The 115343-nt window shown below is 70.1% G+C and carries 104 protein-coding genes and 3 pseudogenes (2 of these 107 cut by a window edge); 64 read left to right on the top strand and 43 right to left on the bottom strand.

Going from position 1 to position 115343, the window contains the following annotated elements; genetic code table 11:
* The 4 genes from QE416_RS06755 to QE416_RS06740 all read right to left on the bottom strand — a co-directional run.
* Positions 1–413: the 5' portion of an ATP-binding protein gene (locus tag QE416_RS06755; protein ID WP_307314652.1), read on the bottom strand. 1252 nt of this gene lie to the left of the window's left edge; 413 of the gene's 1665 nt are visible here — the first part of the coding sequence; it begins with the start codon at positions 411–413; its stop codon lies off the left edge, out of view.
* 139 nt (positions 414–552) lie between these two features.
* On the bottom strand, positions 553–2106 hold the full coding sequence (locus tag QE416_RS06750; RefSeq protein ID WP_307314649.1) for an MFS transporter: 1554 nt from the start codon (positions 2104–2106) through the stop codon (positions 553–555).
* On the bottom strand, positions 2103–2726 hold the full coding sequence (locus QE416_RS06745; RefSeq protein ID WP_307314647.1) for a PadR family transcriptional regulator: 624 nt from the start codon (positions 2724–2726) through the stop codon (positions 2103–2105). Before QE416_RS06745 ends, QE416_RS06750 begins: the two co-directional genes overlap by 4 nt.
* Positions 2727–2972: 246 nt before the next feature.
* Complete coding sequence (locus tag QE416_RS06740) at positions 2973–4712, bottom strand: BCCT family transporter (RefSeq protein ID WP_307314646.1); 1740 nt, start codon at positions 4710–4712, stop codon at positions 2973–2975.
* A 60-nt stretch (positions 4713–4772) separates the two neighbouring features.
* On the opposite strand from QE416_RS06740, the gene QE416_RS06735 reads away from it, so the two are divergent.
* From QE416_RS06735 to nhaA, 4 genes are all read left to right on the top strand, one after another.
* A complete protein-coding gene (locus QE416_RS06735; RefSeq protein WP_307314645.1) occupies positions 4773–5753 on the top strand; it encodes a phosphoribosylaminoimidazolesuccinocarboxamide synthase in 981 nt (326 codons plus the stop codon).
* Positions 5754–5931: 178 nt separating this feature from the next.
* Complete coding sequence (locus QE416_RS06730) at positions 5932–7269, top strand: uracil-xanthine permease family protein (protein ID WP_307314642.1); 1338 nt, start codon at positions 5932–5934, stop codon at positions 7267–7269.
* Between the two features lie 274 nt (positions 7270–7543).
* A complete protein-coding gene (locus tag QE416_RS06725; protein ID WP_307314639.1) occupies positions 7544–7771 on the top strand; it encodes a hypothetical protein in 228 nt (75 codons plus the stop codon).
* 90 nt (positions 7772–7861) lie between these two features.
* Positions 7862–9193, top strand: a complete 1332-nt coding sequence (gene nhaA / locus QE416_RS06720) for a Na+/H+ antiporter NhaA (RefSeq protein WP_307317870.1) — start codon at positions 7862–7864, stop codon at positions 9191–9193.
* Positions 9194–9683: 490 nt separating this feature from the next.
* On the opposite strand, the gene QE416_RS06715 is transcribed toward nhaA, so the two are convergent.
* The 3 genes from QE416_RS06715 to QE416_RS06705 all read right to left on the bottom strand — a co-directional run bounded on the left by QE416_RS06715 (position 9684) and on the right by QE416_RS06705 (position 12852).
* Complete coding sequence (locus QE416_RS06715; RefSeq protein ID WP_307314637.1) at positions 9684–11327, bottom strand: hypothetical protein; 1644 nt, start codon at positions 11325–11327, stop codon at positions 9684–9686.
* 200 nt (positions 11328–11527) lie between these two features.
* Positions 11528–12103, bottom strand: coding sequence for a hypothetical protein (locus QE416_RS06710; RefSeq protein WP_307314635.1), 576 nt, complete (start codon positions 12101–12103; stop codon positions 11528–11530).
* Positions 12104–12249: 146 nt separating this feature from the next.
* Positions 12250–12852, bottom strand: a complete 603-nt coding sequence (locus tag QE416_RS06705; protein ID WP_307314633.1) for a hypothetical protein — start codon at positions 12850–12852, stop codon at positions 12250–12252.
* 287 nt (positions 12853–13139) lie between these two features.
* Between QE416_RS06705 and QE416_RS06700 the strand changes: the two genes are divergently transcribed.
* Positions 13140–13382, top strand: a complete 243-nt coding sequence (locus QE416_RS06700) for a helix-turn-helix domain-containing protein (RefSeq protein ID WP_141376406.1) — start codon at positions 13140–13142, stop codon at positions 13380–13382.
* Between the two features lie 123 nt (positions 13383–13505).
* Here the strand turns inward: QE416_RS06700 and QE416_RS06695 are convergent, their stop codons facing one another.
* The gene (locus QE416_RS06695) at positions 13506–14243 is read right to left on the bottom strand and encodes an acetoacetate decarboxylase family protein (protein WP_307314630.1); all 738 of its coding nucleotides are present in this window, start codon (positions 14241–14243) and stop codon (positions 13506–13508) included.
* Between the two features lie 420 nt (positions 14244–14663).
* Here QE416_RS06695 and QE416_RS06690 point away from each other — a divergent pair, with 420 nt between their 5' ends.
* The 3 genes from QE416_RS06690 (at position 14664) to QE416_RS06680 (ending at position 16484) form a co-directional block, all read left to right on the top strand.
* Positions 14664–15236 (top strand): hypothetical protein, encoded by a 573-nt coding sequence (locus tag QE416_RS06690; protein ID WP_307314629.1) that lies wholly within the window; start codon positions 14664–14666, stop codon positions 15234–15236.
* Positions 15237–15283: 47 nt separating this feature from the next.
* A complete protein-coding gene (locus tag QE416_RS06685; protein WP_307314626.1) occupies positions 15284–15967 on the top strand; it encodes a signal peptidase I in 684 nt (227 codons plus the stop codon).
* Between the two features lie 94 nt (positions 15968–16061).
* On the top strand, positions 16062–16484 hold the full coding sequence (locus QE416_RS06680; protein ID WP_141376398.1) for a response regulator transcription factor: 423 nt from the start codon (positions 16062–16064) through the stop codon (positions 16482–16484).
* A 141-nt stretch (positions 16485–16625) separates the two neighbouring features.
* On the opposite strand, the gene QE416_RS06675 is transcribed toward QE416_RS06680, so the two are convergent.
* Positions 16626–19163, bottom strand: a complete 2538-nt coding sequence (locus QE416_RS06675) for a bifunctional lysylphosphatidylglycerol flippase/synthetase MprF (protein ID WP_307314623.1) — start codon at positions 19161–19163, stop codon at positions 16626–16628.
* A 120-nt stretch (positions 19164–19283) separates the two neighbouring features.
* On the bottom strand, positions 19284–20492 hold the full coding sequence (locus QE416_RS06670; RefSeq protein ID WP_307314621.1) for a cation:proton antiporter: 1209 nt from the start codon (positions 20490–20492) through the stop codon (positions 19284–19286).
* A 153-nt stretch (positions 20493–20645) separates the two neighbouring features.
* Here QE416_RS06670 and QE416_RS06665 point away from each other — a divergent pair, with 153 nt between their 5' ends.
* Both QE416_RS06665 and QE416_RS06660 read left to right on the top strand, forming a co-directional pair.
* The gene (locus QE416_RS06665; protein ID WP_307314617.1) at positions 20646–21320 is read left to right on the top strand and encodes a response regulator transcription factor; all 675 of its coding nucleotides are present in this window, start codon (positions 20646–20648) and stop codon (positions 21318–21320) included.
* A complete protein-coding gene (locus QE416_RS06660; protein ID WP_307314615.1) occupies positions 21317–22402 on the top strand; it encodes a sensor histidine kinase in 1086 nt (361 codons plus the stop codon). The genes QE416_RS06665 and QE416_RS06660 overlap by 4 nt, the downstream gene beginning before the upstream one ends.
* A gap of 6 nt (positions 22403–22408) precedes the next feature.
* Here the strand turns inward: QE416_RS06660 and QE416_RS06655 are convergent, their stop codons facing one another.
* The 5 genes from QE416_RS06655 to QE416_RS06635 form a co-directional block, all read right to left on the bottom strand.
* Positions 22409–23422 carry a LacI family DNA-binding transcriptional regulator gene (locus QE416_RS06655; RefSeq protein ID WP_307314614.1) on the bottom strand — a complete coding sequence of 338 codons (1014 nt, stop codon included), beginning with the start codon at positions 23420–23422 and terminating at the stop codon, positions 22409–22411.
* A 223-nt stretch (positions 23423–23645) separates the two neighbouring features.
* Complete coding sequence (locus QE416_RS06650; RefSeq protein ID WP_307314613.1) at positions 23646–25100, bottom strand: GH1 family beta-glucosidase; 1455 nt, start codon at positions 25098–25100, stop codon at positions 23646–23648.
* Positions 25101–25129: 29 nt separating this feature from the next.
* Positions 25130–26035: a carbohydrate ABC transporter permease gene (locus QE416_RS06645; RefSeq protein WP_267789134.1), complete on the bottom strand. Its 906-nt coding sequence runs from the start codon at positions 26033–26035 to the stop codon at positions 25130–25132.
* On the bottom strand, positions 26032–27153 hold the full coding sequence (locus QE416_RS06640; protein ID WP_307314610.1) for a carbohydrate ABC transporter permease: 1122 nt from the start codon (positions 27151–27153) through the stop codon (positions 26032–26034). The genes QE416_RS06645 and QE416_RS06640 overlap by 4 nt, the downstream gene beginning before the upstream one ends.
* 84 nt (positions 27154–27237) lie before the next feature.
* Positions 27238–28512 carry an ABC transporter substrate-binding protein gene (locus tag QE416_RS06635; RefSeq protein WP_307314607.1) on the bottom strand — a complete coding sequence of 425 codons (1275 nt, stop codon included), beginning with the start codon at positions 28510–28512 and terminating at the stop codon, positions 27238–27240.
* Between the two features lie 234 nt (positions 28513–28746).
* On the opposite strand from QE416_RS06635, the gene purS reads away from it, so the two are divergent.
* From purS to QE416_RS06605, 6 genes are all read left to right on the top strand, one after another.
* Positions 28747–28995 (top strand): phosphoribosylformylglycinamidine synthase subunit PurS, encoded by a 249-nt coding sequence (purS, locus tag QE416_RS06630; protein WP_210072513.1) that lies wholly within the window; start codon positions 28747–28749, stop codon positions 28993–28995.
* Positions 28992–29699 carry a phosphoribosylformylglycinamidine synthase subunit PurQ gene (purQ, locus tag QE416_RS06625; protein WP_307314604.1) on the top strand — a complete coding sequence of 236 codons (708 nt, stop codon included), beginning with the start codon at positions 28992–28994 and terminating at the stop codon, positions 29697–29699. The genes purS and purQ overlap by 4 nt, the downstream gene beginning before the upstream one ends.
* A gap of 87 nt (positions 29700–29786) precedes the next feature.
* The gene (locus QE416_RS06620; RefSeq protein WP_307314601.1) at positions 29787–30491 is read left to right on the top strand and encodes a GntR family transcriptional regulator; all 705 of its coding nucleotides are present in this window, start codon (positions 29787–29789) and stop codon (positions 30489–30491) included.
* 101 nt (positions 30492–30592) lie between these two features.
* Positions 30593–31087 (top strand): ureidoglycolate lyase, encoded by a 495-nt coding sequence (locus QE416_RS06615; protein WP_210072515.1) that lies wholly within the window; start codon positions 30593–30595, stop codon positions 31085–31087.
* Positions 31084–32562 (top strand): FAD-dependent oxidoreductase, encoded by a 1479-nt coding sequence (locus QE416_RS06610; RefSeq protein ID WP_307314597.1) that lies wholly within the window; start codon positions 31084–31086, stop codon positions 32560–32562. The genes QE416_RS06615 and QE416_RS06610 overlap by 4 nt, the downstream gene beginning before the upstream one ends.
* Positions 32559–33488: a 2-hydroxyacid dehydrogenase gene (locus QE416_RS06605; protein WP_307314594.1), complete on the top strand. Its 930-nt coding sequence runs from the start codon at positions 32559–32561 to the stop codon at positions 33486–33488. Before QE416_RS06610 ends, QE416_RS06605 begins: the two co-directional genes overlap by 4 nt.
* Positions 33489–33714: 226 nt before the next feature.
* Here QE416_RS06605 and QE416_RS06600 read toward each other — a convergent pair whose 3' ends face one another.
* From QE416_RS06600 to QE416_RS06580, 5 genes are all read right to left on the bottom strand, one after another.
* Complete coding sequence (locus tag QE416_RS06600) at positions 33715–34926, bottom strand: ROK family protein (RefSeq protein ID WP_307314591.1); 1212 nt, start codon at positions 34924–34926, stop codon at positions 33715–33717.
* A 135-nt stretch (positions 34927–35061) separates the two neighbouring features.
* A complete protein-coding gene (gene mmsB / locus QE416_RS06595) occupies positions 35062–36282 on the bottom strand; it encodes a multiple monosaccharide ABC transporter permease (protein ID WP_307314588.1) in 1221 nt (406 codons plus the stop codon).
* Positions 36283–36287: 5 nt separating this feature from the next.
* Positions 36288–37817 carry a multiple monosaccharide ABC transporter ATP-binding protein gene (gene mmsA, locus QE416_RS06590; RefSeq protein ID WP_307314586.1) on the bottom strand — a complete coding sequence of 510 codons (1530 nt, stop codon included), beginning with the start codon at positions 37815–37817 and terminating at the stop codon, positions 36288–36290.
* Between the two features lie 109 nt (positions 37818–37926).
* The gene (gene chvE / locus QE416_RS06585; protein WP_267789120.1) at positions 37927–39048 is read right to left on the bottom strand and encodes a multiple monosaccharide ABC transporter substrate-binding protein; all 1122 of its coding nucleotides are present in this window, start codon (positions 39046–39048) and stop codon (positions 37927–37929) included.
* A gap of 216 nt (positions 39049–39264) precedes the next feature.
* Positions 39265–39834: an NTP transferase domain-containing protein gene (locus tag QE416_RS06580; RefSeq protein WP_210072523.1), complete on the bottom strand. Its 570-nt coding sequence runs from the start codon at positions 39832–39834 to the stop codon at positions 39265–39267.
* A 51-nt stretch (positions 39835–39885) separates the two neighbouring features.
* On the opposite strand from QE416_RS06580, the gene QE416_RS06575 reads away from it, so the two are divergent.
* Genes QE416_RS06575 through QE416_RS06560 form a run of 4 tightly spaced genes read left to right on the top strand, consistent with a single transcriptional unit; the run spans position 39886 to position 43716 of the window.
* Positions 39886–40854, top strand: a complete 969-nt coding sequence (locus tag QE416_RS06575) for an XdhC family protein (protein WP_307314582.1) — start codon at positions 39886–39888, stop codon at positions 40852–40854.
* Positions 40851–42149 carry an amidohydrolase family protein gene (locus QE416_RS06570; RefSeq protein ID WP_307314579.1) on the top strand — a complete coding sequence of 433 codons (1299 nt, stop codon included), beginning with the start codon at positions 40851–40853 and terminating at the stop codon, positions 42147–42149. Before QE416_RS06575 ends, QE416_RS06570 begins: the two co-directional genes overlap by 4 nt.
* Entirely contained in the window at positions 42146–42772 is a 627-nt protein-coding gene (locus QE416_RS06565; RefSeq protein ID WP_307314576.1) for a helix-turn-helix transcriptional regulator, read from the top strand. The genes QE416_RS06570 and QE416_RS06565 overlap by 4 nt, the downstream gene beginning before the upstream one ends.
* On the top strand, positions 42769–43716 hold the full coding sequence (locus QE416_RS06560; RefSeq protein WP_307314573.1) for a PDR/VanB family oxidoreductase: 948 nt from the start codon (positions 42769–42771) through the stop codon (positions 43714–43716). The genes QE416_RS06565 and QE416_RS06560 overlap by 4 nt, the downstream gene beginning before the upstream one ends.
* 20 nt (positions 43717–43736) lie before the next feature.
* On the opposite strand, the gene QE416_RS06555 is transcribed toward QE416_RS06560, so the two are convergent.
* Positions 43737–44981 carry an MFS transporter gene (locus QE416_RS06555; RefSeq protein ID WP_307314572.1) on the bottom strand — a complete coding sequence of 415 codons (1245 nt, stop codon included), beginning with the start codon at positions 44979–44981 and terminating at the stop codon, positions 43737–43739.
* Between the two features lie 377 nt (positions 44982–45358).
* Between QE416_RS06555 and QE416_RS06550 the strand changes: the two genes are divergently transcribed.
* The 7 genes from QE416_RS06550 to QE416_RS06520 all read left to right on the top strand — a co-directional run bounded on the left by QE416_RS06550 (position 45359) and on the right by QE416_RS06520 (position 53120).
* On the top strand, positions 45359–46618 hold the full coding sequence (locus QE416_RS06550; protein ID WP_307314570.1) for an amidohydrolase family protein: 1260 nt from the start codon (positions 45359–45361) through the stop codon (positions 46616–46618).
* Positions 46615–47391: an ABC transporter ATP-binding protein gene (locus QE416_RS06545; RefSeq protein WP_180993396.1), complete on the top strand. Its 777-nt coding sequence runs from the start codon at positions 46615–46617 to the stop codon at positions 47389–47391. The genes QE416_RS06550 and QE416_RS06545 overlap by 4 nt, the downstream gene beginning before the upstream one ends.
* The gene (locus tag QE416_RS06540; protein ID WP_307314566.1) at positions 47388–48278 is read left to right on the top strand and encodes an ABC transporter permease; all 891 of its coding nucleotides are present in this window, start codon (positions 47388–47390) and stop codon (positions 48276–48278) included. The genes QE416_RS06545 and QE416_RS06540 overlap by 4 nt, the downstream gene beginning before the upstream one ends.
* A 122-nt stretch (positions 48279–48400) precedes the next feature.
* Positions 48401–49576, top strand: a complete 1176-nt coding sequence (locus QE416_RS06535; RefSeq protein WP_307314563.1) for an ABC transporter substrate-binding protein — start codon at positions 48401–48403, stop codon at positions 49574–49576.
* A 184-nt stretch (positions 49577–49760) separates the two neighbouring features.
* On the top strand, positions 49761–51089 hold the full coding sequence (locus QE416_RS06530) for an FAD-binding oxidoreductase (RefSeq protein WP_307314561.1): 1329 nt from the start codon (positions 49761–49763) through the stop codon (positions 51087–51089).
* Entirely contained in the window at positions 51086–51865 is a 780-nt protein-coding gene (locus QE416_RS06525; RefSeq protein WP_307314559.1) for a creatininase family protein, read from the top strand. The genes QE416_RS06530 and QE416_RS06525 overlap by 4 nt, the downstream gene beginning before the upstream one ends.
* Before the next feature lie 40 nt (positions 51866–51905).
* The gene (locus QE416_RS06520; RefSeq protein ID WP_307314558.1) at positions 51906–53120 is read left to right on the top strand and encodes an MFS transporter; all 1215 of its coding nucleotides are present in this window, start codon (positions 51906–51908) and stop codon (positions 53118–53120) included.
* A gap of 298 nt (positions 53121–53418) precedes the next feature.
* Here the strand turns inward: QE416_RS06520 and QE416_RS06515 are convergent, their stop codons facing one another.
* The 3 genes from QE416_RS06515 to QE416_RS06505 all read right to left on the bottom strand — a co-directional run bounded on the left by QE416_RS06515 (position 53419) and on the right by QE416_RS06505 (position 56351).
* A complete protein-coding gene (locus QE416_RS06515; protein WP_307314555.1) occupies positions 53419–53562 on the bottom strand; it encodes a hypothetical protein in 144 nt (47 codons plus the stop codon).
* Positions 53563–53745: 183 nt separating this feature from the next.
* Positions 53746–55122 carry an amidohydrolase family protein gene (locus QE416_RS06510; protein ID WP_307314553.1) on the bottom strand — a complete coding sequence of 459 codons (1377 nt, stop codon included), beginning with the start codon at positions 55120–55122 and terminating at the stop codon, positions 53746–53748.
* A 287-nt stretch (positions 55123–55409) separates the two neighbouring features.
* Positions 55410–56351, bottom strand: a complete 942-nt coding sequence (locus QE416_RS06505) for an alpha/beta hydrolase (protein WP_307314550.1) — start codon at positions 56349–56351, stop codon at positions 55410–55412.
* Positions 56352–56520: 169 nt separating this feature from the next.
* Here QE416_RS06505 and QE416_RS06500 point away from each other — a divergent pair, with 169 nt between their 5' ends.
* Positions 56521–57228: an SDR family NAD(P)-dependent oxidoreductase gene (locus QE416_RS06500; RefSeq protein ID WP_307314549.1), complete on the top strand. Its 708-nt coding sequence runs from the start codon at positions 56521–56523 to the stop codon at positions 57226–57228.
* 145 nt (positions 57229–57373) lie between these two features.
* Here the strand turns inward: QE416_RS06500 and QE416_RS06495 are convergent, their stop codons facing one another.
* Positions 57374–58396, bottom strand: coding sequence for a methylenetetrahydrofolate reductase C-terminal domain-containing protein (locus QE416_RS06495; protein ID WP_307314545.1), 1023 nt, complete (start codon positions 58394–58396; stop codon positions 57374–57376).
* 109 nt (positions 58397–58505) lie between these two features.
* Between QE416_RS06495 and QE416_RS16480 the strand changes: the two are divergent.
* The 4 genes and pseudogenes from QE416_RS16480 to QE416_RS06480 form a co-directional block, all read left to right on the top strand.
* Positions 58506–58832, top strand: a pseudogene (locus tag QE416_RS16480) (pyridoxamine 5'-phosphate oxidase family protein); the annotation flags it as partial.
* 292 nt (positions 58833–59124) lie between these two features.
* The gene (locus tag QE416_RS06490; RefSeq protein ID WP_289940576.1) at positions 59125–59958 is read left to right on the top strand and encodes an FAD binding domain-containing protein; all 834 of its coding nucleotides are present in this window, start codon (positions 59125–59127) and stop codon (positions 59956–59958) included.
* On the top strand, positions 59955–62759 hold the full coding sequence (locus QE416_RS06485; RefSeq protein WP_307314542.1) for a molybdopterin-dependent oxidoreductase: 2805 nt from the start codon (positions 59955–59957) through the stop codon (positions 62757–62759). The genes QE416_RS06490 and QE416_RS06485 overlap by 4 nt, the downstream gene beginning before the upstream one ends.
* A 10-nt stretch (positions 62760–62769) precedes the next feature.
* The gene (locus QE416_RS06480; RefSeq protein WP_307314539.1) at positions 62770–63126 is read left to right on the top strand and encodes a DUF6188 family protein; all 357 of its coding nucleotides are present in this window, start codon (positions 62770–62772) and stop codon (positions 63124–63126) included.
* Positions 63127–63192: 66 nt separating this feature from the next.
* Here QE416_RS06480 and QE416_RS06475 read toward each other — a convergent pair whose 3' ends face one another.
* From QE416_RS06475 to QE416_RS06440, 8 genes are all read right to left on the bottom strand, one after another.
* A complete protein-coding gene (locus tag QE416_RS06475) occupies positions 63193–64050 on the bottom strand; it encodes a PhzF family phenazine biosynthesis protein (RefSeq protein WP_307314537.1) in 858 nt (285 codons plus the stop codon).
* Between the two features lie 144 nt (positions 64051–64194).
* Complete coding sequence (locus QE416_RS06470) at positions 64195–65478, bottom strand: allantoate amidohydrolase (protein WP_307314535.1); 1284 nt, start codon at positions 65476–65478, stop codon at positions 64195–64197.
* Positions 65475–66545, bottom strand: coding sequence for an alanine--glyoxylate aminotransferase family protein (locus QE416_RS06465; protein ID WP_307314533.1), 1071 nt, complete (start codon positions 66543–66545; stop codon positions 65475–65477). The genes QE416_RS06470 and QE416_RS06465 overlap by 4 nt, the downstream gene beginning before the upstream one ends.
* Positions 66546–66913: 368 nt before the next feature.
* Positions 66914–68560, bottom strand: a complete 1647-nt coding sequence (locus tag QE416_RS06460; protein WP_307314530.1) for an AtzH-like domain-containing protein — start codon at positions 68558–68560, stop codon at positions 66914–66916.
* A 229-nt stretch (positions 68561–68789) separates the two neighbouring features.
* Positions 68790–70019, bottom strand: a complete 1230-nt coding sequence (locus QE416_RS06455) for an acetamidase/formamidase family protein (protein ID WP_373458877.1) — start codon at positions 70017–70019, stop codon at positions 68790–68792.
* Positions 70020–70021: 2 nt separating this feature from the next.
* A complete protein-coding gene (gene allB / locus QE416_RS06450; protein ID WP_307314526.1) occupies positions 70022–71356 on the bottom strand; it encodes an allantoinase AllB in 1335 nt (444 codons plus the stop codon).
* Between the two features lie 51 nt (positions 71357–71407).
* Positions 71408–72193, bottom strand: a complete 786-nt coding sequence (locus QE416_RS06445) for an aspartate/glutamate racemase family protein (RefSeq protein WP_307314524.1) — start codon at positions 72191–72193, stop codon at positions 71408–71410.
* Entirely contained in the window at positions 72190–73863 is a 1674-nt protein-coding gene (locus tag QE416_RS06440) for an NCS1 family nucleobase:cation symporter-1 (RefSeq protein WP_307314521.1), read from the bottom strand. Before QE416_RS06440 ends, QE416_RS06445 begins: the two co-directional genes overlap by 4 nt.
* 160 nt (positions 73864–74023) lie before the next feature.
* Here QE416_RS06440 and QE416_RS06435 point away from each other — a divergent pair, with 160 nt between their 5' ends.
* From QE416_RS06435 to QE416_RS06350, 18 genes are all read left to right on the top strand, one after another.
* Positions 74024–74662: a helix-turn-helix domain-containing protein gene (locus tag QE416_RS06435; RefSeq protein ID WP_307314517.1), complete on the top strand. Its 639-nt coding sequence runs from the start codon at positions 74024–74026 to the stop codon at positions 74660–74662.
* A gap of 207 nt (positions 74663–74869) precedes the next feature.
* Entirely contained in the window at positions 74870–75397 is a 528-nt protein-coding gene (uraD, locus tag QE416_RS06430) for a 2-oxo-4-hydroxy-4-carboxy-5-ureidoimidazoline decarboxylase (protein WP_307314515.1), read from the top strand.
* Positions 75394–75714 carry a hydroxyisourate hydrolase gene (gene uraH, locus QE416_RS06425; protein ID WP_267789072.1) on the top strand — a complete coding sequence of 107 codons (321 nt, stop codon included), beginning with the start codon at positions 75394–75396 and terminating at the stop codon, positions 75712–75714. The genes uraD and uraH overlap by 4 nt, the downstream gene beginning before the upstream one ends.
* Before the next feature lie 8 nt (positions 75715–75722).
* Positions 75723–76907, top strand: coding sequence for an FAD-dependent urate hydroxylase HpxO (gene hpxO, locus QE416_RS06420; protein ID WP_307314511.1), 1185 nt, complete (start codon positions 75723–75725; stop codon positions 76905–76907).
* 170 nt (positions 76908–77077) lie between these two features.
* On the top strand, positions 77078–77359 hold the full coding sequence (locus QE416_RS06415) for a type VII secretion target (RefSeq protein ID WP_307314508.1): 282 nt from the start codon (positions 77078–77080) through the stop codon (positions 77357–77359).
* Positions 77356–78627 (top strand): putative T7SS-secreted protein, encoded by a 1272-nt coding sequence (locus tag QE416_RS06410; RefSeq protein ID WP_307314505.1) that lies wholly within the window; start codon positions 77356–77358, stop codon positions 78625–78627. Before QE416_RS06415 ends, QE416_RS06410 begins: the two co-directional genes overlap by 4 nt.
* Positions 78624–79385: a WXG100 family type VII secretion target gene (locus QE416_RS06405; protein WP_307314502.1), complete on the top strand. Its 762-nt coding sequence runs from the start codon at positions 78624–78626 to the stop codon at positions 79383–79385. Before QE416_RS06410 ends, QE416_RS06405 begins: the two co-directional genes overlap by 4 nt.
* A gap of 111 nt (positions 79386–79496) precedes the next feature.
* On the top strand, positions 79497–79847 hold the full coding sequence (locus tag QE416_RS06400; RefSeq protein WP_055959812.1) for a carboxymuconolactone decarboxylase family protein: 351 nt from the start codon (positions 79497–79499) through the stop codon (positions 79845–79847).
* A complete protein-coding gene (locus QE416_RS06395) occupies positions 79822–81195 on the top strand; it encodes a M20/M25/M40 family metallo-hydrolase (RefSeq protein ID WP_307314498.1) in 1374 nt (457 codons plus the stop codon). Before QE416_RS06400 ends, QE416_RS06395 begins: the two co-directional genes overlap by 26 nt.
* Before the next feature lie 245 nt (positions 81196–81440).
* The gene (locus QE416_RS06390) at positions 81441–82514 is read left to right on the top strand and encodes an amino acid ABC transporter permease (protein WP_307314497.1); all 1074 of its coding nucleotides are present in this window, start codon (positions 81441–81443) and stop codon (positions 82512–82514) included.
* Positions 82511–83293 carry an amino acid ABC transporter ATP-binding protein gene (locus tag QE416_RS06385; RefSeq protein ID WP_210110510.1) on the top strand — a complete coding sequence of 261 codons (783 nt, stop codon included), beginning with the start codon at positions 82511–82513 and terminating at the stop codon, positions 83291–83293. Before QE416_RS06390 ends, QE416_RS06385 begins: the two co-directional genes overlap by 4 nt.
* 157 nt (positions 83294–83450) lie before the next feature.
* A complete protein-coding gene (locus QE416_RS06380; protein ID WP_307314494.1) occupies positions 83451–84431 on the top strand; it encodes an ABC transporter substrate-binding protein in 981 nt (326 codons plus the stop codon).
* Positions 84432–84495: 64 nt separating this feature from the next.
* Complete coding sequence (locus QE416_RS06375) at positions 84496–85032, top strand: GNAT family N-acetyltransferase (RefSeq protein WP_307314491.1); 537 nt, start codon at positions 84496–84498, stop codon at positions 85030–85032.
* An 8-nt stretch (positions 85033–85040) separates the two neighbouring features.
* The gene (locus tag QE416_RS06370; protein WP_307314489.1) at positions 85041–85391 is read left to right on the top strand and encodes a hypothetical protein; all 351 of its coding nucleotides are present in this window, start codon (positions 85041–85043) and stop codon (positions 85389–85391) included.
* A gap of 177 nt (positions 85392–85568) precedes the next feature.
* Complete coding sequence (locus QE416_RS06365) at positions 85569–86429, top strand: GNAT family N-acetyltransferase (RefSeq protein ID WP_373458840.1); 861 nt, start codon at positions 85569–85571, stop codon at positions 86427–86429.
* 114 nt (positions 86430–86543) lie between these two features.
* Complete coding sequence (locus QE416_RS06360; protein ID WP_307314488.1) at positions 86544–88475, top strand: beta-glucoside-specific PTS transporter subunit IIABC; 1932 nt, start codon at positions 86544–86546, stop codon at positions 88473–88475.
* A complete protein-coding gene (locus tag QE416_RS06355) occupies positions 88475–89914 on the top strand; it encodes a glycoside hydrolase family 1 protein (protein WP_210072595.1) in 1440 nt (479 codons plus the stop codon). Before QE416_RS06360 ends, QE416_RS06355 begins: the two co-directional genes overlap by 1 nt.
* Before the next feature lie 80 nt (positions 89915–89994).
* Positions 89995–90846, top strand: coding sequence for a PRD domain-containing protein (locus tag QE416_RS06350; protein ID WP_307314485.1), 852 nt, complete (start codon positions 89995–89997; stop codon positions 90844–90846).
* 111 nt (positions 90847–90957) lie between these two features.
* Here QE416_RS06350 and QE416_RS06345 read toward each other — a convergent pair whose 3' ends face one another.
* The 3 genes from QE416_RS06345 to QE416_RS06335 all read right to left on the bottom strand — a co-directional run bounded on the left by QE416_RS06345 (position 90958) and on the right by QE416_RS06335 (position 94569).
* Positions 90958–91500, bottom strand: coding sequence for a hypothetical protein (locus QE416_RS06345; protein ID WP_307314483.1), 543 nt, complete (start codon positions 91498–91500; stop codon positions 90958–90960).
* A gap of 139 nt (positions 91501–91639) precedes the next feature.
* Positions 91640–94120 (bottom strand): bifunctional lysylphosphatidylglycerol flippase/synthetase MprF, encoded by a 2481-nt coding sequence (locus QE416_RS06340; protein WP_307314482.1) that lies wholly within the window; start codon positions 94118–94120, stop codon positions 91640–91642.
* Positions 94121–94122: 2 nt separating this feature from the next.
* Complete coding sequence (locus QE416_RS06335) at positions 94123–94569, bottom strand: hypothetical protein (RefSeq protein WP_307314481.1); 447 nt, start codon at positions 94567–94569, stop codon at positions 94123–94125.
* Positions 94570–94711: 142 nt separating this feature from the next.
* On the opposite strand from QE416_RS06335, the gene QE416_RS06330 reads away from it, so the two are divergent.
* Together QE416_RS06330 and QE416_RS06325 are read left to right on the top strand one after the other, a co-directional pair.
* Positions 94712–95275: an RNA polymerase sigma factor gene (locus tag QE416_RS06330; protein ID WP_307314479.1), complete on the top strand. Its 564-nt coding sequence runs from the start codon at positions 94712–94714 to the stop codon at positions 95273–95275.
* Positions 95272–95847 (top strand): hypothetical protein, encoded by a 576-nt coding sequence (locus QE416_RS06325; protein WP_307314476.1) that lies wholly within the window; start codon positions 95272–95274, stop codon positions 95845–95847. The genes QE416_RS06330 and QE416_RS06325 overlap by 4 nt, the downstream gene beginning before the upstream one ends.
* 198 nt (positions 95848–96045) lie before the next feature.
* On the opposite strand, the gene QE416_RS06320 is transcribed toward QE416_RS06325, so the two are convergent.
* Positions 96046–96534 carry a MarR family winged helix-turn-helix transcriptional regulator gene (locus QE416_RS06320; RefSeq protein WP_307314472.1) on the bottom strand — a complete coding sequence of 163 codons (489 nt, stop codon included), beginning with the start codon at positions 96532–96534 and terminating at the stop codon, positions 96046–96048.
* A gap of 109 nt (positions 96535–96643) precedes the next feature.
* Between QE416_RS06320 and QE416_RS06315 the strand changes: the two genes are divergently transcribed.
* Together QE416_RS06315 and QE416_RS06310 are read left to right on the top strand one after the other, a co-directional pair.
* The gene (locus QE416_RS06315) at positions 96644–98302 is read left to right on the top strand and encodes a DHA2 family efflux MFS transporter permease subunit (protein ID WP_307314471.1); all 1659 of its coding nucleotides are present in this window, start codon (positions 96644–96646) and stop codon (positions 98300–98302) included.
* Complete coding sequence (locus QE416_RS06310; protein ID WP_307314468.1) at positions 98299–99498, top strand: FAD-dependent oxidoreductase; 1200 nt, start codon at positions 98299–98301, stop codon at positions 99496–99498. Before QE416_RS06315 ends, QE416_RS06310 begins: the two co-directional genes overlap by 4 nt.
* Before the next feature lie 82 nt (positions 99499–99580).
* On the opposite strand, the pseudogene QE416_RS06305 reads toward QE416_RS06310, so the two are convergent.
* The 4 genes and pseudogenes from QE416_RS06305 to QE416_RS06295 all read right to left on the bottom strand — a co-directional run.
* Positions 99581–100540, bottom strand: a pseudogene (locus QE416_RS06305) (amidase family protein); the annotation flags it as partial.
* Between the two features lie 31 nt (positions 100541–100571).
* A pseudogene (locus QE416_RS16475) lies at positions 100572–100850 on the bottom strand (amidase family protein); the annotation flags it as partial.
* A 17-nt stretch (positions 100851–100867) separates the two neighbouring features.
* Positions 100868–102301 (bottom strand): MFS transporter, encoded by a 1434-nt coding sequence (locus QE416_RS06300; protein WP_307314466.1) that lies wholly within the window; start codon positions 102299–102301, stop codon positions 100868–100870.
* Between the two features lie 72 nt (positions 102302–102373).
* On the bottom strand, positions 102374–103051 hold the full coding sequence (locus QE416_RS06295) for a LuxR C-terminal-related transcriptional regulator (RefSeq protein ID WP_307314464.1): 678 nt from the start codon (positions 103049–103051) through the stop codon (positions 102374–102376).
* Between the two features lie 178 nt (positions 103052–103229).
* Between QE416_RS06295 and QE416_RS06290 the strand changes: the two genes are divergently transcribed.
* Genes QE416_RS06290 through QE416_RS06280 form a run of 3 tightly spaced genes read left to right on the top strand, consistent with a single transcriptional unit; the run spans position 103230 to position 104969 of the window.
* Positions 103230–103877 (top strand): NAD(P)-dependent oxidoreductase, encoded by a 648-nt coding sequence (locus tag QE416_RS06290; RefSeq protein ID WP_307314462.1) that lies wholly within the window; start codon positions 103230–103232, stop codon positions 103875–103877.
* 25 nt (positions 103878–103902) lie between these two features.
* Positions 103903–104277 carry a helix-turn-helix domain-containing protein gene (locus QE416_RS06285; protein WP_210110489.1) on the top strand — a complete coding sequence of 125 codons (375 nt, stop codon included), beginning with the start codon at positions 103903–103905 and terminating at the stop codon, positions 104275–104277.
* 11 nt (positions 104278–104288) lie between these two features.
* A complete protein-coding gene (locus QE416_RS06280) occupies positions 104289–104969 on the top strand; it encodes a DsbA family protein (RefSeq protein ID WP_307314459.1) in 681 nt (226 codons plus the stop codon).
* 79 nt (positions 104970–105048) lie between these two features.
* On the opposite strand, the gene QE416_RS06275 is transcribed toward QE416_RS06280, so the two are convergent.
* Positions 105049–106206, bottom strand: a complete 1158-nt coding sequence (locus tag QE416_RS06275; protein WP_307314458.1) for an ROK family transcriptional regulator — start codon at positions 106204–106206, stop codon at positions 105049–105051.
* Positions 106207–106434: 228 nt separating this feature from the next.
* Between QE416_RS06275 and QE416_RS06270 the strand changes: the two genes are divergently transcribed.
* From QE416_RS06270 to QE416_RS06240, 7 genes are all read left to right on the top strand, one after another.
* Entirely contained in the window at positions 106435–107754 is a 1320-nt protein-coding gene (locus tag QE416_RS06270) for an amidase family protein (RefSeq protein ID WP_307314457.1), read from the top strand.
* 52 nt (positions 107755–107806) lie between these two features.
* Positions 107807–109324 carry an ABC transporter substrate-binding protein gene (locus QE416_RS06265; protein ID WP_307314455.1) on the top strand — a complete coding sequence of 506 codons (1518 nt, stop codon included), beginning with the start codon at positions 107807–107809 and terminating at the stop codon, positions 109322–109324.
* A gap of 78 nt (positions 109325–109402) precedes the next feature.
* Positions 109403–110338 (top strand): ABC transporter permease, encoded by a 936-nt coding sequence (locus tag QE416_RS06260; protein ID WP_307314452.1) that lies wholly within the window; start codon positions 109403–109405, stop codon positions 110336–110338.
* 2 nt (positions 110339–110340) lie between these two features.
* The gene (locus QE416_RS06255; RefSeq protein WP_307314450.1) at positions 110341–112095 is read left to right on the top strand and encodes a dipeptide/oligopeptide/nickel ABC transporter permease/ATP-binding protein; all 1755 of its coding nucleotides are present in this window, start codon (positions 110341–110343) and stop codon (positions 112093–112095) included.
* Entirely contained in the window at positions 112095–112952 is an 858-nt protein-coding gene (locus QE416_RS06250) for an ATP-binding cassette domain-containing protein (RefSeq protein ID WP_210072772.1), read from the top strand. Before QE416_RS06255 ends, QE416_RS06250 begins: the two co-directional genes overlap by 1 nt.
* Positions 112953–112972: 20 nt before the next feature.
* A complete protein-coding gene (locus QE416_RS06245) occupies positions 112973–113863 on the top strand; it encodes a carbon-nitrogen hydrolase family protein (protein WP_307314448.1) in 891 nt (296 codons plus the stop codon).
* A complete protein-coding gene (locus tag QE416_RS06240; protein ID WP_307314446.1) occupies positions 113857–115104 on the top strand; it encodes an MFS transporter in 1248 nt (415 codons plus the stop codon). Before QE416_RS06245 ends, QE416_RS06240 begins: the two co-directional genes overlap by 7 nt.
* 27 nt (positions 115105–115131) lie before the next feature.
* Here QE416_RS06240 and QE416_RS06235 read toward each other — a convergent pair whose 3' ends face one another.
* Positions 115132–115343, bottom strand: partial view of a LysR substrate-binding domain-containing protein gene (locus QE416_RS06235; RefSeq protein ID WP_307314443.1) — the end only. The gene runs 715 nt beyond the window's last position; the window shows 212 of its 927 coding nt (coding positions 716–927); its start codon lies beyond the right edge, outside the window; it ends in the stop codon at positions 115132–115134.

Raw genomic sequence — 115343 nt, 5'->3', positions numbered from 1 at the left:
CGGAAGACCAGCATCGCGATCGAACCGAGCACGATCAGGGTGATACCCGCCCATCCGAGGGTGTACGCCGCCCACAGCATCGGGAAGATTGCCAGCAGCGTCGCCGCGGCGAACACCTGTGCGATCTCGGCGCGGATCAGGGCCACGGCCGTGATGTCGAGGACCGCGACCACGATCATGGAGATCGGGGGCACCCTCTTCCCGGGGAGGAACGCACCGAGCGCGGTGGCCGCGAGCGCCACCGCGAAGCCCATCACCGAGGTCGGCGCCGCCAGGAGTGCCGGCCGCTCGAGGCCGACGATGACGATGACGTAGGCGACCCCGATCAAGAAGGGCACCTGCGTCTGGGCGAACATCGCGCGTCCGCTGTGGGTGATGCTCTTCGGCTCGACGAACGACACGATCGCCTCCACGGCTCTCCGCTCGCGGACAGGATGCGTAGGGGATAGCCGCGAACTGAAAGGGATGGTATCCGACGGAGCGCGATCGGCGTAGCCGGCGTACGCGACGACGCCGCCGCCCGGAGGCGACGGCGTCGAGCGCGAAGGCGACCTACTCGCCCGCGGCGGCCGGAGCGGTCTGCTGCGCGGGAGCCGCGTCGCGCGGAGCACCGTGCGGGCGAATCACCGAGGGCCGGCGCATGAACAGCACCGCGACGAGGCCGAGACCGATGACGATGATCGGCAGCGTGAGTGACTGACCCATCGCCTGCGAGAAGCCGTCGACGACCTGCGGCGGCAGCACTCCGCCACCGAAGCTGGCCGAGGCATCCGCCGCCCCCGGCAGATTCGCCTCGAGGCGCGCCTGCATGAAGGCGGCGATGGATGCCGATCCGATGACCGATCCGACCGTGCGGGTCGTGTTGTAGATGCCCGCGCCGGCACCCGCCTGGCGCGGCGGGAGGTTGCGCGTCGCGGTGGTCGCGAGCGGGCCCCACATGCCGGCGTTTCCGATGCCCATGAAGACGGAGGGGATCAGGAACATCCAGATCGGGGCGTCGTTCAGGATCAGTGCGACGTAGAGCCCGAGCGATCCGCCGACGAGCAGCAGACCCGGCACGAGCAGGAAGCGCGGGTCGGTGCGGTCGAGCAGCTTGCCGGCGAACGGTGCGAGCACGCCCGACAGGATCGCCAGCGGGACGAGCAGCAGCGCCGACTCGGTCGGGGTCAGACCCCGGGCGAGCTGCAGGTAGAACATCTGCGGCAGAGCCATGCTCGTCACGGTGAAGCCGACGGCCGCGATCGCCAGGTTCGCGATCGAGAAGTTGCGGTCGCGGAAGAGGTCGAGGGGAACGAGCGGCTCCCCCGTGCTGCGCGCCTGCGTCCAGACGAACACCGCCATGACGGCGACGCCCGCGGCGACCATCGCCCAGATCCACGCGGCCCAGGAGTAGTGCTCGCCCTCCTGCAGACCGAACACGATGAGGAACAGACCGACGGCGCTCAGCACAACGCCGAGGATGTCGAACTTGTGCGCGGTGCGCGGCAGCTGCGGCACGAGGACGACGGCGGCGACGAAGCCGATGATGCCGACGGGGATGTTGATGAAGAAGATCCACTCCCAGCCGAGGCCGTCCACCAGCAGGCCACCGGCGAGGGGGCCGACGAGGGTGGCGACACCGGCGGTGGCACCCCACAGGCCCATCGCCGCGCCACGGTTCTGCGGCGGGAAGGTGCGGGTGATGACGGCCATCGTCTGCGGCGTCATCATCGCCGCTCCGAGACCCTGCACGGCACGCGCGGCGATCAGCACCTCGAGCGAGGGAGCCAGACCGCACGCGAGCGAGGCGAGGGTGAAGAGGGCGAGGCCGGTGAGGTAGATGTTCTTCGGCCCGAAGCGGTCGCCGAGGCGCCCGGTGATCAGCAGCGGCACGGCGTACGTCAGCAGGTAGGCGCTGGTGACCCACACGACGTTGTCGAGGTTGTTGGTGTTCGGGTCGAGGGCCGCCTTGATGGCGGGGTTCGCGACCGAGACGATCGTGGTGTCGACGAGGATCATGAAGAACCCGATGACCAGCGCCCAGAGGGCGGGCCAGGGGCTGCGTTCGTGGGTCTGGTGGGACCCGGTACGGGTGGATGCCGCGGAGGCGGCGCGAGAGTCGGTCATGCTGTGGTCTCCTTTGAGACGCGGTGCTTGTTCTTGATGTGTTCGGGGATCTCGGCGACGCCCCAGGGGAGGGACCGATCGGCGAGGCGCGCACGCAGGGAGTCCTGCCACGCGAGTTCGGCGTCGAGCAGAGCGGATTGACGCCGCAGCTCGACGAGGAATTGTTCGGGGGTCTCGCGCTCGGCCGCGACGCTGAGACCGTCGTGATGTTCCTCGACGGAGGCGACGAGCCGGGCGCGGCGCGCGTCGAGCAGACCGATGACCTCGGCGCGCCCGAGGTTGTGGGCTTCGGAGAGGGCGACCCGGAATTCGCCCGGTCTGTCGATTCGCGGGAGTTCGGCGCGCACCCATTCTTCGACGGCCCGATGGCCGGCATCCAGGATCGTGTAGGTGGTGCGCTCGGGACGGTTGCCGTCGCGATCGACGCCGACCTCCGCGAGGAGACCGTCGCGTTCGAGGCGCGCGACCGTGTGATAGATCGTGCCCTTCTGCAGGGGCACGAGGCGGTCGTCCCGGCGTTCCTTCAGCAGGCGCACGAGCTCGTACGTGTGCATGTCAGCCTCGCGGAGCGTGGCCAGGATCATGACGGCGACGGGGGTGAGGCGGCTGGTCTCCGGCATCCATCCTCCTCATGGTCCGTGTCGACTAGTCCACATGGACTATACGCCCATTCCCAGCTCGGCGCGAACGCCCGCGGATGAACGTCGAGTGTCCACGACAGGCCGCACCGAGGTGGACGCGTGCGGCGCGTTCCGGACACTCGACGCCCGGGCAGCCCGGAGCAGCAGGGCCCCCGACACCACGCGGAACACGCCGCACCCGTCCGGAGGTGCGGCGTGTTCGAGAGCGGGCCCGGATGCCGGGGGTCAGGCCTTCGGAGAGTCGCTGGACGCCTTCTCGGGCGTCTGCTCCGCCGGAGCGGGCACCGGGACGCGAGGCTGACGCCAACGGATCGGAATGCCGAAGATGCCACGCTGATTGGGCTCCTCGACCTCCAGCCCGTAGTGGGCTCCGATCGAGTCGCGTAGCTGCGCCCGCTCGGCCTTGTCATAGGCGCGCATCTCACGGCGGAAGGCCGTGACGGTCGCCCAGCAGATCGCGAGCAGCACGAGGCTGAACGGCAGAGCGATGCTGATCGCCGCGGTCTGCAGGGCCTGGAGCCCGCCCGCCAAGAGCAGGCCGAAAGCGATGAGCGAGGTCGCGAGGGTGAAGAAGATGCGGACCCAGCGCTTGGGCTCCTCTTCGCCGCCCGTGGCGATCATTCCCATCACCAAGGCGCCCGAGTCGGCCGAGGTGACGAAGAAGATCCCGATGAGGATGAGGAAGCCGATCGACAGGAACACCGTTCCCGGGACGCCCTGGAGCATCTGGAAGAGCGCCGTCGAGACGTTCACGGCCCCGTCGGCTCCGACCAGCTGCACCGTGCCGGTCAGCTCGCCGTAGATCGCGGTGCCGCCGAGGACCGTGAACCACAGGATGCCGACGAGCGTGGGCACCAGGATCACTCCGGTGACGAACTCCCGAACCGTGCGGCCGCGCGAGATGCGCGCGATGAAGATGCCGACGAAGGGGGCCCACGAGATCCACCAGCCCCAGTAGAACGCCGTCCACGTGCCCTGCCAGGCCACACCGTCTTCGCCGGAGTAGGCGCTCGTCGTGAACGACAGGCTCACGAAGTTCTGGATGTAGTTGCCGATCGACTGCACGACGTCGCGCAGCAGGAACTCGGTGGGTCCCGCGAACAGCAGGTACAGCATGAGCAGCCCGGCGAGCACGAGATTGATGTTCGAGAGCCACTTCATGCCCTTGCCGACACCCGAGAGCACCGAGAACAGCACGAACGCCGTGATGACACCGACGATCACGGCCTGGCTGATGACCGAGGGCGTCACGAGGTTCAGGTAGTCGAGCCCGGCGCTGATCTGGATGACGCCCAGACCGAGCGAGGTCGCGACGCCGAACAGCGTGCCGACCAGAGCGGCGACGTCGACCGCGTTGCCCCAACCGCCCTGCACGAGACGCGCCCCGAGCAGCGGCTCGAGCGCCCAGCGGATCGTGCGCGGGCGCCTGCGCCGATGGAAGGCGTACGCCAGGGCGAGACCGATCACCACGTAGATCGACCACGCGTGCACGCCCCAGTGCAGGAACGTCTGCGACATCGCCTGCTGTGCGAGCTGATTCGGCGTGCCCTCGACACCCGGACGCGGGTCGGCGAAATGGCTGAGCGGCTCGCTCACGCCGTAGAAGACGAGGCCGATGCCCATGCCCGCCGCGAAGAGCAGCGAGAACCACGACATCGTCGAGAACTCGGGCTCGTCGTCGTCCTGACCGAGCTTGATGTTGCCGAAGCGGCTGAATCCCATCGCGAGCGCGAACACGACGAAGAACGCCGCGATCAGAACGTAATACCAGTTGAACGCCGAGACGATGAAGGTCTGCACGGCGCCGAAGGTCGCCTCGGCCACGCTCGGGAAGAGCATGGCGAAAGCGATGAACGCCCCCGCGATGGCGGCGGCGGGCCAGAACACCCATCCGCGGATCGTCTTACGGCGACTGCCCAGATGAGGGTCGATGTTCACCGCGGTGTCGGGGGCTGCCTCGGTCATTCCACCGAGCGTAGTCAGGAGGTGCGCCGCGACCGGGGGGCAGGCGCCCCAGCGGGCGTTATGACACAATCCGCGCCGGTGCGGGGCGCGCGCACCCGCAATAATGAGCGGGTGACCACCGCTCCCCCGCTCGAGCTCCCCGGCTTCCGCCACATCTACTCCGGCAAGGTCCGCGACCTCTACGTGCCCGCCGACACCGCCGAGGGCGAGGCCCCCGCGCACCTCCTCGTCGTCGCCAGCGACCGCGTGAGCGCTTTCGACCGCGTGCTGTCTCCCGGCATCCCGGACAAGGGCGAGCTGCTCACCACGCTGAGCCTGTGGTGGTTCGATCAGCTCGCCGGCGCCGACGGGGGCCGCTCGATCCCGAACCACCTCACCGCCGACCACGCTCTGGTGGGCGACGAGGCGGTCGCCCTGATCCCGGATGCCGTGCAGGGGCGCTCGATGCTCGTCCGGTCCCTCGACATGCAGCCGATCGAATGCGTCGTGCGCGGGTACCTCACCGGCTCGGGCTGGGCGGAGTACCGCGCCGAGGGCACCGTGTGCGGCATCCCTCTGCCCGAGGGCCTGAACGACGGCGACCGTCTGCCGGAGCCGCTCTACACCCCCGCGTTCAAAGCGCCGATGGGCGAGCACGACGAGAACATCACCTTCGAGCGCTCGGTCGAGCTCGTCGGAGCCGAGACGGCGTCGGCCCTGCGCGACCTCTCGCTCGAGATCTACCGCCGCGCGTCCACGACGGCCGAAGCCCGCGGGTTGATCCTCGCCGACACGAAGTTCGAGTTCGGCTACGACGACGACGGGGTTCTGACCCTGGCCGACGAGGTGCTCACCTCGGATTCGTCCCGCTACTGGGATGCCGAAGCCTGGCGCACCGGCTCCACTCCGGCCCAGCGCATGGCCAGCTTCGACAAGCAGATCGTTCGCAACTGGCTGGCGGCCAACTGGGACAAGCAGGGCGAGCCGCCCGCGCTTCCCGCCGAGATCGTCGAGCGCACCCGCGACCGTTACGCGGAGTTGCTGCGCCTGCTGACGTCCTGACCTCACCCGCCGCGATGCCACCGACATCACGTGACGTCGGCGGAATCACCCCGCGAGATCACGTGATCTCGCCAGAACGACCATCGAGATCACGCGACCTCGTCGAGAGCACACGCCACGGGGTGTGAGCTCGGCGAGAACACGTGACCTCGGCATCCACCCCCACCTGAGGAGACACATGTTCCGCTGGAAGCTGCACGGCAACGGGCGCACCGTCGAACCCGGGGCCGTCGTCGCCCCCGGCGAGCGCCTCAACTGGGGCGCGACGATCGCGATCGGGCTCCAGCACGTGATCGCGATGTTCGGCGCCACCTTCCTGGTGCCGGTGCTCACCGGCTTCCCGGTGTCGACGACGCTGCTGTCCTCGGGCGTGGGCACCCTGCTGTTCCTGCTCGTGACGAAGAACCGGCTCCCCAGCTATCTGGGCTCGTCGTTCGCGTTCATCGCGCCGATCACGGCGGCGACGACCACGGCGGGCACCGGTTCGGCGCTGGCGGGCATCGTGGCCGTCGGCGTGCTGCTCGCGGTCATCGGCTTCATCGTGCAGTTCGTGGGTCTCGGCTGGGTCGACAAGGTCATGCCGCCGGTCGTCGCCGGGGCCATCGTGGCGCTGATCGGCTTCAACCTGGCTCCCGTCGCGTGGTCGAACTTCAAGGTGCAGCCGCTGCCCGGCACGATCACCCTGATCGCCGTCATCGTGTTTAGCGTGCTGTTCCGCGGCTTCCTCGGGCGGATCTCGATCTTCCTCGGCGTCATCGTCGGCTACGTCGCGACGGTGCTCATCCAGGCCGGCACGGGTGAGAAGCTGATCGATTTCGACGCCGTCGCGGCGGCCCCTTGGGTGGGCCTGCCGACCTTCCAGATCGCCGACTTCACGACGCCCGCGACCTGGTCGGTCATCGCGATGTTCCTCCCCGTGGTGCTCGTGCTCGTGGCCGAGAACGTCGGTCACGTGCGGGGTGTGGCGGCGATGACGGATGCCACGGCCAACCGCTCCACCGGTCGCGCCCTCATCGCCGACGGTGTCGCCACGACCCTCGCCGGCACCTTCGGCGGTTCGGGAACCACGACCTATGGCGAGAACATCGGCGTCATGGCCGCGACCCGCGTCTACTCGACCGCGGTGTACTGGGTCGCCGGTCTCACCGCGATCGTGCTGAGCCTGTCGCCCAAGGTCGGCGCGGTGTTCAACACCATTCCGGCGGGAGTGCTCGGCGGCGTCACCACCGCGCTCTACGGCCTGATCGGCATCATCGGCATCAAGATCTGGGTCGACAACCGCGTCGACTTCTCGCGCCCGGTCAACCAGTACACCGGCGCCGTGGCCCTGGTGCTCGCGATCGCCGGCTTCACCATGCAGTGGGGCGACTTCCAGCTCGGTCCGATCGTGCTCGGGTCCGTGGCGGCGCTGGTCATCTACCACCTCGGCAACGCCATCGCCCGCGCGCGCAAGACCGGCGCCGACGACGGCGGCCCGATCCCCGCCGTGGGTCCGCTGGGCGGCGACCCGAGCTGACGCGCGGCGGGCCGCCGCAGGCTGAAGCATCAGCCGGTCGTTCCGTCGCGCGGAGTTCCGCGTCGACACGCCGGTTGAGGGGGCCGGCAGCGGAGCGGCGCGGCCGGACTCCGCACGACGGCCCAGGCCCGCGCGCGTCCCGTGCGGGGCGCCGCCCTGCACACCCGGGCCCGCCCCACAAGAGGGGATGCCGGCGCCGGAGCGCTCGGTAACGTCGGGCACCCGGTGGGGCACCGCACACCGCCTCGCCACCGATGACGAGAGAGGCACGCTCATGGCATCCGAAATCTCCGACCCGTCGCAGGCCGCTGCCGACGGGGACTCCTTCGAAGGCGCTGACGTCGAGGTCTCGCCCACCGCCGGCTCGGGCTCCGACGGAGAGGCCAAGCCCGGCGGGCTCGGGGCCGATGGCACCATCCCCGACGACCCGAAGGGCGTCGCCGCCGGTCACTCCGACACGGCCTCGCACTTCAACCCCGAAGAGGACGAGGAGTCCGCCTGAAACCCGGCCCGGGGTCGGGCCGACTAAACTGAGAGAGGCGTGTCGGGAAGTCTGGTCGACGATCTGTCGATCGACCCTCCAGGAAGCCTCATGAGCCACGACACCACCCGCGCGCCCCAGTGGCCCGGATACGCCGAAGTCCACCGCGTCACGACGCTTCTGCGCCGCGAATCCGTCGGCGGCATGCTGCTGGTCCTGGCCGCGATCGGCGCGGTCGTGTGGGCCAACTCCCCCGCGTCCGAGGCGTACTTCGCGCTGCGCGACCTCCGTTTCGGCTACGCGCCATGGCACCTCGAGTTGAGCGTCGGGTCGTGGGCGGCGGACGGCCTGCTGGCGGTCTTCTTCTTCCTGGTCGGCCTCGAGCTCAAGCGTGAGATCGTCGTCGGGAGCCTCCGCCGACTGGGGACCGCGATCGTGCCGGTGACGGCCGCCTTCGCGGGGGTCGCCGTGCCCGCCCTCCTCTACGCCGCGATCGTGCACGCGCAGCCGAGCCTGCTGGCGGGCTGGGCCATTCCCACCGCGACCGACATCGCTTTCGCGGTGGCGGTGCTGGCGCTGGTCGGCTCGCATCTGCCCGGTCCCCTGCGCATCTTCCTGTTGACGCTCGCGGTCGTCGACGACCTGATCGCGATCGCGATCATCGCCGTCTTCTACACCAGCGACATCGCGCTGGTGCCGCTGGCGGTCTTCGCCGTGCTCGTCGTCGTCTACGGCGTCATCGCCCACCGTGGCCGCGCGTGGTTCGCCCGCACATCCTGGGGCGCCTGGGTCGTGCTGCTGCCGATCGGCTTCGCCGCGTGGGCGTTCCTGCACGCCTCGGGGGTGCACGCGACGATCGCCGGAGTCGCGCTCGCCTTCACGATCCCGGTCGCCGCCTCGCGCCGTCAGCCCGAGGTGCGGGGCATGGATCTCGCGGAGCAGCTCGAGCACCGCTTCCGTCCCCTGTCGGCGGGCATCGCCGTGCCGTTGTTCGCCTTCTTCGCGGCGGGGGTCTCGATCGGCGGCGGCGACGGGCTGCTGCGCGCCGTGGCGGACCCCGTCACCCTCGGCGTCGCCGCCGGTCTCGTGCTCGGCAAGCCCCTCGGCATCCTGCTCGGCGTGCGCCTGCTCACTCTCGTGACGAAGGTCCGGCTGGACCCCGCCCTGAAGTGGATCGATCTCGCCGGGGTGGGTCTGCTCGCCGGGATCGGCTTCACCGTCTCGCTGTTGATCGCCGAGCTGAGCTTCCCCGACGGCTCGCCCCACACCGACGACGCGAAGATCGCGATCATGGTCGCCTCGCTTCTGGCATCCGTCCTCGCATCGTCCGTCCTGCTCGTACGCAACCGGCGCTACAGGCAGCTGGCTCTCGCCGAGAAGGTGGATGCCGACGGCGACGACGTACCCGACGTGTACCAGCAGCCGCGACCCGAGGCCGGCTGAGCCGCGAGCGTCGTGGGAACGGGCCGCATAGGAGTGCTTTCGCGCTGAGGTGCTGAGGGGAGGTTCCGGTCGGGGTACCTCCCCTCAGCGGGCCGCCTGGGTGCGGCGGCGGGGGGAGCAGGGGTGGGTTTCGGGGGAGAAACCCTGCTCCCGGCTCGGGGGAGCCGGCGTGCAGGTGCTGCATCGCCTGGCTCGCTTTCGCTACTGTGGACGGGGCCTTCGGTAGAGGATTGTGGCGACGACGCCCGCGGCAAGCAGTCCGGCGCCGAGCGCGTCGCTGCCTGGCTCCTAACGGAAAACCGTTCACTGTTACAGCGGCATTGGCGGGAGCGTTGACTGATGCGACGGTCAGCCGACAGGCGGCGATGCTCTTCAAAGCCGTGAACCACGCGCCAGTGGAGGAGATCGGCGCGATCCCACCCGCCGCGGCTAGCGACACCGGGGCTATCGCCGCGAAAGCGGCGAGGCAGCCCGAAGGGCACAGCAGGGGTTAATGCGCGGTCGCCTTTGCTGAGGCGGCAGTCCATGATTGGTACAAATAGGTCACAGAGTACTCGATCGTTCCCGAAGGAACACAGTAGTTCCCACCATCAGGACTCGCTCCGTTCGAGCATACCTTTGCAGATGACTCGTACGGAGTGTGGATACTGAACATGGTTACGCGTGCCGTGTAATTCGTCGTGCTGTCGTCATCGTATCCCATAAACGAGACACCTGGCGTGCCGTTGCTGTTCCGACCCCACCCCTGAACCTCGTACGGGTTTCCTTCTTTGTAAAGGAATGTCTGCCCCGATACGCCTGACGACATCGCAATCTTGGATACGTTGTACGCTTGGCCAATATTTCCGAACGTAGACCTCTGGGAGGGGCTGAGGCTCCCGATTCCGAGCCTTCCGGAATCATTCGAGCCAGTTGTATATATATCCAGATCTCTTGTGAGGATGGTAGTGGATCGTCCTCCCGTTTTTACATCGATGATCGGGCTGGAGACCGGAGCACTTAGGTGGAATGGTGTCAGATACCCCGTCGTGTTGCCCGTACCGAGCTGGCCGTCAGTATTAGCGCCCCAAACGTAGAGGTCATAGTATCCAGATAGAGCGACAACAGAGCTTTGGTCATCAGTCGAGATGGAACCTATTATCACGCCGTCGGGGATTCTCGCCTGCGTGGGGGTGTCCTTCGCCGTCTGCGTTCCATCGCCATAATCGCCGTAGGTGTTGGTTCCTCCCCATGACCAGACCGTTCCATCTGTCGCGAGTACTTTCTCGGCTTTTGTCAGTTGTTTCACTGAACGACCCCCAGGCAGGACTACAGGCCGGAAAGAGGTGCCACTTTTTGCAAACTCTCCGCTATTCGCCGTTCCTCCGCGCTGCCAGAGGCGGCCGGACGAATCAACAACGAGGATCGCGCAACTGCCGACAGCCGACGCCGCTACTGGCTTCACACCACTAGGAAGGGGAATTTGTACAGGCGAATTGGTCCACTCTCCTGTGCAGCCCGCCTTCGGTGCTGTGCCCCAGCCCCAGAGAGTGCCGTTGGAACTCACAGCAACTACAGATTCGTTCGACATAGAAATGCTGATCATTGGATTACCCGTCGGAATCTCAACCAGCTGAGGCCGGGACGATCCAGAGAATGGGCGACCGAGCGCACCTTTATTGGACGCCCCCCACATGTACACTGTTCCGTCATAGCGGATATAGCCTGCGATGCCATTTCCAGAGTCAAATGTGACGTTTGCAATTCGGGAAACCGGCGGGTATGCGTCGCTGGCGGAGCGCGCGGTACCGGTGCTGATGGTGGTGGGGTTGGCCCCGTCGATTGTGCGTGTAACGGTGTAGGTCGGCTCGGTAGTGATGGAGTTAGCGGTCGCCCAGGGCTGTTGCAGTGCGCTCGTCCACGACACATCAACACCGGTCGAAGACTTGACGGCTTTCAGCCCGCTGACGGGCTGAAGTGTGGCCGCCGTCAACGAGTTGCTGCTCACCGTTTTGTCTGCGGTGAACCAGGCTCCCGTTGCGGCGGGGGTCGAGATGACTCCCGTTGCGAGAACGCCCATGAGAAGCGTCGTCGCGAGACGCCGTCCACGGGCCTGTCGCGGCCGAGGGGCATAGGTGGCGGCGGCGGGTGGCATGTCATCTCCTACGAGGGGCACTAAGGGGGACGTTCGGATGATCGCGTGCTGCCGAGGATGTGGGGACACGCGTGAAAATTGGAGGCGCGGCAGACAGCTCGGCCTACGCGGAAGGACAACCCATCGACGGATACGGGCTGACGACTCGCCGCGCGCGGAGACGTGGGCGCCAGCGTGCTGCCGGCGCCCACGCGCGTGGGTCAGGACGAGAACGGAGCGCCCGCCTGGATGGCGTTCACCGTGAGCGTGAACGTCAGAGTCTTGTTCTGAGCAGTGTTGTCGGTGGCCGCGGGGAGCCACGCACGGAACTTGATGACCGCGGTGCCGCTAGCAGCGAGCGACGCGGTGCTGGGGATGGAGACGCTCGAGAGGGCGTCGGCGGTCCGGGCGGTGGACCAGGTCGTTCCGTTGTCGGTGCTGTACTGAACGTTGACCTGCTTGGCGAACTCGCTTGAGGTGGAGCTGACGACGGCCTTCCAGTCGATGGCCGCCGTTCCGTTGTTGCGGACGTTGATGTTGAACGTCTTGGCCTTGGTGGCGACGTCTGCGTCCGCGACAGGGAGAACGTTGGTGAACGACAGCGGGGCGACGGACGACGAGTCGTCACCAATGTTGCCGATGACGACCGTGCCGGACGCGAGGGTGTTGCTGGAAACGGTCTTGTCGGCGGTGAAGTACGCGCCGGTGGCAACCGTGCCGCCCAGGCCCATAGTGAGCAGGGCGAGGGAGGCGACGAGGACCTTCTTCTTCGAGAAGGAGCGCTTGGTGGTGGACATGGGTTCTGCTTTCTTTCAGTGGTGAGTAGTGCTTCGGGTCGGAAAGGGAGGCTGAGGGGCTCGACGAGTGCGAACGAAGGTGGCGTAGCGGCTCAACGAGAAGGTGGGGGCGCAGCCCGCAGATGCGGGCGCGCGAGGTGCGGGTGTTAAAAGCCCTGCTGAACGGCCTGGACGAGCAGGCTGAGGGGGACTGTTTGGCCCTGGTACTCATTCCCGACCGAGGCGGGCAAGTTCACCGTGAACGTCACCGTGGTGCTCTCACCCGGAGCCAAGGTCCCGAGGGAGTGCGAGTCGGAGTCACCCAAGCCGGACTCGACGGCCGAACCACTCGACCTCTCGCTCTTCCACACGATCTGTGTCGCGAGGGGGACGGCGTTATCGGTGCGTGCGATCGCGGTGAGGGTCACGGGCACGGTGGTGGAGTTCGTCACGGACGCGCGAACGACGGCAGGCTGACCGCCGGGTACGAGCTGGATCACTCCGCCGGCGAGAACGGTCGCGTCGATCTGCACATCAGATACCGAGATGACATCGCACCGTTCCGGAGCGGCATGCGCGGCCTGTGACGGGGAGAAGGCCCCCAAGAGCAAGATCACGCCCAGCACGCTCGACAGAGCGAGCCCCACGCCAGGCGCGGCCGGCGTGGAAGAGGGCAGCGCTTCACGGCGACGCCGACGCGCCCGGGCCAAAGCCATGACGCCACCCGCGAGAAGGACGAGCGCGATGGCGCAGGCGAGTATGACGTCCATGGGAGAGCCTGTTGCCGCAAGTCCGGACCCTCCCGAGGCCGTGATCGCGGGCGCTGCCGGGGAGGGCACGACCGGAACAAAACAATCCACAGAAGATCCTTTGGTATGAAACGGGTTGAAACGGACTCAGGTGGACCATAGCCGACGCTGACAGCCCCTAACAACTCTTTTCCGCCTCGAGCTCTACACCCGATGTAGTGCGCTTCACGCAAAATCGCGCCGGATCAGGCCGTTATTGGGCATGCTGCCCGTAAACTGTGATGAGTCTGTTACCCCCCGGGAGCGCCATGCCTAAGCACCTCGAGCACCTGTTCGCTGGATATCCGCCGATCCTTTCCGCCAGAGACGTCGCCGAGGTGCTCGGGTTGAACAGCAAGACCGTCTATGAGTACTTGCAGTCCGGCGAGCTGCCCGCGTACCACATCGGCTCGAAGTGGGTCATCGTGCGAGACGAGGTGGTCGAGTACATATCGAGCACCTCGAACGTGGCTGACCGGAGCACCCCTGAGGTGGCGACGCCCTCGAGCTGAACAGGATCGACGCTCGACTCCGTTCGCACGGGACGCTGAGGCGGCAGCGTCCGCGCAACGAGGAGAGCCAGCTGTAACGTCGCCGCGCGTTGCGAAGCCTGCCGCGCGGGCTCCCCGGGGAAGTCAGTAACGGTGCAGGACTTCCGTTTCGCCGATCGACCACGTGGTTTCGAATGTGTGGCACGAGTCGATGTGACGTACGGGCAGCTGATCGAAGGGGGCCATGATGTGGCCGTCGAGGGTAAGCCGCGACGGCACCCGGTAGGCTTCGCTGACCTCGAGCTTTGCGCTGCGCAACATGAAGAGAGTGGGCTTCGCCGGCTCGCCCAGTGCCGGCCGCCCGAGCACCTTCAGGAAGAATTTGGGGCGCTGCAGGAACTCGACGGCGTCGTCGGCGAACATCGGCTCGCTTCGGTAGCCCGCACTCCCGCGAACGACGACGGTATCGTTCACGGCCAACGAGAAGTTGCTCGCTCCGTCTCGGTGCACGATCGACCCCACGCCGTACAGCACGGGCTGCAGGTAGGCCTCACGGTTGTGGATGATCGAGGTCACGTTGTCCGTGTAGACCGCCTGGATGTAGTCCCCCACGACGCCTGCCGAGCTGACCGCTTCGATCGCCTGCGTCACTTCGAGGAGGGGAACATCCCCGTGCGAGTTGAAGAACTGCGTGAAGAACACGCTGGCGCGCGGAATCAGAGGCAGATGCAGGGGCTCCGGAAGGAGCTTGCGCGCGGCGTGCTCATCGGTCACATAATCGACGCGAAGAATGCTCCGGCGAATATTCGGCGCACCTGAGTAAGCGATGAACGGCACATTGGCAGGCGTGGTCAGCAGCTGCAGGACGTCGGAAGCTAGCACGCGAAGATTCTAAGGATCTGAACAACTTGCTCATAACGCCCCCACCGTGCGGGCCCCACCGCTAATATCCGGCGGCAATCAGCGCTCCCGGCACGCACGGGACGACCGCTCGTCGACCAGAAGACACGTGAACGTCATGGGCGTTGCGGACGGACCTGGTTCGACTCTCGCACTCTACGGACGAGGGCGCCGCGCGCACTTCGCGGGGCGTTCCCCCAAACAGACGGGACGATCGAGGCGATTCCTGCTATGGTGCGTTAGATCCGATACGCACCATTTTGATCCGTTATGTGTTCTTGCGAGAGTGAGCATGCGTCAGGAGGAGGCCCGGTCAGGTGCCGGAACCGTCGTCCGCGTGTCAGCCGACGAGTACTCGAGCTGCCGAGCGGCACCCACCCACACCCCAGAAGGAGCGGCGGCATGAGCATCGTCCGGCCGAACCCTCAGGGACCGCACACGGCCACGTCTGCTGTCGTTCTTCTCACGCTCGGCGTCGACCACGCTGCGCCGTCCTCGTCCGCCGTGACCCCCACCCCTGACTCGTGCACGCACGACACGATCCGTCTCGGACACACGGACGGCGGCCGCATCACCGCGCACACCACCTCTTCGCTCACCGCTCCGGCATTCGATGCGCAGGCGGACGTGTACGCATTCGCCATCGATGCGCACAATACGAGCGGCGAGGCGGTCGACTGGATTCTCGGTATTGAACTGCGCAGCAGTGCATCGGATGCGCGCGAAGTAACACTCGCCGCCAGCACGACCGACGGTGCCACGTGGTCAACACCGCTGACCATCGACACGTCCGGTAACCCGGCGTTCTGCGCCGTCTCGCCCCTCCTGCCCTCAGCGACCCAAACAGTGCACTTCCGCGTCCGGGTCCCCCGCCCCGCCGACATCACGCACCTCTGCCTCGAGGCATCGACCGCTCAGTCCTCCTCGCGCCCCGAACGTCCGCAACCGCGCGCGCGCCTGCTATCGCGCGTGTGACGCGCTCCACCCCACCGGCCATCACCCGATCCTCACCTGGAGGCACAATGCGCATCCTCTCCTTCCTCCGTTGGAGCATCGTAGGCGCGTTGCTCGCCCTCCTCATCGCCCCCGCCGCCATCACTCTGGCCACCGGGACCCAGCTCGTCGTCGTCGATGGGAAGTCCATGACGCCCACCTACGAGTTCGGCGACCTTGTTCTCATCGGCGACCCCCACCCCGACGACTTTCAACCCGGCCACGTCGTCACCGTCGGACGTCCCGACGGAAGCATGTATACCCACCGCATCCAAGAGATCACCGACGGTAAGGCCCTCCTGAAGGGCGACGGCAACACCGCGGCGGACCCCGACACGATCTCCTACGACCAGCTCGTAGGCGCCGTCCGCGGCCACATCGGCGGCCCGCTCGCCGCCGTTCTCGCCTACGTCCAAACCACCCCCGCGCGTATCAGCCTTGCCGTCCTCGTTCTCGCCCTTCTCCTGCTTCCCCTCGAACGTCGGCCCGCCGACGCCAAGGACGGCGAGGACGGCGAGGACGGGGGTCGGGAAGACAGCGATACCGACCCCGCGGACCAGAAGGACCCCCCGGCCACCTCGGCGGAGGACACGGACCGGGTGCTCGAGGACGTTTTCGGGCTCGCCGGAGACCGGCATCCCCACACCGAAAAGCCCTCCCTCCTGGCCCCCCAAGAACAGAACGGTCCCATACGGCGGCGGTCCCCGCAGTGATGACGAACGAACATCGACCCGTGGCCACTCCTCACGCCCCGATCCTCACGGACCGGGATCTTCACATCTCGCAGAAAGATCAACCGGTCACCTCATGACTCTTCTCGACAAGCGTTCAGAACCCACAAGCCCTTCGAACTTCTCTGCCTGCGCCACCGCTGTCGTCGTCGACGATGATCCGCACGTCCGGTCCGTGCTCACGCGAATCCTCGAGAGCGCCGGATACGCGACCGACGCCTTCGACAACGGCGCCGAAGGCGCTCGCGCGGCGCTGGCCATCCGCCCCGACCTGGTCACGATGGACCTGACCCTTCCCGGCATGGACGGTATCGAAGCCATTCGACGCATACGATCCGCCGGATCCAGCGCGCACATCATCGTCATCTCCGGCCTGCACGACGACGCCGACAAGGTCTCGGCCTTCGACGCCGGCGCGGACGACTACGTCACCAAACCCTTCCGCTCCCGAGAACTTCGAGCCCGCATAGACGCCGTCACTCGGCGCCTCAACCGCTGACTCGTATCCCCGCCCCGACGCCACCGAGCTCCACCGGAAAGAGGGCACGACCCGTCCAGGCTGGTGTCGAATCCCGCGGCACCCTTACTTGTGGCATCCCCGGTTCTGGTGACACCGCAAAACTCCGCCCCGCCCGACGCGTCAGCGCCCCGCGGCCTCCCGCGGCCGGCGCAACGAGGCGGCCATCTCTGCCGCCGAACGCAGTGTGAGCCCGGGGATGTAGCAGCGGACGAGGGCGATCGCGATGGCCGGGATCTGCGTGGCATCCGGGTAGATCATCCACAGGGGCGCGAAGTCGGGCTGGAACTTCTTCTTGAAGTTCGCCAGCGACCGGAACCCGTACGCCGGCTCGAGGAGCGCGCTGATGACGTCGAGGCCGCGGTCCAGGGCGCTGCGCTCGGCGTCGTCCCCGGTGGAGTGCCGCGCCAGGGGCGAACCCGACAGGCTCATCACCGTCATGCCGTCCTCACGGAGCCGCTCGACGGCCTGACCGATGAGGAACTCCATGACCCCGGGCATCGCGTCGTCGCGCCGACGCATGACGTCGAGGGCGTACCCGGCGATCGTGCCGTCGCGATGGATCGGTATCCAGCTCGTGAAAGCCGTGATGCGTCCCGATCCGTCGCGCGCCACGAGAAGGCGCACCTCGGGGTCGTCGAGCTGGTCGGTCGAGCCGAGGGTGAAACCCATCTCGGGGATCGTCTTGTCCGAGACCCAGGCCTCCGAGATGTCGCGGATCTGGCCGCGATCGAAGAACGACAGCTCGCTCCACCGGGCCCAACGCGAGGTCAGTCCCTCTCGCGCCGCGCGGTTGGTGGCCGTCCGGACGTCCTGTCGCTTCTTGCCGGCGGGAGTCCAGCTGCGCGGGTCGAGGAAGGCCTCCTCGGCGACCTGCAGCGACGACCAGCCCAGCGGGGCGAGCCGCTCGCGCTCGGCGTCGTCGACGCTGTAGAACACCGGCGTCCAGCCCTGCTCCTCGCAGAACGCGGCGAACTCCGCGCCGACGGAGGCGTCGTCCCGGTCGGGGCCGAAGGCACCGCCGAGCGTCACCGCGAAACCGCCGCGCACCCGGTAGGCGATCGCCGCCTCCGCGTCGGCGGCGAACCAGTAGACGTTCCCCTCCCACAGGGTCATGTGCCCGAGGGTGTCCCCCGATCCCGCTGCGAGCAGAGCCCGCGCGCGCTCGCGATCGGGTGCGGTCTCGGCGGCGCCGGAGCGGACCACGAAGCGCACGGCAGCGACCACGACGCTCAGCCAGAACAGCAGCGGCGGCAGGTACCACGCCGCCTGTGCGGCTCCGGTCATTGGGACGAAGACGAGGGCCTCGGGCGGCAGAAGCGACGGCGGGACGAGACGCAGGGGCAGAGTGGCGAGCACGGTGGTCACGTTCGGCCACGGCCGGAACTCGGCGGACGTCATCAGGATGCCGACCAGCGCCAGCGCCAGCGAGCCCAGGGCCGTGACGACGACCGTGCGCACGAAGATCCGGCGCACCCCGGGGGTCGATCGGATCTGCGCGGCGGCGCGGAAATGCACGAGAAGCACGGCGACCATCAGGGGAAGGGCGGCACCGACGACCATTCCCACGACCGTCTGCCAGACGTCGGCGACATCGTACGCGGCACGCACCGTCGCGAGCTGCTCGAGCGTGTCGGTCTCGCTCAGCAGCAGCAGGATGCTCATCGCCGCGAAGGTGAGGACGTTCACCCCCACGGCCAGGTGCAGGGCGCCGCGGCGCCCGCGCAGCACGCCCCAGGCGGCGATCAGCAGCACCAGCTGCGGGAGCGCGGCGATCCACCCCGAGGCGGGCTGGAGCTCGGCGTAGACCGAGGCGGAGGGCGGGCAGGGAGCGTTGGTCGAACCGATCGCGCAGACGACGCCGTCGGCCACGTTCAGCGGGTCGTACGACAGCCAGCTGTAGACCGACAGCACTCCCGCCCCCGAGCCCCAGAGGGTGGCCACGACCGGCCCGATGGCGGTGATGGCGGTGAGCGCGGCCAGCAGCACGCGCTTCTCGCGCAGGGAGCTGCGGGGAATGCCGACGGCCCGCGTCCCCCCGAGCACGAGGCCGGCCGCCATGCCGACGGGCAGGGCGATGAGCGTGTAGAGGTCGGACGCCGAGGCCGCGTAGAGGAACATGGTCACGGCGAGGACCACGCCGCCGATGCGGATGCGCCGGCGCCACAGCGGCGAGGCGAAACAGCTCGCGGCGATCGCGACGCACAGCAGCGCCGCAACCGGCGGTGCCCCCGTGTCGGGGGTGACGTTCAGCGAGACCTCGGGGATGACGTTGTCCTCGAACCAGCCGATGACCTCGCCGACCGCGCAGACGACGAGCCCGCCGCCCACGAACGCCGCGAGCAGACGTCGCGTGCCCAGGAGCCCCTCCGCAGCGCCGCACGTCACCAGGGTCAACAGCACGGTGACGGCGAGCACGAGCGGGTCGTCGACCCGCACCAGGGCGAGCAGCATGTCGCGCAGGTCGAAGGGACCGGCCTCGAAGGTGCTCTCCGTTGCGATCGTCACGGTGCTGACCACGAGGATCGCCAGTGTCACCCCGAGCGTCCCGGTGCGACGCCGGAGCAGTCCGGGGACATCCCACCGCGGGACGCGGTTCACGGGCCGCGTCCCCGGCGTCGTCTCGGGCGCTGCCTGCGCCTTGTCCATCACCGCGACCATCGGTCCTCCCCGAGCGTGCGCATGCCGACCCCCGGCATCCTGTCCATACTCGCGAGATGCCCCGGGACGCCGCATCGCCCGGTCGGCCCCCTCCTCTGGCCGATCGGGTGGTCCGACCGGTCAGGCGGCGGCGACCCGCCCGGGCCAGAACCGGCGCACCAGGAGCGGTCCCGCGATGCCGTGCAGCACCACGCTGCCGAGCACGACCATGCAGGTCGCCGCCAGCACGAGGAACCCCTCTTCTCCGGGCAGGGCGTTCGCGGCGATGAGACCGAAGACGATGGATGCCGCGCCCCGAGGACCCATGGCGGCGACGAAGAACCGCTCCTTGCGTGTGGCCTCGGTGCCGATCAGCGCGAGCAGCACGGGCAGGAACCGCCCCACCGTCAGGGCCACGAGAGCGAGGACGATCGCGGGCCACCAGTCGTAGGTCTCGCTGAGCAGAACGATCGAGGCGAAGCCGAAAGCCAACCACAACAGCAGGTTGAGCAGCCAGGAGAGGTCGTCCAGCAGAGAGATCTCGACGGAGGGGACGCCACTCGCCCCGCGCGCGAGACGCAGGGCGACGCCCGCGACAAAGACGGCGACGAACCCGTTGCCCTGCAACGCGACGGCGAGGCCGAAAACGATCAGGGGCGTGGCGATGAAGGCGATACGCATGCTCTGGGGCTCGGTCCGTCCTCGCCCGTCGGCGAAGCGCATCGCTCCCCCGATCGCGGCCCCCGCGGCAGCCCCGACGAGGATCGCGATGAGCCCCGCGGGGGCGGCCACCGCGAACGCACGTCCGGCGTCGCCCGTCGTCCCCGCGGAGGCGAAGGCCACCGCACCGAGCAGGAGCGGCGAGACCAGGCCGTCGTTGTACCCGCTCTCGACGTTGAGCCACCGCCGTACCCGCGCCGGAACGCGGTCGTCGCGCACGATCGAGGTCTCGGGCGAGAAGTCGGCGGGCACCGAGATGCACGCGATCGCCAGGATCACCGCCACCGACAACCCCAGCGGCAGGATCAGACCGACCGCCAGCACGAGGACGAGCGACAACGGCAGGCCGATGCCAAGCAGCCGCGCCGGCACCCCGGTGAAGTGCGAGCGGAAGGAGCCGCGAACCTCCAGCGCGTCGACGAAGAGCAGGTAGGCCAGCACGATCTCGGCGAAGAAGAGCGTGGCCTTCGACTCGAGGAACAGCTCGCCCTGCACCGGCAGCAGCGCGCCCCCGAGCAGGCCGAGAGCGGTCATCACGATCGGTCCGTTGACCGTGGCCTTCCGGAAGACGCGGCTCCACAGCGCCCAGACGAGCAGGGAGCAGCCGACGACGAGCAGGGGGACGGACACGGCGAGAACTCCTGGGTAGGGGATGGGACGGGAGCCAGTCTGTTCGACGCCCGGGCCCGCGACCGGGGGCTGACCGGGTACCGTCCGCGTCCGGTTGGGTACATCGGATGCGCCCCCTGTCTCGACGGCGCCCGGAGTCCCTAGCCTGGTCGCATGGCATCCATCGCCTCTCCGGTCATCCGTGTCGCCGTCATCGACGACGAGGCACTCATCCGCTCCGGCTTCTCGCACATCCTCAGCGCCGCCGACGACATCGAGGTCGTGGCGACCGCCGACGGCGTCCAGGCGATGGAGGTCCTCGCCGAGGCGCGTCCCGACGTGGTGCTGCTCGACATCCGGATGCCGGGACGAAACGGTCTCGAGGTGCTCCGCGACATCCGCCGGGCGGGGTGGAACGTGACGGTGGCGATCCTGACCACCTTCGACTCCGACGATCACATCGCGTCGGCCCTCGACGCGGGCGCGGCCGGGTTCCTCGTGAAAGACACCGACCCGCGTCAGCTCCCCCAGCTCGTGCGCACCCTCCACGGCGGTGGGGTGGTGTTCTCGCCCACCGTCAGCCGCGCCGTGGTGGCCGGATACCTGCGCCCCGAGCCCGCGGCCGACACCCACCTGGTCGACGCGCTCAGCTCGCGCGAGCGCGAGATCCTCGTGCAACTGGGGCGCGGACTGTCGAACATCCAGATCGGCGCCGAGATGTTCCTGAGCCCCGCCACCGTGAAAGCGCACATCAGCACGATCCTCGGCAAGCTCGGCGTCGACGGGCGCGTGCAGGCGGCTCTCGTGGCGGAGCGGGCGGGCCTGCTGCGCGACGAGGAGGCACGATGAGGCGCCGCGATGTCCTGATCGATCTCGGCCTCGTCGCCGTGGCCGCCCTCGACGGCGTGCTCGGTCTCTACACGACCGACCTGCTCGAGCTGGTGCTGACCCTGGTCGGAGCCGCGGGCCTGCTGCTGCGCCGCAAGATCCCCCTGCTGTCCCTGGCGCTGGCGCTTCCCGCCCTCTTCCTCACCGGCGGACCGATCGCGTCGGTGATAGCCCTCTACACCGTCGCGAGCGCGGCGACCGGAATGGCCTGGCTCGTCGTCGCGTCCGCCCTCACCTTCCTCGGACTCGGCCTGTCGTGGGACACCTTCACCTCGGTCAACGACCACGTGCTCGCCATCGTCTACGCGACGATGACCTCGGGCGGCGCCGTGGCGCTGGGCCGCCTCCGACGCAACCAGAGCAGGCTGACGGCGAGTCTCGACGAGCTGCGCCGCGCCCGCGCCGACGAGAACCGCCGCGTCGCCCGCGAGGCCGTCGCGGAGGAGCGCGCCCACCTCGCGCGGGAGATGCACGACGTCGTCTCGCACCAGGTGAGCCTCATCACCGTACAGGCGGGTGCCCTGATGGTCCGCGCCGACGATCCCGATGTCGTCGAGACGGCCGACACGATCCGTACGCTCGCCTCCACGACCCTCGCCGAGCTGCGTCAGATGCTGCTGGTGCTCCGCGCCGACGGACCGGAGGCCGCACCGCTCGGCCCCCAGCCGACCCTGCGCCACCTCGATGAGATCCTGCACCCCGCCGACCTCGATATCGAGGCCCGCATCGACCTGCGCGAAGGGCTCGCACCCGCGACCCAGCGAGCGGTCTACCGCACGATCCAAGAGGGGCTCACGAACGTGCGAAAACACGCGCCCGGGTCGCGCGTGACCGTGACCGCGACGAGCACCGACACCGGTGGCGTGCGGGTGGTCCTGCGCAACGCCGCCTCCCCCGCCCCGCGCCCCGACCCCGCTCCCACGGCGCACCTCGGTCACCTCGGGCTCTCGGAACGCGCCCACATGCTGGGGGGCTCGTTCCGCGCCGGTCCCATGGCCGACGGCGGCTACGAGATCGACCTGCGCCTGCCGGCCGGTCCCTGACGGGCCTCAGGCCGAGGCGCGCTGCACGAGCTCTATCGGCAGAATCGTCGCGTGAGCCGCGGGACGCCCGGCGAGGATGTCCAGCAGCACGGATGCCATGTGCCGGCCCTGCGTCAGCGACGGCTGCCGGACCGTGGTCAGCGACGGTGTGACGGCGGTCGACACCGCCGAGTCGTCGAAGCCCATGACGGCGACGTCGCGCCCCGGCTCGAGGCCCTTGTCGCGCAGCACCGTGTAGACGCCGCGAGCCATGAGATCGCTCGCGACGAAGACCGCCTCGGGGGTGACCCCGTTCGAGAGGATGCGGTTCATCGCCAGCGCCCCGCCCATCTCGGTGAAGTCCCCGTTCTCGATCGCCACCGGCTCCAGCCCCGCCTCCGCCATCGCGTTGCGAAAGCCCTGGAGGCGGTCGATGCCCGCGGGCATGTCCGACGGGCCCGACACCGTGGCGAGACGGCGGTGACCGCGCGCCAGCAGATAGGCGGTGGCGACCCGGCCACCCTCGACGTTGTCGACATCGACGTAGTAGTCGTCGGCGCGGATTCGCGCGGGGCGCCCGCCGTAGACCACGGGGACGACGTCGGCGACGCGGTCGAGGAAGGTGTCGCTCGTGTGGTGCGAGGCGACGATCGCCCCGTCGACGCTTCCGCCACGGAGGTACCCGAGCGCCTTGGCGCTGACGTCGTCGCTCGCGATGAGCATGTTCATGATGTAGTCGGACTCGCCGATGACCTCGCCGATCCCCGCGACGATCGAGGCGAAGAACGGGTCGCCGAAGAAGCGGTCGGTCTGCTCGGGGATCACCAGGGCGATCGCCCGGGTCTGGCGGCTGGCGAGCGAGCGTGCCGCACGGTTGGGCACGTACTGCAACTCGTCGATCGCGCGGCGCACGGCCTCGAGAGCGGAGGGCGAGACGGCGGAGGAGCCGTTGACGACTCGCGACACCGTCGAGCGCGAGACTCCGGCACGCGCCGCGACCTCTTCGATCGTGGCGGCACCCCGCACGGATGCGAGATCCATCGCTCCCCTTCTTCAGGACGGCCGCGTTCTCCGGCGCTCGGCTGGCCGGATGCACCCCGCGCTGATGCGAGCGTACTGCGGTGTCGCCGGGGATCGCACCGGCACCGGCGCGGATCCCCTGCGGCCCACGCGGTACGCCGGCCACCCGTGGCCGCCGCATCGCCTCACGCCGCGAATGCGAGGGCCCGGCCGCAGACGCGCGACCGGGCCCTCGCGGCCAACGTCAGCGGACGACGACCGGCTCCAGCGCGCGATCCGCGATCACCCGCGCGTAGGCGAGCCCCGAATCCTTGATCGTGCGCTCCTGCGTGGCGTAGTCGACGTAGACGATCCCGAAACGCTTCTCGTAGCCCCACGCCCACTCGAAGTTGTCCATCAGCGACCAGTAGAAGTAGCCGCGCACGTCGACGCCCTCGTTCACGGCATCCAGAACCGCCGCGAGGTGCGCCTCGACGAACTCCACGCGCTCGACGTCGTGCACGCGCGGCTCGTCGCCCTCGGTGTTCAGCTCGTCGTCGAACGAGGCGCCGTTCTCGGTGACGAAGAGGGCCACGCCCGCCTCCGCCGCGTAATCCTCGCTGACCCGCTGGAGCAGACGCGTGAGCCCCTCGGGCTGCACCTCCCAGTGCATGTTGGTGCGAGCGAGACCGCGATCGTGCCAGTACAGGTTCTCGTGTGCGGGGAAGGGCTTGCCGACCGGGCGCGAGGTGGGAGCATCTCCCGCGGGCGGGTCGATCTCGGGCGCAGTACCCCCGACGAACTCGCCGTGGTAGTAGTTCACGCCGAGCGAGTCGATGGGCGTCGAGATGATGTCGAGGTCACCGGGCTGCACGGCCTCCTGCCAACGTGCCACCGCCTCGGCGTCCGTCTTGCGGAAGTCCTTGATGATGTCGGCGGGGTACTCGCCACGGAAGACGGGGTCGAGGAACCAGCGGTTGAACTGTCCGTCGACGCGACGTGCGGCGTCGAGGTCGGCGGGGTTCGCCGGGTCGACGGCATCCGCCACCGTGAGGTTGAGCGTGAGCCCCAGGTTCAACGAAGAGTCGCGGGCACGGAGCTCGCGCACGGTCTGTCCGTGGCCCAGCAGCAGGTGGTGGGCGGCGAGCATGCCCTCGGCCTGGGAGTAGTGCCCGGGTGCATGGATGCCGGCGGTGTAGCTGAGGAACGACGAGCACCACGGCTCGTTGAGCGTCGTCCAGACGTTCACCCGGTCGCCGAGCGCGTCGTGCATGTCGAGCGCGTACTCGGTGAACTTCTCGCTCGTGGAGCGGACGGTCCAACCGCCCTCGTCCTGCAGCGCCTGCGGCAGGTCCCAGTGATAGAGCGTGAGCCAGGGCAGGATGCCGGCATCCAGCAGCTCGTCGACGAGGCGCTTGTAGAAGTCGACGCCCTTCGCGTTGACAGCGCCGCCGTCGGGCCGCACGCGCGACCACGAGGTCGAGAAGCGGTAGGTCTGCAGACCGAGCTTCTTCATCAGCTGCACGTCGCCGGCGTAGCGGTGGTAGTGATCGCACGCGACATCGCCGTTGTCGGCGTTGATCACGGCATCGGGCACACGGCTGAACGCGTCCCAGATCGAGGCCGTGCGGCCGTCTTCGAAGGCCGCCCCCTCGATCTGGTACGCCGCGGTGGCAGCGCCGAAGAGGAAACCTTCGGGGAACGAACGGGTGTGGGACATGGTTCGGGTTCCTTCCATGGGCGCGAGGGTCATCCCTTGACCGCCCCTTGCATGATGCCACTGACGAGCTGCTTGCCCGCGAAGACGAACAGCAGCAGCAGCGGGATCGTCGACAGCAGAACGCCCGCGAGGACGATCGAGTAGTCGACGAAGTAGTTGGACTGCAGGAGCGACAGGGCCACCGGCAGTGTGGGGTTCTGGCGGTCGAGCACGATGAACGGCCAGAAGAAGTTGTTCCACGCGCTCACGAAGGTGAACAGCCCGAGCATCGCCGCGGCGGGGCGCGCGGCGGGGACGCCCACCGTGAGGAACGTGCGGAACGAGGTCGCGCCATCCACGCGCGCGGCCTCGATCAGCTCGTCGGGCACGGACTGACGCAGGTACTGCGTCATCCAAAAGACGCCGAAGGCGCTGGTCAGTGCCGGGATGATGATGGCACCGAGCTGGCCGGTCCACCCGAGCTCGCTGAACAGGATGTACAGCGGCACGACGCCCAGCTGCGTCGGCACGGCCATGGTCGCCACGACGAAGACGAGCAGCCACGGGCCGCCGCGGAACTTCAGCTTCGCGAACGCCCACCCCGCGAGGGTCGAGAAGAAGACCACGGATGCCGCGATCAGGCCCGAGCTGATGATCGAGTTCACCAGCGCCGGCCAGAAGTTGACCGCGGGGTCGCCGATGACGGACGCGGCGTTGGCGAAGAAGTTGCCGCCGGGGATCCATGACCGATTCGCGTCGCGGATCGTCGATGAATCGCCCGAACCGATCAGCAGCGACCAGTAGAAGGGGAACAGGCTCGCCATCAGCACCGCGCCGAGAGCGGCGTAGACGATCCAGCCCGGGCGGGAGCCGCGCACGGGGCGCGGACGGCGGCGGACGGGGCCGGGGGCGTTCGGATCGACGATCGGGACGGGGGCGGGGCTCACGGCGGTCATCGGCGGGTCTCCTGTCGTGCGGCGCCGCCTCGGGACGCGTCGGTGTCTCGCGGGGGCGCCGGGGTAGCGGCATCCGCCCTCACTCGGGCTCTCGCCGCTCGCGCCTGCGCTCGGGCGTCTCGACGGGAACGGGTGTCACCGCGACCACCGTCGTCGCGCACGAGCGAACGCGTGACGAACAGGTTGATCGCGCCGATGGCGAGGATGAGCAGGAAGAGGATCCACGCGAGTGCCGCGGCGCGGCCGAAGTTCCACTCGCCCCAGCCGACGTTGTAGAGCCACAGGGTCACGGTGAGCCACTGGTTGTCCGCCCCGCCCGTGCCGTACTGGTCGTACATGCGCGGCTCGTCGAAGATCTGCAGGCCGCCGATGGTGGCGGTGATGATGACGAAGACGAGGGTCGGCTTGAGGCTCGGCAGGGTGATCGAGAAGAACTGGCGGATCTTGCCGGCGCCGTCGACGGTCGCGGCCTCGTAGTACTCCCGCGGAATGGCCTGCATCGCCGCGAGCAGGATGAGGGTGTTGTAACCGGTCCAGCGGAAATTGACCATCGTCGCGATCGCGATGTGGCCGGCGAAGGCGTCGGAATGCCACGGCACGGCCGGAAGACCGAGATTCTGCAGGGTGGTGTTCACCACGCCGTACTGGTCGCCGAACATGTTGCTGAAGATGAGGGCCACGGCGACGGGGGCCATCACGTACGGCACGAGCACGCTCATGCGCCAGAAGGTCTTGGCGCGGATGTTCTGGTCGAGCATCGCGGCGATGAAGATCGCGAGGACGAGCTGCGGGACGCTCGAGAGCAGGAAGATGCTGAAGGTGTTGCGCAGGGCGATCCAGAACTTGGGCTGCGAGAGCACCCAGGCGTACTGGTCGAAGCCGATGAACTCGCCCGAGTTGCGAACCAGATCCCAGTCCATGAACGAGATCACCGCGGTGTAGGCGATGGGGAACAGACCCGTGATCGCGAACAGGATGAAGAACGGCGAGATGTAGAGATACGGCGAGAGCTTCAGGTCCCACGCGCTACGGCGCTGACCGAAGCCGAGGCGCCGTGGCCGGCGGTCCCCGGCCGGGGGCTGCGCCGGCCGCGTGGGCCGTTCGAGAGTGCTTGTCACGGTGGTGTCTCCTCCTCGAGACGAGCGGGACGGATGCCGGGGCTCGAGGCGCGGGGCCCCGGCATCCGCTCGCTACAGGTCAGGTCAGGACAGGGCGTCGACCTCGGTCGCCCACTGCTTCCACGAGGTGGCGGCATCCTGCGTTCCGTCTTCCACTCGCGTGAGCGCCTTCTGCATGGCGTCGTTGATCTGGAAGTAGAAGGTGCCCTTGTACGGCGAGACCTTGACGGCCTGCGCGCGCTCGGAGAGCATCTCGCCCACGGGGGCGTTGTTGAAGTACTCGTTCGTGTTGCCGAGCAGCGCGTCCGCCTTGAGGGCGTCGGTCTGGCTCGGGAAGGTCCCGGCGTTCTCGAACGCCTTCATCTGGGTCTCGGGGTCGGTCAGCCAGTCGGCGAGCTCCTGGGCGGCTTCGACGTTCTTGCCGTTACCGGGGACGGTCAGGTACGACCCGCCCCAGTTGCCGGCGCCGCCGGGGAAGACGTTCGCGATGTCCCAGCCCTTGACCTCGGGGGCGTTGCCCTCGATGACGCCGAGCATCCAGCCGGGGCAGAGCATGGTGGCGAAGGCGCCGTTCGAGAGCCCCGCGAACCAGTCGTCCGACCACTGGCCCAGGTGCGCCGACTGCGTGGCGCTGGCCTTCAGGACCTGGTCGTAGATCTTCTTCACGTCGGGGTTGCTCGTGGCGGTGATCTCGCCGTTGTCGGGGTTCTCGTATGCGGCCTCGACCTGGTTGATCGCGCCCTGGTAGGTGCCGCCTGCGGAGTCGAAGAAGGCCTTGCCGGTCGCGGCGACGTAGGTGTCGCCCGCGGCGAAGTAGGTCGACCAGTCGCCCTGGAGCATCTTGGCGACCTCGGCCCGGTCGGTCGGGAGGCCGGCCGCGGCGAAGAGGTCGGAGCGATAGCAGACGCCTTCGGGGCCGATGTCGGTGCCGTAGCCGACGAGCTTTCCCTCGGGGCTGGTGGCGGCCTCGACCTTGTAGTCGAGCCACCGGCTCTTGAGGTCGTCGGGCACCGGAGCCAGCAGGTCGGCGTACTCCATGACCTCGGGTAGCCAGTCGACCTCGATGGCCTCGATGTCGGCGAGGCCGGTCTTGCCCAGCTTCTGGAAGTAGTTCTCGCGGGCCTCGTTGCTGGTCGCGGCCTTGTTGTGCACGATCTTCACGTTCGGGTGCGCGTCCATGTACTCCTGCAGGAGCGCGTCGGTGTAACCGAAGTCGTTGAAGGTGGCGATGGTGAGGGTGACGTCACCATCACCGCCCGAAGCGGAACCCCCGGTGCCGGAGCAGCCGGCGAGGACGAGGGCAGAGGTCGAGGCGACGGCGGCGACGAGAGCCACCCGGCGCAGGGCACGATTTTTCACAGATCACTCCTTTGTGGTGGGTGCTGACCGGCGCTGGCGAGGGCTCCCCGCGACCGCGCGTGGGAGCGCTCTCACCGATCGGGGATGACGCTATGGGATCGCTCCCACGCGGTCAAGAGGACGCTGTGAGATCGTTATGAAGCCCCGCCCCCTCGGCCCGGTCCGCCGTAGCGGGCGCCATCGGCCGCTCGCGTAGACTGGCCTTCACAACGCCACCCGACTCTTGGAGCTGCAGTGCCCACCATCGTCGTCGACGTCATGCCCAAGGCCGAGCTTCTCGACCCGCAGGGAAAGGCCGTGGCCGGCGCCCTGTCGCGTCTGGGCGAGCACCGCTTCTCCGACGTGCGCATCGGCAAGCGCTTCGAACTGACCGTCGAGGGCGAGGTCGACGAAGCCACGCTCGCGCGGGCGCGCGAGCTCGCCGACGAGATGCTCTCGAACGCCGTCATCGAAGACGTCGTCAACGTCGAGGTGGTCGAGTGACCGCTCGCATCGGGGTCATCACCTTCCCCGGTTCGCTCGACGACCGCGACGCGCAGCGCGCCATCCGTCTCGCGGGCGGCGAGCCCGTCGCCCTCTGGCACGGCGAGCACGACCTGAAGGGGGTCGACGCCCTGGTCCTGCCCGGCGGCTTCAGCTACGGCGACTACCTGCGTGCCGGCGCGATCGCCGCCTTCGCGCCGATCATGGCCGAGGTGAAGGACGCGGCCGGCAAGGGCATGCCCGTGCTCGGCATCTGCAACGGCTTTCAGATGCTCGTCGAGGCGCACCTGCTGCCCGGGGGCCTGATCCGCAACGCCCACCAGCAGTTCATCCGCCGCGACCAGCGCCTGCGCGTCGAGAACGCCTCCACCGCGTGGACCAGCGACTTCGCCGAGGGCGAAGAGATCGTCATCCCCCTGAAGAACGCCGACGGCGGATACATCGCGGATGCCGAGACCCTGGCGCGCGTGAACGGCGAGGGCCTCGTGACCTTCCGGTACGTCGGGGTGAACCCCAACGGCTCGCTCGACGACATCGCCGGCCTCACCAACGACCGCGGCAACGTCGTGGGTCTCATGCCGCACCCCGAGCACGCGGTCGAGCCGGGCTTCGGCCCGGGTACCTCTGCGGCGATGCGTTCGGGCGTCGACGGCCTGGGCTTCTTCACCTCGGCCATCGCCGCTGTCGTGGGCGCCGCAACCTGATCCCAGCCGCGGTCTCGTTCGGAGCGTTCGCGACTCCCGTGGCCGGCGGGGGCGGTCGTCCCGGCATCCATCGGGGAAGATGAGTCCGTGCGCGTACCCGATCCCGATCCGATCATCGAGGGCATCCTCAACCTGTGGAGCAGCGAGGCAGTAGCGCTGCCCTCCGAACCACGCCTCGCCGAGATCCTCGGCGCGAGCCGCAACTCGGTGCGCGAAGCGCTGGTGCGCCTCGAAGAGCGCGGATACGTGCACCGCACGCAGGGCGCGCGAACCACCCCGAACCGTCGCCTCGCGGGGGTGGGCCGCCGGATCGACCAGCAATTCGACCACTCCCTGTCGATCCGCTCCGCCGGTTACGAGCCGTCGCTGGAGCTCGTGTCGTCCGACCGTCTCGAGCTCACCCCCGGGGCACACCGCTTCGACGACCTGCCCGATGACACCACGGTGCTGCGCACGGTCAAGATGTGGCGCGCAGACGGAGCGCCCTACGCCCTGGCGGAAGACCTCGTGCCCGTGGGGCGCGACGTCGAGCTCGACCCACGCCGGCCGGTGTTCGATCTCGCTGAGAAGGCCAACGGCATCCGGGTCGCGTGGGAGACGATGTGGATCGATGCGATCGCTCTCGAGGCCGAGCGCGCAGCGATCCTCTCCGCCGAGCCGGGCACCCCGGTCATCGAGATGACCTACTGCGGGTACGGCGCCGACGACGCGATCGGGTACTGGTCGCGCGAGGTGCAGCTGCCCGCGCCGGAGGGGCTCCGCAACGCCCTGATCCGCCGGGTGCGCTCGTGAGCGTTTCGCCGGCGTAACAGTGCGGTGAACATGTCGGACAAGTTGCTCCTCTGCTTGTTGGACAAGCGTACGGTCGGATTACCCGACGAAAGCGAGCCGCCATGTCCGACACCCTCACCGTCCATCGCCTCACCGCCGAGATCGTGACCCCCGCGTCGTTCGACCCCTTCGGTGTCGTCCTGACGCCGATGGAAGACGGCACTCCTTTCACCGCGGAGGAAGCCGTGCTCGACGTGTCGAACGGCATCCCGCGCTTCTATCTGATGCACCTCGACGACAAGACGCCGGAGTTCGTGCGCGTGACCCGCCACCTCGAGACCACCCAGACGCTCATGTCCGTCGGCGACGTCGAGTGGACGATCGCCGTCGCCGCTCCCGGTATCGAGGCCCCGGCCCTCGACGACCTCCGCGCCTTCCGCATCCCGCCGCGCACGGCCATCACGATGCGCAAGGGCACCTGGCACGCCGGGCCCTTCTTCGCCGAGCCGAGCATGGACTTCGTCAACCTCGAGCTCGACGACACCAACGTCACCGACCACCACAACCACCGCTTCGACGACACCCTCGGCGTTCGCGTCGTGATCGACGGCGAGTGAGCGTGCTGACCCCGCTCCCCGATTCCGCCGCCCGCCTCGCCGCGCTCGAACGAGAGGCCGCGCACCAGAGCGCACTCAGCGCCGGTGACGGACGCTCCTGGGTCGGTGCGCGAGACGGCATCCGTCCCGTCGTGATCGTGGGCGCGGGGCAAGCCGGGCTCGTCCTGGCGCGCGGGCTCAGACGCCGCGGGATCGACGACGTCGTGGTGATCGACGCCGCCCCCGCCGATGCGGCCGGCCCCTGGACCACCTACGCGCGCATGCACACGCTGCGCACCCCCAAGGACATCGCGTGGCCCACCTGGGGGACCCCCGCCGTGAGCCCCCGCGCCTGGTTCGAGGCCGTGTACGGCCTCGCCGCGTGGGACGCGATCGAGTACTTCCCCACGATCGCGTGGCAGGGCTTCCTGCGGTGGTACCGGGAGGTGTCCGCCCTCACGGTGGTGCCCTCGACCCGCGTGCGTTCGCTCACGCCGACGAGCGCGAACGGCCCGATCGAGATGCACCTTGAGGGGCCCGACGGCGAGTGGATGCTGCCCGCTCAGCACGTCGTGCTCGCCACGGGCATCGAGGGGGCCGGAGGTCGGCACATCCCCGCCCCCCTGCGCGAGCTCCCCGCCGATCGCGTGCATCACACGCACGAAGCGATCGACTTCGGGGCGCTCGCGGGGCTGCGCGTCGGCGTCCTCGGCGCGGGCACCGGGGCGTTCGACAACGCCGCCACCGCCCTCGAGCATGGCGCGGCCAGCGTCGACGTGCACATGCGCCGACCGGCGATGCCGCAGGTGAGCCCCTACCGCTGGATGGAGTTCGCCGGTCTCATCGAGAACTACGGCTCCTTCACCGACCAGCAGAAGTGGGCGTTCAACGTCCACCTGTCGGCGGTCGACCAGCCGGCCACGCAGAACGCCCTCTGGCGCGCCCACGCCTTCGACTCCTTCCGCTTCCTCACGTCGTCGCCGTGGGAGCGCGTGGAGTGGACGGGCAGCGAGATCGCCGTGACGACTCCGCATGGCATCCATCACTACGACGTCGTCCTGGCGGCAACGGGGATCGTCTCCGACCTCGCGCAGCGCCCCGAGCTGGCGGACGTCGCCGCGGATGCCGTGCTGTGGAGCGACCGGCTCGACCCCGCCTCCGCAGCCCAAAACCCCGGGCTCGCGGCGTTCCCGTATCTCGACGACGACTTCGGTCTCGTCAGCCGGAGCGCGCCGGAGGGCTCGGCACTGTCGCGGATCCACATGTTCAACCACGGCGCACGCCTGAGCCAGGGCATGCTCAGCCACCAGATCCCCGGCCTCGTCGGCGGGGCGACGAAGCTTGCCGCCGCCCTCTCGCGGCGGTTGTTCGTGCGCGACGCCGGCGCGCTGCTGCAGGAGTACCTGGCATACGACGTACCGGTCGGTGTGCACATCGGGCGCCGGGCGCAACCTCCCTCACCCGCCGAGGCGACGGGGGTAGCGTCTCTGCGGTGACGACTCCGACCCCCCTCCTCGTGTCCGTGCCCACCGACGAACTCCGCGCCGACCTGGGCGAGCTGCCCGACGGCGTCGAGGTAGTGGTGTGGGACATGACGGGACCGGCGCCGCGCGACCGTTTCGACATGGTCGTGCCGCCGTACATGTCGATGGACAACGTCATCGAGAGCCTCTCCGAGATCGAGGTCGGACTCGTCCAGGGCCAGTCGATCGGCTACGACAACGTGGAGAGGCGCCTTCCCGAGGGCATCGTCTTCGCCAACGCCTCGAGCGTGCACGAGACGGCCACGTCCGAGCTCGCCGTCACGCTGGCGTTGGCGGCGCAGCGACGTCTGCCCGACTTCGTGCGCGCCCAGGACCGCGGCGAGTGGACCGGCGGCGGCGCCCCGGGCCTCGCCGACGCCCGGGTGACGTTGCTCGGCTTCGGCGGGGTCGGCCGCGCGATCGCCGCGCGTCTGAAGCCGTTCGAGGTCGACCTCCGCGCCGTCGCCTCGCACGGCCGCCTGCAGGACGAGGTCGAGGTGTTCCCCCTCGGCAAGCTGTACGAGGTGCTCGCCGAGACCGACATCCTCGTGGCCTCGCTCCCCGGCGGCGAAGCGACGCGCCACGTCATCGACGACCGTGCCCTCTCGGCCCTGCCCGACGGGGCGCTCGTGGTGAACGTCGGTCGCGGCCCCCTCATCGACACCGACGCGCTCGTCGACCACGTGCGCCGGGGCCGCATCCGGGCTGCCCTCGACGTCACCGACCCGGAGCCCCTCCCCGAGGGCCACCCGCTGTGGAGCCTCGACGGCGTGCTCATCGCCCCGCACGTCGGAGGGGCGACGGATGCCATGCGCCCCCGCATCGCTCGCTTGGTGCGCCAGCAGATCGAGCGCCTGCACCGCGGCGAGGAGCCGGTGAACGTGGTGCTCGGGGGCTGATCGCCTCCTCGTCGCTGAAACGCCGTCAGGCGTCCCGTCGCCGCGCGCAACGTGCGACCGCGCGCAGCGTGCGACCGCGCGCAGCGTGCGCCCGCGCCACCAGTGCCGAGTGTCCAAGAAACCCGGACGCCGCAGGAATTCGTCCGGGTGTTTTGGACACTCACGGGAGGACGCGGGCATTCGGACGCTGCGGCCCGCAACGCGCGCTGCTGGCGGGGGAGCGGGGTCAGCCCCGGAAGCCGGCGGGGTTGGCGAGCAGGTCGCTGAAGGCCAACTCGGCGGGGCCCACGAGCATGAGCCGCGAGCGCAGGTGTGCGCGCTCGAGGCGGATCGTGCGACCCTCGGCCCCCAGCGGGTGCACACGCACGGCGTCGGCGAGGCGCTCGCGACTCACCGACAGCAGCGCGCCGAGGTACCCCGAGAGCACGACCGTCTCGGGGGCGAAGGCGTTGACGAAGTTCGTCAGGGCGAGCGAGAGCATCTCGACCTGGCGCGTCACCTCGGTCATCACGCGGGGATTGCGGGCGACGCCGAGCTCGACATCGAGTTCGTCCTCGTCGAGCTTGCGGCGCCCCAGCAGCGGTTCGATCAGGTCGAGGCTGACCTCGGCCTCGAGGCACCCGCGGCGTCCGCACACGCAGGGGCGACCGCGCGGGTCGACGACGGTGTGGCCGAGCTCCCCGGCGTAACCTGACGTCCCTCGCAGCAGGGTGCCGTCGATGATGAGACCGCCGCCGATGCTGTGCATCGCGCCGCCGAGGTACAGCAGGTTGCCGACGCCCACGCCCACGCCGAACCGCGACTCCGCGAGGGCGCCGATGCTGGCGTCGTTGCCGGCGGCCACCGGCATCCCGAGCTCGTCGCTCAGACGCGCCGCGACCGGATCGCGCTTCCACCCGAGGGTGGGCGAGACGAGGACGGAACCGTTGGCGTTGACGAGTCCGGGGACCGCCAGCCCGGCCCCGACCACGCGGTAGTGGCGGTCGATGTCGGCACGCATCGCCTCGACCGACGAGGCGACGATCTGGACGAACCGTTTCGGCGCCGGCGCAGTGGCGGTGTCGTGACGCAGACGGGCGTGCACCACCCCGCCGAGGCCGACCAGGGCCACGGTCACGGCGTGCGGCTCGGCGCGCACGCTGAGGGCGGCGACGTGGTCTTCGGGTTCGAGGTCGAGGGTGGGACGACCGACCTTGCCGGTGCGCTCCCCGCTCGGAGCCTCGCGGACGAGGCCGAGCTCGGTCAGCTCCATCACCAGGCCCGTGACCGTGGAGCGGTTCAGCCCGGTCATGGCGCCCAGCTGGGCGCGTGAGAGCGCTCCCCGGGAGTGGAGAAGCGACAGGACGGACGAGAGGTTCTGCTGACGGATCAGGTCGTTCGTCGTACGGCCAGCCGGCGGCGCGAGCGGGGTTGCGGGCTCGAACACGGCAGGGGTCATGAGAGGCGCACCTCTCCCATCATCCCATCGAGCGGACCGGAGTGTTCACGCGGCCGACGCACGGCGACGCGAAGGGGCCGACGGCCGGAGCGGCCGGGATGGGGAGCCGGCCGGGTGACCGGGCTCCCCATCCGGTCACGCACCGCCGTTGCGCCGCTTGTTGAAGATGTCGAACGCGACGGCCAGGAGCAGCACGATGCCCTTGATGGCCATCTGCCACGCGGCGTCGACGCTGAGGATCGACAGACCCATGTTCAGCACGCCCATGACGAGGCCGCCGACCACGGCGCCGACGACGGTGCCGATACCGCCCTGGACGGCCGCACCACCGATGAACACCGCAGCGATCGCATCCAGCTCGTAGTTCTGGCCGGCCGAGGCCACCGCACCGCCGGCACGCGCGGTGCTGACCACGGCGGCGAGACCCGCGAGGGCACCCATGTTGACGAAGATGAAGAAGTTGACCCACTTCGTCTTCACGCCGCTCATCACAGCCGCGAAGAGGTTGCCGCCCATGGCGTAGATGTGGCGACCGAAGGTCGTGCGGTTGAGCACGAACGTGTACGCGAGGACCAGCACGGCCAGGATGATCAGCACAATCGGGGTGCCGTTGTAGGCCGCGATCGTGAAGGCGGTGGCCATGATCGCGAGCACCGCGACGACGTTCTTCGCCCAGAACGACCAGGCGACCTCGCGCGGCAGCTCGAGGCGGCGCAGCGTCGCGCGGGTGCGCAGCTGCTGCACGACGAGCAGGACGCTGGCGATGGCGCCGAGGGCCAGGGTCAGGGCGTCCCAGTTGCCGAGGTAGCCGAGGAACGGCGGCAGCCAGCCGGCGCCGATGGCGGTGAAGCCGTCGGGCAGGCCGCTGATGGTGCCGCCGGTGAGCAGCACGAGAGTGAGACCGCGGAACAGCAGCATGCCCGCCAGGGTCACGATGAACGCGGGTATGCCGACGAAGGCGACCCAGAAGCCCTGCCACGCCCCGACCACGGCGCCGACGACGAGCGAGAGCAGGACGGCGACGAACCAGGGCAGACCCCATTGGTTCATCGCGATCGCCGCGATCGCGCCCACCATCGCCACGACCGATCCGACCGAGAGGTCGATATGGCCGGCGATGATGACCATCACCATGCCGATCGCGAGGATCAGCACGTAGGCGTTCTGCTGGATGAGGTTGTTGACGTTTCCGGGCATCAGCAGGCGACCGCCGGTGAGCACCTGGAAGAGCACGATGATGATGACGAGGGCTGCGAGGATGCCGAACTGACGGAAGTTGATGCGCGACAGGATGCCGCGACGTCGCGGCCCCGGCTGCGTCGGCGCGTCGACCGTCTGGGTGGATGCGGTGGCCATTGCTGTCAGTTCCTTCCGGCGGTCATGTGCCGCATGAGGTTCTCCTGCGTGGCGTCGTCGCGGCTGACCTCGGCCGTGATGCGCCCCTCGGAGATCGTGTAGATGCGGTCGGAGAGGCCGATGACCTCGGGCAGCTCCGACGAGATGACGATGACGGCCTTACCCTGGGCCGCGAGTTCGTTGATGATGCCGTAGATCTCGTACTTCGCCCCGACGTCGATGCCTCGGGTGGGCTCGTCGAGGATGAGCACGTCGGGCCCGGTGAACATCCACTTCGACAGGACGACCTTCTGCTGGTTGCCCCCGGAGAGTCGTCCCGTGATCGCGGCGACGCTGGGCGCCTTGATGTTCATCTTGTAGCGGTACGAATCGGCGACCTTGTACTCGCGGTACCGGTCGACCACACCGAGGCGGGCGAGACGGGCGAGGGCGGATGCCGAGACATTGACCTGGATGTCGCCGATGAGGTTGAGGCCGTACTTCTTGCGGTCCTCGGTGGCGTAGGCGATGCCGTGCTTGATGGCCGCGTCGACCGTGCGGACGTCGATCTGCTGCCCGTTCTTGTAGACCTCGCCGGAGATGCCGGTGCCGTACATGCGCCCGAAGATGCTCATCGCGAGCTCGGTGCGACCGGCACCCATGAGGCCCGCGAAACCGACGATCTCGCCGGCGCGCACCATGAAGGAGGCGTCGTCGATGACCACGCGTTCGGTGTCGACGGGGTGGTGGACGGTCCAGTTCTCGACGCGGAAGAGCTCGTCGCCGATGTCGGGTTCGCGCGGCGGGAAGAGGCTGTTCAGATCGCGACCGACCATGGCGCGGATGATCCGGCCCTCGTCGGTGTCGGCGTCGGAGCGGTGCATCGTCTCGATCGTGCGACCGTCGCGGATGATCGTGATGCGATCGGAGATGCGCAGCACCTCTTTGAGCTTGTGGCTGATGATGATGCAGGTGATGCCCTGCGTCCGCAGCTGGTCGATCAGATCGAGCAGGTGGGCGGAGTCGTCGTCGTTCAGCGCGGCGGTGGGCTCATCGAGGATCAGCAGCTTCACCTCTTTCGCGAGGGCCTTGGCGATCTCGACGAGCTGCTGCTTGCCGACGCCGAGCTCGAAGATCTTCGTCGCGGGGTTCTCGCGCAGCCCCACCCGCTTGAGCAGTTCGGCCGCTGCGGTGTTGGTGGCGTTCCAGTCGATGACGCCGCGACGCGACTTCTCGTTGCCGAGGAAGATGTTCTCGGCGATCGAGAGGTACGGGCTGAGCGCGAGCTCCTGGTGGATGATGACGATGCCGGCGGCCTCGCTGTCGTTGATCGAGCGGAAAGCCATCTGCTCCCCCTCGAGGGTGATGCCTCCCTCGAAACTGCCGGCGGGGTAGACGCCGCTGAGCACCTTCATCAGCGTCGACTTGCCGGCACCGTTCTCGCCGCAGATCGCGTGGACCTCGCCGCGGAAGACGTCGATCGACACGTCGGCCAGGGCGGGAACCCCGTTGAACGACTTCGAGATCCCCGACATGCGCAGGATCGGTTCGGTCATGGTGTGTGCTTGTCCCTCCGCCGCCGGTGGGGCGGCATTTCGGCTCCGCCGCCCGGGGGGCGGCACGGGGAGCGGCGGGGCGGGCGAACCCGCCCCGCCGCCGGGTAACTCAGAGTCCGACGTCGGATGCCTTCAGGAAGCCCGAGTCGATGAGCTTCGACTGCACGTCGTCCTTGGTGACCACCTCGGGGGTCAGCAGGTACGAGGGGACGACCTTCTTGCCGTTGTTGTAGGTCTTGGTGTCGTTGACCTCGACCTCCTTGCCGTCCTTGATCTCCTGGATCATCGTGAAGACGCGGTCGCCGAGGGCACGGGTGTCCTTCCAGACCGTCATCGACTGCGCACCGTCGAGGATCGCCTTGACGTTGGCCTTGTCGGCATCCTGACCCGTGATGATCGGGTAGTCGGCGCCGGGGGTGTAGCCGGCCGACTTCAGCGACGCCTCGATACCGATGGCGAGGCTGTCGTTGGGCGAGAGCACCACGTTGACCTTCTTGCCGTTGCCGTAGAACGACGAGAGGCGGTTGTCCATCTCGGACTGCGCCTTGTCGGAGGCCCAGCCCTGGATGCCGATCGACGCCCAGGCGTCGTCGTTGGCGGGCGACTTGCCGCTGGGGACGACCAGCTGACCCTTGTCGACGTAGGGCTTGAGCACGTCCCACGCGCCGGCGAAGAAGAACTTCGCGTTGTTGTCGTCGGGGCTGCCGGCGAAGGGCTCGAGGTTGAACGGGCCCTTGCCGTCCTTCAGACCGAGCTGCGTCTCGATGTACTGGCCCTGCAGGGTGCCGACCTTGTAGTTGTCGAACGTGGCGTAGTAGTCGACGTTCTCGCTGCCGTTGATGAGACGGTCGTAGGCGATGACCTTGGCGTTCTGCGACTTGGCCTCCTGCAGCACCGGGCCGAGGGTCGATCCGTCGATCGCGGCGATGACGAGGATCTTCGCGCCGCCGGAGAGCTGGTTCTGGATCTGACTGATCTGCTGGTCGGTCTTGTTGTCGGCGTACTGCAGGTCGACGGTGCAGCCGGCATCCTGGAGCTTCTTCTGCAGCTGCTCGCCGTCGTTGATCCAGCGTTCGAGGCTGCGGGTGGGCATGGCGATGCCGACGTTGCATTCGGTCGCGCCGCCGCCCGCGGCGTCTCCTCCGCCGTCGGCCGGACGGGTGGAGCTGCACGCTCCGAGACCGACGGCGAGTGCGGCGATGGCCGCACCGGTCAGAATTTTCTTCAGCATGTGATCTGCGTTCCTCTCTGAACAGCAGGGATCCTTCGATCCGTACCCGCGCCCTCCCCGGCGTCGGATCGGGTACGTCTTCGTTCCCGGCACTCTGGTCCGTCGAATTATGACGGCTCCGAAAAAATATCCACCGGAGGGGGTTTTGTCTATAGCCGCGTCAAAATTCGTGCGGGCCCGTGATACGACCGTGACGGAACGGTCGTCGAGCCGCTCTCAGCGCGTGTCGTGGTCGACGCCCGACCACAGGTCGCCGCACTCGACGAGCTGCGCGTCCTGCGCGATGAGGTACGGCCGCGCGCCGATGTCGCCCCGGATCGAGGCCGCCACGGGCGCCCAATGATCGCGACCCAGGAGCACCGGGTGACCGGGCGCCCCGTCATAGGTCGCCTGCGCGAGGGCGTCCCTGCGCGCGCCGCGTGCGACCCGAGCGACGGCGGATGCCGGGACGTCGGGGGTGTCGACGGGCAGCACCACGACGGAGTGGGAGGGCCCGGATGCCAGCGCTTCCAGCCCCGCGCGCAGCGACGCCGCAACGCCCGTGGCCCAGTCCTCGGCGCGAACGACCGAGACCCCGGTGGGCACCAGCGCCGTCGCGGCGTCGGCTTCGGCACCGAGCACGACGGTGACGTCGTGGCACCCGCCCTCGACCAGCGCGCGGGCGACGAGCGCGATCCAGGGTGTTCCGGCGCGAGTGCGGGCGAGTGCCTTGGGGCCTCCGAAACGCCGTCCGGCCCCGGCGGCCAGCACGAGGCCCGACACGGTTCCGAGGGGCGCGGCGGGCATGGTCACGACAGCGTAGCGTGCGCGAAACACGCCCCGATTACGGTCACATCCATGCTCGAACTGGCCGCCGACCTGGTGCCGCTGCTCGACGCGGGCGTGCCCGTGGCGGCCGTCACGGTCACCGCGGTCGTGCGCAGCGCACCCCGCGGGGTGGGCGCGACCCTCGCCGTCACGAGGGACGCCCGGGTGATCGGATCGATCTCGGGAGGCTGCGTCGAGAACGACGCGGTCATGCTCGGCCTCGACGCCCTGCGCACCGGCACCATCCGTCGGGCGCGCTTCGGTTTCGGCGACGACGACGCCATCACCCCGATCGCCGCGGGTCTCGCCTGCGGTGGGGCCGTCGACGTCGTCGCCTACCGGGTCGATGCGGCGCACCGACCCGCGCTCGAAGCGGCCCGAGACCGGCGCGAGGCGACGCTGCACCTCGATCTCGGTACCGGAGAGCCGCTCGTGCTGCACCGCCCGGCTCCTCCGCGACTCATCATCCTCGGTGCGGGCGAGCACGCGGCCGCCCTCTGCCGATTGGGAGCCGCGGCCGGTTTCGCGGTGACCGTCTGCGACGACTGGGCCCTCCTCGTGACCCGCGACCGCTTCCCCGACGCGGCCGAGCTGGTCGTCGGAGCACCCCACGAGGTCCTCGAGACCCTCCCCTCCCCTGATGCGCGCACAGCCGTGTGCGTCCTCACCCACGACGAGCGTCTCGACGTTCCCGCGATCCGCGCGGCACTGCGCCTGCCGGTCGGTTTCGTCGGGGCGATGGGAGCTCGCGCCACCGTCGCGCGTCGGGCGGCTCTCCTCCGCGCCGCCGGCGTGACGGATGCCGAGCTCTCGCACCTCCACTCCCCTCTCGGCCTCGACCTTGGTGGGCGCTCTCCGGAAGAGACGGCCCTGTCGGTCATCGCCGAGATCGTGGCATCCCGGAACGAGGCCGACGCCCGACCGCTGCGCGAGGCCGCCGGCCCCCGCCTGCACGCGATCGCGAGCGGCGTGGACTCGTGTGCTGCGAGGAGCGCATGAGCGTCGTCGTCGTCCGCGGCGCCGTCGCCGTCGTCGCGGGCTCCGAGCGCGTGCGCGAGGGAGACGTCACGATCGTCGACGGGGTCGTCGTCGAGAGCGCCGACACGACGGATGCCGAGATCATCGACGCCACCGGCTGCGTCGTCACGCCGGGACTGGTCAACGCCCACCATCACCTTCTGCAGACGGCGTTCCGCACGCTGCCGGGCACGCGCGGCATCCCGATGCGGGAGTGGCTCCCGGCCATGGCGGCGGCGTACGCCGAGGCGGGTGTCGACCCGGAACTGACCGGGCTCGCCGCTCGAGCGGGTCTCGCCGAAGCGCTGCTGTGCGGGGTGACCACCGTCGCCGACCACCATCTGACCTGGCCCGCCGACGCCGACACCGTCGCGATGGCCCGAGCGGCGGCGGACGCCGCGGCCGATCTCGGCGCCCGCCTGGTGTTCGTGCGAGGGGCGGCGCGCGACGACCCGCAGACCGCGGCCGCTTCGGCGGAGGCCATCGTCTCGGCCCTCGTCCCGGATCGTGCGGGCGGCGTCTCCGCCGACGGGATGCTGCAGGTCGCCGTGGGACCGGCCGGCGTGCACAGCGACCCGCGCGAGACGTTCGAGCTGCTCGGCGAGGTGGCCCAGCGCCACGGCCTGCGCCGACGCACGCAGGCCAACGAGGTCGTCGATGTCGAGATCGCCGTCTCGCGCTACGGGAAACGCCCCCTCGATCTGCTCGAGGAGTGGGGCTGGCTCGCTCCCGACGTCACCCTCGCGCACCTGTGCGCGGTGACCGATGACGAGATCGCGCGGGTCGCGGCGGCCGGAGTATCCGCAACCCACGCTCCCGGGTGCGACGTCCCCATGGGCTGGGGCGTCGCGCCGGTGCGGCGACTGCTCGACGCCGGCGTCGCCGTGGGCCTCGGCACGAGCGGCGGCGGCAGCAACGACGCGGGGCACCTGCTCGCGGACGCGCGCCTGGCCATGCAGGTCTCAGCCCTGGTGGGGCCGCAGGTGCCGGCATCCATCGTTCTGACGATGGCGACCTCGGGATCGGCCGATGGGCTGGGCCGCCCCGAGCTGGGGCGCCTGACTCCCGGCTCGGCGGGCGACCTGTGCCTGTGGGACGTCTCGGGCATCGCCGACGCCGGCGTGGCCGACCCCGTGGCGGGGCTGCTGTGGGCCGCTCCCGGTCGACGCCCGCGGACCGTCCTCGTGGCCGGACGCGTGGTCGTCGACGCGGGCCGACTGGTGCGCGTGGACGAACACGAGGTCGTCGCCCGACTGTTCGAGAGGGTGAAACGATGACCACCATGGCCCCCGTGATGGATACCCCCAGCAGCGATGAACGCCTCGGCGCTCACCTGCGTGGGCTGCGCAAGGCGCGTGGGCTCACGCTCACCCAGCTCGCCGAAGCCGCGACCCTGTCGCACCCCTTCCTCAGTCAGCTGGAGCGCGGTCTCGCACGCCCGAGCATGGCGAGCCTGGAACGACTCGCCCGGGCCCTGGGCACCAGCCGCGTCGAACTGCTCGCGGGATCGGAGCCGCCGCGCGCCGACCACGATTGCGAGCCCTCGTTCGTCGCGGCCGACGAGGGCGTAATCGGCCCGTACGCCGAGGGAACCGCCCGGCTGCTCGCCGAGGGTCCGCGCCGGTTCGAGCCCCTCGAGTTCACGGGGTCGAACTCCGCGCCCGGCGACCACTACGTCCACGAAGAAGACGAGTTCCTCACGGTGCTCGAGGGCTCGATCGTCATCTCGTTCGGCGGCTTCGGCGAGCGCACCCTGCGCGTCGGCGACTCGGTGTACTGCCGGTCGGGTACCCCCCACCGCTGGCACTCGCCGGACGGCTCGACGTACCGGCTGCTCATCGTGAAAGAGCTCGTGCACGGCGGCGGCGCCGATGACGCGGTCGAACAGGAGGACGCGTGAGCGCGGGAATGACGTTCGAAGCCATCGTTCGCGAGCGGCGGGATGCCGCGGACGGCGTCGTCGTGCTCGACCTCGAGCGCGCGACGGGGACTCTGCCCCACTGGTCGCCCGGAGCGCACATCGACGTCGTCCTGCCCGGCGGGATCGAACGGCAGTACTCGCTGTGCGGTTCGCCGGCCGAGCGCGGCACCTGGCGCATCGGGGTCCTCCGCGAGCGCGAGGGATCGGTGTGGTTGCACGAGAACGCCCGGGTGGGGTCCACCCTGCGCGTCCGCGGCCCCGCGAACCACTTTCTCTTCGCGCCCACCGCGGGCCGGTCGTACGTGTTCGTCGCCGGCGGGATCGGCATCACCCCGATCGTGCCGATGATCGAGGCGGCCGAGGCGGCCGGCGCCGAATGGACGCTGCTCTACGTCGGGCGCTCGCGCACCACGATGGCCTTCGTCAGCGACCTCGAGGCCCAGTACGGCGCCCGCGTCGAGGTGTACGCGGCCGACGAGGGACGACGACTCGACCTCCCCGCTCGCCTCGGCACGCCCGTGGCTCGCACGGTCGTCTACGCGTGCGGACCCGCCCGTCTTCTCGAGGCCCTGGATGCCACGATGTCGGTCTGGCCGCGCGGAAGCCTGCACGTCGAGCGTTTCGAGGCCAAGGTGCTCGGGCCCCCCGTCTGGACCGAGCCGTTCGAGGTCGACCTGATGATGTCGGGGCTGACGGTGACGGTGCCGCCGGAGCGCTCGGTGCTCGATGTCATCGAGGAGCAGGGCATCGTCGTTCCCTCGAGCTGCCGCGTCGGCACCTGCGGCACGTGCGAGGTGGCGGTGGTCGACGGCGACATCGAGCACCGCGACTCCGTCCTCTCCCCCGAGGAGCAGGATGCCAACCGCTCGATGATGCCGTGCGTCTCGCGTGCGGCGTGCGCGCGGATCACGCTCGAGCTGTGACGCCTCTCGACGGCGCGTCGTCAGCGGTGAGGTGAATCGGCCGTACCCGCGGAGGCTGCGACCCGAGGGGCACACACGGCGGCGACCACGAGCGGGGCGGCGAGCATGACCCACGCCGCAAAGGGGGCGGCGGTCCAGCCGAGCAGGGCGCCGACCGCGACGTTGCCGATGAGCACGACCACGCCACCGCACGTCGACAGCAGACCGAAGAACGATCCCGTGGGCAGGGTCCCGGCGAAGCGAGGCACGAGTCCCTGCGCGGTGGGGTTGGTCGTGAGGTGCCCGAGGATGACGAGACCGGCGGCCGCGAACACGGCGACGATACGCCCGGTGGGGTCGAGCGGCACGACGGCACTGGCGGCGACGACGGCGAAGCCTGCCGCCGAGAGACCGTAGCCGACCCGCAGGGCGCGGGCCGCGCCCACGCGGTGGCACCAGCGCGAGACCGGCAGCTGCAGCACGAGGGTCAGGGCCGAGACCCACGCGAACATCGCCGCGACCACCGCGGGGCCGGCCTCGGCGCGCGCGAGCTGGAGGGGGAGCGCGAGATAGAGCTGGTTGAAGGCGAGCAGGTCCGCCGCGTGGAGGGCCGAGAACGCGACGAAGCGGCGATCGCGGAGGGACCACCAGCGTCCGTGGATCCCCCGCTCGGTCGACGCGGGCTTCCGACGCGGCAGGGCGAACGCGAGGAAGACCCCGATCAGCACGAAGAGGGCCGCCCCGGCGAGCGCGACGACGACGAAGCCCCACCCCAGCAGGGCGGCACCCACGAGGGGTCCGAGCACCGCCCCGAACTCCCCCGCGACACTCAGCCACGCGAACAGCGAGGCGCGGTGTCGGGCACCCGCCGGAGCGCGGCGCTGCTCGGCATCCGCCACGAGGATGTTGACCCCCGGCGAGAAGAGCGCGCCGCCCAGGCCCGTCAGCACGGTCCCCGCGACGAACAGGGCGAGCTGCGGAGCGGGCGTGAGCAGCGACAGGGCGAGGGTGGCGAAGCCGAGCACGCGCACCGCACATCCCGTGAGGATCGTGCGGCGCGCGCCGAAGCGGTCGGCGAGCACCCCGCCGACGAGGAACATGCCCTGCTGCGCGAAGGTGCGCACCCCCAGGACGAGGCCCACCACGGCGGCGGTCAGCCCGAAGTCGTCGGTCATCACGAGGGCGAGGAAGGGAACGACGGCGAAGAAGCCGACGTTGAACATCAGCTGCGTGCCCAACAGCACCGGTGTGCGGGTGGCACGGGGCGGGGCGGGGGTGACGTGCACGGCGATCTCCGGGGGTGGGGGCGTCCAGCGCCTGAACGATCCTTTCATCCGCGCAGGCGCGCTCGCGAACGCGCTGTGGCGACGACGGTGACGAGAACAGGAGAAGAGACGAGAACAGGCCGATCGAGCCGTAATGGGCCTGTTCTCGTGACATCCCCTGTTCTCGTCGCGCCCGCTCGCGCGACCACCGCCGCCTGTCGGACAACTTTGTCGAGAGGGTCACGCGGGGGAAATACAGCGGAAACGCGTGGTTCCTAGCATCGGAACATCGCCGGATGTTGGTCACACCAACACTGACGCAGCCGCCTCGAGCGGCTCGCCCCGTTGCCGTGGCTCCCGTCCCGACGCTTGTCTTCTCGACTCCTCCGGAGGCCCTCGTGTCTGCCGCTCCACCCGTCTCCATCGCCGCTCTGCGCGGTGTGCGCCTCACCTCCGGCGCGCTCGTCGACATCGCGATCGACGGCGACGAGGTGCTCGCGGTGGTGCCGGCCGGCAGCCCCCTCCCCGAGACCGATGGCGAGATCCTCGACCTCGACGGATACCTCGTCACGACGGCCGGAGCCGAGCCGCACGCGCACCTCGACAAGTCCCAGTCCTGGGATGCCATCGACCCCCCGTTCGGCGACCTCGAGCGCGCGATCGAGAGCTGGCACGCTTTCGCCGTGACGCTCGACGAAGACGACACGTTCGAGCGAGCACGCGCCACGGCGCTGCGGATGCTGGCATCCGGGATCACCTCCATCCGCACGCACGTGGACCTGCTGCGCGGAGACGACGCCCTCACGGGCGTGCGCGCCCTGGTCCGGCTGCGCGCGGAGCTCGAGGGGATCATGGACCTCGAGCTCGTCGCCCTCGGCGGCCCCACCGTGCCCGACGAGGTGTTCGAGGCCGCCCTCGACGCCGGGATCGACCTGGTGGGCGGGGCTCCGCACCTCGCCCACGACCCGATCGCCGACCTCGAGCGGCTCATCGCCCTCGCTCGTCGCCGCGATGTCGGACTCGACCTGCACACCGACGAGAGCCTCGCCGGGGCGGATACCCTCGCCGCGTACGCGCGGGCCGTCACCGGCTGGCACCGCCCTCGCACCGCAGGGCACTGCGTACGCCTGAGCATGATGCCCGCGACCGCTCTCGAGAGCCTCGCGGCCGAGGTGCGCGCCGCCGACATCGGCATCATCGCCCTCCCCATCACCAACCTGTACCTGCAGGGATGGGGCGCCGACCACGCCATCCCCCGCGGAATTGCACCGATCGGCCGCCTCAAAGACGCGGGCGTCCGCGTCGCGGCGGGCGCCGACAACGTGCGCGACCCCTTCAACCCCGTGGGGCGCTGCGACCACCTCGAGACCGCCTCGCTGCTCGTCAGCGCGGCCCACCTCGCCCCGGCGGAGGCCCTGGATGCCGTCACCATCGGCGCCCGCGACGTGATGGGCCTGCCGATGGCCGGACCCGTCGCCGGAGCGCGCGCCGACCTCGTGGCGGTGAAAGCGGACTCGCTCGGCGACGCCGTGGCCTTCGCCAGCGCCGACCGCGTGGTGCTGCATCGCGGCCGGCTCGTCAGCCGCACCACCGTCTCGACCCAGACCGCTCTTGCCACCCTCGTCCCCGCCCCCGAACGGAAAGTGAGCGCCCCGTGACCCTGGCCTCTCCCGCCCCGGCATCCGTCGCGGATCCCACCGCGCCGCTGCTGGACTTCCGGAACGTCGCCATGACGTTCCCCAACGGCACCACCGCCCTCTCCGGCGTCGACCTCACCGTTCAGCGCGGCGAGTTCGTCAGCGTCGTCGGCCCTTCCGGCTGCGGAAAGTCGACCCTCCTGCGCATCGCCTCGGGTCTCGAGACCGCGAGCGAAGGCACCGCCACCGTGGCCACCGACCGCATCGGCTACGTCTTCCAGGACGCGACCCTGCTGCCCTGGCGCGATGTGCGCTCCAACGTCGAACTGCTCGCCGAGCTCAACTGGCAGCCCAAGCGCGTGCGCGCGCCGAAGGCGCAGTGGGCCATCGACCTCGTCGGCCTGAACGGCTTCGAGAAGCACCTGCCCAAGCAGATGTCGGGCGGCATGAAGATGCGCACCTCGCTCGCGCGGTCGCTGACCCTCGACCCCGAGCTGTTCCTGTTCGACGAGCCGTTCGGCGCCCTGGACGAGATCACCCGCGAGCGTCTGAACGACGAACTGCTGAAGATCTTCGTCGCCCAGAAGTTCGGCGGACTGTTCATCACCCACTCGGTCTCCGAGGCCGTCTACCTCTCCACCAAGGTCGTCGTGATGTCGGGCCGCCCCGGCCACCTCGTCGACACCTTCGAGGTCCCCTTCGACATGCCCCGCGATCCCGAGATCCGCTACACCGGTGAATTCGCGAAGCTCGTCGGCGAGGTCTCCCACGCCCTCCGGGAAGGACACTCATGAGCACCACATCCGCAGAGCCCGTCGTCTCCGACGCGGCCGAGTCCTCGGCATCCACTCCCCCCATCGAGCCGCCCCGCCCCCGCGCGGCGAAAGCCCGTCGCGGGTTCGGCGCGCGGGCCGCCCTGCTGGGCCCGCCGCTCGGCGTCCTCGTCGTGCTGCTGGGCATCTGGTACGCGATCTCGATCACCCTCAGCGCCTCGGGCAAGGGCTTCCTCATGCCCATGCCGCACGAGATGTTCACCTCGGGCTTCTTCGACCCGCAGGTGAGCAGCGACATCTGGATCGCCCTGTTCCGCACCACCGGGGTCGCCCTCGCGGGCCTCGGGATCGCAATGATCATCGGCATCGGCTGGGCCATCGCGATGTCGCTCGCCCGCTGGGTCGAGCGCTCGACCTACGCCTACGCGGTGGTGCTGCAGTGCATCCCGATCCTCGCCCTCGTGCCGCTGGTCGGCTTCTGGTTCGGCTACGAGTTCCTCGCCCGTGTCATCGTCTGCGTGCTGATCTCGCTGTTCCCGATGGTGTCGAACACGCTGTTCGGCCTGCAGTCGGTCGACAAGTCGCAGCGCGAGCTGTTCCGCCTGCAGAAGGCCGACAAGTGGACGGTGCTCACCAAGCTCACCCTCCCCGCCGCTCTGCCCTCGATCTTCGTGGGAATGCGCACCTCGGCCGGGCTCTCGGTCATCGGCGCGATCGTCGGCGACTACTTCTTCCGCCGCGGCGAGCCGGGCATCGGCTCGCTGATCGCCAACTACCAGTCGCGCCTGCAGAGCGCCGAGCTGTTCGCCGCCATCCTCGCGGCCTGCCTGCTGGGCGTGGCGATCTTCGCCTTCTTCGGCTGGCTGTCGAAGGTGGCCGTCGGCCGCTGGTACGACAGCGCCTCCTGACCCGCACCACCCCGACCCGGATGCCACAGCCTCCCTGTCACACCCGTGGCAGGGGCGGCATCCGGCGTACCCGAAAACACCCCGCACCCGAGAGCTCCACCCGTCACAGAAAGCGAACCAGCATGCAGCGCTCCACCCTCCTTCGCGGAACCGCCGTCACCGGCGCCGTCGCGATCGCCCTCACCCTCACGTCCTGTGCCGGCAGCGCCGCGGAGACCGCTCCGTCGAGCGACCTGGCGATCGGCTCGGTCGACCTCTCCGCCGACTGCCCCGCCACGATCGTGGTCCAGACCGACTGGAACCCCGAAGCCGAGCACGGTCACCTCTACGAGATGATCAAGGACAAGTACACGATCGACGCCAACACCAAGGCCGTCACCGGCCCTCTGATGTCGGACGGCGAGTACACCGGCGTCAACCTCGAGATCCGCGCCGGTGGCCCCGCCATCGGTTTCCAGACCGTGTCGGCGCAGATGTATCAGGACGACGCGATCACGCTCGGCTACGTCAGCACCGACGAGGCGATCCAGCTCTCGGGCACGACCCCGACCAAGGCCGTCTTCGCGCCGCTCGACATCAGCCCCACCATGGTCATGTGGGACCCGGCGACCTACCCCGACGTCAAGACCATCCAGGACGTCAAGCCCGCTCTGGAGAAGAACAAGGGCGTGTGGCGCTACTTCGACGGCTCGGCGTACATCGAGTACCTGAAGAGCTCGGGCCTGGCTTCGCCCGACATCCTCGACGGCTCGTACGACGGCACGCCCTCGAACTTCGTCGCCGCCGGCGGCAAGGACATGCAGCAGGGCTTCGCCTCGGCTGAGCCCTACGTGTACCAGAACGAGGTGTCGGCCTGGGGCAAGCCCGTCAAGTTCGCCCTGATCCACGACGCCGGATGGCAGACCTACCAGTCATCGATGTCCGTGAAGGCCGCCGACTTCGACAAGCTGAGCCCCTGCCTCGAGAAGCTCGTCCCCGTGCTGCAGAAGGCCGGCGTCGCGTACTACAAGGACCCGTCCGCCGCGAACGATCTCATCCTGAAGCTCGTCGACGAGTACGCCACCGGCTGGACCTACACGCAGGGCGTGGCGGACTACTCCGTCAAGACGCAGGTCGACCTCGGCCTCGTGGGCGACGGCCCCGACTCCACCTACGGCAACTTCGACGAGACCCGCTTCGCGGACTTCTTCACCAAGGCCAGCAAGGTGTACACCGACCTCGGCACCCCGCCCGCGTCCGGCTACACCGTCGGCGACCTCTACACGAACGAGTTCATCGACAAGAGCATCTCGTTCTGATCGCTCCGGCCCGGTCCGCCTCGTGCGGGCCGGGCCGGAACCTTCCCGCGAGACTGCATCTCGCTGACGACACCGTGACAGCCTGCGGCCGAGATGTCACCGAGATGCGGTCTCGATGCTCACCCGCGACCTCTCGCGCAGACCGCACCGCATCCGCCCCACCGTTCCACCCGGAGGAACACCCATGAGCGATACCGCCACCCGCGTCCTCTCCCTCGAGGACGAACTCCTCGACCTGCTCGGCCCCGCAGCCGTCAGCACCGAACCCCGCGTCCGCGAGCGCGCCAGCGTCGACGGCTCCCCCATGTCGCCGATCATCGCCGCGAAGCTCCCCCTCGGTCTCGCCGATCTCGTCGTCTTCGCCGCCGACGCCGAGCAGATCGCCACGGCCGTCGCCGCGGCATCCCGTCACGGCGTGCCCGTCACCGTGCGCGGCAAGGGAACCGGAAACTACGGTCAGGGCATCCCGATGCAGGGCGGCCTGGTCATCGACACCACGCGGGCGAAGGCGATCGTCGAGGTCGGCGACGGCTTCATCACCGCCGAGGCCGGCACCCCGATGGTCATGCTCGAGCAGGCCGCGTGGGCGAGCGGCCAGGCTCTGTGGATGTACCCCTCGACCGCGCAGTCGACGATCGGCGGGTTCCTCTCGGGCGGATCCGGCGGCACCGGCTCGATCGAGTACGGCTCCAACGACCGAGGGTTCGTCGCCGCGCTCGACGTCGTGCACGCCGACGGGAGCGCCGAGATCCACCACGTCGAGGGCGACGCGGCCCAGAAGTACGTGCACAACTACGGCACGGCCGGCGTCATCGTGCGCGCGACCGTCCGCCTCGAGCCGCTGCGCGAGTGGCGGGGCCTCTGGGCGAGCTTCCCCGACTTCGCCGGCACCCTGTCGGTGCTGCAGACCATCGGCAACCTCGAGCCCGCCCCTCGCCTGGTCTCGGGCGACGGCGTCGAGATCTCGGCATCCCTCCCCGCCGACGAGGCGATCCCCGAGGGGCGCTCGAGCCTGCGCGCGATCGTCGACGCATCGCTCATCGACACGGTGACCGCGATCGTCGAGGGTGCGGGGGGCCGCGTCGAGGCGGTGCGCGAGGGGCCGCAGGCCAGCATCCGCCTGTCGATGTTGAGCTACAACCACCCGATCGAGTGGTACCAGAAGAGCCAGCCGCACGAGGTGTTCCACCTCGAGGTCGCGGGGATGCCGCTGAGCGAAGACATCGAGGCTGTCGAGGCCGTGTTCCCCGGCGCGCACCTGCACATCGAGTCGACGAAGCAGCACCCGATCGGCATGCTCGCCGCACCGTACGTGAGCGAGGAAGACGTCTACCGCGGTATCGCCGCGCTCAACGGGATCGGGGTGGGCGTGCACAACCCCCACCAGTGGAACGTCGACTTCAACGTCGAGCAGACCGTCGAGACCGCGCGCGCCACCGACCCGCACGGCCTGCTGAATCCCGGCAAGCTCAACCCGGAGTACACCGGCGCACGCAAGGGAGCGATCCGTTGAGCCGGCTGCTCGCCGAGCTCAGCGGTCCCGCCGCGGCCGAGGCCCTCACCGAGAAGTCCATCATCGTGCTGCCCACCGGCGCGATCGAGCACCACGGACCGCACCTGCCCCTGGCGACGGATGCCATCGTCGCCGAGGCGTCCGCCACAGCCGCCGTCGCGCGGGCGGCGGCCCTGGGCCTGGACGTCTGGCAGTTGCCTACCCTATCGATCACGAAGTCGGACGAGCACTCGTGGGCTCCCGGCACCCTGTGGCTGACGCCCGAGACGATGATGCAGACCATCGTCGACATCGGCCGGTCGCTGCTGACCACCCGTGCCCGCACCCTGGTGTTCCTCAACGGCCACGGCGGAAACGTCGCCCTGCTGAACGTCGCCAATCGCGAGCTCCGCCGCCGCTTCGGACTGCGGACGTTCTTCATGCCGGCCGCGCGGGTGCCCTCGTTCACCGGCGCCGACGGGGGACCGAACGAGCACGGCACGGGCATCCACGCCGGGCACGGCGAGACGAGCATGATCATGCACCTGCGTCCCGAACTCGTCGACGCGTCGAAATTCGAAGCGACCGTGCCGGCACACATCGGCGACTTCCGCCACATCGGCTTCAACGGCAAGCCCGTGAGCTTCGGGTGGCTGTCGAACGACTTCGGCCCCACCGGGGTGCTGGGAGATCCGACCGGAGCCAACGCCGCTCACGGCGCCGAACTGTTCGAGGACAGCGTGTCGTTCGTGGTCGAAGCGCTCGAGGAGATCAGCCGATTCGACTACACGGCGTGAGACTCACGTCGCGGGATGCCCCGGGTTCGGCGGTGCGCGCGTGAGCGTCGCCGCCGAACCCGCGCGGGGTGTGCGGGCCTACGGCGAGGTGCTGCGCCTGCCCGGGGCGCGGACGTTCGTCGCCGCCGGCATCCTCGCGCGATTCCCTCGGGCGACGCTGTCGCTCGGGATCATCCTGCTCGTCTCGGCCGCCACCGGCAGTTTCGCCTCGGCCGGGCTCGTCGTCGCACCCCTCGTCGGCGGCATGGCGATCGCCGCGCCCCTGTGGTCGTCGCGCATGGATCGGCACGGCCAGGCCCGCGTCATCCTGGTGTCCCTCGGATGCCTCGTGCTCGCGGCATCCGGATTCCTCTCCCTCGTGCTGACGGGAGCGCCGTTGTGGACGTGGCTCGTCGCCGCGTTCGTGACGGGGGCGTCCACGCCCGATCTCACCTCGGCCGTGCGCGCGCGGTGGACCGTGCTCGCACCGGCCTCGCAGCGCACGGCCGCTCTCGCCCTCGAGACGATCGCCGACCAGATGGTGTTCATCGCCGGTCCCCCCGCCATCACGGCGGTCGCCGCGGCCGTCGATCCGGCGGTGGCGATGCTCGGCTCCCTCGGACTCGGAGTGGTCGGCGGGGTGTGGCTCGCCTCTCAGCGGGGCACGCAACCCGACTCGACGCCGCGCGGAGCTCGGCGTGGCCTCGTGCTTCCGCCCCTCGGGGTGATCCCGGTCGCGATCGCCTGCATCGCCCTGGGCGGGGTCTTCGGCTCCTTCGACGTGAGCCTCGTCGGCTGGGCCGAGCTGAGCGAGCGTCCGTGGCTGGCGGGTCCGGCCTTCAGCGCGCTGGCCGTGGCGATCGCGATCGGCTCGATCATCACGGGGGCGCGGGCCTGGAAGCTCTCACCCGCCGCCCGCTACATCGGCTTCGCGGCGCTGGCTGCGGTGGTCGCGGTGGGCCTTCCGCTCGCGCAGGGCTCCGTGCCCGCGCTGTTCGGCGTGATCATGCTGCTCGGGCTGGCGGTGTCGCCGGTGATGGTCTCCGGCATCCTCGTCGCATCCGCCCGCGCCCCGGAGGGGCGGGTGACCGAGACCCTCGCGTATCCGACGGCCGCGATGTCGCTCGGCGTGCCCATCGGCGGTGTGATCGCAGGAGCGGCTCTGGATGCCACGGGCCCCGCGGCGGCCCTGGTGACGATCGCGGTGTCGCTGGCGCTGGCCGCGGCGATCGCCGCGGTCGGTGAGGGGCTGCTGCGGGTGGCACAGCGTCGCTGACTCCCCCCGGCGAGCGGTGCGCCCGCCCCGCGGACCGTCGAGCGGGCACGACGCTGAGCGAGCGGAACGCTGGACGAGCGGAACGCTGGGCGAGCGCGACGCTGGGCGAGCGCGACGCTGGACGAGCGCGACGCTGGACGCAACCAGCTGGCTGCGCCCAGCTGGTTGAGTGTCCAAAACACCCGGACAACCGCGACATCGCGTCCGGGTGTTTCGGACACTCGACGACGCCGGACACACCGTCGAGTGTCCAAGGCACGCCGTTCCGGGGCGCCCGGGAGCGGCGTGTTCCGGACACTCAGCGGCGAAGCGCGGCGCGCAGGTGCCGCAGCACCGAGACGTGGCCGTCGGCGGGGTGCAGGTCGAGCAGCGCGTGCAGGAGGGCCGCCTCGAGCGTCGCGTGCGGGAGGGCCGCCTCGAGCGTCGCGAAGTCGGCATCCACGACCTGCCCCGGGTCGGACTCGTCTGTCTCGAAGAACCGGCGTGAGCGGAGCGTTGAGTGTCCAGGACACGCCGGGTCAGGCCGGCACCCCGCGGCGTGTCGTGGACACTCAACCGGGGGTGGGGGCGGGAGAGACCCCGGATGCCGGATGCCGACGGCCGCGCCCACCCGCGCCGGTGCGGACTACAGGATGACGCCGAACTCCTCGGCCAGAGCGGGGAGGTCCTCGTGCAGCACGCGCGACGCCTCTTCGGCGAGCGGGTTCGTCGAGACGCCCCGGTCGTTCACGAGCTTGCCGCCGACGTAGACCTGCTGCAGGTTGCGCAGGCCGCAGGCGAGGACGTAGCTGCGCACGGGGTTCCACAGCGGTCCGATGTCGGGCGTGCGCGGGTCGACGACCACGAAGTCGGCGAACTTGCCCACCTCGAGGCTGCCGACGCGGTCGTCGACGCCCATGATCTCGGCCCCGCCGAGGGTGTGGAGGCGCAGGACGCGCTCGGGCATCATCGACAGCGGGTCGTGGGTGCGGGCGCGCTGCATGAACATGCCCATGCGCATGTTCTGCCACGGGTCGGCCACGTCGGTGCAGGCCTGGTCATCGAGGCCCATGCCTACCTTCATTCCCTGGTCGAGCATCTCGGGCACGTGAGCGATGCCCGACGCCAGACGCCCGTTCGACGCGGGCTGCCACGACATGCTGGCGCCTCCCGCCGCGGCATCCGCGATGATCTCGGGCGTGGTCTGGATGAAGTGGCCGAACATCATGCCCGGGCGCAGTGCGCCGGCGTTCTTGTACAGCTGGAACTTCGTCTGCTGATGCTCGATCGCCTCGTACGTCTCGAGGAAGTGCGCCTGGTTCGTGACGCCGAAGCGGTCCATGACCGCGACCTCGATCTCGGCGGCATCCGGCCGGGTCGACCACTGCACCTGCCCCATGATGGATGCCCCGAGGGCGAGGTCGGGGTCCATCGCGAGGACGTGGTCGAGGGAGGCCTCGAAGCGGGCGAAGATCTCGTCGTCGGTGCCGACGGTGGCATCCAACGCGATCGAGTCGACGAAGCGGAGACCCGCGTCGAGGCAACCGTCGGCCTGGCGGGTGTGCCACGCGTGGTCGCGGAGGACTCCGCCACCGTCGGCCCGCTTGCCCTCGACCATCGGCTCCCACGGCAGCAGCGGGTCGGTGAAGTTGTACGCCGTGGTGACACCGTTGGCGAGGAAGTCGAGCGAGCCGTGCAGCGTCGCCCAGTAGATCTGGTCGGGAGAGGCGTTGTTCAGGACGCTGAACATCGAGGTGCACCAGCCGTAGAGCGTCTGGTCGACGCCGAGTCCGCGCGAGCCGCTCGTGAAGAGGTGGCTGTGGGAGGACACGAACCCCGGGGCGACGAACTTGCCGTCGACGTCGAGCGTCTCGTCGGCGGTCACCCCGGGGGCGGGGTCGCCGGAGCCGATGGCGGTGATGCGACCGGACTCGACGAGCATGTAGCCGCGCTCGATGTAGCCGGGGTCGTCGGTGCCCGCAGGGACCGTGATGAGACGCGCGTTCGTGACCAGGAGCGACATGTTGATGACGGTAACAATGCCGTGTTTCCGCGGTGTTCCGGGCGTGAGGCGGGCGTTTTGCGGGGCCTACCGCGGCATCGAGTGTCCAAGAAACCCGGACGGATTCTCACGGCGACCGGGCGTTGTGGACACTCAACCGGACGCGACGACACCGTTCGCGGCGCTCCCGTTCGCGTTGTCGAGTGTCCAGGAAACCCGGACGAATTTTTCAGGCCTCCGGGTGTTTTGGACACTCAACGTGGTGGCGCCGGCACGGCGCGGGGCCGGGGTGCGCGGGCGCCGGGACCTCAGGCGAAGGCGCGCCGCACGGCCGGCGCGATCTGCGCCAGCACCTCGTCGCGGGCGGGCGTCGACGGGAACACCAGGAAGAGGTGCGGCACCCCCTCGCGCCGCACGAAGTCGACAGGGACTCCGGATGCCGCGAGCCGGTCGCCGTACTCCTCCGCCTCGTCCGCGAGCGGGTCGACGCTCGCCGCGACGATCACCGCGGGCGCGGAGCCCGTCAGGTCGGGGGCGCGCAGCGGTGCCGCTTCCACGGGCACCGCACCGTCGGCTTCGAGGTACAGACCCCAGTACCACTGCATCCCCTTCGCGGTCAGCGGCAGGTTCTCGGTGTGGGCGCGATAGCTCGGGCGGGTCGGATCGGGCGCGTCGAGCACCGGGCACAACAGCACCTGACACCGGATGCCGGGAGCCCGGCCCTCCCGCGAGCGCAGCGCGAGAGCCGCGGCGAGGTTGCCGCCCGCGCTGTGTCCGGCGACGCCGAGGAGGGCGGGGTCGACGAGCCCTCCTGCGCCGGTCGCGGCGAAGCGAAGGGCCCGGTCGAGGTCGTCGAGCCCGGCCGGAAAGGGGTGCTCGGGCGCCAGACGGTAATCGGCGCTCAACACCTGGGTGCCGGTGGCGAGCGCGAGGGCCCGGCACAGGGCGTCGTTGTTGTCGAGGTTCCCGGCGACCCAGCCGCCGCCGTGGGCGAAGACCAGGGTTCCGCGGTGCCCCGGGCGCGGGCGGTAGAGGCGCAGGGCGAGGCCGTCGGCGTCCAGGTCGATCGACTCGAGCGCCCCGTCGTCGGGCAGGCGGACCCACGACGGGTTCGCGCGCAGCTCGGCGATGCGCGCGGCGTCGTCGCCCTCGGCATCCGTCGCGCCCGAGGGCATAGTGCCCGCTCGAGCGGAGAGTCGCTCGAGGTGCGCGCGCACGGCGGGGTCGGTGATGGCGGGGTGAACGGGCACGGCTCTCCAGAGGCTGGTCGGGTGATGAGCCGAGCGTAAGACCCAGGATGCCGACGACCCGGCGCGACGGCAGAAGCGTTACGCCGCGGAAACACCGGCGTCTTCGGCCGATGCACCCGCCGGGCGTACCGTGCGGCCAGGGCGACCCGACGCCCACGGGAGGAGCACCATGTCGCAGCGCGTCATCGTCACGGGAGGATCCGGCGGCATCGGCGCCGCGATCGTCGAACGGTTCCTGGGCGACGGCGCCCGGGTCGCGGTGCTCGATCGTCGTGCTCCGTCCGAGGCCACGGCATCCCTCTTCTTCTCCGTCGACCTGCGCGATCCGCTCGACACGCGCCGCGCGGTCGGCGAGGCGATCGCGGCTCTCGATGGCGTCGACGTGCTCGTGAACTGCGCCGGGGTGTTCCAGCACGTCTCGCTCCTCGACATCACGGTCGACGACTGGGACCTCGTGCTCGACATCAACGCGCGCGCGACGCTGGTGACGATGCAAGCGGTCGCGCCGGTCATGCTCGAGGCGCGCGCCGGCTCGATCGTCAACATCGCGAGCATGGCCGCCAAACAGGGCGGCGGCGGCGAGGGACATTACGCCGCATCGAAGGCCGCGGTCGTCGCGCTCACGCGCGCGGGGGCACAGGAGTGGGGATGCCACGGTGTGCGCGTCAACGCCGTGTGCCCCGGATACGTGCTCACCGACATGGGCGCCGACACCCGCTCCGACGACGACGTGCGCACGTGGAGCGCGAAGTCGCCGCTCGGGCGGCTGGGCGCGCCCGAGGACGTGGCGGGGGTGACGCACTTCCTCGCGTCGCCCGCGGGCGGCTATCTCACCGGTCAGGCGATCAACGTCACCGGCGGCATGATCATGCACTGACGCGGGCACGTGGCCCCGCCCGGGCCGGGCGAAACTCCTGAGAACCGTCAGCCGCGCCGGCTCGAGCCGCGGGGAATCGGCGCACCGCCGGACCCGACCGGCCTAATCTCAGGAGTATGGCCCGCCGCGACCCATGAGAGAGCCGTCACCGAAGCCGCCGTGCCACCTCCGCCATCGCCTCCGCGAACGACTCTTCGGCACCGTCGCGCCCGCCCGACAGGTTCACACCGACGACGCCGGGCAGCGCGAGCATCTCCTCGGCGAGGGCTGTGGCGAGGGCGATGCCCTCGGCGCGCGGGTCGCGGGCGCTGCGCACGCGCTCGACGAACCCCTCGGGCAGAGCCAGCGTGGTGAACGACTCCAGCAGGTCGGCGGAGGCGTGGTCGACGACCACCGGCACGCACGGGATGAATCGGATGCCGTCTGCGACCTCGTCGATGAACCGGCGCACGGGCTCCGCCCCTCCGGCGTGGTTCACGAAGCAGACATCGGCCCCGGCCCGCGCCTTCTCGCGCAGTCGTGCGGCGCGCCGGTCGACCGGCGGCGCGGCGGGAGAGGCGGCGACCGACACGACGTGTCCGGCGGCCCGGGCGAGGGCGGCGGCCTCGGTGGAATCGAGGTCGAAGACGGGGGCGGCGTCGGGGCGGTGCCCGGTGCGGGTGTGGTCACCCGTGACGCAGTGCACGCCTGCCACCCCCTCCACGGCGAGGGCCGCGAGCTCCCCCTCGATCGCGACGCGGTTGCGGTCGCGCATGTTGAGGCCGGTCCACACGCGCAGGCCTCGTCGCTGCAGCAGGTGGGCGCGGTACGCGGGAGGGAACTGCACGCGCGCGCTTCCCGCGTCGCCAGCGAGGACGGCATCCACTTCTCCGGCGAGAACTCCCGCGCACGCGTCGATCGACGAGACGCTGAGGGCCTTCGCGGGCAGATCGGCCACGACCCAGGGTCGGGTGTCCAGGTCGGCGAGAGTCCGCTCGGCCGCTTCCGTGCGAGGCGCGGGCGGCGGGACGGCCACGCGGTCGATGCCGGACCAGGGCACCGTCCGCCGGGGCAGGAAGACGCACGCGTGCGCGGCGTCGATCTCGCACGAGCCGTCGAAGCCGACCCCGCCGCAGGGGCCGTACTGCATGCGCTTCGGGCACGCGTCGATAAGAGGCAGCACAGTCATGACCGGAGTGTAGGAAGCGCGTGTTTCGGCGAATGTTCATGGCGGCAACATCGCCGAAACGCGGGCTCCCTACGCTCGGGCCTACCCGCTGCAGCCCTCGGAGGTGGCCATGATCACGGCCGGCACCACGTTCGGTACCGACATCGACGACGTCGACTCGCTCGTCGACGATCCGCTGGAGCTCGTCCAGCAGTGGCTCCCGCCCCACGAGGGAGAACTGCGCCCCCTCGCCGCTCTCTCGACCGTCGGGCTCGACGGCATCCCTTCGCTCCGGCACGTCCTGATCAGCGACCGGGATGCCACGGGCGTCTACTTCCACACCGACTCGGCGAGCACGAAGGTCGCCGAGATCGCCGCCAACCCGGTCGCGGCGATGGCCGTGGCGTGGCCCGAGGTCGGCCGCCAGCTCGTCGTGCGCGGAATCGTCGAGCGGGTGAGCGCCGCCGAGGCGGCGGCCGTCTACCGCGAGCGGTCCCGTTACCTGCAGCTGCTCGCGTGGCTGAACACCCACGAGAACGCGCACCTTCCGGCCGAGGCGCGGCACCACCTGTGGGCGGAGTTCTCCGACGCCCACCCCGAGCTCGAGCCACCGGAGCGGTGGGCGGGATTCCGCCTGCGCCCGGTCACCCTGACGTTCTGGCGCGGCGACCCGCATCGGGCAGAGCACGCGCCAGCACTACACGCTCGCCGACGGCCGCTGGTCGGGCCGGATCCTGGCGGGTTGAGTGATGGACATCACCACCGTCAGCTCGTACCGCGCCGCACGCACGCGCGCCGATCTCGCTCTCGCGCCCGGCGAGGTCGTGCTCGCCGGCGGCACCTGGATCATGAGCGAGCCCCAGCCCGGCACCACCGGCTTCGTCGACCTGACGACCCTCGACTGGCCCGACCTCGAGATCACCGACGAGGGCCTGCGCATCGGTGCGACGTGCACCATCGCGCGGCTTCTCTCGTGGGTCGAGCACGAGGCCCCCACCGCCTGGACCTCCCTCGCTCTCGCGCGCCCCGCCGCAGACGCGCTGCTGGCCTCGTTCAAGATCTGGAACACCGCCACCGTCGGCGGCAACGTGTGCCAGGCATTCGCTGCCGGCGCCATGATCGCGCTCTTGTCGACCCTGGATGCCACGGCCGTGGTCTGGACGCCCGACGGCGGAGAACGCCGGATCGCCGTGGCGGACCTGGTGGTCGACAATGCCGCGACCTCCCTGAATCCCGGTGAGATCGTGCGCGCCCTGGACGTTCCGGCCCGCGCGCTGGAGGCGCGAGTCGGCCTGCAGAAGATCGCGCTCGCGGAGCTCGGCCGGTCCGGGGCCGTCGTCACGGCCCGCGTCGACCCCGACGGCACCGCCGTCTTCGTCGTGACGGCGGCGGTGCGCCGGCCCCGCGTGCTGCGCTTTCCGCAGGTGCCCGGGGCGGGAGAGCTCCGGGATGCCGTGGCCGCCGCGAGCGACTTCTACACCGACCCTTTGGGAAGTGCGGACTGGCGCCGGGGCGTGAGCGTCGTGCTCGCCGAACGACTGCGCGCGCGGTTCGCGCGTGAGCTGCAGGAAGGCGTCGCGTGAGGTTCGAGGTCAACGGCGCCCCGGTCGAGGTCGATCCCCGTCCCGGCCAGAGCGCTCGCACGCTGCTGCGCGAGGCCGGCCACGTCGAGGTGAAGAAGGGCTGCGACGCCGGCGACTGCGGCGCGTGCTCGGTGCTGCTCGACGGGACCCCCACCCACTCGTGCATCATCCCCGCGATGCGGCTCGAGGGCCGCGCGATCACCACCGCCGCGGGCCTCGCCCCCGGCGACGAGCTGCACCCGGTGCAAGAGGCCCTGGCGGCAGGCTTCGGCTTCCAGTGCGGGTTCTGCACGCCGGGCATGAGCGTCACGGCATCCACCCTCACCGCCGACGACCTGCCCGACCTCGACCGCCGCATGAAGGGCAACCTGTGCCGCTGCACCGGGTACCGCCCGATCCGCGAGGCGATCCGGGCGTCGGTACTCGGGCCGGTGCGCGAGACGGGCGCACGACCCCCCGAGCCCTCGTGCGGCGCTTCCTGCGACGGTCACGACGAGAAGGTGGCATCCGGACCCGCGACCCCGGCAGGACGCGTCGGCGCCTCCACCGTTCCCGAGGCCGCGCGGCGCATCGTCCAGGGCCGCGAGCCGTTCACCTTCGACGAGCCCGTGCCCGGCGGTCCGGCGCTCGTGCTGCGCGTCGTGACCTCGCCGCACGCGCACGCCCGCGTGGTCTCGATCGACACAGCGGATGCCCTCGCGGTACCCGGGGTCGTGGCCGTGTTCACCCACGAAGACGTCCCCGACGTGCGGTACTCGACCGGGCGGCACGAACACCGCACCGACGACCCCGACGACACCCGCATGCTCGACGACGTCGTGCGGCACGTGGGCCAGCGGGTCGTGGCGGTCGTGGCGGAGACGGCGGAAGCCGCGGATGCCGGATGCCGAGCGATCGCCGTCGAGTACGAGGTGCTGCCCGCGGTCTTCGACCCCGAGCAGGCGCGTCAGCCCGGTGCTCCCCTGCTGCATGCCGAACGCACACCCGACGAACGCGTGATGGAGGCCGGCCGCAACGTCGTGGCCGGGTTCCACGTGGGCCACGGCGGCGACATCGAGGCCGCCCTGGATGCCAGCCACACCACCGTGACCGGCGAGTGGAGGTCGTCGCGCGTCACGCACGCGGCCCTCGAGACGCACGGCGCCGTCGGCTGGCTCGACGACGAAGGGCGCCTGGTGATCCGCTCGTCGACCCAGGTCCCCTTCCTCGCGCGCGACGAACTCGCGCACGTGTTCGGCCTGGAGCGCGATCGCGTCCGCGTGTACGCGACGCGCGTGGGCGGCGGCTTCGGCGGCAAGCAGGAGCTCTTCACCGAAGACCTCACCGCTCTCGCCGTACTGAAGCTCGGGCGGCCCGTCGCCTACGAGTTCTCACGCACCGACCAGTTCGTGCGGGCCTCGCTCCGGCATCCGATGCGCGTGAAGACGACGCTGGGAGCGGATGCCGACGGAACCCTCACCGCGATGAAGATCGACGTGCTGAGCGACACCGGGGCCTACGGCAACCACGCCATCGGCGTGCTCTTCCACTCGTGCGCCGAGTCGACGACGCTGTACCGGGTTCCGGTGAAGTGGATCGACGCCGAGGCGGTCTATACGAACAACCCCCCGTCGGGCGCGTTCCGCGGGTACGGCCTGGGGCAGGTGGTCTTCGCGGTGGAGTCGGCGATGGACGCCCTCGCCGAAGAGCTCGGCATCGATCCCTTCGAGCTGCGGCGGATCAACGCGGTCCGCGAGGGCGACCCCCTGCACCCCGACGATGGCGAGGAACCGCACGAGGAAGACCTCATCTGGGGCAGCTACGGTCTCGACCAATGCCTCGATCTCGCGCAGGACGCCCTGCGGCGCGGCAACGGCGCCGAGGCCCCGGAGGGCTGGCTCGTCGGCGAGGGCATGGCCGCCGCGATGATCGCGACCATGGCCCCGCGCGGGCACATCGCCCACACCAGCGCGACCCTGCGCCCCGACGGCACCTACCTGCTGCGCGTGGGTACGGCGGAGTTCGGCAACGGCACCTCGACCGTGCACCGGCAGATCGCGGCGACGGTGCTGGACGCCGCCCCCGAGCGGCTCGAGCTGTGGGCCGCCGACACCGACGCGGTGCGCCACGACACCGGAGCGTTCGCCTCGGCGGGAACGGTGGTCGCCGGCAAGGCGCTGTACGGCGCCTGCCTCGCGCTGAAGCGGCGCATGCTCGCCATCGCCGCCGACCTCACGCGGAGCGACGCCGCGGAGGCCGAGGTCGTGGCATCCGGAATCCGATCCGGAGGCCAGGTCGTCTCGTGGGCGCAGATCGTCGAGGCCGCAGGCGCCGCGGAACTCACCGCGGACGGGGCGGAGTTCGGAGACTTCCGTTCGCTCGCGTTCAACGTGCACGCGGTCCGCGTGGCCGTCGACCCCGAGACGGGGACCGTGAAGGTGCTGCAGTCCATTCAGTCGGCGGACGCCGGGGTCGTCATCAACCCTGCCCAGTGCCGCGGACAGATCGAGGGCGGAGCGGCTCAGGCCCTGGGCGGGGCGCTCTACGAGGAAGTGCTGGTTGAGGACGGTGTCGTGCAGAACCCGGTGTTCCGCACGTACCGCGTGCCGCAGTTCGCCGACGTGCCCGACACCGAGGTGTACTTCGCCGAGACCGACGACTCCCTCGGCCCGTTCGGGGCGAAGTCGATGAGCGAGTCGCCCTACAACCCCGTGGGAGCCGCGATCGGCAACGCCGTGTCGCGCGCGCTCGGTCGGCGCGGATACGAGCTGCCGTTCTCACGCGACCGCGTGTGGAGGTTGGCGGGCGGGGGCGCCGCCTAGGCTGACCGCTGTGTACGGCATTCCGGCGGACGAGACGTTCGACTTCTTCGAGGGTCGGCGACTGGATGCCGTGACCTTCGGCCGCTACAAGATGTCGCTGTCGTTCGACGAGGGCGTGGGCCTCGACGTCGAGGGGCCTTTGGCGGTGGCGGCACCCGGGAGTGACGAGCACGTGGCAGACGACGCGCGCTCGGTCGCCGCGCCCCTGCTCGACCTGCTCTCGCTGACCGTGACGGGGGTGCGGGTCGACGCGCCCTCGAGCCTCGCGTTGACGTTCGAGAACGGCACGATCGTGCGAGCGATCGATGACCTCGGCCCGTATGAATGCTTCGACGTGCACCACGGTGAGCGCATCTGGATCATGTGATCGCTGGCCCCGTCTGCGGGGTCGCCGCGCCGCGCCCTAGGGAGGGAACGGCCCGCCGGCGCGAGATCAGAGGGGCGTCGCCGAGCCCCGCACGACGATGCCACCGGATGCCGGAACCTCGACGTCCAGTACGCTCGGTCGACCGATGTGTCGGCCCTGCCGGACGGTGAATCCGAACGGAGCAGGCAGACCGACGCGGTCGCGAAGATACGCGCCGAGCGATGCGGCGGCGGAGCCCGTCGCGGGATCCTCTGTGATGTCGGCCACCGGGAAGAGGTTCCTCGCCTCGATCGCCACGCCGTCGGCGATCGCAGCGTCGACGTGGACGACGATGATCGTGCCCTTCCAGCCGCGCTCGTCGAGCAGAGCGCGCACGGGTCCGGGCGCGAACGTGAAGGTGTCGAACGTGTGCTGCTCCCGCACGGCGACGACCGGGTGCAGGTTGCCCGCGAACGATTGGGCCAGCGGCATCCGCTCGTCGAGGTCCGCGTGCGTGAGCCCGAGAAGACCGAGCAGGCGGTCGGCGACGTCTACTTCGAGGTCGACGACGTACGGCTCGACGCTCGTGAACCCGGCCGTGATGCGTCCGTCCGCGGCGCGCTCGGTCGTCACCTCGACGGACCCGGCCGCGGTATCGAACACGAAGGGCCCCGGCCCCTCGGCACCGGCGAGCGCGACGGCGGTCGCGATCGTCGCATGCCCGCAGAACGGCACCTCGTCATCCGGCGAGAAGTAGCGCACGGCGACGCGGCGCCCCTCGCGGGCGCCGACGAACGCGGTCTCGGGGTGCCCCAGATCGGCCGCGATCCGCTGCATCTCCTCGTCGCTGAGGCCCACGGCATCCAGGACGACACCCGCGGGGTTGCCGCCGCCGGGCTCGGCGGCGAAGGCGAGGAGTTCGAGGATGCCAGCAGTCTCAGTCATGACTCGATTCTTCCGCAGGGCGACCGGCGGCCGAGGGGGCCATTCGCGCTCTCGTGGCCTGCGCCAGCGCCCGCACGGCACGAACACGGCGAACAGTGAGGGCGATATCGGCCGCCCGGGAACCACGCTCGACCGACGGGGGTGTCAGCGCGGCTCCGCCCCGAGGTGCAGCACGGCCTCGGCCAGCGCGCGGATCCCCGCCGCCACATCCGCTCCGGCCACGGCTTCATCGGGGTGATGGCTGATGCCGTCGGGGTTGCGCAGGAACAGCATGCCGACGTCGGTGATCGCACCGATCGACATCGCGTCGTGCCCGGCGCGGCTGAAGAGTGTGGGGGCCTCGCCCCCGATACCGGCGCGCACGACATCCTGCAGCAGGAGCGCGCAGAACACGGCCGGGGCGCTGTGCACCTCGCGCGCCGTCCAGCGCAGCCCTCGGCGACCCATGATGGCGTCGAGTTCGCGCGCGATCTCGTCCCACGCGTGATCGCGGGAGTCGTCGAACTCTCCGCGCAAGTCGAGAGAGAAGTGCGCCTCGCCCGGGACGACGTTCACGGCTCCGGGGAAGGCCTCGAGCTGACCTACGGTACCTACGATGTGGTGCTCACCCCGGCAGATGCGCTCGACCGCGAGAGCGGCCTCGCTCGCGCCGAGCAGGGCATCGCGGCGCATGTCGTAGGGCGTGCCGCCGGCGTGGCGGGCCTCCCCCTCGACCACGAGCTGGAACCGCCGCGCCGACGCGATCGACGACACCGCGGCGAGCGCCTGCCCGCTGCGGTGCAGTTCCGGTCCCTGCTCGATATGCGCCTCGAGGTAACCGACGAGCTGCTCGGGGCGCCGCGCGGCCTCGTCTACGCGGCCGGGATCGAGCCCGAACTCACGGAAGGCCTCGCGCAGCGTCGAGCCGTCGGCATCCGTCAACTCCCACCAGGACTCGTCCCACTGCCCGGCCACGGCCGACGACCCCAGCAGGGCCTTGCCGAAGCGCGTGCCCTCCTCGTCGCTGAAGGCGATGACCTCGAGAGCGAAGGGGAAGGGGCTGGATGCCGTCCCCTCGTCGTCGATGCGACGGATCAGCCGCACGACCTCGAGCGCCATCAGCACTCCGACGATGCCGTCGAAGCGTCCGGCGTCCGGGACGGTGTCGAGGTGCGAGCCCATCAGCAGCGCCGGCGCATCGGGGGCTCCGGCGGGCGCGAGGCGTCCGACCTGGTTGCCCGCCGCGTCCTGGCGCGTGGTCATGCCGAGCTCGCGCATCCACTCCGCGGCGAGGCGGTTCACGCGCGCGTGCTCGGGCGAGAGGTAGACCCGGGTGATCGAGCCGGGGGTCGAGGTGACGCGGGCGAGCTCTTCGCAGCGGCCCATGACGCGGCGCGCGGCCGACGCGATGAGCCCGGGCGCGACCTGCAGGCGGGTGGCGGTGGTCACGCGCGAGCTCCCCGCGCAACGACGGACTTCACGACCGAGCCGCCGCGTAGACGCCCTGGGCCGCCTCGACGCCCCCCGCCCGCCGGCACCGCCGCACCGTGGCGCCGCAGCACGGCCTCGAGGGCGGCGAGGGTGGTCAGCACGGCGTCGGTGCGGGCGTTGTACCCCATCGTGCCGATCCGCCAGACGCGGCCGTGGAGCGGACCGAATGAGGTGCCGATCTCGATGCCGAAGTCGCTGAGCAGCTCGCTGCGCACGGCGTCGCCGACCACGGCATCCGGAATCTCCACCGCCACCACGTTGGTCATCTTGTGGGCCACGTCGCCGAAGACGGTGAGCCCGAGGCCTTCGACTCCGGCGAGCATCGCGTCGCCGTGCAGCCGGTGGCGCTCGATCACGGCATCCCGGCCCTCGAGAAGCAGCACGCGGGCGCACTCGCGCGCGCCGTAGAGCATCGTGGTGGCCTCGGTGTGGTGGTTGAGGCGGCGCGGTCCCCAATAGTCGAGGATCATCGCGAGGTCGAAGTAGTTCGAGCGGATGAAGTCGGATGCCGAGGCATCGCCCTCCTCCCGGATTCCGGCCTCGACCCGGGCGCGCGAGCGCACCACCTCGACGGCGCGGTCCGAGAGGCTCAGCGGCGCGGATCCCGACGGCCCGCCGAGGCATTTCTGCAGGCCGGCGGTCGCGGCATCCAGACCCCAGGCGTCCATCTCGAAGGGGTTGCCGCCGAGCGAGGCGGTGGCGTCGGTGTAGAACAGAGCGCCGTGGGCGCGGCAGATCTCACCGATCTCGTCGAGCGGCTGGAGCATCGTGGTCGAGGTGTCGCCCTGCACGCACGCGACGAGGTGGGGCTTCACCCGCTCGACGGCCTCGCGGATCGTCGACACCGGGAAGACCTGTCCCCACGGCACCTCGATCGTGTGGACCTCGGCGAGAGCGCGCTCGGCGATCTCGGCCAGCAGGTGGCCGAAACGGCCGAACACGGGCACGAGCACGCGATCGCCGGGGCGGATGAGCGAGACCATCGCGGCCTCGATGCCCGCGCGACTCGTGCCGTCGATGAGCAACGTCGGCGTCGTTCGTCGTGCCCCAGACCTGGCGGTACAGCTCCTGCGTCTCGGTCATCGTCGCCGTCATGAACGGGTCGTACTGGCCGACGAGCGGCGCCCCCATCGCGCGCAGCACGCTGGGGTACGCCGAGATCGGGCCGGGGCCCATCAGCAGGCGGGCGGGCGGGTCGATCGGGCCGGGGAGGTGGGACATCAGGACTCCGTGGTGCGGGAACGGGTGGTGGGCGAGAGGATCGGATCCGGGCCGCCGGTGGGGCGGTGCGTGACTCCTGAGTTTCTGACCGAAGTGGGGACGAATGCCACCGCCCCCACGGCGTGGGCGAGATTTCTCAGGAGTTCGGCCCGGCCGCGGCGCGACAGAGCGGTCACCGACCGACCCCCGCCCCGGCGGCCTCGGCGAGACGCCGGGCGAGGCGCACGAGCGCGATGTCGGTACCGGCGCGCGAGACGAGGCAGACCCCGACCGGGGCGCCGTCGACGGTGAGCAGCGGCACCGATATCGCGGGCAGCCCCGCGATCGCCGCGGGAGCCGTCATGCGCAGCGTCGCGGCGCGCACGGCGTCGACGTCGGCGGTGCGCTGCGGCGCGGGACCGGGCACGGTCGGGAAGATCAGCACAGCCGCGTCGACCAGCTCGGTCAGGTGCGCGGCGATCGGTTCGAGATCCTCTCGCGCGGCCGCTTCGTCGGCGGCGGTGATGCGCGAGGCGACGTCGAAACGCTCGGCGACGGCGGGACCCACGGCCCCGGGGTGCGCACGCAGCCACTCGCCGTCGTTGCGCCACGCTTCGGCGCCCTGAACCGTGCGGAACGCGGTGAACGCGGCATCGAGATCTCCGCTCGACACCGCCCGGAAGGTCGGCGGGTCGTCGGATGCCGAAAGCCCGGCGAGCAGACGCGAGAACGCCTCGCGGGTCGAGGGCTCCACGCACGCGAGGATCTCCTCGGGCACGAGGAAGCGCCACGGGAGGTCTTCGCCGGAGGCGCCCTGGACGTTCTCGGTCGAGAACGAGCCGTCGTAGCTCAGGCACCACTCGGCGACACGGTGGAGGGTCTCGCCGTCGCGCGTCAGCCAGCCGATCGTGTCGAACGACTGCGCGAGCGGGAGCATGCCCTGGCGCGGGACGAGGTCGTGGGTCGTGCGGAGTCCCCACAGGCCCTGGTACGACGCGGGAACGCGGATGGAGCCGGCCGTGTCGGTCGCGAGACCGATGTCGGCGTGGCCGACGGCGACGGCGGATGCCGGCCCGCTCGACGAGCCGCCGGGGAGGGCGCCGACCACCGCACCGTTGGGCGGGGTGCCGTAGTGCACGTTGTCGCCGGCGATCGAGTAGGCGAACTCGTCGGTGCGGGCGATCCCGCGCAGCGACGCCCCGGCGCGGAGCAGGTCGGCGACGGCGGGGGCCGTGACCTTCTCGGGGCGCGCCTGTTCGAGGTACGTCGGGTTGCCCGCCCCGATGCGGAAGCCGGCGATCGCGAACAGATCCTTCACCGCGACGGTCAGGCCCGCGAGCGGTCCCTCCCACGCGCCCTGCTGGAAGGGGTCGCCGACGCTGCGCCAGATCGTACGGTCGAACGGGGGCGTACGCGGTGCGACGTGGGCCGCGGTGATGAGCCATCGGCCGTCGAACCGCTGCCACACCTGGGTCTGCAGGCCGCGGCCTCCGCCGTGGAAGCGCGAGACCGACATGAGCAGGGCGGCATCCGCCGAGAGCGGCCGGTAGTGCACCTCGGTGATGTCCCGCGGGGGGACGCCTCCGCGCAGCGACCGGAACCCGCTGATCGCGTCGTGCCCGACGAGAAGTCCCGCCGGGTCGCCGCGCAGGGTGTCGGGCCCGGGCGCGAAGAAGGCGTCGAGCGCGTCGAGGTCGTTCGCGACGATCGCGCGCTCGTACGCGTCGAACGCGGCGCGCAGGTCGGCGGGAATCGGCGCGGTGCCGGGCTCCGGCGGGGTCGGCGCCGGCCCGGCGGCGGCGGTGGTGGTCTCGGTCGGCGGGGCCATGGCATCCGTCACGAGCGTCGCCCGCCTCTCAGCTGCGTTGAGTGTCCAAGAAACCCGGATACCCCGGAAAATTGTCCGGGTGTTTTGGACACTCGACCGGAAGGAGCCGCCTCAGGGACGCTCCGCTTGAACGGCGGGCCCGCGGCGTCGACGTCCCGCGGCGCGCGCGCGACACGGGTATCGAAGACCAGGTCGGCGTCGGCGGCCTCGCCACGGGCGAGGGCGGCCGCGAGAACGGGGCTCATGCGATGTCTCCTTCGGAATCGGATGCCAGCGCTTCGGGCTCCACGGCCGGGACACCCGCGAAGTCGGCTTCGCGAATGCGGGCGTGCACCCCCGAGACGATGTCGACGACCTGCGAGATGTCGAAGTCGGTCGCGGCCGACAGGTAGGCGTAGGCGAGATGCTCGTCCATGCCCCACCGCCCGCCCAGAAGCGCGAGAGAAGACCTCACGCACGCGCGCATCGCGGCATCGAGATCGGGGTCCATCCCGGTCGGCACGAGGTAGTCGGGAGTCCGCACCAGCGGGCCGGTGACCTCGCCGAAGGCGGCGCGGGCGGCATCCGCGGGGATGACCTCGAACCGAAGGGTCGCCCGCAACGAGGCCTCGAGTGCGGTGAGCGCGACCTCGCCGTCGCCCTGCGCGAAGTGCGGGTCGCCGATGTACGCGAGCGCCCCCTCGACCTGCACGGGGAGGAAGAGCGTCGTGCCCTCGACGAGCAGGTTGATGTCGATGTTGCCGCCGTGGGGGCCGGGCGGAACGGAGTGCGGACGCTCCTCCCCGGCCACGGCCACCCCCATCGTGCCGAGGAACGGCGCGAGCGGGAACGACACCGCGGGATCCCCGCCGTCGACGAGGGGAAGGGTCCCGTACAGGATGCCATCACGCTCAGCGACCGCGGTGAACACGCTGACGTTGTGCTCGCCGCGCGGCAGCTCGCCGACGAGGGCGCCCTTGCCGTGACGGTTCGAGATCACGCCGTACGGCACGCGCGGGACGAGCGATTCGACCGTGATCTTCAGGAGGTCGCCGGGGTGCGCCTCTTTCACGTACACCGGGCCGACGACGACGTGCGGCCCGTCGGCGAAGGGGTCTCGAGCCACGGATGCCGCGATCTCGATCGCGTCGCGGAGCACCGCGTCGGCGGCGACGCCGTGCGCGGCGAAGTACGCGGCCGGGTCTTTGCCCTGGTCGTCGAGGATGCCCTCGTGGCTGACGGTGTCGATCGTGACGCTCTCTCCCGACGAGATCTCGAGCACGGGGGCGTCGGTCGCGCAGGGCAGACGACCCCACAGCACGGTGTCGGGCGCGGCGGGGAGGTAGTGGGCGGCGGGGATCGGACCGACGCCGGGCTGGAGGATAGGGACGACCGAGCCCTGCCCGCCGACGAGCTCAGGTGCCCGTGCAGCCGTCGAGTCACGGCGGTCGAGGCCGCCCTGCGCACCGGGTGCTCCGGTCGTCGTCGACATCGTCACGCCTCCACCGTCGCGGCCGCGCGCAGCAGCTCGCGACCCTCGCGCTCGGTGACCGCGGCTCCGCGCCGGTACACCGAGGCACCTCGCAGCCAGGTCTCGCGAACCACCCCGGTGAGTGTCTGGCCGTGCCAGGGCGAGACGGGGTTGCGGTACTCGAGGGCGGCCGCGTCGACGACGAACTGCTCGTCGGGAGCGAACGCCACCAGGTGAGCGGGGGCGCCGGGGGCGATGACGCCGAGCCCCTCCAGGCCCGCGATGCGCGCGGGGCCGGTCGTCATCAGGGGCAGCAGCGACTCGAACGCGAGTCCCCGCTCTCGAGCGGTGGTGTGCACGGCCGAGAGGCCGGTCTGCAGCCCCGCGATACCGCCCCAGGCCAGGCCGAAGTCGGGGTTTCCCTTCAACTCGACCGTCGCGGGTGAGTGATCGCTGACGATCGCGTCGATCGTTCCGTCGACGACGCCCGCCCACAGCAGGTCGCGGTTGTCTCCGCCGCGGATCGGCGGGCAGCACTTGAATGCTCCCGCGCCGTCCGGTACGGCCGAGGCGTCGAGGGTGAGGTAGTGCGGGCAGGTCTCGACGGTGAGCCGCACGCCCTCCGCTTTCGCGGCGCGGACGGCGTCGAGGGCTCCCCCGTCGGAGACGTGCACGATGTGCGCCCGGGCGCCCGTGCGGCGGGCGGCATCGATGACACGGAGGATCGCGGCGCGCTCGCTCAGCGGCGGGCGACTGGCCTCGAAGTCGCGGTAGTGGGGGCCCAGCGCACCGTCGGCGTGCAGGTGGGCCGGGTCTTCGGCGTGGACGATGAGCAGTGCGTCGAACTCGGCCAGCTCGGCGAGACAGCGCTCGAGCTGCTCGGGATCGAGGTGGCCGAACTCGTCGATACCGCTGGGCGACAGGAAGCACTTGAAGCCCACGACCCCGGCGTCGGAGAGCTCGCGCAGCGAGCCGAGGTTCTCGGGCACCGCGCCGCCCCAGTAGGCGACGTCGACCGCGAGCTTTCCCCCGGCGGCCCGGCGTTTGGCATCCAGGGCCTCGACGGTCGTGGTGACGGGCAGGCTGTTCAGCGGCATGTCGACGACGGTCGTGACGCCCCCCGCAGCCGCCGCGGCCGTGCCCGTGGCGAAGCCCTCCCACTCGGTGCGTCCGGGTTCGTCGAGGTGGACGTGCGAGTCGACGAGCCCGGGCAGAAGCACCGCGTCGGCGGGCAGCACCGTGTCGGCGGAAACGTCGAACGGCTCGAGGGAGGCGATCACCCCTTCGTCGATGACGACCGTGGCGGGCGCGAAGACCCCGTCGACGAAGACGCGGCGGGCGGCGATCCGGGTGCTCATGCCGTTCACGCTAAGCGCCTCGCGTTTCGCCGATGTAACCGTCATCAACATTCATGCGAACACCTGCGCGGTGATCGCGGTGCGAGGCGCCGTCAGCGCGTCGTCCCGGTCTCCCGGCGCCCCGTGGCGCACGTCGAACGCCCGCGGCGGGCGCGCGTACTCATCGCGCTTGCTCGTACCGAGGCCCATGCGCACCATCCCGGATGCCATGCCCACCGCCGCCGCCACCCCGTCGACGACCGGCACCCCGACGCGCGCCGTGAGCTCGGCGCACAGGTCCGCCATACCCGCGCAGCCCAGCACGATGACGTCGGCACCGCGCGCGGCGGCCTCGGCACTGCGGGTCGCGATGGTCTCGACCGCGGTCGAGGCGGTGTCCTCGAGGTCGAGCACGGGAATCCCCGTCGCGGCGAGCGAGACGCAGGCCCGCTCCATGCCGTACCGCGACACGAGGTCGTGCGCGCGCCCCAGCGTCCGGCTGAGCGTCGTGACCACCCCGAAGTGCCGCCCCGACACCGCTGCCAGGTGCATCGCCGCCTCGGCGATACCCACGACCGGCACCTCGACCAGCTCGCGCGCCGCGTCGAGCCCCGGGTCGCCGAAGCAGGCGATCACGTACGCGTCTGCGGGGTCGATTCCGTCGCGGTCCGCCGCGATCAGCTCGACCACGGCGGCGGCCGCCGCGATCTCGTCGGTGTGGCTCTCGATCGCCGCTGCCCCGACGCTCGGGCACACGGCATCGACGATCACATCGGGTCCCGCCACCCCCCGGGCGGCGTCCGCGATCTTCGCGGTCATCGCCCGGGAGGTGTTGGGGTTGATGAGCAGGATCCTCACGCGAGCGCCTCGCGAGAAGTCGCACCGGGAGCCGCGGCATCCGGAACCGTGTTCGTCACGACGGCGACCGGAGCCGAGACGGCCGACGGCTCGGATGCCGTGGTGGCGGCGGCTCCGTCGACGGTGCCGTCGGAGATGCCCTCGGTCTCGCCGTCGAACGTCGGGATGCGGGGGTCGAGACGCTCGAAGAACAGGAACAGCACGTAGCCGAGACCGCAGCCGATGAACCAGCTGTAGTCGCTGATGGCGGCGATGTTGAACAGGCCCAGGTCGGCGAAGAGCTTCGGGAAGATCGCGATCGCGACCGTCGGAACACCCGCGAAGACGACGGCCTTGACCGCGTTCGGGTTGAAGCCGTTGCGGTACCAGTAGGGCCCCTGAGTGTCCATCGTGAACATCGCGTCGACCTTCACCCGCTGGCGAGCGGCGATGTAGTAGCCGGCGATCAGGATGCCGAACAGCGGGCCGATCAGCGCGCCCAGCACACCGAGCGAGTAGTGGATGGCGTCGGCGTTGGAGTACCAGTTCCAGGGCATGAGGAAGGTCGACCCGACGGCGGCGATCATGCCGCCCGCGCGCCACGAGATCTTCTTCGGGGCGACGTTGGAGAAGTCGAAGGCGGGCGAGATGAAGTTGGCGACGATGTTGATGCCGACCGTGGCCGTGACGAAGGTCAGGCCGCCGAGCAGGATCGCGAAGGGCGTGTCGATCTGCTCGACCGTCTTGATCGGGTCGGTGATGAGCGCACCGAACACCGGCACGGTGGCCGACGCAGTGATGACGGTCAGCAGCGAGAAGAACATGAAGTTGATCGGCAGACCCCAGAAGTTGCCCTTCTTGACCGCCTCGAAGCTCTTGCCGTAGCGGGCGAAGTCGCCGAAGTTCAGCATCGGGCCGGAGAAGTACGACACGACGAGGGCGATGGCGGCGAACATGACCGGGATGGACGCCCAGAAGTCGAGCTGGGTCGTCGAGAGCGTGAAGGAGATGTTCTGGACGCCGGCCTGCGACACGAGGTAGACGGCGAGGATGATCATCACGACGTAGACGGCGGGGCCGGCCCAGTCGATGAAGCGGCGGATGACCTCCATGCCGTTCCAGAAGAGCAGGAACTGCGCGACCCAGAGGATCGCGTAGGAGATCCAGCCGAGCGCCGACAGGCCCGCGAACGAGACGTCGAGCAGGGCCGCGGAGCCCGGGATGAACTTCAGGAAGATGATGTTGAGCGACTCGGCCGCGAGGAACGTCTGCACCCCGTACCAGGCGATGGCGATGAGTCCACGGATGATCGCGGGGATGTTGGCACCCCGGATGCCGAAGACCACTCGGTTGATGACGGGGTAGGGCACGCCCGTCTTCTGACTGGGCTTGGCGACCATGTTCGCGAAGACCTGCACGATGACGATGCCCGCGATGAGGGCGACGAAAACCTGCCACGACTGCAGACCGAGCGCGAAGAGCGAACCGGCGGTGACGTAACCGCCGACCGAGTGCACGTCGCTCATCCAGAACGCGAAGATGTTGTAGCTCGACCACTTCTGCTTCCGCAGGGGCGCGAGGTCTTCGTTGGCGAGACGATCGTCGTAGTGGGGCTTCATGTTGCCACCCCCGTGGGGGTGGCCTGCTGCCTCCACGAGATCGTGGGGGCCGGTGAGCGGGGTCGAAGTCATGTCAATCCTCTCAGGACGATGGATGCCACGACGTGGAGTCCGCGGCCGGAGTGGAGCTCTGATGTGAAGTTATTGGTTCACACCACCGCGGCGGTTTCGCGTTTGTAACGAGCATGTGAAGTCGCTCGTTCACACCCTCGGCGATCCTTAGACTCGGGGCATGCCGCAGCCATCCCTCGCCGACGCCGTCGAGACTGCCGCTGCCGCCGCTGCCTCCCACGAATCCGAGGCCACGACCTCCGTCGGCACCCGCATCCGCGACCTGCGGCAGGCGCGCGGCATCTCGGCACGCGCCCTCGCGAAGACCCTCGGCATCTCCCCCAGCGCCGTCTCGCAGATCGAGCGCGGCGTGATGCAGCCGAGCGTCTCGCGCCTCATCGCCATCACCGACGCCCTCGGCGTTCCGCTCGTCGCGGCCTTCGACCCGGCATCCGGTCGTTCCGTCGAACCCGCCGGCCCCTCGGGGTTCACCCTGCAGCGCGCGGGCCAGTCGCCCGACATCGTGCTCGACAGCGGGGTGTCGTTCCGCCGGCTCACTCCGGGGTCCTCTCCCGGCGTCGACTACTTCGAGTCGATCTACCCGCCCGGAGCGGCCGCGCACGGCGCCGACGGGCTGTTCCACCACGAGGGGTACGAGGTCGGCACGGTCGTCGCGGGCGAGCTCACCATCGACTTCGAGGCCGAGCGCGTGATCCTGCGCGCCGGCGATGCCATCAGCTACCCCTGCTCGGTCCCCCACCGCCTGCACAACACCGGTGACGCGGACGCCGTGGCGCACTGGCTGATCGTGCACGCCTGACGCAGGGCCCGGCTCACTACCCGCGGCGTCTCGCGTCACCAGAACAGGGGAAGACAACCACGACAGGCCGCAACCGGTCGCAACGGCCTGTTCTCATGACATCCCCTGTTCTCGTGACCGCGAACCCCGCCCGGGATGTTGCCCACAGCAACATCGCCGACACATCCCGCCACAGCCGCGTAACGCGCACCGCCTAGCGTGGCGCGTATGCACCTCTCCGACTTCAACGCCGCCGACGATGCCGAAGCCGTCGCCGTCGCCCGCGTCTGGGCCGACGTTCCGGGCTGGGTCAACGCCGTCGTCGCAGGCCGCCCCTACGCGAGCGTCGACGCCCTCGCCGCCTACGCCGGAGACCTCGCCGCCGCGTGGTCGCCTGCCGACCTCGAGGCAGCTCTCCACGCCCACCCCCGTATCGGCGCGAAAGTGTCGGGCGACGGGGCCGAGGCCGCGGCATCACGTCGCGAGCAGGGCTCGATGGCATCCGCCGCCGACGATGACGTGGCGGCCATCGCCGCGGGCAACGCCGCGTACGAGGAGCGGTTCGGTCGCGTCTTCCTCATCCGCGCCGCCGGACGCACGCCGAGCGAGATGCGCGCCGAGCTCGAGCGCCGCCTCGGCAACGATCCCGACGCCGAGACCATCGAGGCCACGCGCCAACTCGCCGAGATCGCCCTGCTGCGCCTGCGCACGACCTTCGCCGACGACGCTCCCGCCGAACCCGAGGACGCCGAATGAGCCACGTCACCACCCACATCCTGGATGCCGTGACCGGCACGCCCGCGGCCGGGGTCGCCGTGTCGCTCGCCCGCCTGAACGGCGCCTCCGTCGTCGAGGGCGTGACCGACGCCGACGGCCGCCTCGCCCTGGGCCCCGAGCGGCTCGACGACGGCGACTACGCGATCACCTTCGCCACCGGCGCGTACTTCCGCGGGCGCGACGTCGCGTCGTTCCACCCCGTGGTCACGGTCGCTTTCACCGTCTCGGGCGAGCCGCACCTGCACGTGCCGCTGCTGCTCAGCCCCTTCGCCTACTCGACCTACCGCGGCAGCTGAGGAGCGATATGAAGGTCATCGTCATCGGCGCGGGCGTCGGCGGAACCTCCGCCGCGCTCGCCCTGCAGAAACTCGGCCACGAGGTCGTCGTCTACGACCGCATGCGCGAGAACAAGCCGGTCGGCGCGGCGCTGTCCCTGTGGTCGAACGGCGTGAAGGTGCTGAACTGGCTCGGCCTCGGGCCGCAGGTGGCCGCCCTCGGCGGCCGCATGGACGACATGGCCTACTACGACGGCCACACCGGCGACGAGATGTGCCGCTTCAGCCTCGCCCCGGTCACCGAACAGACCGGCCAGCGCCCCTACCCCGTCGCCCGCGCCGACCTGCAGCAGCTGATGATGGATGCCGTCGGCTCCGACATCATCCACCTCGGCAAGCAGCTGGTCGAGGTCACCGACGACGGCGAGACCGTCACCGCCGGCTTCGCCGACGGCACCACCGACACGGCCGACCTGCTGATCGGTGCCGACGGGGCCCGCTCGATCGTGCGCGACTACGTCACCGAGCCCACCGGCATCCGTCCCGAGCGCACCTACTCGGGCTACGTCAACTACAACGGCCTCGTCGCGGCCGACGAGCGCATCGGACCACTCGACCAGTGGACGACGTACGTCGGCGACGGCAAGCGCTGCGCCGTGATGCCCGTCGCGGGCGACCGCTTCTACTTCTTCGTCGATGTGCCCGGCCCGTCTGGAGTCGTCGAAGACCGGATGACGGCCCTCGAGCACGCGTTCGGCTCCTGGGGCGCGCCCGGTGTGCGCGCGCTCCTCGACGGGATCGACCCCGAGGCGTCGCTCAACCGGGTCGAGATCTGGGACATCGACCCGTTCGACACCTGGGTGCGGGGACGCGTGGCCATTCTCGGTGACGCGGCGCACAACACCGCCCCCGACATCGGGCAGGGCGCCTGCTCCGCCCTCGAAGACAGCTTCGCCCTCGGCATCGTGTTCGCGACCTCCACCCTCGGCGTGGAGGACTCGCTGAAGCGGTACGAGCGCATCCGCACGGAGCGGGCGGGCGACCTCGTGCTGCGCGCCCGCAAGCGCGCCCATGAGACGCACGCCTTCGACGTCGCCGCGACGCAGGCCTGGTACGACGGCCTGCGCCGGGAGGACGGCACGGGCGTGATCCGCGGGATCGTTGGCAATATCGAGGGCAGTCCGGTCGAGCTGGGCGCGAGCGTGATGCGCTGAGGACCGCCGGGATTCTCCCGCCGTTCCGCATGGCGGCGTCCGGCGACGACGCCCCGGATCCTCATCCCGAGCAGCCGACTTCACCCGGGTGAACACCGCTGCGAAAAGTCGAAGAGTCCTCACTCCCAGCCGCGCGAAGGCACTATCTTCGTCGGCGAGAGGGGGCTCTCGTGTCGAGATTTTCCGTCGATCCCGAGGCGTTGCGCGCTACTGCCGCGCATCTCGATCGCGTCCGTGACTCCGCGGGCGCGTTCGTGGAGACGTGTCCGGCTGAGCTCGGTCACGCTGACCTGGCTCAGGCCACATCGCGTCTCGCCATCGACATGGCCGGCTCGTGGAGAGACGCGACCGAAGATCTGACAAACCTCGCCGAGCGGCTGAGGCAGAGCGCCGACCTCTACGAACGGACGGACCAGGATCTCGTCGTGCCGGGTGAGGCGGTCGACGGATGACGGAGCTCGGGCACACATCGGACCCCGTCGAGCTCGTCCCCGGTTCCGTGGGCGGCATCGACGAATTCGTGTCGCAGTGGCGCGAGCGTGCCCGCGCGGCGGATGACATCGCTGCCCAGCTTCGGGGACTCACCGCGCCGGAAGGCTGGGAAGGCGCCGCCGCGGAGGGGTTCGCCGCCCGGCTTGCCGACGTCAGCACGCAGTGGGACCAACTCGCGGACTCGCTGCAGACGGCTGCTGAGGCACTGGACCGGTACGCCATCGTTCTGGGGTGGGCCCAGCAGAAGGCCGGCGACGCCATCGCAATGTGGGAAACCGCAAAAGCACAGACCGCGGCGGGTATCGACAGCTACCGGCAGGCCGAACGCGAGGCTGGCGCGACAGGAATCCTTCCGCTGTACAGCGACGCTGGTGCCGCAACGCGAGCTGATGCCCAGAGCCTCCTCGCGTACGCACGCTCCGAGGTCCACCTCGCTGGCGATACAGCCGCCCACGCCGTGACCGCCATCACACCGCCCGAACCGCTCACGTGGGAGAGCGCGGGCACGCTTCTCCTGGCATCGCTCGTCGTTCAGGTTCAGATGCAGTGGGACACTCTGGCCAGTCTCGTGAATGGCACCGCCTCGGTCGGCAATGCGATCCTGCGCAACCCGGACGCGCTCCTCGCGCTCCTCGGCGGCGCAGCGATGATGATCGGTGGGGGCGCGACGGTCCTCGGCGGCGGTGGCTTGGCCGCGACCGGAGTCGGAAGCATTCCGGGAGGGGCTGCCGTCGCCGGTGGTTTCGCGGTCGCCGGCGCCGGGGGCGCGTTGGCTGCCGCCGGGGCCTCGAAGCTGGCGGGCGAAGCCACGGGTAGCGCCGGTGTCATGCTGATGGAGAAGAACCATGGCGTGGACCGGGGTGACTCGCGAGATGAGAGCGGACATTTTGCTCGCGGGCAGGATTCGAAGCCGTGGACCGACAAGGAGAAGCAGGGGTTAGACGAGATCGAAGCCGAAGAAGGACGGAGCGTCCTTCGGAACACCGTACGAGCGTCGCTGGGAGGTTCGACTCAACACCGCTACTTCGATGGGTTCATCCGGCGCCCGGATGGCACCTATTCTGCGGTGGAAGTGAAGAGTGGCACAGCCATCGAAAAGTACCTCAGGAATGAAGGAAATCAACTCGGCTTCGACCAGGCCATCAGTCCGACAAACCCGGCGACGGCCACTCTGAATGGAGAAGTCATTCAAATTACCAACGTTATTTTGAAGGTGGTCCCGAAATGAAACGCCACTACTACACCATGGACGGAAGTTCCATGGAGTTCGGCTCCGATTTTCGCGGACCGCGGGAGCAGATCGCTCATCTCCTCGGTCTCCTGCAGCCTGATAAGAGATCGACATTCATTCTCGGCCCCATGCCTGACGAGGCGAACTTTGTCGAATACGTGTACCGAGGTGGCAGCCCCGTCTACCTCCAATGCGCCGGAACCTCCGACGCCATGACGATCGAATGGCACAAATACGACGACGACGGCCAAGACCGGCACTACATCGTCGGTCGAGGCGGTGACCACTCCGGAGAACCAACCGCTGAGATTCCCTACTTCGACGGAAAGTACACGGCGACCGTTTATCCCGACGAGGTGTTCGCACTCGACGAAGCGACCGACATCTTCTTCCATTACTACGAGACCGGCGAGATCCCAGCGCGGGTACGAGTTGCGCTGGTACGACTTGACCTGGCCGAAGACCCAGACATGACCATCCGCTTCGACGGCGACCGCCACGCGCAGCTGGTCGACACACTCCGCGACGCCACCGTGGCCATCGAGGGCCACCTCGACGACCTCGACGCCGCCGTCACCGCGGGGCGCGCCGAATGGACGGGGGCCGCACGTAGCGCCTACGACTCAGCCCAGCGACAGTGGTCGGAATCGCTCGCGCGGATGAACGCGAGCCTGGCCGACGCCATATCCGGACTGGACGCCGCGAGATCGGCCTTCGAGACCACCGAGTCCTTGGCCACTCGCCTCTGGACCTGAACCGGATCGCACCGGTGTGTCACCGTATGACGCACGACCGCCGGTCGGGGCGGCCCCGCGTGGCACCGTGGATGCGACGTATCCGCACCGCTCACGCCGCCGGGAGGCCCCATGTCCGAGTACTTCGATCGCACCGCCGACAAGACGTACACCAAGGTCTACAAGGCTGAGACACCCGACATCCTGGCCGCGTTCGCCGCGTTCGATCAGGCCGTGTTCGCCCCCGAAGGGCGCGCCATCCCGCTGAAGTACCGCGAGCTCATCGCCCTGGCCGTCGGCATCACGACCCAGTGCGTCTACTGCATCGACGGTCACTCGCAGAACGCCGTCAAGGCGGGCGCCACCGAGGCGGAGCTCGCCGAGGCCGCGTGGGTCGCGACCGCCATCCGCGCGGGCGGTGGCTACGCGCACGGACGCCTGGCGTTCAAGCTCGCCGATGACGCCCGCCCCCACCAGCACTGACCCCGTGACGGACGCGCCGTCGACCCAGGCTGCCGAGACCGGAACACCGCAGCCCGGCCCGCTCGAGACCGAAGCACTCGAGCACATCCGCGCGCTCATCCGCATCGACAGCGTCAACACGGGCGACGCGGCCACGATCGGCGACGGCGAGACGCGCGCCGCGCTCTACGTGAAGAAGCATCTCGACGAGGTCGGCTACGAGACGGTCCTCGTCGAGCCCCGGCCGGGTCGGGCGAGTGTCATCGCCCGGTTGCCGGGTTCGGATCCGGATGCCGGAGCCCTGGTCGCCCACGCCCACCTCGACGTCGTGCCGGTTGCGGCGGAGGACTGGACGCATCCGCCGTTCGGGGCCGAGATCCACGACGGCCTGCTGTACGGCCGCGGCGCGGTCGACATGAAGGACTTCGCGGGGATGCTGCTCGCGATCGCCCGGGCCTTCCGTCGCGACGGCGTCGTCCCCCGCCGCGACCTGATCTTCGCCTTCTTCGCCGACGAGGAGGCCGGGGGTGTGTGGGGCGCCCGGTGGATCGTGCAGAACCGCCCCGAGGTGTTCGCCGGCGCCACCGAAGCGCTCAGCGAAGTCGGCGGCTTCTCGCTGCCCCTCCCCGGCGATCGCCGCGCCTACCTCGTGGCGACGGCCGAAAAGGGAGTGACCGTCGCGACGCTCACCGCCCGCGGATCCGCCGCCCACGGATCGCGGCCGACGAGCGACAACGCCGTGGTCCGTCTCGCGCAGGCCGTCGCGGCGGTCGGTGTGCACCGCTTCCCCGCCGTGCGCACGGCCACGCTCGAACGCTTCCTCGAGGTGTACGGGCAGGCGAGCGGTGAGCCGCTCGACACCGACGATCTCTCGCGCCTCGGGTTCGCGGCATCCGTCATCGATGCGGGCACGCGCAACACGGCGTCGCCCACCGTGCTCGCCGCCGGGGGCAAGATCAACGTCATCCCGGCTGCGGCGAGCGCGACGCTCGACGTCCGCGTGCTCCCCGGGCAGGCCGAAGCGGTCAGAGCACAGCTCGCGGACGTGGTCGGCGACGACATCGAGGTCGTGTGGGCGCGAGACATCCCGGCCACCGAGTCGCCCGTCGACGCACCGCTGCTGAAAGTGCTCCAGGATGCCGTGACGGCGGAGGACGCGGGCGGAACGGTCGTGCCGTACCTGCTGCCGGCGAGCACCGATAACAAGCACCTCGCCCGTCTCGGCATCCGCGGGTACGGGTTCGTCCCGCTGCGGGTTCCCGCGGACTTCGACGTGTTCGGGCAGTTCCACGCCGCCGACGAGTGCGTGCCGGTGGACGCGCTGTACTTCGGTACGCGCGTGACGGCGCGGATCCTGCGCGACGCGTGAACCGGCTCTCACCTCGGGGGCGCTGAGCCCGTCGAACGGTTCCTTCGACGCGCTCAGGAACCCCGGCGCGGGGTAGCTCGCGCGGCTCCGCACCACCAGCGTGTTACCCCGCGTGGCGATGCATTGCGCGGCGTGGCGGAGCGTTGCGACGTGTGAAACGACGCCTCGCGGGCACTCCCGAAGGCGATCTAGCGTGTCGGTCACCCCCGGGGCCCCGCCCCGGTTCGGAGCCCGAGGAGCACGCCATGACCACCACCGCGCCGGCACCCGCCGCCCGCCCGACAACGACACCGCCCGACGGCAGGATCGACCTGGGCACCGTCACCGTCGTCCCCACCCGCCACTGGTGGCGCTGGATCCTCAGCGCCCTGCTGTTGTTCGTCGTCGCCCAATTCGCCTGGAGCCTCGTCACGAACGAGCAGTACATGTGGGGCACGTTCGCGCAGTACTTCTTCTCGGAGCCCGTGCTCATCGGCGTCGGTTACACGCTCGGCCTGACCGCCATATCGTCGGTCGTCGGGTTCGTGCTCGGCACGCTGCTGGCCCTCGGCCGCCTGTCGCGCTCGCCATTGGTGAGTGCGGTCGCGTGGGGGTACATCTGGTTCTTCCGCTCGGTGCCGTTGATCGTGCAGATCATCGTCTGGTACAACCTCGGCTACTTGTACCCGACGCTGGGGCTGGGCACTCCCTTCACCACCGACTTCTGGATCGTGGAGTTCCCGACGGTGCAGATCATCAGCGCGTTCGCCGCGGCGATCCTCGGCCTGGGGCTCCACCAGGCGGCCTACTCGGCCGAGATCATCCGCGGGGGGCTCGTGTCGGTCGACCCCGGCCAGCACGAGGCGGCGGCCGCACTCGGCATCCCGGCATCCCGTCGCCTGTTCCGCATCGTCCTGCCGCAGGCCATGCGCTCGATCGTCCCGAACGCCACCAACGAGGTGATCGGTCTGGTCAAAGGCGCCTCCGTCGTGTTCGTCATCGCGATCCCCGAGCTCTTCTACGCGGTACAGGTCATCTACAACCGCAACAGCCGCGTGATCCCGCTGCTGCTCGTCGCGGTCGTCTGGTACACCCTCATCACGACGATCCTGAGCGTCGCGCAGTACTACATCGAGCGGTACTACGCCCGGGGCTCCGCGCGGGCGCTGCCGCCGACGCCGGTGCAGCGCGCGCGACGGTGGGTGAGCACGCAGTGGGCGCGTTTGGGCGACCCTCCCCCGGGAGGGACGGATGCCAGGGGCCCGGCACGCGCCGGATCGTTCGGCGCGGAGGCAACGGATGCCGGGACCCCGGCCATCGAGAAGGGGACCGCCGCATGAGCACCGTCATCGAGACCCGCGGACTCGTCGAGATCCACAACGTGCACAAAGCCTTCCACGGCGTTGAGGTGCTGAAGGGCATCGACCTGACCGTGCAGCCCGGCGAAGTCGTGGCGCTGCTCGGGCCCAGCGGGTCGGGCAAGTCGACGCTGCTGCGCACCATCAACCACCTCGAGCGCGTGGACGCCGGATCGGTCACGGTCGACGGCGACTTCATCGGCTACGAGTTGCGCCACGGCAAGCTCCACGAGCTGCGCGAGCGCGAGATCCTGCAGCGGCGGACCCGCGTGGGCATCGTGTTCCAGCAGTTCAACCTGTTCCCGCATCTCACGGCGCTGGAGAACATCACGGAGGCGCCGCTCGCGCTCAAGCGCCTCGGCAAGGAGGACGCCCGCGAGCTCGCCCTCGGCCTGCTCGACCGGGTCGGACTCGCGGACAAGGCCGATGCCTACCCCCGCCAGCTCTCGGGCGGCCAGCAGCAGCGGGTCGCGATCGCCCGCGCACTCGCGCTGAAGCCCCAGGTGCTGCTCTTCGACGAGCCGACGAGCGCGCTCGACCCCGAGCTCGTGGGCGAGGTGCTCGACGTCATCCGCGACCTGGCGAACCTCGGCACGACGCTCATCATCGTCACGCACGAGATCGGCTTCGCCCGCGAGGTCGCCGACCGGGTGGTCTTCCTCGACCAGGGCCGCGTCGTCGAGCAGGGCACGCCTGATGAGGTCCTCGCCCGGCCGCAGCATCCGCGCACGCGGGAGTTCCTCGCGAAAGTCCTCGGCTGACGCGACCTTCCCGCGGACGCTTCGACAGGCGCAGCGACCGCTCCCCCCAGGTCCCTGAGCCCGTCGAAGGGACCGATACCCACCACCGCGGACGCTTCGACAGGCTCAGCGACCGCTCCCCCTCTGACCACCCGATAACCCCACCAGGAGACACACCATGGCACTCAGCAAGAAACAGGGCATCGCGATCGGCGTGATCGCCGCGGCGGTCGTCGCCGTCGTCGGCGTCGGCACCGCGATCGGCCTCAACCGTCCGGCCGAAGCGGTCGCCGCGCCCGAGCCTTCGGCATCCGCCTCCACCGGCGAGATCGAGTGGGTGCACACCGACGCCGTTCCCGACGCCGTCGCGGCACTGAAGGCGAGCGGCTTCCAGCCCATCGAACCGGGCAAGCTCACGGTGGCGGTCGGTGCGTTCGTGCCGCCGCTGAGCTACGTCCCCGACGGCGAGACGCTGCCCGCCGGCACCGAGCCGAACATCGGCTCGCTCATCGCCGAGAGCCTGGGCCTGGAGTACAACCCGGTCGTGGTGGCGTGGGCGGACTGGCCCCTCGGCATCCAGTCGGGAAAGTACGACCTCATCACCTCCAACGTCACCGTGACCGAAGAACGCAAGGAGCTGTACGACTTCGCGAGCTACCGGCAGGATCTGCTGGGCTTCTACGTCCGTGCCGACAGTCCGATCTCGAGCATCGAGAAGGCCGACGACATCTCGGGCCTCAAGGTCATCGTCGGCTCGGGCACCAACCAGGAGAAGGTGCTGCTGAATTGGAACGAGGAGCTCACCGCCGCGGGCAAGGCCCCCGCCGAGCTGCAGTACTACGACGACAACGCCGCCGCGAGCCTCGCGCTCAAGTCGGGCCGGGCCGACGCGACCTTCGGCCCCAACGCGACCGCCGCGTGGGCGGCGAAGGAGACCGGCGAGACGAAGCTGGCGGGGATCATTCCGGGCGGCTGGCCGCTGCACGCCGACATCGCCGCGGGCACCAAGAAGGGCAACGGCCTCATCGAGCCCGTGCAGATCGCGCTGAACGCGCTCATCGAGAACGGCACGTACGCCGAGGTGCTGAAGGTCTGGAACCTCGAGTCCGAGGGGATCGAGATCTCGCAGATCAACCCGCCGGGACTGCCGAAGTCCTGACCGCCCGCGCGGCCCGCTCCTTCACGGGGCCGGGCCGCGCGCTGTTTCTGATCGAATGGATGCCATGACCACCTCGCTCCCCGCCCCGCACGACCCACGGCCTGGGGGCCTGACGATCCGTCTCGTCGAGCCGCACGAGCACGCCGAGGCGGGCAGGATCACGGCCGAGGCCTATCGCCACAGCTACGAGGGGCTGACCGAGGGCTACCTCGCGTCGCTGGCCGACGTCGAGGGCCGGGTCGCGCAGGGCGAGGTATGGGCGGCCCTCGACGGCGACGAGATCGTCGGCACGGTCTGGGTCCCCCGGCCCGGCGAGCGCCTGTCGCCCCTGGCCCGGGAGGGCGAGCTGGACTTCCGGCAGCTGGCCGTGGCGCCCGTGGCCCGCGGACGCGGGGTGGGCGAAGCGCTGACCCGGCACGTGCTCGCGCTGGCGCGCGGGCGCGGCGCGCGCCGCGTGGTGATGAACAGCGGCCCCGAAATGCTCGGTGCGCACGCGCTGTACCTCAAGCTCGGCTTCCGTCGTCTCACCGAACGCGAGCACCCCGTCGAAGTGGAGCCCGGGCGGTTCCTGGACCTGCGGGCGTTCGGGTTCGACCTCTGAGCGATGACGTGCTCACCCTCGATCCCGCGCTTCCCCGGCTCGAGTCGGTCTGGGCCGCGCGTCTGCCGGAACTCTCGAGACCGGTCGAGCCGCCTCGTGTGCCGCGCCCGAGCCTCCTGGCGCTGAGCGACGATCTCGCCCACGAGCTGCAGATCGACCCGGGCGCGCTGCGCGGCACCGAGGGGCTGCATGTGCTCACCGACAGCGGTCAGACAGACGCCCGCGACGACGACGAGAGCCACCGACGGCACGGAGGGCAGCAGTGCCACGAGCACCGCGACCAGCACGGCCGCGGCACCCGCGCGCTCGACCCAGCGCAGGAACGGCACGGTGCTCTTGCGCGAGCCGAGCAGGAGTGAGAGCGCGACGGTGCTCGCCAGAGCGATACGACCGCCGAGGACGACGGGATCGTCGGTCAGGAACACGCGATGTCGTGGATCGTCATCGACCGACGTCCACCTTCATGCGCCGTCACAAAGCGGCCTCTGGAGGCCGGAACGTTTGCTCGCGCGCGCGAACCGGCGCAGAGTGGCCCGGTGACCTCCCCCGCAACCCTCGACATTCCGCACGCCGACGCCACCGTCCTCGACAACGCCGCCTGGCACTCACTCGCCGGACCCCACGCGTCGTTCGCGATCGGTGGCGACCTCGTGCGGCGGTACCCGGCGGACGTCGCCCCGTTCGTGGCGGTGCGCACGTGGGACGACCCCGGGGTGTGGGACGCCCTTCGCGACCTCGTCGGGCCCGGCGCCGAGGTCGGCCTGTCGGGTTACGACGGCGAGATCCCGGCGGGATGGGAGCACGTCGGCGGGGGCGAGGGCGTGCAGCTCGTCGAGACTCCGGCTCTGCAGACGCGACCCGACGACGAGGCGATCGAGCTGGATGCCGATGACGCGGCCGACATGATCGCGATCGTCGAGCGCAATCAGCCCGGCCCGTTCCGGCCCCGCACCTACGAACTCGGCCGGTACATCGGCATCCGTCGACAGGGTCGACTCGTCGCCATGGCCGGCGAGCGCCTGCACCCGACCGGCTGGACCGAGATCAGCGCCGTCGCGGTGGATGCCGACCACCGACGCCAGGGCCTGGCCTCACGCCTCGTGCTCGACGTCGCCTTCCACATCCAGCAGCGCGGCGACCGGGCTCTGCTGCACGCGGCGACCGGGCTCTGCTGCACGCGGCGGCGGCGAACGTCAACGCGATCGCGGCGTACGAGAAGCTGGGCTTCGCGCTGCGACGCCGCAACCGTTTCGCGGCGGTGCGCACGCCGGCGTGACGCACGGCGGCACGAGCGTGTCGTGCCACGACCGGCTCCCGGCGAGTTCGGCAGTGGACACGTCGACCTGTGCGGTGTAATCTCGGCGCAGCATCTTTGTGATGCGAGCACTGGTATGTAACTCGTTTCGAGCGAGGCAAGGCCTGAGCTTCGACCAACACCGTTGGTCAGAGTTCGGGCCTTTTTTGTTGCCTTTTTTCCGCGAGTTCGATGACGAACGACAAGGAGTACGGTCATGGCCACCGTCAACTACTCGACCCTGGCGGGCGACGTCCTCTCCGCCGTGGGCGGCGAAGACAACGTCGCGGGAGTCGTGCACTGCGCGACCCGCCTGCGCTTCACCCTGCGCGACCGCGCCCGCGCCGACAAGGATGCCGTCACTGCCCTCCCGGGCGTGATCACCGTCGTGGAGAACGGCGGGCAGTTCCAGGTCGTCGTGGGCAACAACGTCTCCAAGGTGTACGCGGGCCTTCCCGCCTCGCTCACCGAGGGGGACCGCACCCCCGCCGCGGACGGGGGCGGTCAGAAAGTCGGCATCCTCTCGCGGGTGATCGACGTCGTCTCGGCGATCTTCGCGCCGATCCTCGGCGTGCTGGCGGCGACGGGCATTCTCAAGGGCCTGCTCATCATCCTCTCGACCGCGGGCGTGCTGCCCGCGACGTCGACGACGTACCAGGTGCTGTTCGCCACCGCCGACGCGTTCTTCGCGTTCCTGCCGATGCTGCTCGCCGTCACCACGGCCCGCAAGTTCGGCGCGAACGTCTTCACCGCGATGGCCGTCGCGGGCGCCCTCATCTACACGAACCTCGTCAACGTCACCTGGGTCGTCGACGGCGAGCGCGTGCCGATGACGATGCTGGAGTACCTGCGGGCCGGCAACCCCGTCGACTTCCTCGGCATCCCGGTGCTGCTGCAGACCTACACCTCGTCGGTCGTGCCCATCATCCTGGCCGTCTGGCTGCTGTCGTACGTCGAGCGCCTGGCCAACCGGTTCATCCACGAGGCGGTACGCAGTTTCATCACGCCGCTCATCAGCCTCGTGATCGTCGTTCCCGTGACCCTTCTCACCATCGGCCCCGCCGGCACCTGGGTCAGCGCCCTCATGGCCGACCTCATGACCGGCGCCTACCAGTTCTCGCCGATCGTGCTCGGCATCCTGATGGGTGGCCTGTGGCAGGTGCTCGTGATCTTCGGCGTGCACTGGGGCATCGTGCCGCTGTTCATCAACAACATCGCCAACACCGGCTTCGACTACATGAAGTCCGCCGCCTTCCCGGCCGTGCTCGCCCAGGCCGGTGCCGCCCTCGGCGTGACGCTGCGCCTGCGCGAGAAGAAGACCAAGGCCCTCGGCTTCTCGGCGACGCTCGCCGCCGTGTTCGGCGTGACCGAGCCGGCGATCTACGGCATCACCCTTCCCCGCAAGCGCGCGTTCCTCGTCGCCGGCATCTCGGGTGCCATCGGCGGCGCGATCGTGGGCGCGGGCGGCGTCAAGGTGTTCTCGACCGGGGCACCCGGACTGCTGACCCTGCCGATTGGCATCGATCCCTCGGGCGACCCGACGAACTTCCTCTGGCTCATCGTCGGCACGATCGTCGCCTTCGTCCTCTCGGCCATCGGCACCTACTTCTTCGGGTTCAGCCGTGCCGACCTGGCGAAGGACCGCGCCGCCGCCGCCGCGGAGCGCACCCCCGCCGAGGTCGCACCCGTCGGAGCGTCGCTCACCGTCCTCTCCCCCGCGCGCGGCGAGATCGTCGCCCTCTCGGAGGTGCCCGACAAGGCGTTCGCCTCGGGCGCGATGGGGCAGGGCTTCGCCGTGCGTCCCGCCGACGGCACCTTCGTCTCGCCCGCGGCCGGCGAAGTCGTCGTCGCGCAGGGCCACGCGTACGGCATCAAGACGGCCGACGGGGCCGAGTTGCTCGTGCACATCGGCATCGACACGGTGAGCCTTGACGGCGCTCCCTTCACCCCGCGGGTCGCGGTCGGTGACACCGTGGCGGCCGGGGCACCCCTGGTCGACGTCGATCTCGCGGCGATCCGCGCGGCGGGACTGGATGCCATCACGCCCGTCGTCGTGATCAACAGCACCGACTTCGGCGCTTTCGAGGTGCCCGGCCTGGGCGCCGCCGCCGCGGGCGCTCCCGCCCTCGTCGCGACCAAGGAGAACTGATGCAGTACCGCGAGCTCCCCGACTTCCCCGCCGACTTCTTCTGGGGCGGATCGACCTCGGCCTACCAGGTGGAAGGGGCCATCGACGAGGACGGCAAGGGTCCGTCGGTCATCGACGCGAACAACGTCGGCCGCGCCGACCGCACGGCGTACGCCGTCGCGAGCGACCACTACCACCGCTACGCCGAGGACATCGCCCTGATGGCCGAGATCGGGTTCCGGGCGTACCGCTTCTCGATCGCGTGGACGCGGATCATCCCCGACGGCGACGGCGAGATCAACCCGCTCGGCGTCGCGCACTACCACGCGGTCATCGACGAGCTGCTGGCCCGGGGCATCGAGCCGATCGTGACGATGTACCACTTCGACCTTCCGCAGGCGCTCGCTGAGAAGGGCGGGTGGTCGAACCGGGCGACCGCCGACGCGTTCGTGCGCTACGCGGAGGTGCTGTACCGCGAGTACGGCGACAAGGTGCGCTGGTGGCTCACGATCAACGAGCAGAACATGATGATCCTGCACGGCACCGCTCTCGGAGTGAGCACGGGCGATGCCGCCGACGCGAAGCGCGATCTGTACCAGCAGAACCACCACATGTTCCTCGCCCAGTCCCGGGCGATGGCGCTGTGCCACCGGATGCTGCCCGAGGCGAAGATCGGACCGGCCCCCAACATCGCCTACGTCTACCCGGCCTCCAGCAAGCCGGACGACGTCGTCGCCGCCGACGACTGGAACGCGGTGCGCAACTGGCTCTACACCGATCTCGCCGTGCACGGCCGGTACAACTCGCTCGCCTGGGCGTACCTGGTCGAGCGCGGGTGGCAGCCGACGATCGAGCCGGGCGACCTGGAGGATCTGGCATCCGCCCGTCCCGACTTCGTGGCGTTCAACTACTACGCGACCCAGACCGTCGCGGCATCCACGGGCACATCGGCGGACCTGGCGGCTCGCCCCGGCGATCAGCAGATGGTCCGCGGCGAGGTGGGGCTGTATCGCGCCACGCAGAACCCGAACCTGCCGACGAACGCGTTCGGGTGGGAGATCGACCCGGTCGGCTTCCGCACGACGTTCCGCGCCCTCTGGGACCGCTACCGCCTCCCCCTGCTGGTCACGGAGAACGGCCTCGGCGCGTTCGACACCCCCGAGGAGGACGGCTCGATCCAGGACGACTACCGCATCGACTACCTGCAGCGGCACCTCGAGCAGATGCGCCTGGCGATCGCGGACGGCGTCGAGGTGCTCGGGTACTGCCCCTGGTCGGCGATCGACCTCGTCTCCACCCACCAGGGCGCCGCGAAGCGATACGGCTTCATCTACGTCGACCGCGGTGACGACGACCTGCGCACGCTCGCGCGCACGCGGAAGAAGTCGTCGTACTGGTACGCCGACGTCATCGCCACGCGCGGTCGCGCGCTCGAGCCGGCTACCACCGCCGAAGCGTGACAATGGGGGTGGGGTCCCACCGACCCCACCCCCTCGCGTCGCCCGCCCCGCGGCTCGCCGCGGCATCCAAGGAAGATGCAATGGAGATCATCCGGGTTCTGAACAACAACGCCGCCATCGTGCGCGGCGACGACGACGTCGAGATCGTCGTCCTCGGCAAGGGCATCGCGCACGGGAAGAAGCGCGGGGAGCGCCTCGACGACACCGCCGTCATCGATCAGGTCTTCCGGCCCGACTCCCGGCATCCGGTCGAACGGATCGCCGCCTACCTGTCGGACATCCCCCTCGACGTCGTGCGCTGCGCCGCCCTCGTCGCCGAGCGCGCCCACGACCGACTGGGGATCCGCGTGTCGCAGGCGCTCATCCTCCCCCTGGCCGATCACCTGGCCTTCGCCATCGACCGCGTCCGGCGCGGGATCGAGATGGACTACCCCCTGCGCTGGGAGGTGTCGCAGCTGTACCCCCGCGAGGTGGCGGTCGGGCGCGAGGCGGTGGATCTCGCCGCCGCGCGCCTGGGCGTCGTGCTCCCGGCCGACGAAGCGATCTCGTTCGCGCTGCATTTCGTCAACGCCGCGTTCGCGTCGGAGGGCATGGCCCCCACCATCCACATGACCGAGCGCATCGGCCGGGTGCTGGAGGTGGTGTCGCAGTCGATGGGGGTGACCCTGGATGCCGAGTCGATGAACGTCGCGCGCTTCGTCACGCACCTGCGGTACCTCTTCGTGCGTCTGGACGCCGACGCGCTGTTCGACGATCCTTCCGCCGAGCTGCTCAGCGGCATCCGCGCCTCGCATCCCGCCGCGTACGCCTGCGCGCAGCGCGTGCGCTACCTGCTCGAGATGGGCGGGGCGCGCCTCACCGAGGACGAGGTGCTCTATCTGGCACTGCACGTGGCACGCGTCACCACGCGCGCCGAGACGCGCACCGAGTGAGAGGCGCTCTGCGCGGCACCACGGCGCACGCGTGAGCGAAGCCGGCACACCGACGAACGCGGTCGGGTGCCGGCGGATCGCTCCGCCGGCACCCGACCTGCTCCCGATCGCTCAGGCCGCGGCGACGGTGATGTCGAAGGTGGTGCGCTGGCCGTCTGCGCCGGCGATCCAGCCCTTCGTGGTGCCGGCCTTTCCGGCGGAGAATGCCGCGTTCAGCGACACCTCGTCGTCGTCGGGGCTGAGGACGGCGGCGTCGAAGTGCGCCACGGTGTCGTCGTCGGAACCGCCGGTGCCGGTGAAGGCGCCGCCGTTGTCGGCATCGAGGACGACGACCAGCGTCTGCCCGACCTGCAGGGTCACCGGGCCCTTGGCGAGGTCGGCCGGGGTGAGCATCAGCGGGGCGGGCATGCCGCCGAGGACGACTCCGTCGGCGTCGGGGGTCTCATCCGCATCGCCGGCCGGGGCGGGCACGCCGTCGACGAACGTGTCGCTCTGCGGGGCGGGCACGCCGTCGATGAACGTGTCGCTCTGCGGGGTGGGCACTCCGTCGACGAACGTGTCGCTCTGCGGGGCGGCGAACGCAGCTGCTCCGCCGGTCATCAGACCCACGGCGAGGATCGAGGCGGTCACAGCGGAGAGGGTACGAATGCGCATGAGCTGCACCTTTCAGTCGACGCCGCAGCCCGTTCCGGGTGAACGAGCGATCATCGCGGCCTGTACCCCATACATGGCCACCACCCCCCGAGGCCTTTCACCTCGGACGGAATTTTTTTCGGAGATGTTCCACGGCGCGTCACACCGTCGAGGTGGACGAGCGACGCGACGTCCGCATGCGCACCGCCAGACGTGCCGCGCCGGCGAGGCTCAGCCCAGGGACATAGCACCGGAGGAGGGCGAGGGCGATCGCCGGGAGATGGATGGCATCAGGGTAGACGACCCACAGGGGGCAGAACTGCGGCTGGAACTTGTTCTTGAAGTGCGCCAGCGAGCGGAAGCCGTACGCGGGCTCGAGCGCACCGCTCAGTGTTTCCAAGAACCGGTCGACGGCCGAGAGATCTCCGGTGTCGCCGCCGCGGTGGGGAGCCAACGGCGACCCCGACAGGCTCAGCAGCGTGCAGCCGTCCGCCCGCAACTGCTCGACCACCGCCCCGATGAGGAACTCCATGATCCCGTTCATGGCGTCGTGGCGTCGGCGCATGACATCCAGGGCATAGCCCGTCAGCCCCTCTTCGCCGAAGACGGGGATCCATGTCGTGACCGCGACGATCCGTTCCGATGCATCGCGGGCGAGCATCAACCGCGCCGCCGGGTCGGCCGCCTCATCGACGGTGCCGAGGGTGAAGCCCATCTCGGGGATCGACTTGTCGGCGACCCAGGCCTCGGAGATCTCGCGGATCTGCACGCGGTCGACGAGCGTGAGCGCACTCCACGACACCCACTGCGCCCGGACGCCCTCCCGGCGCGCGCGGTTGGTGGCCGTGCGGACGTCTTGCCGCTTCTTTCCCGCGGGAGTCCACGTGCGCGGGTCGAGGACGGCCTCGTCGGCCACCCGCGTCCGCCGCCACTGCAGCGCGTCGAGCGCCGTGGCCGCGGCATCGTCGACGCTGTAGAAGACCGGGGTCCATCCGTTGTCGCCGCAGAACTCCACGAACGCCGCCCCGACCTCTTCGCGACATCGATCGGCGCCGAAAGCGCCGCCCAGCGTCACCGCCACACCCCCGTGCAGACGGTAGGCGAAGCCGGCATCCGCTTCTCCGGCGAACCAGTACGTGTTGCCGGGCCAGGTGGCCATGAACCCCAGGGAACCGCAGCCGCGCTGCAGCATCTCCCGTGCGCGCACGCGGTCCTCCGCGCCCTGCACGGAGGACCGGCTGATCACCAACCGTGCGGTCGCCGCCACGCACACCGTCCAGAAGACGGCGGACGGCAGATACCAGAGGGCCTGCGACACGGCGGTCGTGGGGACGGCGTGCACCCATCCGCCGGGCAGGAGCGAGGGCGGCAGCAGCCGCAGGGGAACGTCGCGCAGCAGCTCGCTCACCGTCGGCCGCGGCGAGAAGTCCGCCGCTGCGAGCAGTCCGCCCGCGAGCGACAGCACCGACACCGTTGCGGCCCCGATCGAGATCGACGCGAAGAACGAGCCGACGGCGCTGGTCGTCGGCGGGACCGACACCGAGCGGCGGCACACGAAGAGCGTCACGGCCACACCGAGGGGGACCAGCGCTGCCGCGAGGAGGCCCACCAGGGACTGCCACGCGCCCGACGCGTCGGTGCCCCGGACCTGGGCGAGCAGAGCGAGCATGTCCGGTTCCGAGACGACGAAGAGAGCGGTCATCCCCGCGAACACGAGCAGGTTGACCGCGATGGCCACGCCCAGAGCGGCCAGCCGACCGCGGAGAATGCCCCACGCGGCGACCAGGAGGACGACGAGCGGAAGGGCGGCGATCCACCCGGCGCTCGGCTGAAGCTCGTGGTAGCTCGCCGCGTCGGGACAGGGGACGATCGTCGAGCCCGCCGCGCACGTCACCGCATCGGCGACGACCAGCGGATCGTACGACAGCCATCCGTAGACGGACAGCAGTCCGGCGCCACTGCCCCAGAGGGTGGCGACGATCGGCCCCACCGCGGTGATCGCCGTCAGAGCGCACAGCAGGACACGGACCTCGTGATGCGAGCTGCGCTGCCCTCGCATTCCGGCTCTCCGGCCCCCGAGGAGCACCCCTGCGCCGAGCCCGACGGGAAGAGCGAGCAGCGAGAACAGGTCGCTCGCCGACGCCGCATAGAGGAACACCGTCACCGCCGACACCAGACACGCCCCCCGGACGCGGCGACGCCACAGGGCGCCCGTGAAGCAGCTCGCGGCCATCGCCACGCCCAGGAGCGCGGGGACAGGGGTCGCCCCCGTGGCCGGTGACTCGCCGAGCGGGATGGCGGGGAAGAGGTTCGTCTCCCACCCCCCGACGGCCAGACCCGCCGCCGACGTGACGACGCCCCCGCAGGCGTAGGCGAACAGCATGCGTGCGCCTCCCATGAGGCGTTCGGCCCATCCGCACACGAGCACGACGGCGATCACGACGACGGGAAGCGTCGCGGGATCGTCCACCCGGGCGAGGGTCAGCACGATCGCGCGGAGGTCGTACACGCTCGCGCCTCGGAAGGCGCCCGCGTTCATGGAGACCACGCTGACCGCGATGACGATGGCAGCGAGGGTGAGAGTGGCGAGGGGAAGGGACCGCCGACGGTCCGTGGTCACCGCGACGAGCGTGGACCCCACGCTCAGGAGGTTGCGACGGTGATGTCGAAGCTCACGCGCTGACCGTCGGGTCCCGAGACCCACGCGGTGGTCTTGCCCGGCTTGTGGGCGAAGAATGAGGCATCGTCGGTGTCGTCAGCTGCTTCGAACTGGACGATGCCGTCGTCGCTGGAGCCACCCGTGCCCGTGAAGGTCCCGCCCTGGGGCGCGGCAGAGACGACGAGGAGGACCTGGCCCGGCTTCAGCGTCACCGCTCCTGCGGCCAGCTGGTTCGGGGTGAGGATCAGCGGGGCCGAGGGGGCGTCGATCGTGTCGTCGTCGGGGGCGGGGACGCCGTCGATGAAGGTGCTGTCGTGTGGGGCGACGGCGTCATGGCGCGCGGTGACTGCCGTGCCACCGATGAATCCCGCGCCGCCGACGAGGATCACGGCCACGGCGACGGTCAGTGCGGTGAGGGTCTTGGTGTTCATGGGGGCCTTTTCTGTGAGACAGCGGCCCGTTCCGGTGAGCGGGCGATCGGCGCGGCCTGTACCCCACTCATGGCCACCACCGCATCGTTCCTTTCATGTCGCCGAACATTTTTTTCGACGTTTTGAGGTGAAAGCATCGTCCGTGCCCGGACATGATGATGTTGTGCACACACTTCCGATGGAACGCTCCCGAGCGTACGAATCGCTCGTACGAACGCACGGCGATGCGGTCCTCCGCTTCCTTCGTCGACGAATCGATCCGCAGACCGCGGACGATGTCTTCTCCGAGACGATGCTGATCGTCTGGAGACGGTTCGATGATGTGCCTGAAGAACCCTTGCCATGGCTGTACGTCACCGCTCGCAACTGCCTGCGAAACGCCGAACGCTCCGCGCGGAGGCAGTGGCGGGTGGCGGAGCGGATCATCACTGTCGACCCGCCGACCGACACCGTGGACACCGGCCCGGAGGAGGATCCGCGTGCCGACTGCCTGCGAGCGGCACTGGCCCGCCTGTCGGCCACCGACGCCGAGGTTCTGCGCCTGTGGGCGTGGGAGGAGCTGGCGCCACCCGAGATCGCGACGGTCCTGGACATCACGACCAACGCGGCCACCATCCGCCTGCACAGAGCCAAGAAGAAGCTGCGACAAGAGATGGAAGCACCACGCCGACCAACCGGCACCACCACGAAAGGGGGAGAGCGATGAACGACGATGACCTGAGGGCGCTGATGCGCCAGGCGGACCCGACCACGGGCGACCCGAGCCTGGACGACGCCCGGATCCGGCGCATCGTGGCCGCCGCGGAGCGCGACGACCTCGCCGGCAACACCGCGACCGCCCCCCGCCACCGGCGGCGTCTGTTCGCCGGGGTCTCCCTCGGAGCCGCCGCCACAGCCGGGGCTGCTGCCCTGATCGCCGGCCTCGTCGCCACGCCCGCCATCCAAGCCCCCGGCCCCGGCCCCGACGAGACCCCCGCCGCGTGTCAGGTACCGACCGTGGCGAGCCTTCGAGAATTCGACACCGCCTACGAAGCCACCGCCACAACCGTCACCGGCGAGAACGTCACCCTCACCGTCACACAGGTGTTCGCCGGTTCCCCTGGCACGACGTTGACCGTCGAACAAGTGGAGGAAGGTACGGGCGTGCTGTTCACCGCCGGCCAGACGTACCTCGTCGCCACAACGGACGACTTCATCTCACCCTGCGACAGCGGCCCCGCAACGGACGCGCTGCGACAGCTCTACACCACCGCCTTCGGGACGTCCTCGAACGGCTGATCGCTGCAGGCCGGGGCCCGCGCCCCGGCCTGCGCTTCACAGCTCCCGCGGGATCGCGGCGCGGACCAGAACGTCGACGACGCCCTCGGGTGCTCTGCCCCGCGGCGATCTTTCACGGGCTCGTCCGTGTCGCCGGTGGCATCCCTCATCGCCATCAGCACCGCCGAGAACTCGGCGCGCAACGCCGGCGGACTCGTTCTAGCTCCCCGGCCCCTCCGAGATGTAGTCGTCGGTGGCATCCCTCATCGCCATCAGCACCGCCGAGAACTCGGCGAGGAACGCCGGTGAGTGCGCGGCGAGCATCGCGTCGAGGCGCCGCCCCAGAGGCGCGAAGAACTCGTCGGCAAGCCGCTGGACCTCGGGTGTCGAATGCAGGGTCACGACCCGCCGATCCGCCTGCGTGCGGCTGCGGGTCACATGGCCGACCGCTTCGAGCCGGTTCAGAAGGGTCGAGGTGGCACCGAAGCTGAGTCCGATCTGGTCGCTCAGTCTCGCCGGCGACAGCGGCGTGCCACGCTCTTCGGCCCCGAGGACCTCGATCATCGCCGCAGCGTCCGTGGAGTGCAATCCGGCGTATGCGGCGAAGGCCCGCGCGACCTGCGCATACGTCGCGCCGTAGGCGCGGAGTGCGTCCGTGACCGAGGGCGAAACCGGGTCCGAAGCACGAGCGGCGTCGTCCTCACCCATGAAGCCCTCCCGTCCCGAACCTCCTGCGACCGGACTTGCAGGTTATCACTTCGTCAAGTTATTCTCCCGGAGAACCATTTCACGATAGAACTATTTGAGGAGAGACACGATGCCTCGATCCGAGAGTGCTCGCCGCTGGATCGGCCTGATAGCCGTGGCTCTGGGGGTCGCCCTGATCGTCGTGGACACGACGATCGTCAACGTCATCACCCCCTCGGTGATCGACGACCTGGGCATCGACTCGAGCCAGGCGCAGTGGATCCAGGAGTCGTACGCGATCGTCTTCGCCGCGCTGCTGCTCGTCGTCGGACGCATCTCCGACCTGTGGGGGGCGAAGACGGTGTTCGTCGCCGGCGTCGTCGTCTTCGGTCTCACGAGCTTGCTCGCCGGTCTCGCCCCCACCGGCGAGATCCTCGTCCTCGCCCGTTTCCTGCAGGGCATCGGCGCCGCCGCCGTGCTGCCCACCTCGCTCGCCCTGCTCAACGCGATGTTCGTCGGCGCCGCGCGCGGCAAGGCGTTCGCCGTCTGGGGCTCCACGATCGGCGCCGCCACCGCGCTCGGTCCCGTCCTGGGCGGGTGGCTCTCCGAGCACGCGTCGTGGCGCTGGGCGTTCGGCATCAACATTCCGCTGACGATCGTCATCGTCGTCATCGGGGTGCTGTTCCTCCTTCAGCCCGCCCGCTCGCGTGGCGGTGTCGACGTCATCAGCGCCGCTCTCTCGGTCAGCGGTCTCGGACTGCTCGCGTTCGGGCTCGTCGAGGGTCGTGTCTACGGCTGGATCATGAGCGAGAACGCCTTCGAGGTGTTCGGCTTCCGCTGGGACTCCGGGCTGTCGCCCGCCTTCGTCGCACTCGTCGCCTCAGCGTTCCTCCTTGCCGCCTTCATCTGGAGGCAGGCGCGGCTCAGCCGCCCGGGCAGCCGCCACCAGCCGCTCATGGACACGCGGCTGTTCTCGATCGCGTCATTCCGCAACGGCAACATCGCCACCCTCATCATCGGGCTCGGCGAGTTCGGCATCATCGCGGTGCTTCCCCTCTGGCTGCAGTTCACCCTCGGCTACTCGCCCCTGCAGGCGGGCCTCGCCCTCGCCCCGATCGCGATCGGTAGCTTTGTCGCCAGCGGCATCAGCTTCCCGCTCTCGAACCGCGTCAGCGCGCTGGCCTTCGTGCGACTCGGGCTGGTGCTCGAGGTGCTCGGCCTCGCCGGCCTCGGTCTCGTCGCGGCTGTCACCGACGCATCGTGGCTGCTCATCGCGGTCGTGCTCTTCTTCTACGGCGTGGGCGTCGGCTTCGCCACCGCGCAGGTCACCAACGTCGTCCTCGCCGACGTGCCCGCCGAGGAGGGCGGTCAGAGCTCGGGCATTCAGAGCACGTTCCGCCAGCTCGGCTCGGCGCTCGGGATCGCGGCGCTCACGACCGTCTTCTTCTCGACCTTGGGCGGGGGACTGCAGAACAGGCTCGAGGACAGCGGGTATGCCCCTTCCGACGCGAAAGACTTCGCCGATGCCGTGACCGACAGCGCCGGCGCGGCGATCGAACCGATCGGTCAGGTGCCGGGCCTCGAGAACGTCGCCGACCTGGCACGTCAGGCGATGACGGATGCCGTTGCCTTCGGCGCCTTCCTCGCCGCCGGGTTCTTGGTGGTCGGCGTCATCGCCACCTTCCTGATCCCCTCGCGCCCGGCGGGCGTCGAGGCAGCGCGCGGCGTCGAGCGGCAGGCCGGCGAGCCATCGGCCGCGGCGACAGCCACGACGGAGGTGGCGCGATGACGGCGCGCCGGCGCGTCCTCATCAGCGGCGCGAGCATCGCGGGGCCGGCACTGGCCTTCTGGATGGAGCGCGCGGCGTGGGACGTCACCGTCATCGAGCGCGCGCCCGAACTGCGCGCGGGCGGACAGAACATCGACATCCGCGGCGCCGGTCGCGAGGTGGTGCGCCGCATGGGAGTCGAAGAGGCAATCCGGGCCCGGAACACGCGCGAGGCAGGAACGCGATTCATCGGGGCCCGCGGGCAGACGGTGGCAAGCTTCCCCGCCGGGCGTGACGACACCGGCGGGGCGACGGCCGAGCTCGAGATTCTCCGCGGCGAGTTGTCACGGGTGTTGTTCGAGCTCACCGACGAGCGCGTCAAGTACCGCTTCGGCACCACGATCCGTTCGATCGACGATCACGGTGCCGGCGCACACGTCACGTTCGACGACGGAACCGACGAGCAGTTCGACCTCGTCGTGATCGCCGAGGGTATGCGCTCTCGCACACGCCGATTGGTCTTCCCCGGCATCGATCCGATCGTCTCGAAGAACATGTCGACGGCGTACCTGACCATCCCGCGGGAACCCGACGACACCGACTGGTGGCGGTGGTACACCGCCACGGGCGGACGGAGTATCAGCCTGCGCCCCGACAACCTGGGAACGATCCGCGCCACGCTGTCCTACCCGACCCGCGGCGACGAGCGGGCCGACACAGGCGACGACGACTCCGGTCGTTCGCGAGACGCGCTGCGCAGGCGATTCGCGGATGCCGGGTGGCAAGCGCCTCGCGTGTTGCGCGAGATGGCCCACGCCGAGGAGTTCTATCTCGACAGGGTCGGCCAGGTGCACCTCGACACGTGGCACCGTGGCAGCGTCGCGCTCGTCGGCGACGCCGCCTATTGCGCGTCTCCCCTGAGCGGCATGGGCACGACCCTGTCGCTCGTGGGTGCCTACGTCTTGGCCGGCGAGCTCGACCGCAGCACCGATGTCGAGACGGCCCTTCAGCGCTACGAGGACATCCTCCGTCCGTTCGTCGAGCGTGCACAAGATCTGCCACCCGGCACACCGCGACTGGCAAATCCCCGCTCTCGCGCCGGACGAGCTCTCTTTCACGGGGTGCTGCGAGCGGCCTCATCGCGCGCCGGGCGTCGACTGACCGCGGGTCTGTTCCGCCCTCCCGCCGACACGTTCGCACTGCCCGACTACGGGTGACCCGCGGGCCCGGTGCCGCCGCGCGCGCTGTGACCCGCACCGAGTGAGAGGCCCGCGCGGTTCGTTCCCGCGCGGGCGGCTCTCATCGTCCGGCGCCGCCCGTCGGGCGCGAGGACGCCGCTTCGAGGAGGACGCTCTGCAGCTGCGCGCCGAGGGTCAGGATGCGCGCGTCGTCGAAACGTCGGCCCTGCACGGTGACGCCGACGGGGACATCCTCGGCGAGGCCCGGGATCGTGACCATCGGCGCACCGAGGATCGTTCCGGGTCCGGTGTGCCGGGTGTAGAGCTCGAAGACCGAGATCTCGCGGTCGCGGTGCCGGGTGCTCTCGCCGCCGCCGGACGGCGGGGCCGGTGCCGGTGTGGTGGGGAAGACCAGGGCGTCGACAGCGTCGCGGTCCATCAGGTCCGCCGCGAGTCGGCGCGCGTCGAGCACCAGCGACAGCGCCCGCGCGTACTCGTCGGCCGTCACCGGGCGCGCGGCGATCGCATCGAGGAACGCCGCGACATCGGCCGTCTCGACCCCCGCCCGCAGTGCCGCGAACGCCTCGTCAGGCGTCAGATGCAGAGCCCGAGCGGCCGCCGACGCGAGCTCCCGAGGAGCCTCCCAGCCGACGACGAGCGGTTCGGCGGGGCGGGTGCGCTCGAGCACGTCGGAGATGTCGACCTCCACGACGTCGACGCCCGGTCCCCACGCGTCGAGCGTGCGGTGGAACGCCTGCTCGGTCCGCGCGTCGAGGTCGTCGAGGAACGCGGTCGGGATGCCGAGGCGCGGGCGCTCGAGCGGGGTTGCCGCCGTGCTGCTCGTGACCCAGGAGTCGACGCGCGCCGCCTCCGCGACGGTCGCGGCGAAGACCCCCGGGGTGTCGCGGGTCCACGACAGGCCCACGATCCCCGCCGTGGGCCACCGCCCCGTGCTGGGGCGGAATCCCACGACGCCGCAGTTGCTCGCCGGGATCGAGACCGACCCGCCGGTGTCGGTACCGAGCGCCAGCGGCACGAGCCCCGCGGTGACGGCGGCGGCACTCCCACCCGACGAGCCGCCGGCCGAGAGGTGCTGGGGCCGACGGGACCCGCGCCGGGCCGTAGGCGGCGTTGTCCGAGGTCACCCCGAGGGCGAGCTCGTGCATGTTCGCCATGCCCATCACGACCGCCCCGTGGTGGCGGAGAGCCGCCACCACGGGGGCGTCGGCATCCTCCGCCACTACGTCGAGGACGCGGCATCCGGCCGAGCGACGCAGTCCGCGAACGGCGATGTTGGCCTTGACGGCAAGGGGGAACGCGTCCGAGCTCTCGAGCGATGCGAGGGACTCCTCGTCGGCCCGCTGCGTCCAGATGCCGTGGTCGTCGGACATCGCCGTTCGCGTCGACGTCATGCGGAGATCTCCTCCAGCGAGCGGTTGCGGGTGCGGGGAGCGAGGAGGTTGACCAGCGCGCCGACGATGAGGAAGGCGATGAGCCCCAGCAGCGACCCGAGCAGCGGGAACTGCGAGAAGATGCCCACGAGCAGGAAGACACCGAGCCCGCCGCCGACGTGACCGATGCTGTCGGCCAGGGCGTAGGCGGTCGTCCGGAAACGCGTCGGGAAGCTCTCGGCCGTGAGGGCGTACTGGGCCGGAACCCAGATGTTCTGACCGAAGAACACCACGATGGCTCCGAGGAAGGTCGCCGCGGTCGCCCCGCCGCCGCCCACCACGACCAGCGCGCCGACGACGGTGATGACACCGCCGATGAGCATCCACCACTTGCGCTCGACACGGTCGACCACCGAGCGGGCGACGACTGCCGCCAGGATGAAGCCGGTCAGGCCCACGGCGCTGACGATGCCGGCCTCCGCCGGGGCGTATCCCTGCCGCACGAGCACCGAGGTGAAGGCCCCGGCGAAGGCGTAGAGGGTGATGTAGCCCAGCAGCCACGCCATGCCGATGACGAGCAGACGCCGCAGGTAGACGCGCGAGGTCAGCAGCTCGCGCACGGCCGAGAACGTCCCGCCGACGGTGACCTCGGTCGTGTCGCTGTCACCCTCCGAGGCGGGCAGGAGCGCGTGCCGGCGGGTGGCGAGCTTCTCCATGCGCTCGACGACGACGGCGGCCTCGTCGTCGCGTCCGCGGCTTGCCAGCCAGCGGGGCGACTCGGGCAGCGCGATGCGCAGGACGATCGAGAACGCCGCCAGGATCGCGCCGACCGCGTAGACCCAGCGCCAGCCGGCGGTGAAGGTGTCGGATGCCAGGGCGAAGGGCAGACCCTGCGGCCACGGCGTCAGGGGCGTGGTGAGGAACAGACCCAGCCAGATGCCGAGCGCGGCCCCCAGGGCCGCCATGAAGAACAGCACGCTCGTGTAGCGACCGCGCATGCGCCGCGGGGCGATCTCACTGACGTACACGTTGATGATGGCGAGGTCGGCACCGATTCCGATGCCGGTGATCAGGCGCGAGAGGCTGAAGCTCGTGGCATCCCCCGCGAAGGTCGAGAAGAGCGAGCCGAGTCCCGTGATCACCATGGCGATGATGAGCAGGCGGTGGCGTCCGAAGCGGTCGGACATCGGCCCCAGGATGAGGGCCCCGATGCCGTAGCCGACGAGGCTGAGGAAGATGGGCAGGCCGATGAACTGATCGGCGGTGGCGGGGGTGCAGCCGCCGATGATCTGGGCGCACGTCTGCACGAACGAGACGTTGATGTTGAAGACGTCGTACTGGACGAAGAGCATGCCCAGGCCGATGGTGAGGACGGAGATCGCGCTCAATCCCCACCGGGGGAAGCGATCGAGTCGGGACAGGGGCGAGACCCCCGTGCGCAATGTGGACATTTCTCTCCCGGAATGCTGGAACGGTTGCGTGCGACCCAGCATTCTCGACGCGTCAGCGCGCCGGCATCGTCATTAATGACGAGGGGCGCGGGCCGCCATCGCGAGCGAGGTGCGGTTCTGGGTCCCGGTCTTGGCGAACGCCTGGGCAAGGTGGGTGCGCAGGGTCGGCAGCGAGATGCTCAGCCGGTCGCAGATCGCCCGGTCGGTCAGTCCCTCGCCCACCAGCGTCGCGATCTCCCTCTGCCGCGGCGTGAGGGCGGAGGCCGCGAGCGGCTCCGTGCTCCACAGTCGGTGCATGAGGTCGCCGATCGCCTGGAGCTTGCGGACGTCGTCGGGGGTGAAGGCGCCGCGCCGCTGCGAGCGCCACACTCGCAGGTCGATCGATCCGACCACGGGGTGCGGAGCGAAGTAGTTCATGCCGTGGAACATGCCGGAGCGGAAGAGGAAGTCGCGGACGAACTCGTCACGGGTGTCCCGCTGCGGGCTGATGGCCGATGCCCCGCGGACCTCGAGGAACCGAGGGGTCATCGTGTCGATGTGCCGGAAGCGCGTGTCGTAGGCACGCAGGTGCTCGTCGTCGAACTGCACCCCCACGGGGTCGGCGTACGGACCGGCCGGCGTCCATCGGTACGACACGAACGTGTCTCCCGCGACGGCCCTCAGCAGCTGGCGCCCCAGCCGCCGGCGGCGCTCGGGCAGAGGGGCGTCGGCGGTGAGGGTCTCCATGATCTTCCACGACACGTGGCTCACGGCATCCTCCTGTCGCGCAACGTCGCGCCGACCTTACGGGCGTCGTCGACCGCCCGTGTTTCGCGGATGTGAAATCTGTTCGGCGACGATACCGCGTCGGTCGGCGTGCCGCGCGGCGCTCCGCCGCCGTCATCTGTGCTATCTTTTAGGTACTAACTCCCCTACAGATAGGAACATCATGGCAAAGGTCGTCGTCTTCGGCTCCACCGGCTACGCGGGAAGCAACATCGCCGCGGAACTCACCCACCGCGGCCACGAGGTCGTCGGGGTCTCCCGCTCGGGCGGAGAGACGGCCGAGGGCGTGGCATCCGTCGCCGGCTCGATCTTCGACGAGGCGTTCGTGCGCGAGGCCACGGCCAACGCGCAGCACATCGTCGTCGCCCTGCCCGCGACCGCGCGCCAGGAGGGCGAGCCGAACCTGATCGTCGCCCTGCCCGCCGTCGTCTCCGCCGCTCTGTCGGCGGGAGCGCGCCTCGGCGTCGTGGGCGGCGCCGGTTCGCTCGCCGTCGCCGAAGGCGGCCCGCGCCTGGTCGACACCGACGAATTCCCCGCCGCCTTCGTGCCCGAGGCACGCGCTCACGGCGAGATCCTCGACGCGCTGCGCGGCAGCGACACCGCCCTCGATTGGTTCTACCTGAGCCCTGCCGCCACCTTCGGCTCGTGGAACCCCGGCCAGCGCACCGGCACCTTCCGCCTGGGCGGCGACGTGCTGCTGACGGATGCCGAGGGCACCTCCGCGATCTCGGGCGCCGACTACGCCATCGCCTTCGTCGACGAGATCGAGCAGCACGCTCACCCCCGCGCGCGCTTCTCTGTGGCTTACTGAATCCCGACCGATCGAGAGGACGCCCATGGACGAGGTACTCGGCTTCGACCCGTACAACCCCGACTGCCCCAGCCGGCAGCTGGTGGACCGGATCGGCGACCGCTGGACGATTCTCGTCATCGGCGTCCTCTCGGACGGACCCGCGCGCCATGGCGATCTCGCACGACGAGTCGCCGGCATCTCCCCCAAGATGCTCTCCCAGACCTTGAAGGGTCTCGAACGCGACGGTCTGCTCACCCGCACCGTCCAACCCACGAGCCCGCCCCACGCGATCTACGAGCTCACCGAACGCGGCGCGAGCCTCGGCCCCCTGCTGCTCGCGGTCGAGAACTGGGCACGCGCCCACATGCAAGACGTGCTCGACGCGCGTCACGCGTTCGACGAAGCCGCCCCCCGATGACAGGACACCCCATGCACGACCTCCTCTACGTCTTCGACGCCTACTGCGGCTGGTGCTACGGCATGGCGCCGGCCCTGCACGAGCTGGCCGCCGATGACGACATCCGCATCACCGTGGTCCACGGCGCTCTGTTCTCGGGCGCGAACTCCGCCCCGATCGGGCGCTTCGGGCACATCCCCGACGCGAACGCCCGCATCGCCGAGCTGACCGGGGTCGCCTTCGGCCCCGACTACGAGCGCCTCCTGAGCGAGGGCCGCACGCTGCTGGACTCGGATGCCGCGGCCCGCGGTCTCGCCGCCCTGCGCGCGAGCGCGGGCGATGACCGCGCGCTCGAGATGGCGGGCGCCATGCAGACGGCGTTCTACCGTGACGGACGCAGTCTCTCGGATGCCGAGACCTACGCCGCCATCGCGGCCGACCACGGACTCGACGCCGACGCCGTGCGGCAGCAGCTCGACGACGACGTGATCGCCGGCCAGGCCCGACGGGACCAGGACTGGCTCGCCGATCTCGGCGTCCACAGCTACCCGATGCTGCTGCTGCGGCGCAGTGACGAGCTCGTGCAGATCGGGAGCCCGACCGCCTCGGCCGCCCAACTGCGGGCGCAGATCACCGCTGCGGCGCGGGTCGTGACGGCACCGCGGGAGGCCACCGCGGGGCTCGCGTGCAGCCCGGACGGGTGCGCCGACTGAACGCACGCCGCGCGAAGGCATGACCCCGGTCGTCGCGGGTTCCAGCACGGCCGGCTCCGCATCCTCGCGGGGGTGGGACTCAGAGCAGTCCTGCCCCCGCGAGGATCGACGTGTGCTTCAGGTCGGAGGCCACGACCGTCATCCCCGCCGTGATGCCGGGGTGGGTGTGCTGTGTGATGCTGCGGACGAGGCTTTGCGTCACCGCGTCGTCGCCCACCTCGGTCAGGGTGTCGTTGATGATCACGGCGTCGGGGTCGAAGACGTTGGCGACGCTGCCGACGGCGCGACCGATCTGCCAGCCGATATCGGCGAACAGACGCCGCACGGCAGGGTCGCCCTGCGCCGACGCGGTCGACAGTTCCTCGTACGCCTCCGCGTTCATGTCGACCCCGCGCGCCTGGAGGAACAGCCGGAGCTGATTCGCCGTCTCGGCGGCGAGGCAACCGCGTTGCCCGCAGGGACAGATCACGCCGTCGGCGTGAACGCTGACGTGACTGATCTCACCGGCGAAGCCGCGCGCGCCCTCGAACACGCGACCCTCGACGACGATGCCGGAGCCGATCCCTTCGTGACCGATCCCGAGGACGATGAAGTTCTTCCTCCCGCGCCCCGCCCCGAGGCGGAGTTCCGCGAGGGTCGCCAGCGTCGCCCCGTTGGCGATGGTGACGGGGAGCCCGAGCGCCGAGGAGAACTCGTCGACGGTCGCACCGTCGGTCCAGCTCGGCATGAGCGCGCGCGCACCGGCCGGATCGACGAGCTGACGCTCGTAGTCCACCATCGTCGGAAGCCCGAGAACCGCGCGCGCCGGGTGGCGCCCCTCGTCGCGATCGAGTGAACGTGCGAGCGCGGCGAGGGTGCCCGCCGTATGCGAACGACCCCGGGCGATATCGGCATTCGCTTCGGCGACGGACAGGATCGCTCCCGCGGAGTCGACCAGCGCAACCCGGAGTCTGTCGGGGGAGATGTCGGCGGCGAGCGTGACCTCTTGTCGCACCGGGAGGCGCAACACCCGCGCGGGGCGACCCACCCCGCGGTCGGGTCCGCGGTCGGCGTCGGCTTCGTCGACGAGCCCGGCCTGCTTCATGTCGTCGACGATGCCGCCGAGCGCACGACGGGAGAGCCCCGTCACCTCCGCCAATACGGTCCGACTCGCCTCGCCGCTCTGACGCAGGTGTTCCAGGATGCGCGCGCGGACGTACTGCTGGAACGCCGAGACGGCGGACTGATCGGAAGACACCTCAGCACTCTACTCGGGCGAAGCAATTAATGTCATCATCTGCGCAAAATTATGTACGCCGTTGTCCGCGAGGCGCTCGAAGTTTCGGGACATGACGGGGTTTATGCCCCCAGTGCCCCCGTATGTTTCCGGGATGTTGAGGACCTATTACGTTTCATGCGGTCCTTAATTACCTGAAGCGGTGGTCTGTTTAGATCCTCTCAGTTCCCAAATTCGCAAAGGACTGTTGTGATCTCTCTCCCCACCCAGGGCCGGCCGGGCGTCGATGACCCCGTGCTGGCGCGCATACGCTCCCTCGACACCGCGCCCACCGGCTTCGGCGCGGTCGCGACGGTCGATGAGCAGTGGAAGACGCGCGCGTCGGCGGCCCCGACGCCGGGGCTGGAGGCGTTGACCGTCCTGGTGAAGGACAGCATCGACGTGGCAGGCCTGCCGACCACCGCGGGGTCCCGCGCACTCGCCGAGTCCGTTCCGGACCAGGATGCCGACATCATCGCGAACCTCCGTCGCGCCGGTGCCGGCATCGTCGGCAAGACCAACCTGCAGGAGCTCTGCGGATGGGTCACCTTCGCCGCCCCGGGAGGGTACAGCGCGCGGGGAGGGTCGCCCCGCAACCCCCGCGGGCACCGCTTCCCGACGGGCGGATCGAGCTCGGGATCCGCCGCGGCCGCGGCCGCCGGCCTCGTGGACGCCGCGATCGGCACCGACACCGGCGGGTCGATCCTCGTCCCGGCGGCGAACTGCGGTGTCTACGGTCTGCGTCCCACCGTCGGGCTGCTGTCGCGGCGCGGAGCGCTGCCGATCACCCTCGCGCAGGACACCCCGGGTCCGCTGGCGCTGCGGGTCGCCCACCTCGCGGCCGCGCTCGGCGGGATGCGCCCCGACGATCACCGCCGGTACCACGACGCTCTCCGCGTCGACCGGCTCGCCGGCGCGCGCATCGCCCTCTGCCTGGCCGGCCCCGAGGCGGACGCGCAGACCGCGTGGGCCGACGCGGTCGCGACCCTGCTGACCGCGGGGGTCGACCTGCGGCCGGCCACCACGGCGATCCCCGTCGACGGGCCCAGCGACCTCCTCGTACCCGCGTTCGACTTCCGCGACTCGGTCGGTGAGTACTTCGACGCCCTCCCCGCCGGTTCCCCCGTCCGCGATTTCGACACGCTCTACGCGCACTACCGCGACGCGACTACCGACGAGCAGCCCTACGGCATCGACAACATCGAGGCCTCCGCGCGGGTGGACCTGCGCGCCGACCGCGCCTTGCGCAACCGACTCCGCGCCGACGAGTACGACGCGGCACAGCGCGTGCTCGAGCATCTGCGCGAGATCGACGGCGTCGACGCCGTGCTGTTCCCTGGTCCGCTCGCGACATTCCTCGCCAGCAAATCCGGCCACCCCGCCGTCGCGCTGCCCGCCGGCACGCTCCCCGGCGGCCGACCGTTCGCCCTCAGCCTGCTCGCCACCCGCCCCGACGACGAGCAGTACCTGCTCGATCTCGCCGCCTCGTGGGAGCACCTGAACGGCCCCACTCCGTCCGCCTGCCCCTGATCCACCTCACCTCGACGCGTTCGCGCACCACCCACCCGAAGGAGCTCCTCCCATGCCACGCCCCCTCCGCGTGACGGCGGCCATCGCCCTCTCGCTCTCCGTCACCGCCGCCCTCGCGGGCTGCGCCGGGTCGTCATCCGCCTCGTCGACTGACGAACTCGACATCGCCACGACCGTCAGCGCCGTCAGCTTCGACCCGTACCTGGCCGACTCCGGTCCCTCGATCTGGATCCTGCAGCCCGCCTACGAGACGCTCATCACGAAGAACGTCGACGGCACCTACACCCCCGGCCTCGCCTCGGCCTACGAGTACCTCTCCCCCACCAGCTTCCAGCTCACCGTGCGCGACGGCGTGACCTTCTCCGACGGCACCGCCCTGGACGCGGCCGGTGTGGTGGCCAACCTCGAGCGCGTCAAGACCGTCTCGGGTCCCGCAATCGGCAACGCGGCGGCGATCGACACGATCACCGCGACGGATGCCAAGACCGTCCTGATCACGCTGTCGGCGCCCTTCCCCGCGATGGAGGATCTGCTGTCGCACAACGTAGGGATGATGGTCAGCCCGGCCGACCTGAGCAGCCCGGATCTCGCCACCGAGCCGGCGGGCACGGGCCCGTACGTCCTCGACACCGACGCCACCGTGTCGGGCGACCACTGGCGCTTCGTCCGCAACGCGAACTACTGGGGCGATGCCTCGGCCTTCTCGTACGACGCCCTGGAGTACAAGTACTTCACCGACCCGTCGTCGACGCTGAACGCGGTGCGCGCCGGCACGATGGACATCGCCCTCGGCAACACCACGACGGCCGCGGCCGCGAAGTCGGCGGGGCTGCAGATCGTCACGCAGTCCACCGACACGTGGGGACTGGTCCTCGGCGACCGCGCCGGCACCAACCAGCCCGCGCTCGGCGACGTCCGCGTGCGGCAGGCCCTGAACTACGCGATCGACCGCGACGCCATCACGAAGGCGGTCGTCGGCGAGTACGGCAGCCCCGCGCACCAATACTTCGGAACCCAGACCACCGGCAACGTCCCCGCTCTCGACGACGCCTACCCGTACGACCCCGAGAAGGCGAAGGAGTTGCTCGCCGACGCCGGGTACGCGAACGGATTCACGTTCGCCGTCACCTCGGTTCCCGGCATCCACGACGCCATGGTGCAGGCCATCCAGGGGTATCTCGCCGAGGTCGGGGTGACGATGACCATCGACCAGGACGGCGACTTCTTCGCCAACGTCCAGGCCGCGAAGGACCCCGCCTACGCCCTGACGTACACGCAGGGCGACATGTACACCACGCTGGCCCCGATCGTCACCCCGACGGGCGTGCTCAACCCCTACAAGTCGTCGGACGAGCGGATCAACAGCCTGTACGCCCAAGCAGCCGCGTCGAGCGACCCCGCCGAGCAGACGTCGCTGTACCAGCAGATCGCGCAGATCGTCTCGGACGACGCGTGGTTCCTGCCGGTGTACTACGCCGACGTGATCGTCTACGCCTCGAAGAACGTCCAGGTGAAGCTGTGGCCCGGCGAGGGCTACCCCTGGATCTACGCCTGGTCGCCGATCTCCTGATGTCCGCGGTCGGGGGCGGGGCCGCGAGCCCCGCCCCCGACTCCCACCCTCGCGTTCCTCCTCCGGAAGGAGAATCCCGTGCTCTCGGTCATCGGACGCCGTCTCGCGATCGCCGTCCCCCTCGTGCTCCTCGTCTCACTGCTGACGTTCCTGCTCGTCCCGCTGATCCCCGGCGACCCCGCCGCGACGATCCTGGGCAACACCGCGACCCCCGCACAGCTCGCATCGCTGCGCGACGCGCTGGGCCTGGACCGTCCGCTTCTCGAGCGCTACCTCGACTGGCTCACCGCGGCGCTGCGAGGCGACTTCGGCACCAGCTTCTACGACCACTCCCCCGTGCTGGACACCATCGCCGCCCGCATCCCGGTCACGCTGAGCCTCACGCTCGCCGCGACCCTGCTGTCGCTGATCGTCGGCGTGGGGCTGGGGGTGCTCGCCGCGGTCCGTGGCGGCATCGTCGACCGCGCCGTGCAGCTGGTGTCGGTCATCGGCATGGCGCTGCCCAACTTCTGGCTCGCCCTCGTCCTCGTGCTCTGCCTGGCGATCTGGGTGCCGATCTTCCTTCCCTCGGGCTACATCCCGTTCGAGGAGGACCCCAACGGCTGGTTGCGCAGTCTGACGCTGCCGACGATCGCGCTCGGGCTCGCCTCGGCGACCGCGATCGCCCTGCAGACCCGCGCCAGCCTCACCGATCTCGCACGGCGCGACTTCGTCCGCATCCTGCGCGCGAAAGGCGTGTCGCGCACGTCGATCATCACGAAGCACCTGCTGCGCAACGCCTCGGGCCCCATCCTGACGGTGACCGGCCTGCAGTTCGTCGGCATGCTGGGCAGCGCGGTCGTGATCGAGCAGGTGTTCGCGCTCCCCGGGCTCGGCAGCCTCATCTTCGCCTCCGTGTCGAAGCTCGACGTTCCTCTCATGCAGGGGGTCGTGGTCGTCATGACCCTGCTCGTGGTCGCCGTGAACCTCCTCACCGACCTCGTCTCCGCCTGGCTCAACCCGAAACTGAGGTGACCATGTCCACCGCCCTCTCCCCCGCGCCCGCGGTCCCCACCGTCCGGACCCGCCGCGCCCGCCCGCGAATCTCGGTTCCGCTCGTGCTGGCGCTCGTCTGGATCGCGATCGTCGTGATCGGCGCGATCGCCGCGCCGCTGCTCACCCCCTACGACCCGGTCAAGCAGGACCTGGCGAACACGCTCGCCCTGCCGACCGCCTCGCATCCGCTCGGAACCGACGGCCTGGGGCGCGACATCCTCAGCCGCCTGCTCCACGGCGGCCAGGTGAGCCTGCTCGGCGCTCTGCTCGCCCTCGTCGTCGCCTTCGTCATCGGCGTGCCCGCGGGACTCACGGCGGGCTACTTCCGCGGGGGCCGCTGGGATGCCATTTCGGCACGCATCATCGACCTGCTGCAGAGCGTGCCGGTCATCGTCATCCTGCTCACGATCCTCGCCGTGACCGGGAAGAACGTGTACACGGCCATGGCGGTGTTCGGCCTGATCGTCTCGCCGGTGTTCTTCCGACTCGCCCGCGACGGCGCCGCTGCCACGAGCGCGGAGCTGTACGTCGACGCGGCGAAGGTATACGGACTGCGCTCGCCCCGGATCATCGCCCGCCACGTGCTGCCGAACGTCCGCAACCCCCTGATCGTCCAAGCCACGATCGTGTTGAGCCTCGCACTGCTCACGCAGGCGGGTCTCAGCTACCTCGGGCTCGCGAGCCCTCCCCCCGCGCCGAGCTGGGGCGGATCCGTGGCCGACGCGAACACCTACATCAACCAGCAGCCGTGGATGCTCGTCCCCTCCGGTCTCGTCCTGGTGCTGACCATCCTCGCGTTCACCGTCGTCGGCGACGCGGTGCGGGATGCCATTCCCGGCAACGCCGGCACCGGGCGCGGCGTGATGGTCGCGCGGACCCCTCTTCCCGCCGAGGCGACCCCGGTGGACCAGCGGGGCGCGATGCTGTCCGTCCTCGGGCTCTCCGCCGCCGCCGGCGCGACGCCCCTGCTCACCGACGTGTCGTTCCAACTCCGGCGCGGCGAGATCCTCGCCCTGGTCGGCGAGTCCGGCTCCGGCAAGACGATGACCGCCATGTCGATCATCGGTCTGCTGCCGACCGGCGTCGAGGCGACCGCGGGGCGCATCGTGCTCGACGGCGACGACCTGCTCACCCTCCCCGAGAGCGAGCTGCGCCACGTCCGCGGCCGTCGCATCGCGTACATCGGCCAGGAGCCGATGGTGAGCCTGGACCCGGCGTTCTCCGTCGCGCACCAGATCGACGAGTCGCTGCGGCTGCACCGCAATCTCGACCGCCGTGCCCGCCGGGACGAGGTGCGCCGGCTCCTCGCGCAGGTGAAGATTGCCGACGTCGAGCGCGTCGCACGCTCGTTCCCGCACGAGCTCTCGGGCGGGATGGCGCAGCGCGTGTGCATCGCGATGGCCCTGGCCGCCGAGCCCGAGCTGCTCATCGCCGACGAGCCGACCACGGCGCTGGACGTCACCGTCCAGGCCGACATCCTCGAGCTGCTGCGCGAGCTGTGCCGGGAGCGGACGATGGCGATGATCATCGTCACGCACGACTTCGGGGTCGTCGCCGACGTCGCGGACCGCGCGATCGTGATGCTGCACGGGCGGATCATCGAGAACGCCGCCGTCGAGGAGCTCTTCGATCACCCGAGCCACGAATACACCGCAGGTCTGCTCGCGGCGAACCCCGCGATGCGCGGCGACGAACACGCCGTCTGGTATGCCGATGAGGAGGCGAGCACCCGATGATGACCACCACGACACCCGCGCCCGCGACCGACGGGACGCTGCGCGTAAGCGACCTGCGCGTCACCTACCGCAAGCGCGGTCTGTTCACCCCGGCGTACACCGCGATCGACGGCGTCTCGTTCGAGCTGAAGCCCGGACGCACGCTCGGCCTCGTCGGCGAATCCGGCTCCGGCAAGAGCACCATCGGACGAGCGATCCTGGGCCTCACCCGCGTGGCCGGGGGACACATCTCCTACGACGGGCGCGACATCACGCACCTGCCGCTCGCCCGTCGACGCGAGGTGAGCACGCAGATCCAGGTCGTCTTCCAGGACCCCTACAGCTCGCTGAACCCCTCCCTGACGGTGGGCGACATCCTCACCGAACCGCTGCTGGCGCTTCGCCGGATGACGCGGGCCGAGGCGGACGGCATCGTCCGCGGCCTCCTCGACCGCGTCTCCCTGCCCGGAAACGCCGTCGACCGCTACCCGCGGGAGTTCTCGGGCGGACAACGACAGCGCATCGCGATCGCCCGCGCTCTCGCCGTGTCGCCGCGACTCGTCGTCTGCGATGAGCCCACGAGCGCGCTGGATCTCACCACGCAGGCGCAGGTGCTCGACCTCATGGCAGAACTGCAGCGCGACCTCGGGGTCAGCTACCTCTTCATCTCGCACGACCTCGCCGTCGTGCGCCAGGTCTCGCACGAGGTCGCCGTGCTCAACAAGGGCCGGATCGTGGAGTTCGGCCCCACCCGCACCGTGACCGAGACGCCGGCCGACGACTACACGCGTCTGCTGCTCGCCGCAGCTCCCGTCCCCGACCCTCGCCTGCAGCAGGAGAGGCGCCTCGCCCGCCGCGCCCTGCTGGCCGGCGCCTGACCGTCCCCGAAGGAGCCCCCATGGCCCAGATCACTCTCGCCGCCGTGCAGTCCGAGCCGGTGTGGTTCGACCTCGACGGCACGACCGACAAGACCGTCGCCCTGATCGCCGAGGCGGCCGCCCACGGCGCGCGTGTCATCGCGTTTCCCGAGACCTGGCTGCCGGGCTACCCCAGCTTCATGTGGTTCGGCGACGAGGACTACCGCGCGCCGTTCCGACAGCGCTACCTCGAGAACTCGCTCGTGGCGGGCAGCGCGCAGCATCGGCGGATCGAGGCGGCGGCGCGAGAGGGGCGCATCACCGTCGTCCTCGGTCTGAGCGAACGCGTGGGCGACGAGCTCTACATGGCGCAATACGTCATCAGCGACGACGGCATCACCACCATGAAGCGGCGGAAGCTGAAGCCGTCCGCGGTCGAGTGGGACATCTTCGCCTCCGGATCCGGTGCCGATCTCGAGGTCGTCGACAGCTCCATCGGCCGCATCGGTGCCCTCAACTGCTCCGAGAACCGCCGTCCGCTCCTCCGACACGCCCTGTTGTCGCAGAACGAGCAACTCCATGTGGCCTCGTGGCCCCACTTCGGGCTCTATCCCGGGTTCGTCCCGATGAGCGCGGAGGCGAGCATGGCCGCGAGCTCGCAGTACGCCGCCGAGGGCGGTGTCGTGACCCTCGCCCCGACCATCGTGGCCGGCGACGCCTACCTCGAGCTGCTCGAGCTCCCGGAGGGCGAGAGCGATCGCATTCTCAGCGGGGGCGGTTCCACGCGCATCTTCGGACCTTTCGGCGAGAGCATCGCCGAACCACTCGCCCCCGAGGTCGACGGCATCCTGTACGCCACCGTGGACGAGTCCCTTCTCCGTCGCGACCAGGAGTACGACGCGGACCCGACCTCCATCGTCAAACCGTGGTGAGCGCCCTCGCGGGGGGAGAGGATGCCGCCCGGCCCGGCCGTTCGCCGATCGCGAGCTTCGCCTTCCCCGCGTTCCGCGCCTACGCGGCGAGTGCTCAGCTCGCGTTCATCGGCTCGTGGATGCTGGGCACGTCGCAGAGTCTGCTCGTGCTCGACCTCAGCGGCGGCAGCGGTGCGGTGCTCGGCATCACCGCGGCCATCCAGTTCGTCCCGCTCCTGGTCCTCGGCCCCGTGATCGGCGTGCTCGCCGACCGGTGGGGACCGCGTCGCCTCCTCATCGCCGGGGAGAGCACGATGGCCCTGGTCGGGATCGCGCAGGCGACGTCGCTCCTGCTGGGGGTCATGACCCTCCCCCTCGCCCTCGTCCTGGCCGCGGTGTACGGCCTCGGCTCCGCGCTCGAGAGCGCGATGCGCCCCACGGTGATCACCGAGATCGTGCCGGCCCGCGTCCTCTCGAACGCCGTCGGTCTGAACACCCTGTTCTTCCAGCTCGGCCGGCTGATCGGTCCGAGCGCGGCGGGATTCCTCATCGCGGGGTTCGGGAACGGCCCGTCGTTCGTCGTCGGCGCCACCGCCCTCGGCGTCTTCGCCCTCGTGCTGACCCGGCTGCCCCGCCGGCGCGACGGCCAGCCCGACGGCGACGAGGCCGTTCCCGCGGGGATGGGGCACGCGGTGCGCTTCGTCCTCGCCGAACCGCGCCTGCGCCTCGTCTTCGCGCTCACCGCCGTCGCGGGGCTCATCTCCCCCAACATCCTGTCGATCGCGACGCTGGCCGCAACGCAGGACTTCTCCGCGGGAGCGACCGGCGTCGGGCTGCTCGGGTCGGCACTCGCGGTCGGCACCATCGCGGGGGCTGCCCTGACGGCGGTGCTCGGTCGGGTCACTCCCCGCTCGATCGCCGCGGCCGCCATCGGTGTCTGCCTGCTCACCGCGGCCACCGGTGCGCTGCCGACCTTCCCCCTGTACGCGGTCGGCCTCGTCCCGGCGGGAATCGCCTCCATGCTGCTGATGGCGCAGGGCGCGGCCTACGTGCAGATGGTCACGCCGCACGCGCTGCGCGGCCGCGTCAATGCGCTGTTCGCGATGGTGACTCTCTGCGGCATACCCCTCGGCTCTCCCGTCCTCGGTCTCCTTGCGGATGCCGTCGGCGCGCGATCCGCCTCGGTCATCGCCGGAGGGTCCGTCGCCGTCGCCCTCGGCGTCGTCCTCTTCGCGCTGCGCGGCGGGTTGCGACGCGCGTGACGGCGGCGGCGGGTGAGCCGACGATGCTCAGCGGGCGGCATCCTCCCCGTCCGACGACTCGACGGCGAACGCCCGCACGGCATCCTCCAGCACCGCGAAGAACCACCGACGGCCCGCCGTCGAGTGCAGGGCGGCCTGGGTGAACAGCCGCACATCGAAGCTCTCGACCAGCTCGCCCAGCGGACGTGCCCGCAGGGGCCACCGCCGCGCGAACATCGCCGCGACGCGTCGCGGCACGA

The sequence above is a fragment of the Microbacterium sp. SORGH_AS_0421 genome, assembly GCF_030818635.1.
Taxonomy (GTDB): Bacteria; Actinomycetota; Actinomycetes; order Actinomycetales; family Microbacteriaceae; genus Microbacterium.
This window is presented reverse-complemented; position numbering and strand designations above follow the sequence as displayed.

Excerpts from the sequence above, each read along its gene's own strand:
- QE416_RS06750 (WP_307314649.1), bottom strand. The coding sequence starts at position 2,106 with ATGACCGACTCTCGCGCCGCCTCCGCGGCATCCACCCGTACCGGGTCC.
- QE416_RS06745 (WP_307314647.1), bottom strand. The coding sequence starts at position 2,726 with ATGCCGGAGACCAGCCGCCTCACCCCCGTCGCCGTCATGATCCTGGCC.
- QE416_RS06740 (WP_307314646.1), bottom strand. The coding sequence starts at position 4,712 with ATGACCGAGGCAGCCCCCGACACCGCGGTGAACATCGACCCTCATCTG.
- QE416_RS06735 (WP_307314645.1), top strand. The coding sequence starts at position 4,773 with ATGACACAATCCGCGCCGGTGCGGGGCGCGCGCACCCGCAATAATGAG.
- QE416_RS06730 (WP_307314642.1), top strand. The coding sequence starts at position 5,932 with ATGTTCCGCTGGAAGCTGCACGGCAACGGGCGCACCGTCGAACCCGGG.
- QE416_RS06725 (WP_307314639.1), top strand. The coding sequence starts at position 7,544 with ATGGCATCCGAAATCTCCGACCCGTCGCAGGCCGCTGCCGACGGGGAC.
- nhaA (WP_307317870.1), top strand. The coding sequence starts at position 7,862 with ATGAGCCACGACACCACCCGCGCGCCCCAGTGGCCCGGATACGCCGAA.
- QE416_RS06715 (WP_307314637.1), bottom strand. The coding sequence starts at position 11,327 with ATGCCACCCGCCGCCGCCACCTATGCCCCTCGGCCGCGACAGGCCCGT.
- QE416_RS06710 (WP_307314635.1), bottom strand. The coding sequence starts at position 12,103 with ATGTCCACCACCAAGCGCTCCTTCTCGAAGAAGAAGGTCCTCGTCGCC.
- QE416_RS06705 (WP_307314633.1), bottom strand. The coding sequence starts at position 12,852 with ATGGACGTCATACTCGCCTGCGCCATCGCGCTCGTCCTTCTCGCGGGT.
- QE416_RS06700 (WP_141376406.1), top strand. The coding sequence starts at position 13,140 with ATGCCTAAGCACCTCGAGCACCTGTTCGCTGGATATCCGCCGATCCTT.
- QE416_RS06690 (WP_307314629.1), top strand. The coding sequence starts at position 14,664 with ATGAGCATCGTCCGGCCGAACCCTCAGGGACCGCACACGGCCACGTCT.
- QE416_RS06685 (WP_307314626.1), top strand. The coding sequence starts at position 15,284 with ATGCGCATCCTCTCCTTCCTCCGTTGGAGCATCGTAGGCGCGTTGCTC.
- QE416_RS06680 (WP_141376398.1), top strand. The coding sequence starts at position 16,062 with ATGACTCTTCTCGACAAGCGTTCAGAACCCACAAGCCCTTCGAACTTC.
- QE416_RS06675 (WP_307314623.1), bottom strand. The coding sequence starts at position 19,163 with ATGGTCGCGGTGATGGACAAGGCGCAGGCAGCGCCCGAGACGACGCCG.
- QE416_RS06665 (WP_307314617.1), top strand. The coding sequence starts at position 20,646 with ATGGCATCCATCGCCTCTCCGGTCATCCGTGTCGCCGTCATCGACGAC.
- QE416_RS06660 (WP_307314615.1), top strand. The coding sequence starts at position 21,317 with ATGAGGCGCCGCGATGTCCTGATCGATCTCGGCCTCGTCGCCGTGGCC.
- QE416_RS06655 (WP_307314614.1), bottom strand. The coding sequence starts at position 23,422 with ATGGATCTCGCATCCGTGCGGGGTGCCGCCACGATCGAAGAGGTCGCG.
- QE416_RS06650 (WP_307314613.1), bottom strand. The coding sequence starts at position 25,100 with ATGTCCCACACCCGTTCGTTCCCCGAAGGTTTCCTCTTCGGCGCTGCC.
- QE416_RS06645 (WP_267789134.1), bottom strand. The coding sequence starts at position 26,035 with ATGACCGCCGTGAGCCCCGCCCCCGTCCCGATCGTCGATCCGAACGCC.
- QE416_RS06615 (WP_210072515.1), top strand. The coding sequence starts at position 30,593 with ATGTCCGACACCCTCACCGTCCATCGCCTCACCGCCGAGATCGTGACC.
- QE416_RS06600 (WP_307314591.1), bottom strand. The coding sequence starts at position 34,926 with ATGACCCCTGCCGTGTTCGAGCCCGCAACCCCGCTCGCGCCGCCGGCT.
- mmsB (WP_307314588.1), bottom strand. The coding sequence starts at position 36,282 with ATGGCCACCGCATCCACCCAGACGGTCGACGCGCCGACGCAGCCGGGG.
- mmsA (WP_307314586.1), bottom strand. The coding sequence starts at position 37,817 with ATGACCGAACCGATCCTGCGCATGTCGGGGATCTCGAAGTCGTTCAAC.
- chvE (WP_267789120.1), bottom strand. The coding sequence starts at position 39,048 with ATGCTGAAGAAAATTCTGACCGGTGCGGCCATCGCCGCACTCGCCGTC.
- QE416_RS06580 (WP_210072523.1), bottom strand. The coding sequence starts at position 39,834 with ATGCCCGCCGCGCCCCTCGGAACCGTGTCGGGCCTCGTGCTGGCCGCC.
- QE416_RS06575 (WP_307314582.1), top strand. The coding sequence starts at position 39,886 with ATGCTCGAACTGGCCGCCGACCTGGTGCCGCTGCTCGACGCGGGCGTG.
- QE416_RS06570 (WP_307314579.1), top strand. The coding sequence starts at position 40,851 with ATGAGCGTCGTCGTCGTCCGCGGCGCCGTCGCCGTCGTCGCGGGCTCC.
- QE416_RS06565 (WP_307314576.1), top strand. The coding sequence starts at position 42,146 with ATGACCACCATGGCCCCCGTGATGGATACCCCCAGCAGCGATGAACGC.
- QE416_RS06540 (WP_307314566.1), top strand. The coding sequence starts at position 47,388 with ATGAGCACCACATCCGCAGAGCCCGTCGTCTCCGACGCGGCCGAGTCC.
- QE416_RS06535 (WP_307314563.1), top strand. The coding sequence starts at position 48,401 with ATGCAGCGCTCCACCCTCCTTCGCGGAACCGCCGTCACCGGCGCCGTC.
- QE416_RS06530 (WP_307314561.1), top strand. The coding sequence starts at position 49,761 with ATGAGCGATACCGCCACCCGCGTCCTCTCCCTCGAGGACGAACTCCTC.
- QE416_RS06510 (WP_307314553.1), bottom strand. The coding sequence starts at position 55,122 with ATGTCGCTCCTGGTCACGAACGCGCGTCTCATCACGGTCCCTGCGGGC.
- QE416_RS06500 (WP_307314549.1), top strand. The coding sequence starts at position 56,521 with ATGTCGCAGCGCGTCATCGTCACGGGAGGATCCGGCGGCATCGGCGCC.
- QE416_RS06495 (WP_307314545.1), bottom strand. The coding sequence starts at position 58,396 with ATGACTGTGCTGCCTCTTATCGACGCGTGCCCGAAGCGCATGCAGTAC.
- QE416_RS06490 (WP_289940576.1), top strand. The coding sequence starts at position 59,125 with ATGGACATCACCACCGTCAGCTCGTACCGCGCCGCACGCACGCGCGCC.
- QE416_RS06475 (WP_307314537.1), bottom strand. The coding sequence starts at position 64,050 with ATGACTGAGACTGCTGGCATCCTCGAACTCCTCGCCTTCGCCGCCGAG.
- QE416_RS06455 (WP_373458877.1), bottom strand. The coding sequence starts at position 70,019 with ATGTCGACGACGACCGGAGCACCCGGTGCGCAGGGCGGCCTCGACCGC.
- allB (WP_307314526.1), bottom strand. The coding sequence starts at position 71,356 with ATGAGCACCCGGATCGCCGCCCGCCGCGTCTTCGTCGACGGGGTCTTC.
- QE416_RS06440 (WP_307314521.1), bottom strand. The coding sequence starts at position 73,863 with ATGACTTCGACCCCGCTCACCGGCCCCCACGATCTCGTGGAGGCAGCA.
- QE416_RS06435 (WP_307314517.1), top strand. The coding sequence starts at position 74,024 with ATGCCGCAGCCATCCCTCGCCGACGCCGTCGAGACTGCCGCTGCCGCC.
- uraD (WP_307314515.1), top strand. The coding sequence starts at position 74,870 with ATGCACCTCTCCGACTTCAACGCCGCCGACGATGCCGAAGCCGTCGCC.
- uraH (WP_267789072.1), top strand. The coding sequence starts at position 75,394 with ATGAGCCACGTCACCACCCACATCCTGGATGCCGTGACCGGCACGCCC.
- hpxO (WP_307314511.1), top strand. The coding sequence starts at position 75,723 with ATGAAGGTCATCGTCATCGGCGCGGGCGTCGGCGGAACCTCCGCCGCG.
- QE416_RS06410 (WP_307314505.1), top strand. The coding sequence starts at position 77,356 with ATGACGGAGCTCGGGCACACATCGGACCCCGTCGAGCTCGTCCCCGGT.
- QE416_RS06405 (WP_307314502.1), top strand. The coding sequence starts at position 78,624 with ATGAAACGCCACTACTACACCATGGACGGAAGTTCCATGGAGTTCGGC.
- QE416_RS06400 (WP_055959812.1), top strand. The coding sequence starts at position 79,497 with ATGTCCGAGTACTTCGATCGCACCGCCGACAAGACGTACACCAAGGTC.
- QE416_RS06395 (WP_307314498.1), top strand. The coding sequence starts at position 79,822 with ATGACGCCCGCCCCCACCAGCACTGACCCCGTGACGGACGCGCCGTCG.
- QE416_RS06390 (WP_307314497.1), top strand. The coding sequence starts at position 81,441 with ATGACCACCACCGCGCCGGCACCCGCCGCCCGCCCGACAACGACACCG.
- QE416_RS06385 (WP_210110510.1), top strand. The coding sequence starts at position 82,511 with ATGAGCACCGTCATCGAGACCCGCGGACTCGTCGAGATCCACAACGTG.
- QE416_RS06380 (WP_307314494.1), top strand. The coding sequence starts at position 83,451 with ATGGCACTCAGCAAGAAACAGGGCATCGCGATCGGCGTGATCGCCGCG.
- QE416_RS06375 (WP_307314491.1), top strand. The coding sequence starts at position 84,496 with ATGACCACCTCGCTCCCCGCCCCGCACGACCCACGGCCTGGGGGCCTG.
- QE416_RS06360 (WP_307314488.1), top strand. The coding sequence starts at position 86,544 with ATGGCCACCGTCAACTACTCGACCCTGGCGGGCGACGTCCTCTCCGCC.
- QE416_RS06355 (WP_210072595.1), top strand. The coding sequence starts at position 88,475 with ATGCAGTACCGCGAGCTCCCCGACTTCCCCGCCGACTTCTTCTGGGGC.
- QE416_RS06350 (WP_307314485.1), top strand. The coding sequence starts at position 89,995 with ATGGAGATCATCCGGGTTCTGAACAACAACGCCGCCATCGTGCGCGGC.
- QE416_RS06345 (WP_307314483.1), bottom strand. The coding sequence starts at position 91,500 with ATGCGCATTCGTACCCTCTCCGCTGTGACCGCCTCGATCCTCGCCGTG.
- QE416_RS06335 (WP_307314481.1), bottom strand. The coding sequence starts at position 94,569 with ATGAACACCAAGACCCTCACCGCACTGACCGTCGCCGTGGCCGTGATC.
- QE416_RS06325 (WP_307314476.1), top strand. The coding sequence starts at position 95,272 with ATGAACGACGATGACCTGAGGGCGCTGATGCGCCAGGCGGACCCGACC.
- QE416_RS06320 (WP_307314472.1), bottom strand. The coding sequence starts at position 96,534 with ATGGGTGAGGACGACGCCGCTCGTGCTTCGGACCCGGTTTCGCCCTCG.
- QE416_RS06315 (WP_307314471.1), top strand. The coding sequence starts at position 96,644 with ATGCCTCGATCCGAGAGTGCTCGCCGCTGGATCGGCCTGATAGCCGTG.
- QE416_RS06310 (WP_307314468.1), top strand. The coding sequence starts at position 98,299 with ATGACGGCGCGCCGGCGCGTCCTCATCAGCGGCGCGAGCATCGCGGGG.
- QE416_RS06300 (WP_307314466.1), bottom strand. The coding sequence starts at position 102,301 with ATGTCCACATTGCGCACGGGGGTCTCGCCCCTGTCCCGACTCGATCGC.
- QE416_RS06290 (WP_307314462.1), top strand. The coding sequence starts at position 103,230 with ATGGCAAAGGTCGTCGTCTTCGGCTCCACCGGCTACGCGGGAAGCAAC.
- QE416_RS06285 (WP_210110489.1), top strand. The coding sequence starts at position 103,903 with ATGGACGAGGTACTCGGCTTCGACCCGTACAACCCCGACTGCCCCAGC.
- QE416_RS06280 (WP_307314459.1), top strand. The coding sequence starts at position 104,289 with ATGCACGACCTCCTCTACGTCTTCGACGCCTACTGCGGCTGGTGCTAC.
- QE416_RS06265 (WP_307314455.1), top strand. The coding sequence starts at position 107,807 with ATGCCACGCCCCCTCCGCGTGACGGCGGCCATCGCCCTCTCGCTCTCC.
- QE416_RS06255 (WP_307314450.1), top strand. The coding sequence starts at position 110,341 with ATGTCCACCGCCCTCTCCCCCGCGCCCGCGGTCCCCACCGTCCGGACC.
- QE416_RS06250 (WP_210072772.1), top strand. The coding sequence starts at position 112,095 with ATGACCACCACGACACCCGCGCCCGCGACCGACGGGACGCTGCGCGTA.
- QE416_RS06245 (WP_307314448.1), top strand. The coding sequence starts at position 112,973 with ATGGCCCAGATCACTCTCGCCGCCGTGCAGTCCGAGCCGGTGTGGTTC.